The sequence below is a fragment of the Kitasatospora sp. NPDC058046 genome (assembly GCF_042885595.1).
Lineage (GTDB): Bacteria > Actinomycetota > Actinomycetes > Streptomycetales > Streptomycetaceae > Kitasatospora.
In genome coordinates this window covers 54,064-160,548 of record NZ_JBHVRS010000023.1, presented here as the reverse complement: position 1 = coordinate 160,548, position 106,485 = coordinate 54,064, and the positions used below count along the sequence as shown (strand labels likewise).

The 106,485-nt window shown below is 72.5% G+C and carries 62 protein-coding genes and 1 pseudogene (1 of these 63 only partly in view); 22 read left to right on the top strand and 41 right to left on the bottom strand.

What is annotated here, in order from left to right; all coding sequences use genetic code 11:
• The 4 genes and pseudogenes from ACFVU7_RS35720 to ACFVU7_RS35705 form a co-directional block, all read right to left on the bottom strand.
• Positions 1-2,501: pseudogene (locus tag ACFVU7_RS35720) on the bottom strand (hypothetical protein); the annotation flags it as partial.
• A gap of 104 nt (positions 2,502-2,605) precedes the next feature.
• Positions 2,606-6,634, bottom strand: a complete 4,029-nt coding sequence (eccCa, locus tag ACFVU7_RS35715) for a type VII secretion protein EccCa (RefSeq protein ID WP_388049501.1) — start codon at positions 6,632-6,634, stop codon at positions 2,606-2,608.
• Between the two features lie 91 nt (positions 6,635-6,725).
• Complete coding sequence (locus ACFVU7_RS35710; protein ID WP_049655553.1) at positions 6,726-7,223, bottom strand: WXG100 family type VII secretion target; 498 nt, start codon at positions 7,221-7,223, stop codon at positions 6,726-6,728.
• Complete coding sequence (locus ACFVU7_RS35705) at positions 7,223-7,525, bottom strand: WXG100 family type VII secretion target (RefSeq protein WP_388049498.1); 303 nt, start codon at positions 7,523-7,525, stop codon at positions 7,223-7,225. The genes ACFVU7_RS35710 and ACFVU7_RS35705 overlap by 1 nt, the downstream gene beginning before the upstream one ends.
• Before the next feature lie 240 nt (positions 7,526-7,765).
• On the opposite strand from ACFVU7_RS35705, the gene ACFVU7_RS35700 reads away from it, so the two are divergent.
• Positions 7,766-8,401: a hypothetical protein gene (locus ACFVU7_RS35700; RefSeq protein WP_049655550.1), complete on the top strand. Its 636-nt coding sequence runs from the start codon at positions 7,766-7,768 to the stop codon at positions 8,399-8,401.
• Positions 8,402-8,466: 65 nt separating this feature from the next.
• Here the strand turns inward: ACFVU7_RS35700 and ACFVU7_RS35695 are convergent, their stop codons facing one another.
• A complete protein-coding gene (locus ACFVU7_RS35695) occupies positions 8,467-11,205 on the bottom strand; it encodes a right-handed parallel beta-helix repeat-containing protein (protein WP_388049495.1) in 2,739 nt (912 codons plus the stop codon).
• A 40-nt stretch (positions 11,206-11,245) separates the two neighbouring features.
• Positions 11,246-12,319 carry a hypothetical protein gene (locus ACFVU7_RS35690; protein WP_388049492.1) on the bottom strand — a complete coding sequence of 358 codons (1,074 nt, stop codon included), beginning with the start codon at positions 12,317-12,319 and terminating at the stop codon, positions 11,246-11,248.
• 269 nt (positions 12,320-12,588) lie between these two features.
• Here ACFVU7_RS35690 and ACFVU7_RS35685 point away from each other — a divergent pair, with 269 nt between their 5' ends.
• Entirely contained in the window at positions 12,589-13,320 is a 732-nt protein-coding gene (locus tag ACFVU7_RS35685) for a response regulator transcription factor (protein WP_049660980.1), read from the top strand.
• A 59-nt stretch (positions 13,321-13,379) separates the two neighbouring features.
• Here the strand turns inward: ACFVU7_RS35685 and ACFVU7_RS35680 are convergent, their stop codons facing one another.
• The 3 genes from ACFVU7_RS35680 to ACFVU7_RS35670 form a co-directional block, all read right to left on the bottom strand.
• The gene (locus ACFVU7_RS35680; RefSeq protein ID WP_074004743.1) at positions 13,380-14,717 is read right to left on the bottom strand and encodes an EsaB/YukD family protein; all 1,338 of its coding nucleotides are present in this window, start codon (positions 14,715-14,717) and stop codon (positions 13,380-13,382) included.
• A 78-nt stretch (positions 14,718-14,795) separates the two neighbouring features.
• Positions 14,796-15,122, bottom strand: a complete 327-nt coding sequence (locus tag ACFVU7_RS35675) for a WXG100 family type VII secretion target (protein WP_049657206.1) — start codon at positions 15,120-15,122, stop codon at positions 14,796-14,798.
• A 38-nt stretch (positions 15,123-15,160) separates the two neighbouring features.
• A complete protein-coding gene (locus ACFVU7_RS35670; protein WP_049657205.1) occupies positions 15,161-15,517 on the bottom strand; it encodes a WXG100 family type VII secretion target in 357 nt (118 codons plus the stop codon).
• 355 nt (positions 15,518-15,872) lie between these two features.
• Between ACFVU7_RS35670 and ACFVU7_RS35665 the strand changes: the two genes are divergently transcribed.
• Together ACFVU7_RS35665 and ACFVU7_RS35660 are read left to right on the top strand one after the other, a co-directional pair.
• Entirely contained in the window at positions 15,873-17,033 is a 1,161-nt protein-coding gene (locus tag ACFVU7_RS35665) for a serine hydrolase domain-containing protein (protein ID WP_388049489.1), read from the top strand.
• Between the two features lie 111 nt (positions 17,034-17,144).
• On the top strand, positions 17,145-18,314 hold the full coding sequence (locus ACFVU7_RS35660; RefSeq protein ID WP_388049487.1) for a serine hydrolase domain-containing protein: 1,170 nt from the start codon (positions 17,145-17,147) through the stop codon (positions 18,312-18,314).
• 77 nt (positions 18,315-18,391) lie between these two features.
• Here the strand turns inward: ACFVU7_RS35660 and ACFVU7_RS35655 are convergent, their stop codons facing one another.
• The 3 genes from ACFVU7_RS35655 to ACFVU7_RS35645 all read right to left on the bottom strand — a co-directional run bounded on the left by ACFVU7_RS35655 (position 18,392) and on the right by ACFVU7_RS35645 (position 21,900).
• Complete coding sequence (locus ACFVU7_RS35655) at positions 18,392-19,099, bottom strand: response regulator (protein ID WP_380779599.1); 708 nt, start codon at positions 19,097-19,099, stop codon at positions 18,392-18,394.
• Entirely contained in the window at positions 19,096-20,391 is a 1,296-nt protein-coding gene (locus ACFVU7_RS35650) for a sensor histidine kinase (protein WP_387826782.1), read from the bottom strand. The genes ACFVU7_RS35655 and ACFVU7_RS35650 overlap by 4 nt, the downstream gene beginning before the upstream one ends.
• 282 nt (positions 20,392-20,673) lie before the next feature.
• Entirely contained in the window at positions 20,674-21,900 is a 1,227-nt protein-coding gene (locus ACFVU7_RS35645; RefSeq protein ID WP_387826779.1) for a helix-turn-helix domain-containing protein, read from the bottom strand.
• Positions 21,901-22,175: 275 nt separating this feature from the next.
• On the opposite strand from ACFVU7_RS35645, the gene ACFVU7_RS35640 reads away from it, so the two are divergent.
• Positions 22,176-23,441, top strand: coding sequence for an Ig-like domain-containing protein (locus ACFVU7_RS35640; protein WP_388049484.1), 1,266 nt, complete (start codon positions 22,176-22,178; stop codon positions 23,439-23,441).
• Positions 23,442-23,605: 164 nt separating this feature from the next.
• Here ACFVU7_RS35640 and ACFVU7_RS35635 read toward each other — a convergent pair whose 3' ends face one another.
• The 13 genes from ACFVU7_RS35635 to ACFVU7_RS35575 form a co-directional block, all read right to left on the bottom strand.
• The gene (locus ACFVU7_RS35635) at positions 23,606-24,280 is read right to left on the bottom strand and encodes a response regulator (protein WP_387826774.1); all 675 of its coding nucleotides are present in this window, start codon (positions 24,278-24,280) and stop codon (positions 23,606-23,608) included.
• A gap of 148 nt (positions 24,281-24,428) precedes the next feature.
• Complete coding sequence (gene mslH, locus ACFVU7_RS35630) at positions 24,429-25,751, bottom strand: lasso peptide C-terminal Trp epimerase (protein WP_388049481.1); 1,323 nt, start codon at positions 25,749-25,751, stop codon at positions 24,429-24,431.
• On the bottom strand, positions 25,748-26,470 hold the full coding sequence (locus ACFVU7_RS35625) for a DsbA family protein (RefSeq protein WP_388049478.1): 723 nt from the start codon (positions 26,468-26,470) through the stop codon (positions 25,748-25,750). The genes mslH and ACFVU7_RS35625 overlap by 4 nt, the downstream gene beginning before the upstream one ends.
• 3 nt (positions 26,471-26,473) lie before the next feature.
• The gene (locus tag ACFVU7_RS35620; RefSeq protein ID WP_074004787.1) at positions 26,474-26,977 is read right to left on the bottom strand and encodes a MauE/DoxX family redox-associated membrane protein; all 504 of its coding nucleotides are present in this window, start codon (positions 26,975-26,977) and stop codon (positions 26,474-26,476) included.
• An 8-nt stretch (positions 26,978-26,985) separates the two neighbouring features.
• Positions 26,986-27,858 carry an ABC transporter permease gene (locus tag ACFVU7_RS35615; protein WP_074004736.1) on the bottom strand — a complete coding sequence of 291 codons (873 nt, stop codon included), beginning with the start codon at positions 27,856-27,858 and terminating at the stop codon, positions 26,986-26,988.
• On the bottom strand, positions 27,855-28,820 hold the full coding sequence (locus ACFVU7_RS35610) for an ATP-binding cassette domain-containing protein (RefSeq protein WP_074004735.1): 966 nt from the start codon (positions 28,818-28,820) through the stop codon (positions 27,855-27,857). Before ACFVU7_RS35610 ends, ACFVU7_RS35615 begins: the two co-directional genes overlap by 4 nt.
• On the bottom strand, positions 28,817-29,248 hold the full coding sequence (locus ACFVU7_RS35605; protein ID WP_074004734.1) for a lasso peptide biosynthesis B2 protein: 432 nt from the start codon (positions 29,246-29,248) through the stop codon (positions 28,817-28,819). The genes ACFVU7_RS35610 and ACFVU7_RS35605 overlap by 4 nt, the downstream gene beginning before the upstream one ends.
• Entirely contained in the window at positions 29,245-29,508 is a 264-nt protein-coding gene (locus tag ACFVU7_RS35600) for a lasso peptide biosynthesis PqqD family chaperone (protein WP_074004733.1), read from the bottom strand. The genes ACFVU7_RS35605 and ACFVU7_RS35600 overlap by 4 nt, the downstream gene beginning before the upstream one ends.
• The gene (locus tag ACFVU7_RS35595) at positions 29,505-31,328 is read right to left on the bottom strand and encodes a lasso peptide isopeptide bond-forming cyclase (protein WP_387967023.1); all 1,824 of its coding nucleotides are present in this window, start codon (positions 31,326-31,328) and stop codon (positions 29,505-29,507) included. The genes ACFVU7_RS35600 and ACFVU7_RS35595 overlap by 4 nt, the downstream gene beginning before the upstream one ends.
• A 58-nt stretch (positions 31,329-31,386) precedes the next feature.
• Entirely contained in the window at positions 31,387-31,515 is a 129-nt protein-coding gene (locus ACFVU7_RS35590; protein WP_103079659.1) for an aborycin family tricyclic lasso peptide, read from the bottom strand.
• Positions 31,516-31,641: 126 nt separating this feature from the next.
• Positions 31,642-32,394: an ABC transporter permease gene (locus tag ACFVU7_RS35585; RefSeq protein ID WP_063780012.1), complete on the bottom strand. Its 753-nt coding sequence runs from the start codon at positions 32,392-32,394 to the stop codon at positions 31,642-31,644.
• Entirely contained in the window at positions 32,387-33,289 is a 903-nt protein-coding gene (locus tag ACFVU7_RS35580) for an ABC transporter ATP-binding protein (RefSeq protein ID WP_049649023.1), read from the bottom strand. Before ACFVU7_RS35580 ends, ACFVU7_RS35585 begins: the two co-directional genes overlap by 8 nt.
• 121 nt (positions 33,290-33,410) lie before the next feature.
• Positions 33,411-34,544, bottom strand: a complete 1,134-nt coding sequence (locus ACFVU7_RS35575) for a sensor histidine kinase (protein ID WP_117490369.1) — start codon at positions 34,542-34,544, stop codon at positions 33,411-33,413.
• A gap of 539 nt (positions 34,545-35,083) precedes the next feature.
• Here ACFVU7_RS35575 and ACFVU7_RS35570 point away from each other — a divergent pair.
• The 4 genes from ACFVU7_RS35570 to ACFVU7_RS35555 all read left to right on the top strand — a co-directional run bounded on the left by ACFVU7_RS35570 (position 35,084) and on the right by ACFVU7_RS35555 (position 40,441).
• Positions 35,084-35,770: a DNA-binding response regulator gene (locus ACFVU7_RS35570; protein ID WP_181970731.1), complete on the top strand. Its 687-nt coding sequence runs from the start codon at positions 35,084-35,086 to the stop codon at positions 35,768-35,770.
• Positions 35,771-35,944: 174 nt separating this feature from the next.
• Positions 35,945-36,691, top strand: coding sequence for a thioesterase II family protein (locus ACFVU7_RS35565; RefSeq protein WP_388049473.1), 747 nt, complete (start codon positions 35,945-35,947; stop codon positions 36,689-36,691).
• The gene (locus ACFVU7_RS35560) at positions 36,682-37,506 is read left to right on the top strand and encodes an SDR family oxidoreductase (protein ID WP_388049470.1); all 825 of its coding nucleotides are present in this window, start codon (positions 36,682-36,684) and stop codon (positions 37,504-37,506) included. Before ACFVU7_RS35565 ends, ACFVU7_RS35560 begins: the two co-directional genes overlap by 10 nt.
• A 184-nt stretch (positions 37,507-37,690) precedes the next feature.
• Positions 37,691-40,441, top strand: a complete 2,751-nt coding sequence (locus ACFVU7_RS35555) for an amino acid adenylation domain-containing protein (RefSeq protein WP_388049467.1) — start codon at positions 37,691-37,693, stop codon at positions 40,439-40,441.
• A 21-nt stretch (positions 40,442-40,462) separates the two neighbouring features.
• Here the strand turns inward: ACFVU7_RS35555 and ACFVU7_RS35550 are convergent, their stop codons facing one another.
• The 4 genes from ACFVU7_RS35550 to ACFVU7_RS35535 form a co-directional block, all read right to left on the bottom strand.
• Positions 40,463-40,828, bottom strand: a complete 366-nt coding sequence (locus tag ACFVU7_RS35550; protein ID WP_380742496.1) for a nuclear transport factor 2 family protein — start codon at positions 40,826-40,828, stop codon at positions 40,463-40,465.
• Entirely contained in the window at positions 40,825-41,034 is a 210-nt protein-coding gene (locus ACFVU7_RS35545) for an MbtH family protein (protein WP_388049464.1), read from the bottom strand. Before ACFVU7_RS35545 ends, ACFVU7_RS35550 begins: the two co-directional genes overlap by 4 nt.
• A 169-nt stretch (positions 41,035-41,203) precedes the next feature.
• Positions 41,204-63,289, bottom strand: a complete 22,086-nt coding sequence (locus ACFVU7_RS35540; RefSeq protein WP_388049461.1) for an amino acid adenylation domain-containing protein — start codon at positions 63,287-63,289, stop codon at positions 41,204-41,206.
• A 12-nt stretch (positions 63,290-63,301) separates the two neighbouring features.
• Positions 63,302-72,760, bottom strand: a complete 9,459-nt coding sequence (locus ACFVU7_RS35535) for a beta-ketoacyl synthase N-terminal-like domain-containing protein (RefSeq protein WP_388049458.1) — start codon at positions 72,758-72,760, stop codon at positions 63,302-63,304.
• Between the two features lie 457 nt (positions 72,761-73,217).
• On the opposite strand from ACFVU7_RS35535, the gene ACFVU7_RS35530 reads away from it, so the two are divergent.
• A complete protein-coding gene (locus tag ACFVU7_RS35530) occupies positions 73,218-74,405 on the top strand; it encodes a PLP-dependent aminotransferase family protein (RefSeq protein ID WP_388049455.1) in 1,188 nt (395 codons plus the stop codon).
• Positions 74,406-74,582: 177 nt separating this feature from the next.
• The gene (lspA, locus tag ACFVU7_RS35525; RefSeq protein WP_234348152.1) at positions 74,583-75,131 is read left to right on the top strand and encodes a signal peptidase II; all 549 of its coding nucleotides are present in this window, start codon (positions 74,583-74,585) and stop codon (positions 75,129-75,131) included.
• 100 nt (positions 75,132-75,231) lie between these two features.
• Here lspA and ACFVU7_RS35520 read toward each other — a convergent pair whose 3' ends face one another.
• The gene (locus ACFVU7_RS35520) at positions 75,232-75,801 is read right to left on the bottom strand and encodes a LuxR C-terminal-related transcriptional regulator (protein ID WP_388049452.1); all 570 of its coding nucleotides are present in this window, start codon (positions 75,799-75,801) and stop codon (positions 75,232-75,234) included.
• A 95-nt stretch (positions 75,802-75,896) separates the two neighbouring features.
• On the opposite strand from ACFVU7_RS35520, the gene ACFVU7_RS35515 reads away from it, so the two are divergent.
• From ACFVU7_RS35515 to ACFVU7_RS35480, 8 genes are all read left to right on the top strand, one after another.
• Complete coding sequence (locus tag ACFVU7_RS35515) at positions 75,897-76,181, top strand: hypothetical protein (RefSeq protein WP_388049449.1); 285 nt, start codon at positions 75,897-75,899, stop codon at positions 76,179-76,181.
• Positions 76,182-76,263: 82 nt separating this feature from the next.
• A complete protein-coding gene (locus ACFVU7_RS35510) occupies positions 76,264-76,806 on the top strand; it encodes a stage II sporulation protein M (RefSeq protein WP_380777028.1) in 543 nt (180 codons plus the stop codon).
• Positions 76,803-77,411 carry a hypothetical protein gene (locus ACFVU7_RS35505; RefSeq protein ID WP_388049446.1) on the top strand — a complete coding sequence of 203 codons (609 nt, stop codon included), beginning with the start codon at positions 76,803-76,805 and terminating at the stop codon, positions 77,409-77,411. The genes ACFVU7_RS35510 and ACFVU7_RS35505 overlap by 4 nt, the downstream gene beginning before the upstream one ends.
• A 130-nt stretch (positions 77,412-77,541) precedes the next feature.
• Positions 77,542-77,964 carry a hypothetical protein gene (locus ACFVU7_RS35500; protein WP_074004720.1) on the top strand — a complete coding sequence of 141 codons (423 nt, stop codon included), beginning with the start codon at positions 77,542-77,544 and terminating at the stop codon, positions 77,962-77,964.
• Positions 77,964-79,601 (top strand): hypothetical protein, encoded by a 1,638-nt coding sequence (locus ACFVU7_RS35495; protein ID WP_388049443.1) that lies wholly within the window; start codon positions 77,964-77,966, stop codon positions 79,599-79,601. The genes ACFVU7_RS35500 and ACFVU7_RS35495 overlap by 1 nt, the downstream gene beginning before the upstream one ends.
• A complete protein-coding gene (locus ACFVU7_RS35490; protein ID WP_388049440.1) occupies positions 79,598-80,335 on the top strand; it encodes an ABC transporter ATP-binding protein in 738 nt (245 codons plus the stop codon). Before ACFVU7_RS35495 ends, ACFVU7_RS35490 begins: the two co-directional genes overlap by 4 nt.
• Positions 80,332-81,357: an ABC transporter ATP-binding protein gene (locus ACFVU7_RS35485; protein WP_388049438.1), complete on the top strand. Its 1,026-nt coding sequence runs from the start codon at positions 80,332-80,334 to the stop codon at positions 81,355-81,357. The genes ACFVU7_RS35490 and ACFVU7_RS35485 overlap by 4 nt, the downstream gene beginning before the upstream one ends.
• Positions 81,351-82,082, top strand: a complete 732-nt coding sequence (locus tag ACFVU7_RS35480) for an ABC transporter permease (protein WP_388049436.1) — start codon at positions 81,351-81,353, stop codon at positions 82,080-82,082. Before ACFVU7_RS35485 ends, ACFVU7_RS35480 begins: the two co-directional genes overlap by 7 nt.
• Before the next feature lie 811 nt (positions 82,083-82,893).
• On the opposite strand, the gene ACFVU7_RS35475 is transcribed toward ACFVU7_RS35480, so the two are convergent.
• From ACFVU7_RS35475 to ACFVU7_RS35465, 3 genes are read right to left on the bottom strand one after another with little or no spacing between them, the layout of a single operon-like run.
• Positions 82,894-86,043 (bottom strand): type I restriction endonuclease subunit R, encoded by a 3,150-nt coding sequence (locus ACFVU7_RS35475; RefSeq protein ID WP_388049434.1) that lies wholly within the window; start codon positions 86,041-86,043, stop codon positions 82,894-82,896.
• Complete coding sequence (locus tag ACFVU7_RS35470) at positions 86,043-87,308, bottom strand: restriction endonuclease subunit S (protein ID WP_388049431.1); 1,266 nt, start codon at positions 87,306-87,308, stop codon at positions 86,043-86,045. The genes ACFVU7_RS35475 and ACFVU7_RS35470 overlap by 1 nt, the downstream gene beginning before the upstream one ends.
• A complete protein-coding gene (locus tag ACFVU7_RS35465) occupies positions 87,305-89,050 on the bottom strand; it encodes an N-6 DNA methylase (protein ID WP_388049428.1) in 1,746 nt (581 codons plus the stop codon). Before ACFVU7_RS35465 ends, ACFVU7_RS35470 begins: the two co-directional genes overlap by 4 nt.
• A 456-nt stretch (positions 89,051-89,506) precedes the next feature.
• Here ACFVU7_RS35465 and ACFVU7_RS35460 point away from each other — a divergent pair, with 456 nt between their 5' ends.
• The 3 genes from ACFVU7_RS35460 to ACFVU7_RS35450 all read left to right on the top strand — a co-directional run bounded on the left by ACFVU7_RS35460 (position 89,507) and on the right by ACFVU7_RS35450 (position 95,573).
• On the top strand, positions 89,507-92,344 hold the full coding sequence (locus tag ACFVU7_RS35460) for a protein kinase (protein ID WP_388049425.1): 2,838 nt from the start codon (positions 89,507-89,509) through the stop codon (positions 92,342-92,344).
• A gap of 1,081 nt (positions 92,345-93,425) precedes the next feature.
• The gene (locus ACFVU7_RS35455; protein WP_388049422.1) at positions 93,426-93,587 is read left to right on the top strand and encodes a hypothetical protein; all 162 of its coding nucleotides are present in this window, start codon (positions 93,426-93,428) and stop codon (positions 93,585-93,587) included.
• Between the two features lie 87 nt (positions 93,588-93,674).
• Positions 93,675-95,573 carry a DNA/RNA helicase domain-containing protein gene (locus ACFVU7_RS35450; RefSeq protein WP_388049420.1) on the top strand — a complete coding sequence of 633 codons (1,899 nt, stop codon included), beginning with the start codon at positions 93,675-93,677 and terminating at the stop codon, positions 95,571-95,573.
• 249 nt (positions 95,574-95,822) lie between these two features.
• Here the strand turns inward: ACFVU7_RS35450 and ACFVU7_RS35445 are convergent, their stop codons facing one another.
• The 8 genes from ACFVU7_RS35445 to ACFVU7_RS35410 form a co-directional block, all read right to left on the bottom strand.
• Positions 95,823-96,866: a hypothetical protein gene (locus ACFVU7_RS35445; protein ID WP_388049417.1), complete on the bottom strand. Its 1,044-nt coding sequence runs from the start codon at positions 96,864-96,866 to the stop codon at positions 95,823-95,825.
• A gap of 331 nt (positions 96,867-97,197) precedes the next feature.
• Positions 97,198-98,706 (bottom strand): restriction endonuclease, encoded by a 1,509-nt coding sequence (locus ACFVU7_RS35440; RefSeq protein ID WP_375874388.1) that lies wholly within the window; start codon positions 98,704-98,706, stop codon positions 97,198-97,200.
• Between the two features lie 1,068 nt (positions 98,707-99,774).
• Positions 99,775-102,498 carry a tetratricopeptide repeat protein gene (locus ACFVU7_RS35435; RefSeq protein WP_388049414.1) on the bottom strand — a complete coding sequence of 908 codons (2,724 nt, stop codon included), beginning with the start codon at positions 102,496-102,498 and terminating at the stop codon, positions 99,775-99,777.
• A 380-nt stretch (positions 102,499-102,878) separates the two neighbouring features.
• Positions 102,879-103,211: a trypco2 family protein gene (locus ACFVU7_RS35430; protein ID WP_375874387.1), complete on the bottom strand. Its 333-nt coding sequence runs from the start codon at positions 103,209-103,211 to the stop codon at positions 102,879-102,881.
• A 212-nt stretch (positions 103,212-103,423) separates the two neighbouring features.
• Positions 103,424-104,683, bottom strand: coding sequence for an IS256 family transposase (locus ACFVU7_RS35425; RefSeq protein ID WP_388049411.1), 1,260 nt, complete (start codon positions 104,681-104,683; stop codon positions 103,424-103,426).
• Between the two features lie 149 nt (positions 104,684-104,832).
• Positions 104,833-105,519 carry an HNH endonuclease family protein gene (locus ACFVU7_RS35420; protein WP_388049408.1) on the bottom strand — a complete coding sequence of 229 codons (687 nt, stop codon included), beginning with the start codon at positions 105,517-105,519 and terminating at the stop codon, positions 104,833-104,835.
• Between the two features lie 42 nt (positions 105,520-105,561).
• Positions 105,562-106,089 carry a hypothetical protein gene (locus ACFVU7_RS35415; RefSeq protein ID WP_375874385.1) on the bottom strand — a complete coding sequence of 176 codons (528 nt, stop codon included), beginning with the start codon at positions 106,087-106,089 and terminating at the stop codon, positions 105,562-105,564.
• 386 nt (positions 106,090-106,475) lie between these two features.
• A protein-coding gene (locus tag ACFVU7_RS35410; RefSeq protein WP_375874444.1) for a SitI3 family protein crosses the window boundary here: on the bottom strand, positions 106,476-106,485 show its end. Its footprint extends 359 nt past the window's final position; the window shows 10 of its 369 coding nt (coding positions 360-369); the start codon falls outside the window, past its right edge — the gene reads right to left on this strand; it ends in the stop codon at positions 106,476-106,478.

Genomic DNA, 106,485 nt, shown 5'->3' with positions numbered 1-106,485 from the left:
CCGGGCTTCCCGTCCAACGTGGACCCGGAACCCCGATCGACCAGCGGCTTCTCCTTCGGCGACCCGCCCTTCACCGGACCATCCGCCGGCAGGTCGTTCACCGTCATCGACCTACGGTCGCCCGAATCCCGGGACACCCACTTCTCACCGGGCTTCCCGTCCAACGTGGACCCGGAACCCCGATCGACCAGCGGCTTCTCCTTCGGCGACCCGCCCTTCACCGGACCATCCGCCGGCAGGTCGTCCATGGTCATCGACCTGCGATCAGCCGAATCCCGGGACACCCACTTCTCACCGGGCTTCCCGTCCAACGTGGACCCGGTGCCCCGGTCGACCAGCGGCTTCTCCCCCGACGACCCGCCCTTCGCCGAGCCGCCCGCCCCGTGTTCGCTCGGGAGGTCGTTGAGGGTCCTCACGTTGGAACTGCCGGGTCGCATCCCCGATTCCGGGGCGCCACTCTTCGGCCCCGCCCCCTCCGGGGGGAGGTCGGCGATGGTCATCACCTTCCTGGCACCGAACGGCCGCATGGTGGGCTTCTTCGACGCCGCACCCTCCGACTTCCCGGTCGTCCCCTCCTGCTGGCCGTTCTGCCGGGTCTGCTCCGAGGTCGGCCGGTCCCCCTTGCCCGGGGCCGTGCTCTCGGAGGTGGTCTGCTTCGTCCCGTTGGTGCTGCCCTCGTGTTCCCGCGCCGAGGAGGCGGTCGACTGCCGGTTGCTGTTCTCGGGTGCCTGGGGCTCCAGTTCCCTCGGCAGGGGCTTCTGCCCCCCGGTCGACTGGTTGGTCCGCTCGTTGCCCTTGGGCGCGGAACCGGAGGAGCCGCCGGACTTTCCGTTGTCCCGCATCGGCTCCAGCGGGGTGTCGCGGGGGGTGGTGCCGCCTCCGGTGGCGGTCCGCTGGTTGTTCGTGGGCGCCTCCGCGCCCTCCTTGAGGGGCTGCTTCACGCCCTCGGGCCGGTTGTTGTTGCCCCCGGGGAGGCCGTCGTGGTTTCCGGGGGTCTTCGCGGAGAGCGAGTTGCGGTCCGTGGCCACGACGGCGTTGTCGCCCTCGACGCGGGCGGAGGCCGAGGACGGCCGGCCGTTGGCGCCGACGTCGCTGCCGGGCCGCGTTCCGCCGGGCTGCCGGTCGAAGGAGGCCTTGTAGGTCTGGTTGTCGACGGGCGTCTCGGACTGCGAGTGGCCGGGGGTCTGCTCGTTCGGGCCGGGCCGGGTGACGTTGCCGGTGCCGTTGCCGTTGCCGGTGCCGCGCGAACCGCCGTTCCCGCCCGTCTCGTTGACGGAGCGCGAGGTGGCGTCGGGCAGCGAGCCGTCCTTGCCGCCCAGCGGCCCGTGCGTCTCCTGGCCGCCGATCTGGCCGCCGGTGCTCTTCGGCGGGGCGACGTTGCCGATCCCGCCCGCCCCGGGCTCGTGCACTCCGGTCCCGGGCTTCACCTGACCGCCGGGGGTCGGCTGGTGGGTTCCCGACGGGTCGAGCTGGCCGGGCTCCCGGGTCACCGGCTCGGGGCCCCGGCCGGGCGTCGTGGTCCTGGGCGGGCCGGGCGGGGTGCTGCCGGGGGCCTCGTGGGGGATCCCGGTCTTGGGGGGCTCCACCCCGCCGGGGGCGACGGGCGAGCGTCCCGGCGGCACGCTGCCCGGTTCGGCGCCCAGCGGCTTGCCGCCGCCCGGGAACAGCTCCGGCGGCGGGACCTTGCCGATGCCGCCCGGGGTGACTCCGCCGATGGACCCCGGCCCTTCCGGAAGCGGCACGGAGCCGCGCCCCGGCAGCGGGACGTGCTCGGTGACCGGGGGCTTCACACCCGGCGGGTCGACCTTCGGCGGGGTCACGCCCTTGCCCCCGACCCCCTTGGGGCCGCCGCCGATCCCGACCTCCTTGGGTCCGCGCAGACCGGCCAGGCCCCCGAGGCCGCCGAAGACGGCCCCGAAGCCCATGCTCATGCCCTCGGCGGCCCAGTCGATCTCGAACGGGACGTCGTAGATCTTGTCGGCGATCAGCTGGGCCAGCAGGTCGGTGCCCAGCTGGAGCAGGCCGCCGGCCACGGCGCCGCCGATGAAGGCGCCGATGTTGAGGATGGTCTGGAGGCTCTCGCCGATCGTCCTCAGGATGTTGGTGATGAGGGTGATGAGGCCTTCGAGGAGCGGCGCGATCAGCCTGGCCAGCAGGCCCAGACCGAAGGGGAGGACGAATCCGAGGATGGTGGCGATGATGCTGGCCAGCCCGGCCGCGTTGGCGGCCTTCTGCTCGGCGGCCATGATCTTCTCCAGTGCCCGGCCGTAGTCGTTGATGGCGTCGCCGATCTTCCAGCAGGTGGTGACCGCCGGGTCGAGCACGCTGTTGCCGACGAGGTTCCAGGCGTCGTGCGCGGCCACCATGCCGTCACCGGTCCACTGGAACTTGTCCATGGCCATGCTGGTGCCGTACCGGGCCGCGTACACCGTGTTGCCCAGCTCGATCCACTGGTTGCCCAGGGCGTAGATGTCGCTGATGCTGAAGCCGTTGTCGGCCATCGGGGATCCACCTCGAAGCAACTGCCGCGGAGAGCGCGGGCGGGAAGGTACGAACGGGCCGGGGGCTGCGAGAGCCCCCGGCCCGGTGGGAGGAGCCCGGCTGGTCAGGCCGGCTCCTCCTCGCGGAGCGCGACCTGGAGCAGCCTCGCCGGTCCGGAGCGCCGGACGAGGACGCCGCGGCCCGGGGGGCGCTGGGCCGCGCGCTGGTCGCCCAGCAGGACGCCCTCGCGCGGGTCGCCGGAGAGGATCAGGCCGCCGGTGCCGAGGTCCTTGAGCCGGGAGAGCAGCGGGTCGGACATCAGCGGGCGTCCGACACCGGCCACCCGGCGGGCCAGCACCACGTGCAGGCCGATCTCACGGGCCTGGGTGACGTAGTCGGCGAGCCTGGCCAGCGGGGACTGGTGGCCGACCGCGACCAGGTCGTAGTCGTCCACCACCACGTACAGCTCGGGACCGTCCCACCAGTCCCGGGCGCGGAGCTGGGCGGCCGTGATGCCGGGCGGCGGCATCCGCTCGGCCAGCTTGGCGACCAGCTGGTCGACGTAGGCCTCGGCGGCGGCCGCGTCGCCCGCGTAGGCGCCGATGTAGTCCTCCGGCACCGCGTCCAGCAGGCTGCGCCGGTAGTCGATCACCATGAACCGGGACTCCCAGGCGGTGCTCCGGGCGGCCGTGGCGGCCATCCAGGTGCGCAGGAAGGCGGACTTGCCGCTGCCGGCGTCGCCGAACACCAGGAAGTGCGGGTCGCCCGGCCCCATCGCCAGGCCGACCGGCGCCAGGTCGCGCTCGCCGACGCCGATCGGCACCTCGTCCGCGGCGAAGCCGGCCGTCCCCGCGGGGTCGAGGTCCTCGAGCAGCACCCGGTCGGGCAGCATCAGCACCGGCGGGGCGCCGGCGCCCGGCCAGGAGGCGGCGATCTTGCCGAGCGCGTCCTCCTGGGCCTCGGCCAGGCCGTCGGTGCCCTCGCGGCCGTCCAGCCGGGGCAGCACGGCCTGGTACAGCACGCCGGGCGACACGATGCCGCGGCCCTGGATGTTGGGGACCTGCCGGCTCGCCTGGCGGCTGACCTCCGACTCGGTGGGCTCGTTCAGCCGCAGCTCCAGGCGCCCGGAGAAGCTGTCGCGCAGGTTCGGCCGGATGTCGGCCCAGCGGTTGGCGGTGACGATCACGTGCACGCCCACGCCCAGGCCGCGGGAGGCGATGTCCAGCACCGAGGCCTCGGCGCCCTCCAGTTCGGTGCGGATCGCGCCCCAGTTGTCCAGCAGCAGGAAGACGTCGGCGGCCCGGGTCCCGGCCGGCAGCCGGTCGGCCTTGCGCAGCGCCCGGAAGGCCGCCACCGAGTCGACGCCCAGCTCCCCGAAGAGCTGCTCGCGGGCGGCGACCAGGAGGCCGAGCTCGGCCAGCACCCGGCGGGCCCGCTGCTCGTCGCGGCGCCCGGCCACGGCGCCCACGTGCGGGGCGGCCTCCAGCGGGCCGAGGCTGCCGCCGCCGTAGTCCAGTCCGTAGAACTGCACCTCGTCGGGGGTGTGGGTGAGCATCGCGGACAGCACCGTGGTGCGCAGCAGGGTGCTCTTGCCGGTCTGCGGCGCGCCCACCAGGGCGAGGTTGCCGTGGACGCGTTCGAAGTCGAACTGGAGCGGCAGCTGCTGCTGCTGGAGGGGCAGGTCGAGCACGCCGACGGGGAAGGCGAGCCGGCCGGTGCCGGGCCACAGGCCGGCCTGGCGGCCACGCCCCGGCTGCTCGGAGACCGGGCCGATCAGGCTGTCCAGCGGGATCGCGGCGGGCAGCGGGGCGAGCCAGACCTGGTGCACGGACTGCCCGAACCGGCAGACCTGGTCGACCGCCACCTCCATCTCGGTGGGGCCGGCGGGCAGGGCCGGCGGCTGGGACTCGGCGGGCTCCTCGGGCTCCTCCTGCGGCGCGGTGCGCAGCTCGAAGGGCACGACCGGGAGGCCGGCCGCGGCGCCGTCCTCGCCCGTGCCGGGCTCCTGGTACGGGCCGGAGATGTGGGCGACCCGGAAGCGCTGGTAGACCGACTCGTCCACCTTGAGGTAGGCGGAGCCGGGGATCGGGGGCAGCTGGTAGGCGTCGGGGGTGCCGATCACCGCGCGGCTCTCGGCGGCGCTGAAGGTGCGCAGGCAGACGCGGTACGACAGGTGCGACTCCAGGCCGCGCAGCCGGCCCTCCTCCAGCCGCTGGGTGGCCAGCAGCAGGTGCATGCCCAGGCTGCGGCCGACCCGGCCGATCTGGACGAACAGGTCGATGAAGTCGGAGCGCTGGGAGAGCAGTTCGCCGAACTCGTCGACCACGATCAGCAGGTAGGGCAGCGGCTCCAGCGGCTTGCCGTCCACGTCGCACTGCCCGGCCGCCTGGCGCAGCTGGTACTCGCGCAGCGAGTCGACGTTCCCGGCCGCGCGCAGCAGCCGCTGCCGGCGCTGCTGTTCGCCCTGGAGGGCGGCGCGGACCCGGTCCACCAGGGAGAGGTCGTCGGCGAGGTTGGTGATCAGGCCGGCTACGTGCGGCAGTCCGGTGACGCCGGCGAAGGTGGCGCCGCCCTTGAAGTCGACCAGCACCAGGCTGAGCAGCTCCGGGGAGTGGGTCATCGCCAGCCCGGTGACCATGGTGCGCAGCAGTTCGCTCTTGCCGGAGCCGGTGGCCCCGACGATCAGGCCGTGCGGGCCCATGCCGCCCTGGGCGGACTCCTTGAGGTCGAGCAGCACCGGGTCGCCCTCGCCGGACAGGCCGATCGGCAGGCGCAGCAGCCGCTCGTCGCCGGCCGGGATCCAGCTGACGGACGGGTCGAAGGCGGCCACGTCGGGGGTGCCGAGCATCTCGGGCAGGGTGATGGTGCGGGCCAGCAGCTGCTCGGGCTCCTCGGACAGGCTCAGCGGGGCCAGCGCCCGCGCGGTGAGCTCGCAGAGCTCCGGGGCGGGGGCGTCCGCGACGGCCCCCTCGACCCGGCTGTACAGCTCGGTGTTGCGGCCCTCCAGGACCAGCGAGCCGTCCTCGCCCACCCGGGCGCGCACCTCGGTGCGGGTGGGCTCGTCGCGCTCGGCGCCGACCAGGCAGATCACGGTGATGCCCAGGTCGGGCCCGGCCGATTCGAGCAGGGAGGTGGCCACCGGGCCGCGGGCCCAGGCGGCGGCCGGGTCGTACGGGTCGAGCAGGACGACGAGCCGGCGCATCACCGGGGCGGGGGCGCCCGCCAGGACGGGCCGGCGGGTGGTCCGTTCGGCCTGGGCGCGGGTGATCGCGCCCTCCAGGGCGTCGGCGAGCGCCTCGAACTCGGCGGCGACCAGCGGGACCACACCGGCCGGGCTCGGGGCACCGGCCTCGTGGGTGTGCGGGAGCCACTTGGCCCACTCCCAGTCGGGGTCGCCGCCGGTGCAGACCACGACGGTGACGTCGTCGGGGGCGTGCAGCACCGCGAGCTGGCAGAGCAGCGAGCGGGCCAGCGCCCTGGTCCGGTCGGCGGGGCCGAGCAGGCTGAGCACGCCGGTCCTGACCAGGTCGACCAGGGCGGGCTGGCGGCCGACCGTACCGGCCTGGTCGACCACCCGCTGCGCGGCGGCGTGGGTCTGCTCGTCGTACTCCGCGAGCGGGTCGTTGCGGGTGCCGAGCTGGATCGGGGTGGCCAGCGGGCCCTGCCCCTGGCCCAGGCGCAGCTGCAGGAAGTCCTTGTCGGTGGCGCGCCGTTCCCAGACCCGGCGGCGGCGCTCGGCGAGCGCCCAGAGCCGCTCCGGCGAGGGGTGCAGCCAGCCGGCCGCCAGCCGCTGGCTGTCGGCGACCTGGCGGGCCGTCTTCTTGACGTCGGTCAGGTAGCGCAGGTAGCGCTCGCGCTGGCGGTCCTTGGTCTGCCGGGTCGCGCTGCGCATCTGGTGGCGGACGGCGAGGGTGGCGGCGATCGAGATCAGCACGAAGCCGACGCCCAGCGCGATCAGCAGCGGGTTGCGGTACATCACCATGTAGGCGGCCATGCTGATGCTGCTCATCAGCGGCAGCAGCAGGGAGAGCCAGGTGCTGGCCGAGGAGTTGGCGCCCTGCGGGGTCTGCGGCGGGGCGGGCAGCACCACGCGCTGGTCGGGCAGGGCCGGCGGCAGGGCGCGGGTGGGCCGGTGGAAGGGGATCCTGCTCACCTGGTTGTGCCTCTCGGTGCTCGACTGCGGCGGTGGTGCGGCGGGCCCTGGCGCGGGGGCGCGCCGGGGCCGGGGCGGGGGTCGGGCGGGGTCAGAAGATCTCGGCGACCACGGTGTTGCTCTTGTCGTTGACGAGGTCCTTCGGCGGCGGGTTGTAGGCGTTCGGGTCGCCGGTGCCCGTCGAGGGGGCGCCGATGGCGGCGGTGAGCGGCGCGAAGAGCTTGGTGACGATGAAGTCCTCGGCGTGGTCGTAGTTGGCGGCCGCGCTGCCCACGGCGATCATCAGCCGCTGGAAGACCCCGTCCGCGCCGTCGGGCTTGGCCTTGGTCTTGGTCCCGACCAGTTCCGCCATGCAGGCGTTCCACTGGTCGAAGATCGCTTTGGCCTGGTCCGCGGTCTGTCCCGCCCAGCCCAGCTTGAGGTCGGCGAGGGTCTGCTCGATCGTGACCAGGCTGTCCAGGATGCTGTTCAGGGAGGCCTCGACGGTGGCCTTGGCGGCCGCCATCTCGTGCAGCGGGATGGTGAGCTTGACCGTGTCGTAGTCGGGCGTGACCGGAGCGGGGGTCCCGGGGTTGGGTTCGACGCTCATCAGGCGCGGACGTTGTTGTAGTTGGCCAGTTCCATGTCGTGGTACATCCGGTAGGCCGACCGCATCCGCCTGGTCATCTCGTCGAGCAGGTTCTGCAGGCCGACCATGTCGTCCTTGTAGACCTTGGTGATGGCGGCGAAGGAGGTGCCGGCCGGGCCGATCCAGCCGGTCTCCAGGGGCGCCAGGGCCGTCGCGATCGCGTCGATCTCCCCCTTGATGTTCTCGCTCTCGGCGCCCAGCGTGCCGGACGCTTCGAGCAGTTGCTGCAGGTCGACCTTGAATTCCTGCAAGGTGTAGGCCACGGCAGGCGCTCCCCGGGGGCTCGTCGTTCGGCCGGTCCGCACCGGTCCGGCCCGGCCCGATCCGCGTACGGCTGGTCCACGTACGCACGTCGGCCCTGCGGAGTCTAGGCAGCGGCCGGACGCGCGGGACAGACCCGCTTTCTGTCCCCCCGGCGTCCCCGAACGGGGACCTCCCGCCCCGGGCGGCCGGTGGGCGAGGATGGCCCTGTTCACTGCCCGCTCCCTGCTCCGGAGGTCCGCGTGGTCGCCCCGATCAACTCCCCGATCTACGTCCCGTCGCCCGAGGACGGCGGCGGCGGAGACCCCAAGCCGGGCGGGGGCGCGGCCGACCCGACCCTGAAGATGCTGTGGGAGAACGGCTACGTCCCGGGCTTCAACGAGGGCTTCACGAACCCCGCCAACGCCCCATCCGGGACCGGCCCGTCCGGGACCGCCCCCGCGCCGCCCAGCCACGCGTCCTTCTCGGTGGACCTGTCGACGGTCTACTCCGTCATCGTCAGCGGGGCGTCCACCACCTCCGGGGTGGTGGACGCCTACAACGCCCTGAAGGCCAAGGTGGACGCCGTGGTCGCCAGCGGCACCTTCTGGGGCCAGGAGTTCGCCCCCGTCGGGACCTGGTACGACAACTCGGGGATGGCCGGCGGGATGGGCCCGATCGCGCGGACGGGGCCCATCCCGGACAAGGGCGTCCAGAAGGCCGCCCAGAAGTTCGCGCCGATCATCAACCCCGAGCTGCAGACGGCGCTGCGCCAGGTGGCCGACGCCGTCGAGATCTACGGCGTCTACCTGGCCCGGCTGGACCTGGCGGGCCAGGCCTACGCGTCCGCCGACCACGGGTCGATCCTCCCGGAGGTCGCGCCGAGGCCGACGGCCTGACCGGTCGTCGGCGCCGTGCCCCGGGGCGGGGAGCCCCGGGGCGCCGTAAGTCGGACCGCCGTACGTCAGACCGCCGTGCTCAACTCCGGCAGGTCCTCCGGCAGGACGGTGGTCAGGTCCTCGGCCGTCGGGGCGTCGAGGTCGGCGATCCGCTGGGCGTGCCGCTCCGTGATCCACTGGAAGACCTGGCGGGCGGTGCGGCCGTTGCCGAAGCCCTCGTCGCGCGGCAGCTCCGTGAAGTACCCGGCCAGCGCGGCCAGGGTCGGCTCCGGCAGGTCGTAGCGGTGCTGCTCGGCCTGGTGGGCGACGATGTCGACCAGCTCCGGGCCGAGGTAGTCGTCGAAGGTCAGCGTGCGGGTGAACCGGGAGGCCAGGCCCGGGTTGGCGTCGATGAAGCGCTGCATGTCCCCGGGGTAGCCGGCCACGATCACCACGACCTCGTCGCGGTGGTCCTCCATCAGCTTGACCAGCGTCGAGATGGCCTCCTGGCCGAAGTCGCCGCCCTGGCCGTGCGGCACCAGCGCGTAGGCCTCGTCGATGAAGAGCACCCCGCCCAGCGCCCGGCGGAACACCGCCGTGGTCTTGGGCGCGGTGTGCCCGACGTACTCGCCGACCAGGTCGCCGCGGTCCGCCTCGACCAGGTGGCCGCTGGAGAGCATGCCCAGCGCGTGCAGGATCCGCCCGTACAGCCGGGCCACGGTGGTCTTGCCGGTGCCCGGGTTCCCCGCGAAGACCACGTGGCGGCTGGTGGGCGGCGGCGGCAGGCCCAGCTCCTTGCGGCGCCGGACCAGCTGCATCAACTTGACCATGGTCTCGACGTCGCGCTTGACCCGCTCCAGGCCGACCAGCCGGTGCAACTCCGCGAGCAGGGCCGCCAGTTCGGCCTCGGCGCGGTCCCGCTCCTCCGTCCCGTCCGCCTCGCCGTCGCCCGTCGGCGCGCCGGCCCCCGCCGTCGCCCCGGCTGTCGCTCCGGCCGTCGTTCCCGGCAGCGACCAGGGCCGGGCGATCCCGGCCGGGGTGCCCGGGGCGACCGGCTCGCCGACGGCCGGCAGGGTGGCCTGCTCGACCCGCTCCGTCCGGCAGTCCTCCAGCACGGCGGCGGCCCGCTCGGCCAGCGCGACGTCCTCGGCGGTGTCGTGGACGAGGCAGCGGCGCAGCACCGGATCGGCGCCCGCGCCGACGTACAGGGCCGGGTAGCCGGTCTCGGACAGCGCGCAGTCCTCCAGCAGGCCGTGCGCGCCCTCGTCCAGGTACAGGCCGTTCTTGGCGGTGCGCGCGATCGTACTCGCCCGCACCCGCGGGTCGGCGCCCGCCCGCACCACGATGCCGCTGCCCGCCGTGTCGGTGATCTCGCAGCCGTCCAGCACGGGGGTGCTCCGCTCGGCGGCGAGCAGGCCGGAGCCGCCGGTGTCGTGGATCCTGACGCGGTTCAGCAGCACGCCGGTGCGCTCGCCGACCTCCACGCCCGCGCCCGCCGTGGCGGCGATCTCGCAGTCCTCCAGCAGCGGGCGGTGGCGGGTGTCCAGGCGTACGCCGACGCCGGTGGCCCGTACGGTGCAGCCGCGCAGCACCGCGTCGGCCCGCTCCTCCACCGAGACGCCGGCCATCCGGGCCTGCTCCACGGTGGTGCCCTCGGCGCTCAGCAGGGAGTTGCCGGTGACCCTGATGCCGTGCTCCGGTGTGCCGTGCAGGCGGCAGTCGGCCAGGTCGGCGGAGCCGCCCTCGCCCAGGTGCAGGCAGCTGAAGCCCGCGTCCGCCACCTCGCTGCCGTTCAGCGCCAGTTCGGCCTCGCCCGCCACGTACACGCCGTTGCCGGTGGCGCGCAGGAAGCCGCCGCCCTCGACCCGCGCCGAGGCGCTCTGGCCCAGGGCCAGCCCGGTGTCGCCGGTGTCGGTGGTGACGGTGTCGTACAGGCGCAGGCGGCTGCGGTCCACGGCCACGATCCCGGCCCCGCCGGTCCGCGAGACCCGGCAGTCCCGCAGCAGCACCCGGGCGTCCTCGTCGGCGAGGACGCCCACGGTGGCGGCGCCCGTGATCTCGCAGTCCGTCAGCACGGTACCGCCCTCGGCCGGCTCGGCCGACCCGGCCGCGAGCGGCTCGGGGGTGTCGGCCGAGACGTGCAGGCCCGCCGCGTGGTTGCCGTGCAGGCGGCAGGCGCGCAGCACCGGGGCCGCCGCGTCGGCCACCCGGACGGCCGCGCCACCGCTGCCGGTCACCTCGCAGCCCTCGAACGAGCCGCCGCCGGTGCCGCCGACGTACAGGCCCTGGGCGCTGCTCGGGCCGATCCTGGTGCTCCGCACCTCGGGGACGGCGCCCTCGGCGACCAGCAGCCCGACGCCCTCGGTGTCGGCCACCGCGCAGCCCTCGACCACGGCCCGGCTGTCCCCGCCCAGGCGCAGGCCGACGCCGACCGCCCCGCGGACGGCGCAGTCGCGCAGCACCGGGGCGGCCCGCCCGGCCACCTCGACCCGGCCGCCGACCACCTCGCAGTGCTCCAGCACGGGTGCGCCGCCGCCGATCAGCACGGCCGGCTCCCGCGGGTCGGCGCCGCGCAGCAGCAGCCCCCGCACGGTGGGGCTGCCGCCGGCCACGGTGAGCGCGGGCCCGCGTGCCGGGGCGATCGTGACCGTCCCCGGCCCCTCGGCCGCTTCCAGGCTGACCCCGCGCTCCAGCAGCACGCTCTCCGCGTACTCGCCCGGCATCACCGAGACGACCCCGCCGTCGGCGGCCGTGCGCACCGCCGCGCCGATGCTGCGCTGGACGCCCCAGCCCCGCTGGGCGACCTTGACCCACGTCTTGCTCATGCGCGCACCCCTTCGGGGCCTGGTACCGCACCCACAGGGCTCAATTGCAGGTCGCCCGCATCTGGGCGACCGCCAGGTGGGCGTTGGTCTTCGTCTTCCCGTGCCAGTCCAGGCCCCGGCTGTCCAGCTTGATCATCAGCACCCCGGTCGTGGTCTTGAACGTGCCGACGTCCTTCCACTCGCCGAGGTGGCCCCGCTGGTCGACGTCGAAGGCGTTCAGCATCCCGGAGGAGAGGCTGGACGACCCGTAGGCCTCGAAGTGCGCCGGCTCCCCGCCGACGTGCGTGATGTCGCCGTCCTTGGGCGTGTACACCTGGACCTGGCAGGTGGCCGTGCGCAGGCCCGCCGCGCCCGGGGAGAAGGTCCACAGGGCGTAGTTGCTCCGGTCGTCCTCCTTCGCGTCGCCCGACATCGGCATCGCGTCGAACTGCCCCTTGCAGCCGTCCTGCGCCCAGCCGGCGCTGCCCACGCTGACCCAGCCGGCGCTGCCGTTGGAGTACCGGCCGGCCTCGGAGAAGCCCTGGAGGCTGTTGGACGGGCAGCCGTAGCCGGCCACCGCCGTGTAGGCGGCGGACTTGGCCGCCGCCAGGTTGGGCGCCGGGACCGCCGGGGCCGGGGCCGCGGGGGCGGGAGCGGCCGGGGCGGGAGCCGCCGGCGCCGGGGCCGCCTGGTTGTTCCGGGGCGCGAGCGGCGCGCCGCCGACCGGGGCGGGCGCGTTGTCGCCCGAGGGCGCGGGCGCGTTGTCGCCGGGCGCGGGGGCCGGCCGGCCCTGCGGGTTGCCGCCCGAACCGCCGGCACCGGTGTCGGTGTTCGCCAGGGGCGGGGCCGCGTTGCCCGGGGTGCCGGGCGCCGGCTGGCCGGAGCCGGTCGAGGCGCTCGGCGAGGGGGTGGCCGTCACCGGGTGCTCGGCCGCTGCCTTCGCCGGCCCGTGCTGACCGCTCTTGGCCAGCATGCCGACGCCGACCGCGCCCGCACCGACGACGAGCACGGTGAGGCCCACCGCCCAGGCGCGCGGCACCACCTTCGAAGGGCCGCCGTCCCCGCCCCGGACCTCCTTGACGAAGGCCGCCACCATGTTCCGCCGGTCCGTACCGTCCTGCTCGGCCTCAGCCATGATCAACCTCCACGGGCGCGGGCGGGCGCGCGGCCCCCCGACCGAATACGACATGTTCCGGTGCGGGCGCCCGGACGAACAGCCCGTGCCGCTCCGCACACTGATGGTTCGACGGAGCGTGCGCGAGCGGGCGCCGTCGCCGTCTCGCAACCGATCCGAACATCTCAGGCCCCGGCTGCGTAGAACGGAGTGACGGCACGTGACGCAGACCTCCCGACGCGGCTCAGCTGGCGCGACCGCACGGGAGACGGAGAGAGGGAAGGCCGGTTATGCCGACCATAGGCATCGTCGAGGACCACCGCATGACACGCATGGGGATCGAGCAGGTCCTGGCCCGCAGCCCCCGGCTGGAAGTGATCGCCTCGGTGGACACCGTGCACGACCTGGCCGAGAGCGGGCTCCGCCCCGACGTGGTGGTGCTGGACCCCACCCCCTACTCCGGCACGTCCGTCCTGCACGTGATCGGCGCCCTGAGCGCCACCAGCGCGGTCCTGGTCCTCTCCCCGTCGGCCGAGCCCAGGGACCTGCTGACCGCGCTCAAGGCCGGCGCGTACGGCTTCGTCACCAAGCACGCCGACGACACCGAGTTCCTGTCCGCCGTCGAGGCGGTCGCCCGCGGCAGCTTCTACCTCGCGGCCGGCCTGGGCGGCCACCTCCACTCCGAGCTGAGCCGTCGCAGCCCCGGCGAGAGCCAGGGCCTGGCCCGCCGCGAGGTGGAGACGCTGCGGCTGATCGCCCAGGGCTACACCCACGGCCAGATCGCCCGGCTGATGGCGCTCAGCGAAGCCACCGTCAACACCTACGTGAAGCGGATCCGGGCCAAGCTCAACGCCGGCAACAAGGCGGAGCTGACCCGCAAGGCGATCGAACTGGGCTACGTCGACGAGACCGGCCCCGAGCCGGCGGCCTCCCCCGGCCCGACGGCTCCCGCCGCGGTGGCGGACCCCCTCCGGTTCGGCGTCCCGGAGCAGTTGAGGGTCCACCAGCTCAGCGGGCGCTAGGCCGTCCGACCGGCCGCCCGGGACCGGCCAGGGCAGGACCGGGCGACAGGCCGTCCGGCTCACAGGTGGTGTCCGAACGCGGCGAGGTTCTGGAACACGCCGAACACCCCGAGCGCCAGCGGCACCGCGGCCACCCCGCAGAGCGTGCCCAGCACGTTCAGCGCCGGCGGCCGCGCGGCCTCGCGGGCCGCCGTACGGCGGAAGGACAGCGCCACCCCGGTGCCCGCCATCAGCACCCCGACCACGCAGAGCGCCACCGGGCCGACCCAGCCGGGAGCCGCCATCGCCTCGGGCGCGAACAGCAGGGTGGTGGCCAGGCCGACCGCGCCGGCCACCACCACGGGGGCCGCCTCGGCGAGCAGCCGGAAGGTTCCCGCCCGCAGCAGCGCGGCGACCGCCAGGCAGCCCGCCAGCGCCGGCGGGTAGCCGCCGTGCGCCGAGCCCAGCACGGCCAGCGCGACGGCCAGCAGCAGGGAGACCGCGGCGGTCCAGCAGAGCAGCAGGGTCCGCGCCCGGTGCACCATCACGCGGACCGCGCCGTCCTCCGACCCGCGCTCGGTGGGCCACAGCGCGGCCAGCTGGCCGGCCAGCCACGGCGCGATCAGCAGCATCCCGTAGCCGACCACGGCCACCGCGGCCGCGCCCTGGGCGAGGTCCGCGTGCACCGCCTCCAGCAGTCCCACCACGGCCGCCCCGGCCACGCCGAACAGCAGCACGGCGGCGGCGACCACCGAGGGCGCCGCCCAGAGCGCGGCCCCGGCGCCGACCATCGCCCCCAGCGCCGCCGCGGTGGCGTTGCCGTCCACGGGGTCGGGCAGGAACCAGCCGGCCACCGCCGCGCAGGGCACGGCGGCCAGCGCGATCGGCAGGCCCAGCCGGGACGGCAGGTCCAGGGTGGAACGGCCCAGCAGCCAGCCGGTGATGACCAGGACGAACGCGGCACCGACCGCCACCGGGCCCGCCACCGCCCCGGACCAGCCGCCGCGCGAGGCGGCTGTCACACAGGCGGCGGCCAGGCCGAGCGCGCCCAGGACCGTCGCGCAGACCGCGCGGGCACGCGAGGTCCAGCGCAGGTCGCCGAAGGAGTCGGCGACGTCGGCGACCAGCTCGTCGACGTCGCGGATCAGCGGTTCCTCGAACTCGCCCTCGGCGGCGTCCCGCAGGTACAGCAGCTGACCGTCCTGCACCCCGGCCTCGCGCAGCGAGGAGACGGGGTGGAGCGTCGGCCCGCCCGGCACCGCCAGCGACCACGCCGCCGGCAGCGCCTCCAGCTCCTCCTGGCCGACCAGCCGGGCCAGCGTCGTGACGTATTCCGCGATCGGGGCGGCGGCGGGGACCGCGAGGTCCACCCGCTTGTGTTCGCCGACCACTGTCACTCGGCAGTGCCCGTCAGCCATGCGTAGCTCTCTTGCCCTCGTTCATGCGGAATGTCGTACGGATGGCGGCCGACCGCGACGACGGCGGCGGCCCCGGCCTCAGCGCCGGCCGGCGGTGTTGTTCCAGGTCTGCGAGTTGGCCCACTCGGCGCTGCTGTAGTTCGCCCAGTTGACGTTCATGGCGTGCGCGATCTGGCCGAGCACGCCGTCGGGGCCGAACAGCCCCTCGGCCGCGATGTTCCACTCGGCCTGGAGCCCCTGGTAGTAGCCGGAGGCCGCGCCCTGCCAGAGCTCCGGCAGCTGGTTCAGGTACATGGCCAGCTCGTGCAGCTGCTGGGCGATGTCGGCCGCCTGCGCGTTGAGGTAGGGGCCGGCGTGCTCCAGGTCCTGCTGGACGCTGATCGGGACGGCGTCGGAGAAACTCATCGCGGTGCTCCTGGGAGGGGGTGGGGAGGGACGCGGCGTCAGAACTTGGCGGCGGGCAGCGTCACCTTGCGGAGGTTGGCGAGGTTCGCCTGCTCCGACTCGACGTAGTTGACGTAGTTGCCGCGCAGCCCGGAGGCGATGTCGGTGAGCGCGTCGTGCATCATGCGCGCGTAGATGTCGTAGTCGGCCATCAGCACCTCGAAGGCGCCGTGCGCCGAGCCCTGCCAGCAGCCGCTCAGCCCCGCGACGTACGTCCGCAGCGTGGCGATCTTGGTGTCGATCTCGCCGGCCTGGTTGGTCACGTAGACGGACGCCGCGGAGACGTCGTCGGGCGTGACCTTGTAGCCGCCCATCGACGGACCGCCACTGCCCGTGGTGTTGCCCGGCGTCGTCATCCCTGGCCCCTTCGACGTCTGCTGACGGAGAGCGAGCGGCGGCCGGCCGCCACCCGTCGGGGCGCGGCCGCGAGCACCACGCCCGGATTGTCGCCGCCAGCCTCCCCCACCACCCCGGGACGCCTCCAGTCACCGTTTCGGATGTCCCTCGCCCCCTCCCCGCCCCCGCCTCGCCGCGGCCTCGCCCCCTCCCCGCCGCGGCCCCGGCCGGGAGCCCGGTCCCGGCCGGGGCGGCTCCCGGGAGCCCGCTCCCGGGTGCGCTCTCGTCCTGGGAACCGATGAACTCCCGTGCCCCTGAATGGTCTTCTTGCCGCAGGCCGGGAATCCCCGGCGCCAACCACCAGAGGGGACCCCCGTGTACGAGCACGCACCGCACCACCGCCTTCCGCTCCGCCGCCGCAACGGCCGGCACCGGGTGGCGGTGGCCGTGGCGGCGGCCGCCGCCGTGGCCGCCGGCGTCCTGGCACCGACCGCGGCGTTCGCGGGCGGCAGGCCCGACAGCGTCCAGTCGAGCCTGGACACCCTGGCCAAGGACGACGGCGTGCCCGCCGCGCTGGCCGCCGTCAAGGGCCGCGACGGCCGCACCCGCACCTACACCGCCGGCGTCGGCGACCTCGCCACCGGGGCCAAGGTCCCCACGGACGGCCAGATACGGATCGGCAGCAACACCAAGCCCTTCACCGCGGTCGTCGTCCTCCAGCTCGTCGCCGAAGGAAAGGTGGGCCTGGACTCGCCCGTCGAGACCTACCTGCCGGGCCTGCTGCGCGGCGACGGCATCGACGGGCACGGCATCACCGTCCGCCAGCTGCTCCAGCACACCAGCGGCCTGCCCGAGTACGTGGACAAGGGCGCCATCCTCGCCAACCCGAACCGGTACTACGAACCGCGCGAGCTCCTCGACGCGGCCCTGGCCCAGAAGGCCCACTTCGCCCCGGGTGCGCGGTGGGAGTACAACAACACCAACTACCTGGTGGCCGGCCTGATCATCCAGAAGGTCACCGGGCGGCCGCTCGGCGAGGAGATCAACCGGCGCGTCGTCGACCGCATCGGCCTGCGCCACACCTACTTCCCCACCCCCGGCGACACCACCATCCGCGAGGCCCACCCCAAGGGCTACCACCAGGAAGCCGACGGCTCGTTCCGCGAATACACGGACCTGGACCCGTCCTGGGGCTGGGCGGCGGGCGCCGTCGTCTCCACCACGAGCGACCTCAGCCGCTTCTACGCCGCGCTCCTCGGCGGCCGGCTCCTGCCCGCGGCGCAGCTCGCCGAGATGCGCACTACCGTCCCCGCCGACTCGGTGGGTCCCGGCGTCCGCTACGGGCTGGGCCTGATGAGCAACCCGCTGTCCTGCGGCGGCCTGTACTGGGGCCACCTCGGGACCATCCCGGGCTACTTCAGCTCCGGGGGCGCCACCGACGACGGCCGCGCCGCCGGCGTCGCGGTGACCATGATCCCGGGCGACGCGGCCGAGCAGCACGTCAAGGCCGCGGTGGACACGGCCCTCTGCCGCTGACCCGGTCCGAGCGTCCGCACCGGCACGACCACGACCAGCGGGTTCCGCGCGCCGCGGCGCGCGGAACCCCCCCGCCCCGCCAATTCCCGCCTCCAGCAGAGGAGTTCCTCCATGAACGAGCGCGTACAGCACAACCGAACCCATCGCGGACGCCGTGGCCGGCACCGGGTGGTGGCGGCCGTGGCGACCGTCACCGCCGTGGCCGCCGGCGTCCTGGCACCGACCACGGCGTTCGCCGGCGGCAGGCCCGACGTCGTCCAACAGAGCCTGGACGCCCTGGTCAAGGACGACGGCCTGCCCGCCGCCCTGGCCGCCGTCAAGGGCCGCGACGGCCGCACCCGCACCTACACCGCCGGCGTCGGCGACCTCGCCACCGGGGCCAAGGTCCCCGTGGACGGGCAGATCCGCGCCGGCAGCAACACCAAGACCTTCACCGCCGTCGTCGTCCTCCAGCTCGTCGCCGAAGGAAAGGTGGGCCTGGACTCCCCCATCGAGACCTACCTGCCGGGCCTGCTGCGCGGCGACGGCATCGACGGACGCGAGATCACCGTCCGCCAACTGCTCCAGCACACCAGCGGCCTGCCCGACTACATGGAGGCCCCCGAGCTCTCGGACTTCACCACGGTGCAGTACCGCTACTTCGAGCCCCGCGACCTCCTCGACGGCGCCCTCGCCCAGAAGGCCCTCTTCCCCGCCGGTACCGGCTGGGCATACAGCAACACCAACTACATCGTCGCCGGACTCCTCGTCCAGAAGATCACCGGACGGCCCGTCGGCGAGGAGATCACCAAGCGCGTCATCGACCGCATCGGCCTGCGCCACACCTACTTCCCCGCCGTCGGTGACACCACCGTCCACGAGGCCCACCCCCACGGCTACCTCCCCAGCACACCGGGCGCGCCCCGGTTCGACTACACCGAGATGGACTCCTCGATGGCCTGGGCGACGGGGGCGATCGTCTCGACCAACACCGACCTCAACACGTTCTTCACCGCGCTCCTCGGCGGCCGGCTCCTGCCCCCGGCGCAGCTCGCCGAGATGCGCACCACCGTCCCCGCCGATCTGATCGGCCAGGGGATCCGCTACGGACTGGGCCTGCAGAGCAGGCCGCTCTCCTGCGGCGGCCTCGTCTGGGGCCACGGCGGCACCGCCCCCGGCTACCGGACCCGCGGCGGCGTCACCGAGGACGGTCGCGCCGCCACCATCACCGTCACCACCGTTCCGGGCGAGGTCGGCGCGCAGCACATGACGGACGCCCTGGACGCGGCCCTCTGCCGCTGACCCGGGCCTCGGGCCGGCCCCCTGCCCACGCCGGGGGCCGGCCCGACCCCGCTCGCTTCCGCCTGGTCCGACCCGCTTCAGCCCGCCGGGTTCGCGGACCGGGCCTCGACCAGACCGGACTCGTAGGCCGCGATGACCGCCTGGGCACGGTCGCGGACGCTCAGCTTGGCGAAGACGCTGGTGATGTAGTTCTTGACCGTGGAGACGCTGATGCCCATCGCCGAGGCGATCTCGGCGTTGTCGAGGCCGGTGGCCAGCAGGTGCCACACCTCGATCTCGCGGGGCGTCAGTTCGCCCGGAGCGGACACCGGCACCGGCGCCGACACCGGCGGCCGCGGCAGGCGGGGCGAGGTGACGTAGGTGGAGATCAGCCGGGTGAGCAGGCGCGGCGCCACCACCGCCTCCCCGCCGTGCACCGTCCGCACGGCCGCCGAAAGCTCCTCCGGGGAGACGTCCTTGGGCAGGAACCCGGAGGCGCCGGCGCGCAGGGCGGCGACCACGTACTCGTCCATGTCGAAGGTGCTCAACGCCAGGACCCGGCACGCGGGCAGCTCCTGGGAGAGCCGCTCGGTCGCCTGGACCCCGTCGAGGACCGGCATCCGGATGTCCATCACCACGACGTCGGGCCGGTGCTGGTGCGCGAGATCCACCGCCCGCTGCCCGTTGTCCGCCTCGGCCACCACCTCGAACGCCGGGTCGGGGGCCAGGATCAGCGCCAGGCCTCGCCGCACCAGCGGCTGGTCGTCCGCGATCAGCACCCTGATCCGCTCCGTGGTTCCCGTCATCCGAGCCGTTCCTCTCCGTCCGCCGGCGCCACCGGCAGACTGGCCACCACCCGGAAGCCACCACCGTCGATGCCCCCGGCCACCATGCTGCCGCCCTGCAGCGCGACGCGCTCGCGCATGCCCATCAGACCGTACCCGGTGCGGCCGGCCCGCGGTCCGGGCGCACCGCCCGCGCCCACCAGGGCGTCCGCCGGGGAGTCGGGCGGCGCGGCGATGCCGTTGTCGGACACCTCGACGGTGACGCGGTCCGGGTGGTAGGTCAGCCGGACCCTCGCCCGGGCGGCCCGGCCCGCGTGCTTGCGGGTGTTGGTGAGGGCCTCCTGGACGATCCGGAACACCGCCAGGCCGGCGCTCGGCGGCAGCGGGCGCTCCTCCCCCAGGACGGCGAAGTCGGTGGGCAGGCCGGCCCTGCGGGACTCCTCGACGAGCTGTCCGAGCTGCCCGACCCCGGGTTGCGGCGCGGACGGCGCCTCACCCGACGCCCCGCCCGGAGCCTTGCCCGGAGCCCGGTCCGCCCCGTCCGGCTCGTCGTCGGCCCGCAGCACGTCGAGCAGGTGGCGCATCTCGCGCAGCGCCATCCGGCCGGAGCCCTCCAGGGTGACCAGGGCCTCGCGCACCACCTCGGTGTCACCGCCGAGGTTGGCCCTGGCACCGGCGGCCATCAGCTGCATGGTGGTGATGTGGTGGGCGACGATGTCGTGCAGCTCCCGCGCGATGCGGCGCCGTTCCTGCGCCACCGCGCGGTCGGCCAGCAGCCTTCGCCTGACCTCCACCTCGCGCTGCCACCACGTCAGCCCCTCGGCCGTGACGACGACCAGCGCCGCGGCGACCACGTTGCCCGCCACGTCCCCCACCGCGGGCGGCAGCGGATACCCCCGGCCCACCAGCGGTACGGCGGCCGCCACGAGGCCGGCCGGCACGGCCACCGCGACGCCGCGGGACCGGGCCACGGCGAACAGCGCGACGCAGAGCGTGCCGGTGAAGTGCGGCGGCATCGACACACTCAGGTTCAGCGCCAGGCCGAGGACCAGCACCCCCGCCAGCGAGGCCAGCGGGTGGCGGCGCCTGGTGAGCAGCGGCACGGCCGCCAGTACCAGCAGGACCAGCGCGGTCGCGGCGATCGGCGGTCTTCCGTCCGAGCCGCCGATCGTGTAGCCGAGGAGGTCCAGGACGGCCACCCCGACGGCCACCAGCGCGTCACCGGCCGTCCAGGGCAGGCCGGCGCCGCTCGGCTCCGGCGCCGGCCGCAGTGGCAGTGGCAGTGGCAGCAGTGGCCCGTGGTGCGTCGACATGCTGTGGCGCTCCTCTCTACGGCCGGTCGGCCGCCCCGGGCCTCGCCGGTCCACCGAGACCGCCGCCCGTGGGCCGTCCCCTCGCGGCGGCCCGCGGCCCGGGGAGCGCTCCGGCGTCCCCGGTCGATCCTCCCAGCGGCCCCCGGCCCCGGGCAGGCTCCCGGGACCGATCCCGGACCGGGCCCCTGGTCCTGGCCGGGGCCGTACCCCGGGGCCCCGGTCCTGATCGCGTTCCCGCCCTTGTTCCCGCCCCCGGCGCCGCCGTCGGCGCCGTCGGCGCCGTTACTGCCGGGCCGGGGCCTGCTCCCAGGCCTGCCCGCCCGCCGGGTAGGCGTACAGCGGCCGGTCCTTCACCGCGCTGGTGCGGAACGGGGTGCCGTGGCCGAGGTCGACGGGCAGCATCCCCTTCCGGTTGCCGCTGGTCCACTCCAGTTCCAGGTACCAGCTGACGTCGTGGGTGGTGGTCTCGGCGGTGACCTCGATGACCGCCGGTTCGCTCTGGGTCACGACCACCGGCAGGCTGCCGCTGCCGTCGGCCACGACCGGGACGGGGCGGGCCGCGTCCAGGTCGATGCGGTAGGAGCGGGCGCCGACTCCACCGGCGCAGCCCTCGCCCATGGAGTAGGCGTTCCAGGCGAGCGGGGCCGCGACCCGGGTGACCCGGACGTTGAGACCCGTCAGCAGCACGGTGTCCCAGCCGGTGCCCTGCACGGTGAGCTTGACCGACCGGGAGTGGCCCGGCACCGCGCCGACCTGGGAGGCCCAGCCCGCCGCCTCCGGCACGGCGGGCGGTCGGGGGACCTCGGACGGCGGGCGGTTGACGACGTACTGGTCGCACTTGGCGTCCCAGCCGGACGGGTGGACGGCGACGCTGATCGGTGCGCTGGTGCTCGGGTCCGCCCCGCCGGTCGCCCCGGACGGGCTCGCCCCGGCAGCGGCGACGGCGACGGCGGCCGCGGACAGCTGCGGGGACAGGGACGGGGGCACGGACGGGGCCGGGGATCCGGCGGACGACCCGGCGTCGGCGGCCCGGGCCGGGTCGGTCTCCCCGTCCGGACGGAGCCTCAGACCGGTGGCGACGACCCCGACGGCGACCAGCAGCGCGATGACCGTCACCGCGGCGAGGACGCCCCGGCCGCGGGTGCGCCGCCGCGGCGGCACCGTGGGGGCGCGGTCCGGGACGGGCTCCGGTGCCGGGGCCGCCTCCGGTACCGCGGTCGCGGGCGGTGCGGGTGCCACCGGCTCAGGGGCGGCGGTCGGCCTGTTCCCACGCGTCGCACGGACGACGACCCACAACCGGTACAGCTCGACACGTTCCTGCGGCGTCGCCTCGCACACCCGCGAGAAGTGGTCCAGCGGGGCGAACTCCGTCGGCATCACATCGCCGTTGCAGTAGCGGTGCAGGGCCGACGTGCTCAGGTGCAGCCGCTTCGCCAGCGCTCCGTAACTGAGCCCCGACCGGCTCTTCAGCTCCTGCAGCAGCCGGGCGACCTCGTCCGTCTCCCTCAACTTCCCGATTCCCTTCGGCACTGTTCCTTCACCCGCCCCCGGCAGTCGGGCTCGGCACCGTCACGTCCCCCGACGGGTGTGGCGCGGGCTCCGGCAGACAAGCACGCGGCACGCCGTCCCACGGTTCCGCCATCCCGCGAACGCGTCCCAGGAAGCTTACGTCTTCCCAGCTCAGAGCAGGTACGGGCGTCCCCGGGTCCCTGATCGCCGGCTCACCGTTGTGGCCGGGACGAGCGGGCGGACAAGCTGGCGACCAACACCGAGAAGGAGCACCTGTGAGCACTGTTCGGGCGGCCCGTTCCGCCATACGCACCACCGACCGTTTCAACCGCGGCGCGGTGGCACTGACGATGGGCGGGGTCCTGCTGATGACCGCGGCCTGCGGTGACGAGCAGGGCAAGGGCGGTGAAGCGGCCGGCCCGGCGGGCGCCTCCGCCACCACCGCCCCCGGCGCCACCGGGGACGGGAACGCGAGCACGACCACCTCGAAGACGTCCGCCGCCGTGCTGGACGTCGAGCCGAAGGACGGCGCCCGCGGCGTCGCGCCGAACGCCCTGCGGGTGTCCGTCTCCAAGGGCAGGCTCACCACCGTCGACGTGACCGACAAGGACGGCAAGCCCGTCCAGGGCTCGATCACCCCGGACGGCACCGGCTGGAAGCCCGCCGCCGCGCTCACCCCCGGCACGGCGTACACGGTGAACGCCCAGGCCGCGGACGCCGACGGCCTGGTGGCCGCGTCCACCTCCGCCTTCACCACGCTCACACCCGAGAAGCAGGTGTCCACCAACGACAACATCGGCGACGGCCAGACGTACGGCGTGGGCATGATCGTCAAGGTGGACTTCAGCACGAAGGTCGTGAACAAGGACGCCGTCGCCAAGGCGATCACCTTCGAGACGGACAACGGCACCGAGGTGAAGGGCCACTGGTTCGACGACAACCGGCTGGACTTCCGCCCGGCCGACTACTGGAAGCCGGGCACCAAAGTGACCATCCACTACCGGCTGAAGAACGTCGAGGTCGCCCCGGGCGTGTGGGGCGACGTCGACAAGGACGAGCCGTTCAGCATCGGCCGCTCCCAGGTCTCCACCGCCGACGCCGCCACGCACCAGATGACGGTCGTCCGGGACGGCAAGAGCACCACCGTGCCCGCCACGCTCGGCGACGCGAAGCACCCGTCGTGGGGCGGCACCATGGTGATCATGTCCAAGGAGAAGGTCACCCACATGAACTCCCAGACCGTCGGCCTGGGCAACGAGTACGACATCCCCGCCGTCCCGCACGCGATGCGGCTGACCAGGAGCGGCACCTACCTCCACGGCAACTACTGGTACGAGGGCGACCCCTTCGGCAAGGCGAACACCAGCCACGGCTGCGTCGCGCTCAAGGACACCGAGGGCGGCAGCGACACCTCCAGCGCGGGGGCGTTCTTCAACAGCTCGCTGATCGGCGACGTCGTCACGATCGTGAACACCAAGGAGAAGACCGTCGCCCCCGACAACGGCCTGGGCGGCTGGAACCTCCCCTGGGCGAACTGGTAGCCCCCACCCGCCCCGGCCGGCTCCGGAAGCCGACGGACTGCCACCGACCGCGACAGCGACAGCGGACCCGCCGTGCAAGAGGCCCCCGGGCCCCTCCTCACCACGGCGGCTCCGCCACGCCCGGGTACGGCCTCGGGCAGGCGTCAGGCGTCAGGCGTCAGGCGTCAGGCGGGCATGCCCGGCTCGGCGAGACCGCTCTCGTAGGCGATGATGACCAGTTGGGCCCGGTCGCGGACGTTCAGCTTGGCCAGAAGGCTGCTCACATGCGTCTTCACGGTAGGCAGGCTGATCACCAGCCGCTGGGCGATCTCGGCGTTCGACAGCCCGTTCGCGATCAGCACGAGCACCTCCTGCTCCCGCCTGGTGAGCCCGACGAGCCGCGGGGCCGGCCGCGCCGTCGGCCGGGTGCGGGAGACGGTCTCGATGAGGCGGCGTGTGACCGTGGGCGCCAGGACGGCCTCGCCGGTGGCGATGACGCGGATGCCGGCGACCAGGTCCGAGGGCGAGGCGTCCTTCAGCATGAATCCGCTCGCGCCCGCCTGGAGGGCCGGGTAGACGTACTCGTCCATGTCGAACATCGTCAGGGCCAGCACCCGTACGTCGGCCATGGTCTCGTCGGAGCAGATCTCCCGGGTGGCCGCGATGCCGTCCATGACGGGCATCCGCAGGTCCATCAGGACGACGTCGGGCCTGAGCTCCCGGGCGAGTTCCACCGCCCGGGCGCCGTCACCGGCCTCGCCGACGGTCTCCATCCCCGGTGTCGAGTCGACGAGGACACGGAAGCTCCCGCGCAACAGCGCCTGATCGTCCGCGATCAGCACCCGGACCGCCTCGGCCATCCCGCATTCCCCGCAAACTGCTCATCGAGCCCTCGAAGTCCGCGATTCTAGCAGCAGCGCCTGTTCCGTCCCCATCAACTGCCGTTGAGCATACGGCCTGTTGAGGGCGGTCCGGCCGGGGCTGAAGGACCCCGGCCGGCCGCGCCCGTCACGATCCGTCGAGCACCAGCTCGCCCGTCCCGGCCTCCCCGACCGTCACCCCGGTGCCGTAGGGCTCCGCGAGCCGGACGACGTCGGCGAGGACCTCCCCGGCGACGACGGAGTCCGCCAGCCGGGGGCGGCCCCGGTGGTGGACCGGCCGGCCGAAGCCCAGGTCGACCGGGTGGAGGCGGGCGCCCACCAGGACGCCGTCGTCGAAGGTGAGCACCGGCACGAGCGACTGCCAGTACCGGCGATGCGGGGCGAACATCCGGCGGCCGTGGCCGCCGAGTTCGTCGAAGTACCGGCCCGGGGTGAGCTGCTCACCGGCGGAGACCTTCGCGTAGTCCTCGGCCGGCACCCGGTCGGCGAGTTCGATCTGGCTGACGATGTTCCCCAGGCTGTAGAAGATCGGCTTCCCCCGGTGGAGCTCCACTCCGCGCAGGTGGTGCGGGCCGTGCCCGACCACGATGTCGGCGCCCTCGTCGATCATCCGGTGGGCGAACTCGCGGAGGAACTCGCCGGGTGTCTCCGGCGTCAGTCCGGGCTCGTGGGAGTGCACGCTGACCAGGACGAGGTCCGCGCGGCGCCGGGCCTCGGCCACCCACCGGGAGATCCCGTCGAGGTCCGCCGGATCGCACCGGGTGGTGAAGCCCGGCGCGTCCGCGGTCTCGAAGCGGGTGCCGAACAGGTTGAGCCGGCCGGGCGAGGGCATGGCGGGATCGAAGCCGAGCAGGGTGCGCGCCTCGGCCCGCCGGTCCCGCAGCCCCGTATCGCCGTCGATCCCGCGCAGGACGTCCATCTGCGCCGGCGTCACCCGCAGCGTCGCGCTGTGCCGCAGCGGGCTCAGCCCGGGCCGGCCCGGCAGGTCCGGTGACGGGGCGGCCGCCTCCTGCCCGGGCAGGAACGTGGAGCTGCATGAGATCACGGCCAGGCTGCCGGCGGGACGGTCGACGTAGACCGGCCGGCGGGCGGCGGCGAGGTCGGCGCCGATCCCGGCAAACGGGACGCCCTTCGCGCGCAACAGGTCCACGGTGCCGAGCAGTCCGTCCGTGCCCAGGTCCAGCGCGTGGTTGTTGGCGCAGCCGAGCACCGTGAAGCCGGCCGCCGCGACCTCGTCGACCACGCCCTGGTCCGCGACCAGGCAGCCGCCGCCCGCCGCGTTGTGCACCGGGTGCCCGCGTCCGGTGGCGGGGACGACCTCCAGGTTGGTGAAGGCGAAGTCCGCTGCGCGCAGGGTCTCGCGCAGCCCGGCGGCGGCCGGTTCGGAGCTGATCAGCGCTCCCCGGGTCGCCATGCAGTCCCCGGAGAGCGCCACGGTCAGCCGGGTCATCCGCGGGCCTCCGTCACCGCGCGGGTGAGGGTGGCGACCGCGTCAGCCCCGGTGACCTCGACGCGTTTGCCGTTCACCGTGACGGTCGGGGTCAGCGCGACCTTGCGGGACGCGGCGACGTCGGAGACGTACCGCACCCAGGGCGTGTACGTGCCTGCCCGGACGCACTCCTCGAAGGCGGCGCCGGTGATCCCGGCATCCTGCCCGGCCGCGATCAGCTGGGCCTCGCTCAGGCCCGGCCCGCGTTCGGCGGGCTGCCGGTCGAACAGCACCGCGGTGTACTCCTCGAACCTGCCCTGCTCGACGGCGCAGGCCGCGGCGGAGGCCGCCCGGGTCGAGTAGCCCGCGGGGCTGCTGCGGTTGTCGAGGAAGGTGACCGGGTGGTAGACGACGCTCACGTCGCCGCTCGCCCGGAGGGTCTTCAGCTCGCCGGCCAGCGCCTTCTCCGTGTTGCGGCACTCGGGGCAGAGGTAGTCGAGGTAGAGGTCGACGCGCACCTTGCCCCTGGAGGCGAGCAGCCCCGCCTTGTCGTCCGTCGCCTGGGCGGGGACGGTGCCCGGCACCTTGTCCGGCATGGTGTTGCTCGCCCGGACGAGGCCGACGCCCACCAGCGCGGCCCCGACCACCACGACCGCGGCCAGGAGCAACACCAGCAGGGTGCGCCGCCGGCGGTGCCGTTTCCGCACCATCTCCCGCACCATGGCGTCCGTTGCCTGCATGGCCTATCGCTCCTTCGTGTCCAGGACCCAGGGGTCCAGCGCGTAGCGGGTTCGCGGATTCCGGATCAGGAGGACGGCCGCGGCGAGCAGGACCAGGTCGCGCGCGATGTCGATGACATAGCCGCGCACGGCTCCGTCCGTCACGGTGCCTCCGCTGCTGAAGCAGCCGCAGTCGATGGACAGTCCCCGGGCCCAGACCGAGGTGATGGCCGCGATGTACACCACCATCAGCACGGCCGCGCCGGCCGCCACCACCCTGGTCGCCAGCCCCGCGAGCAGCAGCACGGCGAGCGAGACCTCGATGAACGGCAGGACGCCGCCGACGAGTTGGGCGGTGTCATCGGGCAGGATCCGGTACAGGACGACCGTGCGGCCGGCCTCCGTGAGGTCCTGGACCTTCAGCAGGCCCGCGTAGCCGAGGACCGCCGCCAGCAGGAGCCGGGCCGCGGTCCCCGTCCACTCCCATGCCCGTACGGCACGCGCCGGGTGCACTCCGGTTCCGTTCACGGTCCCGCTCACCGCGACCGCGCGAACCGGTGGGTGGCCACGCCGAGCGCGGCGGCGGTGATCGCCACCAGCAGCCCGAGTTCCGCGACCACGGGCGGGTGCCAGTGCCCGAGCATCAGCCGGGTCTGCTCCGAGGTGAGGATGTCGGGCCCGGGCAGGGTCCGGCGGACCGCGTCGACGCCGTAGGTGAGGGGGTTCAGTTTGACCACGGTGTCGAGCCAGCCCGGCAGCCCGTTCGGCGGGAACATCGCGCCGGAGAAGAACATCAGCGGCATCAGGCTCAGGTTCACCACGATCTGGAACGTCTCGACCTGTCGGATCGTGACCGCGGCGAGCAGCCCGATCGAGGTGAACATCAGCGAGACGAGCAGCGTCTCCAGCAGGACGACCAGCAGCATCGGCGTGTACCGGATGCTCGCGATGCCTCCGACCGACAGGAGCATGAGGCCGTAGACCGCGCCCGTGGTGGCCCCGCCGAACGCGAGGCCTAGCACGATGCTGGAGCGCGGGAACGGCGAGACGAGCATCTGCCGGAGCATGCCGAGCTTGCGGTCCCACACGAGCGAGATGCCCACGGCGACCGCCGGCGCCTGGACAGACATGATCAGCGTGCCGGGGAACAGGAAGGCCCGGTAGTCGTTCAGCTGGGCCTTGCCGAGGCTGGAGGACGCCGCGTCGAGGCCGGTGCCCAGGACGACGAGGAACAGCAGCGGCGTCACCAGACCCATGATCAGGCGCACCGGGTTGTGCCGCAGTCGCGTCATCTCCCGCCGCCAGAGCAGCGCGTACGGCCTGAGGGCGAATCCCCGGCGGCCGGCGGTCGGGCCGGCTGGGGCCGCCTTCCCGGCGGGAGCGTCCAGTACGGTGTCCAGACCGCTCATCGCATTCCCTCCCCGATATCGCTGAGTGTGCGGGTCTTCGTCCCGCTCTCCCGGATCTCGGACCCGGTGTGGTGCAGGAAGACGTCGTCCAGGGTCGGCGAGGTGGTGGTCACCGAGAGCACGGTCACCCCGAGTCCGGCGCACAGCCGCGGCACCAGGGTGGGGCCGTGGGGGACCCTCAGGCGCAGTCCGTCGGGCGCGGGCTCCGTCGTCAGGCCGAAGCGCTCGGAGAGCTGTTCCGCCGCGAGCGTGTCGTCCTCGGTGCGCAGCACGACGAGGTCGGACCCGATGATGGACTTCAGTTCCGCGGGCGACCCCTCGGTGACGACCTTGCCCTTGTCGAAGATCGCGATCCGGTCGCAGTGCTCCGCCTCCTCCAGCTGGTGCGTGGTGAAGAAGACGGTGATGCCCTGCTCCTGGCGCCGCCTGCCCAGGTACTCCCAGACGGCCGCGCGGGTCTGCGCGTCGAGGCCGGTGGTCGGCTCGTCGAGGAAGAGGACCCTGGGGGAGCCGAGCAGGCCCCGGGCGATCTCCAGGCGGCGGCGCAGACCGGTGGAGAACTGCCCCACGGGGACGTTGCTGCGTCCGGACAGTTCCATCATGTCGAGCATCTCGGCGATCATTCCGCGTGCCTCGCGACGGCCGAGCCCGCACAGGTCGGCCTGGAAGCGGAGGTTCTCGGCCGCGGTGAGGTCCTGGTCGAGCGTCGACTCCTGGAAGACGATGCCGATCCGGCGGCGCACCTCGGCGGGCCGGCTCACCACGTCGACACCGGCCACCTCCGCCCGGCCCGCCGTGGGCTTGAGGAGCGTGGTCAGCATGCTGATCGTGGTCGTCTTGCCGGCGCCGTTGGGCCCCAGGAAGCCGAACGTCGCGCCGTCGGGGACGGTCAGGTCGAGGCCGTTGACGGCCGCGTTCGTACCGTAGTAGGCGTAGAGGCCCTCGGCCCGGATCGCCGTCATCGGAGGTTCCTCCTCTCGGGGCGGCGCACGGCCAGCACGGTCTGGAACACGCCCATCTCACCCGGTTCGTCCACCGGCCGTCCGTCGATCTCGACCCAGGCGTGGGCGGCGAAGGGCTGGGTGCGGAACCCCGTGCACCAGTCCGCCCATCTGCCCCGGGCCCTGCACAACAGGACGGTGGCGACGGACCGTTGGAGGCAGCCGAGGCCGGCGCAGCGCGTGCTGACCGAGACGACCGACCGTCTGGCCCGCGCTGTCTCGGCGTACCCGGCGGGCCGGGTGCCCCGGCTGATCACGCGCAGCACCCGCTGGAGCCGGGCCGGAGGCAGCCTGACCAGCAGCCGGGCCGCGCCGGCCGCGCACCTGGGCGCGATCTGGCGGTGCAGCGGAAGTCGCGGGGCCTGTTCCGCGACGGCGGGGGTGGTCACCGCGAGACCTCCACGAGGTTGGCCGCGCTCAGTCCGTCGACGAGGTCCATCACGTCCTGGTGGGCCTGGTCCCGGCTCACGGGGGCGGCCTCGGACATGAGTACGGCGAGCGTGTCGGGGGAGTCCCCGTCGAGCAGCTTGCGCAGGATGGCGGAGCCGGTCGCGTTCAACTGCCAGTAGCGACCCCGGCGTCCGTCGAGCAGTACCGCCCCGGTCTCGATCGGGGTGAGGGTGACGTCGCGGGCAAGGCTCAGCTTCATCTGCGTTCTCCCGTGTCCTGGAGGTGGGGCCGAAGGTGCGTCCTGAGCCAGCTCTCGCAGGCCACGGTGGTCTCGATCGGCTGGATGTGATGGGCCATCGGCCCGGGGTTGAGCACCGCGGACCGGAACTTCGCCGGGTCGATGAGGCCGAGCCGGGCGAGCTGCGAGTCCTCGCAGAGTTCCAGGAGCCGGGCCCGGTTGCGGGCAATGCCCCGGAACGCCTCGGCGCTGAACTCGCCCTTGTCGCGGCGGTCGAGGATGTCCGCGGGTACGAGACCCCGGACTGCGTCGATCAGCAGCGGCTTGAACCGCCCGGTCGCCAGTCGCTCGTCGATCCGGGTGGACATCGCCGCCTCCAGGACGCGGTCGTCGAGGAAGGGGGCGTCCCAGACGATGCCGCTTGCGGCGACGACGGTGTTGACCTGACGGACCGTCTTGCCCTCGAAGGCGATCGAGGCGAGCGCCTGGTGCCGGGCCCGGTCCGCGTCGAGCGGCTCGGGGGTCTCCCGAGCGGCGTCGGTGAGCAGCTTCCGGACGGCCGCCGCGGCGTCCGGCGTGGCCCAGGCCGGCAGGCGGGGCGCGAACACCCAGCCGAAGTCGGGCTCGTCGAGCGGCGGGGGCGGGTCGCTGATCCGGGCGGCGACCCGGGCGAGGCTCTGGGCGAACGTCGACCGGTCCGTGAGCGCCCGCACGGTCCCGCCCAGGGACCAGCGGTTGGCGAGCCGGTAGCGATTGAGCAGCTTCAGGCCGTTGACCGGCTGGGCACGGGCCAGCGACCAGGCGCAGGCGGGCATCCTTCCGAACAGCTCGTCCCCTCCGAAGCCCGTCAGGTGCAGGGTCGCGCCCTCGCCGGTGGCCCGTGTCGCCAGGTCCCGGATGTGTGCGAGCCCGGAGGCCCAGGTCGACGGCCCTTCCGGGGCCAGGTCCGCGTAGTCGGCGGTGTAGCCGACGTCGAGCAGGTTCTCGGCGCGGTCCGAGGAGAGCATGTGGTGCTGGGCCGACGGGAGCATGGCGGCGGCCTTGCGCGCCCAGGCGGTGTCCTCGTTGGCGCCGTCGATCGGCATGACGTGGTACGTGACCAGGTCGGCGCCGGCCGCGTCGGCGAGGAAGCAGAGCGAGGTCGAGTCCAGGCCGCCGGACAGGTCGGCGCTGATCGTCCGGTCCGGACGGATCCGGGTGGCGACCGCCTCGGACAGCGCGGTGCGCACGGCTCGCGCGCCCTCCGCGAGCGGGAGGCGGGCCTCCGGCAGGTTCCACCAGCGGATCTGCCGCGACCGACCGGCCGCGTCCAGTTCGAGCCAGTGCCCGGTGGCGAGCGCGTCGACACCCCGGCGGACCGGGCGCAGGGACAGCGGCCACGGCGCTCCGCCGGGTGCCAGGAGGCGGGCGGCCAGCAGCGTCTCGTCGAGGCCCGCGCCGGTGAGGCGCAGCAGCGGCCCCACGGCGCCGGCCGCCACGGTCACCCCGTCCACCACGGCGGTGAAGACCTGGCGCACACCGGAGACCGAGCCCTGCACTCGGACCTTGCCGTCCATCGAGGCCATCAGGTGGACGAGGCCCGGCAGGCGGGACGCGACGGCGTCGATGTCGTGGAGGGAGCGCATCCGCCCGAGTGCGGCCGTGGTGGCCTGCTCGTCGAGCCGGGTGCGTCCCAGGAGCGCCAGGCGCCGTGGACCGGCCTGGAGCACCGTCATCTCGTCCTGCTGCCAGTCGCCCACGATCCAGGGCCGCCCCGACGCGTGGTCGATCCGGTGTGTCGCCCGCAGCCGCGCGGCCGCCTCGGCGCCGGCCGCGCTGTCCGGAAGAACTACGAATTCCATGTCGTCTCGCTCCCTGGGGTGGTGCCGGTGCGCCTGAGCGCACCGGCACCCCTTGTGATCAGAAGAAGCAGACGACGGCGTAGCCGCAGCCGACGAAGTCCTGGCAGCTGCCGATGCCGAGGCACTTGGTGAGCTCGTCGAAGTCGCCGACCTCGTGCAGTGCCGGGGGCTCGTAAATGGCGGACATGGTTCCTCCCAGATGGGGATCGTCCGGGCCGACCAGTTCGGCCCGTGACATGTCTGGGAATCTACGCAGCGTCATGTCCCACGGTCATGGGTCAGGTGCCTCACGACCGTCCCGCCGCCCGTCCCGTCAACCGTCCCAACGCCGGTGGCGCAGCCAGCCGGCCGCCAGTGCCACGACGGTCCACGCGAGGAGGACGGCGAACCCGGTGAGCGCGTCGTCCGAGCCGACCGTGAGCATCCGCATGCCGGCCCGGTCGGGGAGGTACCGGACCATCTCCTTGGTCGCGCCGATGGTGGACAGGATCTGGGAGCCGGCGAGCACCATCGGGAGCAGGACGGCCAGCGGGACGACGGCGCCGCGGGCCGTCGAGGCCACGCCCGCCGCGAACAGGCTCATCATCGTCAGATAGACCACGGCGCCGGCGAGGGCGCGGGGGACACCACTCGTGTCGATGCCGGCGCCGTGGGGACCGAGGGCGAACTGCGTGAGCAGGTAGCCGAGGACGGTGACGGGGATCGCGACGGCCACCGCGGCGGCGGCGGTGACGGCCGCCTTCGCCAGGTAGAGCCGCCCGCGCCGGGGCACGGCGAGCAGCGAGACCCGCATCATGCCGGACGAGTACTCGCTCGAGACGAGGAGCACGGCGAACACGATCAGCGCCAGCTGGCCGTAGAGGACGCCGTCCATGCCGGTCTGCTCGGGGGTGAAGTCGGAGCGGAGCAGGGGGTTGTCCGACTCGATCGCCTTCCTCGCGGACCAGCCGCCCAGGGCGGAGAGGAAGAGGCTGGCGGGGGCGAACAGCAGCAGCGCGACGAACGTGCCGCGGACGCCGCGCAGTTTGGTGAACTCGGCCCGCATGGCCGCGGCCGTCTCAGACACGGGTGCTGCTCCCTTCGGGGCCGGTGAGCTTGAGGAAGGTGTCCTCGAGCGATCCCGTGTGGGTGCTCAGCTCTTCGAGCGGGAGGTCGCCCGCCGCGGCCAGCCGGTTGATCTCGGCCGCCGTCATGCCGTCGACCTCCAGGCTGCCGTCGTGCGCGAGGCTCAGCGAGGCGCCGTTCCGTTCCAGTTCCCGGTGCAGGCGCAGGGGTTCGGAGGTCCGCACCCGCACGTAGGTCCGTGCGTGGCGCCGGATGAACTCCTCCGTGCCGGTCTGGGTAAGCAGTCGTCCGCGGCCGATGACGACCAGGTCGTCCGCGACCACGGACATCTCGGCCATCAAGTGGCTGGAGACGAGGACGGTCCGGCCCTCGGCGGCCATCGAGCGCAGCAGGTCGCGCAGCCATCGGATGCCCTCGGCGTCCAGGCCGTTGACCGGCTCGTCGAGCACCAGGACGGGCGGGTCGCCGAGCAGGGCCGCGGCCAGGCCGAGCCGCTGTCCCATGCCGAGGGAGAACGTGCCGACCCGCCGCCGGGCCGCTCCGGTCAGGCCGACCGCCTCCAGGACCTCCGCGACCCGTCGCCGGTCGATCCGGTTGCTCTGCGCGATCCAGCGCAGATGGTCGGCGGCGGTCAGGCTGCGGTGCGCGACCGCCGTCTCCAGCAGGGCGCCGACCTGCCGGGCGGGGTACGTCAGTTCGTGATAGGGGCGGCCGCCGATGAGGGCGGTTCCGGCATCCGGGCGGGTGAGGCCGAGGATCATGCGCATCGTCGTGGACTTCCCGGCCCCGTTGGGGCCCAGGAATCCGGTGACGGCGCCCGGCCGCACCGTGAAGGTGAGGCCTGCCACGACGGTGGTCTCCCCGTACCGCTTGGTCAGGTTCTGGACTTCGATCACGGGACGAGTCTCGTCGGGCGGGCCGGCCGGCCGCATCGGTCCGGGGTCGGGATTCCGCGGCGGCCCGCGCGGGCCGAACCCATACCTGCGGATGAGTCCGGCACCCGGGAACGGGTCGGGCTCAGTACGGCAGTGTCACCACGATCCGGAAGCCGCCGCCCGGCCGCGGCCCGGCGCCGAAGGTGCCGCTGTGCGCGGCGACCCGCTCCTTCATCCCGACCAGGCCCATCCCCCCGCCGGGCACGGTGGGCCGGTGCCCGGGCCCGGGGCCCTCGTCGGTGATGTCGATCGTCAACGTGCCCTGGACGGCCGCGATCCGGACCCGGCAGCGGGTGGGCGCGGCATGCTTGACGACGTTGGTCAGGGCCTCCTGGACGATCCGGAACACGGACAGCGCGACACCGTTCGGGGGCTCCTCCTCGTACTCGCTCCGCAGGTCGACGCGGACTCCGGCGGCCTCGGCCGTGCGCACCAGGGCCGGCAGGTCCGTCAGCCCCTGGACCGGCCGCAGGTCGCCGGCGCCGCCGTCCTGCTCGCGGCGCAGCACCTTGAGGGTGGCCCGCATGTCACGCAGCGCCCGGCGGCTGATGTCCTCGATCACCGCCAGGGCTTCCCGCGCCTCCTCGGGGCGGGTGGTGGCCACGTGGTTGGCGACGCTCGCCTTGATCGCGATCACGCCCACGCTGTGGGTGACGACGTCGTGGATGTCACGGGCGATGCGCAGGCGTTCCTCGGCCTTCGCCTGCTCGGCCGCGTGCTCGATGGCGCGCCGCAGGCTCTCCCGCCGTTCCCTGACCGCGGCCCCCGTCGCCCAGGTGGCGCCGAGGACGAGCACTCCGAGCACGACCTGTACGGCCCTGCTCCCGCCCTGGTACCCCTGCCCTCCCGACACCGTCATCAGGACCGCGCCGGCCGTGCACAGCCCGGCGACGAGGGCCACGGAAAGCCCCGGTCGCCCCCTCCTGGTGGTGGCCACCAGGTACAGGGCGTAGGCGGCGGCGAGGAAGGGGGTCGGCCCGACCCCGGCGACCAGCGCCACCCAGGCGGCGGTGAACGCGACCGCGAACACCGGGACCGGCCACAGCCTCCGTACGACCAGCGGCAGCGCGGTGCCCAGGGACAGCAGCCACACGGCGGTGGCGCTCACCTCGCCGCCGTCGGCCGGACGCAGCACCGACACCTGCGGGAGGATCACGAACCCGAGCGCGGCCAGCACGTCCAGTGTGATCAGGCGCCGACGAGGAGCATTACCCATGTGCCGAACGTAGGGGGCCGGTTCGAGGCGCGTCCAGTACGGGTGTGGATCAAGGTCGGCGTGTACCGCAATTCGCCCTGCGGGTGTACTGTCGCCCGCCGGCGACCAGGCCCATTGGTCCACACCATATGCCTGTCGACAATGCCCCCCCTGTCTCTGGATAAACATCCGTTCCTCGGGAAACAGTCGTCACCTCCCCGTTTCGGCCACCGTCCGCCGCGCCCGCACGGTGCCCGGCGCGGAGGGAGGGCAACCGGTGACGGGGCCGCGCCGGGCCCGTGGCCCCAGGGACTCCGGGCTCACCCGCGAGCCCAGGGGACCGCCGGCGTCCCCGCGCCACACCCGTCCGGCGAAGACATACCGGATGACCGGATAGTCACTCATCAAGCGGAACGATCCCTTGCAGTTAAGAGCGGAACTTGCGTTTCGATCATTCGTCTACCCATACTCGCTGGAGCACCGGACCGGCCTTTCTCCTGCAAAGAATGACGCACCGAAGAAAAACGAGCCGTACGACGTGCCAAACGGGGGACGTACAAATGGAGATCAACCTGTTCATCATCAGCGACAATCCGGTTTCACTCGCCGGACTGGAGACAATCATCGAACAGGATGGCAGATTCACACTCGTCGGCCGGGCCGTGGGCGTCCTCGACGGCATGCGATGTCTCGAGAACACCGAATTACAGCCGCACGTGGTCATCCTGGGCGAGCCGTCCTCGAAGAGGTCCATCTACGAGAACGCCCAGCAGATCGTCTCGACATACCGCCGCCACAAGACCAGGCCCAAAATGATGGTGGTGTCGCAGAACGACGACGACGACGCCGTCTTCACCGCCCTGCGCGTCGGGGTCAGCGGATACCTCTCGCACATGAGGTCGTCCGAGGAACTCCTCCACTCCATCGAGATCGTGGCCAAGGGGGGCGCCGTCTTCAGCCGGACCATCGCCTCCCGACTCAGCCTGCATTTCTCCACCGTGCGGATCCTGCCGGAGACGACCGGGCTGTCCGAACTGACCAGCAGGGAACTCGAGATCCTGGAACTGGTCGCCGGCGGACTGAGCAACCACCAGATCGCCCGTCGGATCTTCCTGGCGGAAAAGACCGTACGCAATTACGTCTCGCGGATCTTCGCGAAACTGGAGGTGCACGACCGGGCCTCCGCCGCCGTGCTGGCCCGCGACGCCGGTCTCGGAAAGGAGACACGGGAAGTCCGCACCGCGTAGCACGAGTTCGTATCAGGCGTGGCATGACATAGCTCTGCCGAACGCGCCTGACCCGCAGGAAGAAGCTCCGGTTGGAGCGGGTGGCCGACGACGGCCCCGCCGAGCCGGGGCTTCGGCGTGCCATGCCCGAAATCAGCATTCCGGCCCCATCGGAACACAAGGAGTGAACGAGTCGTGTCCCCCACCGAGTTGCCCCTCGTCTGCCTTCCCTTCGCGGGCAGCGGAGCCGGGTTCTACCGCGCCTGGAACGTCGCACCGCCCGGCCTCAAGGTCGTACCCCTCCAACTTCCCGGCCGCGAGGAGCTGTTCCTGGAGGAGCCGTTCACCGACGCGTCGGAGGCCGCCGCCGCCCTCGCCCCGCGAATACTGGAACTCGTGGGCGGTGAGGCCCCGTTCGCGCTCTTCGGCCACAGCCTGGGCGCCGTCCTCGCGTACGAGCTGGCCCGCGAGCTGGGCGGACGCTCCGGACTCCGCCACCTCTTCGTGAGCGGGTCCCCCGGCCCCGGCAGCGGGCGCGAGCGGCGGGCGACCGGGCTGGACGACGAGGAGTTCCTGGCCCGCGTCGGCGAGTTCGCCGGCTACCGGCACGCGGCCTTCGACGACCCCGACCTGCGGGAGCTGCTCCTGCCCCTGCTGCGCGCCGACGTGGCGATGCACGAGGACTACGTCCCCGCCTCCGACACCCCGCTGCCGCTCCCGGTCACCTCGCTGCGCGGCGCCGAGGACGGGCTCGTCTCCCGGACGCAGGCCGAGGAGTGGCGGAGCACCACCGGGGCGTCCTTCGACTACCGGGAACTGCCCGGCAGCCACATGTACCTGGTCGACTCCCCGGAGGTGCTGCTGACCACGGTCGCGCAGGTACTCTCCGACGGCGGCGCCGCCCCGGCCGACGCCGACCGCGGAGGGTCGCCGTGCAGCTGAAGGGCAAGACGGCCGTGATCACGGGGGCGGCGCGCGGGCTCGGCCGCGCCTGTGCCGTCCGCTTCGCGGCGGAGGGCGCCGACCTGCTGCTGCTCGACATCGCCGACGACCTCCCCGGCGTGGGCTACCCCATGGGCTCGGCCGCCCAGCTCGCGCACACGGCCGACCTGTGCGCGCGGCACGGCGTCACGGTGCTCCCGGCCCACTGCGACGTGCGCGACCTCCGAAGGGTCACCTCGGTCGTGGCGGAGTGCCTCGACCGGTTCGGACGGCTGGACGTCCTGGTCAACGGCGCGGGGATCGCCGCGCCCTCCGGCCGCAGGGTCCACGAGATCACCGAGGACGAGTGGTCGCTCATGCTGGACGTCGACCTGTCGGGCGCCTGGCGGATGACCAAGGCCGTGGTTCCGGTGATGATCGAGCAGCGCTCGGGAAGCATCATCAACATCGCCTCGACGGCCGGTCTCGTGGGCTACCGGCACTTCGCCGGCTACGTCGCCGCCAAGCACGGCATGATCGGCCTGACCAAGGCGGCGGCACTGGACTACGCGCCGCACCGCATCCGGGTGAACGCGCTCTGCCCCGGCTCCGTCCGGGACGACCCGCTGGTCGAGGGCCGGATGCTCTCCGAGATAGCGCGCTCGCTCGACGTCCGCGTCGACGAACACGAGGAGGTGTTCGTCCAGGCCCAGCCGATGAACGCCCTCATCGAGCCCCCGGACGTCGCCGGTGCGGCCCTCTGGCTGGCGGGCGACGACTCGCGCCAGGTGACCGGCAGTGTGCTCACGGTCGACGGCGGCTTCAGCGCCCGGTGACCGTGCCCGCCCGCCCCCCTTCGGAGACGGAGATCTGATGACCGTACGCACTCCTGCCTGCCACAGCCTGGTGGTACGCGCCCGGTACCCGGTCGACCGGGAACAGAGCCGGACGTTGTTAGAACAAGAGAGCAGGGAACGGCCGGAGCCGGCGGGGTCGAGGCTGTGGACCCTGCCGCTCGCGGTGGACTCCTCGACCGGCCCCGGGCACGCCCGCGTCCGCCAGGAGGCCGAGCGGCCCCTGCACCCCTGCGGACCCCCGTTGCGCGCCGTGCTCGTGGAGTACGCCGACGGGGTCGTCGACGCGGTCCTGGTGGCGCGGCGTTCGGTGCCCTACGGCGTCCTCGTGCGGCTGGCGGCGCTCCTCCTGGACGGTGAGCCCCTCGACGGCGACCCGCCGCCCTCCTTCGACGCACCGGACGCGCAGGACGCGCAAGACGGGTCGGACGGGGACACCACGCCGCTCACGGTGCCCTGGGGCCTGGGGGACCGCCAGGCGCCGGACCCCACCGCCACCGGGACGGTCCCGCTGACGGACCGTCCGGAGTGGCCCGGGGAGGAGGCCCTGGTGGCCGCGGCGGCGCTGGCGCTGGCGCGCTACCAGGGCGGGCCGGAGGCGCGCATCGCGGTGTTCGACCGCGCGTTCCGGGCAGGCGGTCCCGCGGTGCGCTCCGTCCGGGTCAACGCGGACGGCACGGTCGCGGACCTCCTCGCGGCCGGCACCGGCACTCCGCTGCCCGGCGCTGCGGTCGCGAGCGTGGGCGTGGTCCTCGGTGACGCCGCCTCCGGCACGTCCTACACCCCGTTCCCGGGGTCGGGGCTCTCCCTGGTCCTCCATCTGGAGCGGCAGCCCGACGGCACCTGCGCCGCCCGCCTCCACCACGATCCGCGCACGGTGGCCCCGCCGACCGCGGAGTGGTTCGGACGGAGCGTCCTGCACCTGGCCCAGCGGCTGCGCACCCTGCCCGGGACGACTCCGACGGCGCGGCTGGGCCTGCTGGACCACGCCGCGGCCGAGGCCGTGACCCGGCTGGGCGGCTTCCGTCCCGCGGCCGACCCCGGCGAGCCCGCGCCCGCCGGGCCCGGGCCGGAGCGGCGGACGCCGCCGGAGACCATCGACGGGCGGATCGCGGAGCTGGCCCGGCAGCGGCCGGACGCCGTCGCGGTGACCGACGACGAGAGCAGTCTGACGTACGGCCAGCTGGACGACCGGGCGGAGCGGGTGGCCGCCGGGCTGCGCGCCCTCGGGGTGGGCGGCGCACGGGTGGGGGTGTGCCTGGAGCGGGACACCACGCTCGTCGCCACCCTGCTGGGCGTGCTGAAGGCGGGCTGTGCCTACGTCCCGATGGACGCCCGGTACCCCGAGGAGCGGCTGCGCTACACCGCGACCGACGCTCAGGTGCCGGTCGTCATCGGGGACCCGGCGCGCTTCCCCCGGATCGAGGGGGTGACCGTGGTCTCCCCCCAGGAACTGATGGACGCGCAGGAACCCCTGGAGACCGGGAAGACCGGCAACACCGACACCGCCGCCTACGTCATCTACACCTCGGGATCCACCGGCCGCCCCAAGGGGGTCGTGGTCCCCCACCGCAACGTGCTGGCCCTGGTCGGTGCCACGTCCGCGGACCTCGGGCTCGGACCGGACGACGTGTGGACGTTCTTCCACTCCAGCGCCTTCGACTTCTCCGTGTGGGAGATCTGGGGCTGCCTGCTCACCGGGGGCCGGCTGGTCGTCGTACCGCACTGGGCGGCCCGTGACCCGGACGAGTTCCACGAGCTGCTGGCCCGGCGGCGGGTGACCGTCCTCAGCCAGACCCCGTCCGCGTTCTCCCAGCTCATCGAGGCCGACACCCGGGCGGCCCCGGGCGCCGCACCGCTCGCCCTGCGGCTGGTCGTCTTCGGCGGTGAACCGCTGAACACGGCGATGCTGGGGCGGTGGTTCGCCCGTCACTCCCCCAGCCGGTGCCGGCTGGTCAACATGTACGGCATCACGGAGACGACCGTCCACGTCACCGCGCAGGAGGTGACCCCGCGCGAGGTCCTGGAGCGGTCCCGGTCCGTGGGCCGGGCGCTGCCCGGCTGGTGGGTGTCGGTCCGGGACGAGCACGGCCACGTCCTGCCGCCGGGGCCCGCCGGTGAGATCTACGTGGGTGGTGCCGGGGTGGCCGACGGCTATCTCGGCCGTCCCGAGCTGACGGCGGACCGTTTCCTCGACGACCCGGTGACCGGGGAGCGGGTGTACCGCAGCGGCGACCGGGGCCGGCTGAGGCCGGACGGCCGGCTCGACCACCTCGGCCGGCTGGACAACCAGGTGAAGGTGCGGGGCCACCGGATCGAGCTGGACGAGATCACCTCCGTCCTGGCCTCGGACCCCGGGGTCGCCGACGCGGCGGTCGTCTTCCGGGAGGGCGAGGCGGGGGACCCGGCCGGCGCCCGCATCGACGCCTACGTGGTGCTCCGGGACGGCGGCTCGGTGGACCAGGTCTGGCGGACGGCCCGGCGCGTGCTGCCGGACCACATGCTGCCGGCCGGCCTCACCGGGGTGTCCGGCATCCCGCTGACCCTCAACGGCAAGCCGGACCTCTCCCGGCTCCCGGCCCCGTCCGCCGGCCCCGCCCCGGCCCCGGCTCCGACCGCGACACCGGCACCGGCACCGGCACCGGTCACGGACCGGGACGGCGCCACGCCGGATCCGGAGGCGAAGGGCGACCTCGGGACCGAGATCCTCGCCGTGTGGTCCGGTCTGCTGGGCGTCGACGTGGAACCCGACGGCAACTTCTTCGAACTCGGCGGCAACTCCCTCCTGGTGGTCCGCATGCTGTCGGACCTGCGGCAACGGGGGCTGCCCAAGGTGACGCCGCGCGAGTTCTACGGGAACTCGACGGCGCGGTCCTTCGTGGAGCTGGTCCTCGGCCGCGTCGGGGAGACCCCGTAAGGGTCCCCACACCAGCGGTGTTCACACCAAGGGGGCGAAGAAGTACGTGACGCGGTGGGCGAAGAGGCCGGTGCCGTCCGTCCGGAAGAAGTCGGCGAACCGCAGGCTCACCGCGTCACCCCCCTTGAGCGTTCCGGTGAAACTGCCGCGCACCGCGGCCTCCCGCCCGGACAGCAGCAGCTGGTCGACCGTGTGCCGGCCGTCGGCGATGACCCGCTCCCCCTGGTAGAAGGCGGTCAGTTCGCCCCGGCCGACCAGGGGTTGGTAGCCCGGCCGTTCGTAGGTCGCGTCGGCGGTGAAGAGTTCCACCAGTTCGTCGAAGCGGTTGGCGTCGACCAGTGAGTAGTAGCGGCGGACCGCGTCCTGGATCGGGGAGGCTCCGGTCATGACTGCATGCTCCCCGCCAGGCTGCGCGGCCGCATGTCGGTCCACCGCCGGTCGATGTACTCCAGGCAGGTGTCGCGGGTGTCCTCGGCGTGGGCGACCGCCCAGCCGTCGGGCACCGCGAGGGAGGCCGGCCACAGGGAGTGCTGCCCCTCGTCGTTGACGAGCACGAGGTAGCCGGCGTCCGGGTCCTCGAACGGGTTCGTCATGGGATGTCCTCATCTCTGCGTCTACGGAATCTCTGCGTCTACGGATCTACGGACTTCTGGAGCTGGTCTCCGGTCTCTCCCCGAGTGCCGGGGAACCGTGGCCGCGGTTGCCCGGGCCCACGGTTCCCCGGCACTCGGGTCCCCGGCCGACGGTTCCCCGGCACGCCGCTCAGGAGAGCCGGCGCATCCTCTCGGCGAGGATCGGCCCGATCACCCGCAGCGCCTCCGGGCCGGCCATCGCGGCGTGGCCGCAGTCGACCGTGCGGTGGTCGAGCGGCCCGTCGATGTACGGGGCCCACATCTCCGGGGTGACCAGGTCGGACGGGTCCTTCCGGGTGGCCGCGAACACGACGGCCTCCGTCGCCACCGGCGTGTGCCGGTGGGCGGGGGTGATCCGGAGGTCGTTGGCCATGACCCGCAGGACGTCGGCGATCCGGTCCTCGGTGAAGTCGGCCACGGCCGCGTGGTGCTCACGGGCCAGCTCCGTGAACCGCGCGTGCGTGAGCGGTTCCCCGTCGCCGACGGGCACCCCGAACGCCGTCAGCAGCGTCCGGTACACCATGGACGTGTCGAGGGTCGCCTCCTCGGCGAGTTCCTCGGCGGTCCTGGGCCGCGCGGGCTGCGCGTCGAGGAGGACCAGGAACGGGACGTCGAACCCGCGCTCCCGCAGCCGGGCCGCCATGGCGTGGGCGACCACCCCGCCGAACGACCAGCCCAGCAACGGGAAGGGGCCCTCGGGACGCAGCCGGAGGAGCTCGGCGATGTAGTCGTCGGCGATCTCCTCGACGCTGCCCGGCAGGTCGTCCGGCTCGGACAGTCCACGGGCCTGGATGCCGTAGACGGGCACCTCCGCGGGCAGGTGGCGCAGCAGTCCGGCGTACGACCAGCTCAGGCCGCCGCCCGGGTGGACGCAGAACAGCGGCACGCCCTCGGCGCGGGGCCGCAGGGGCAGGACGACACCGAAGGCGTCGGCCGAGCCGTCGTGGTCCGCGTCGAGGCGGCGGGCGAGCCCGGCCACGTCGGAGGTCTCGAACAGGGCGCGCAGCGGCAGCTCCACGCCCAGCACGTCCCGGACGCGGTCGATCAGCCGGGTGGCGAGCAGGGAGTGGCCGCCCAGGTCGAAGAACCCGTCGTCCACGCCGACCCGCTCCACCCCGAGGACCTCGGCGAACAGCCCGGCCAGCACCGCCTCCTGGGGGGTGGCGGGCCCGCGGCCGGCGGCGGCGCCCCGGTCCGGGGCCGGTAGGGCTCGGCGGTCGAGCTTGCCGTTCGGGGTCAGCGGCAGGGCGGGCAGGGTGAGCACAACCGACGGCACCATGTACTCGGGCAGCCGCAGGCGCAGGGCGTCCCGGAGGTCGCGGCGTTCGGCGAGGTGCGGCGCGTCGGCCGGCTCGTCGGGCACCACGTAGGCGACCAGCCGCTGGTCTCCCGGCCGGTCCTCCCGCACCACCGCCACGGCGTGCGCCACCCCGGGCTGTTCCCGGAGCAGGACCTCGATCTCGCCCGGTTCAATCCGGAAGCCCCGGATCTTGACCTGCTGGTCGGCCCGGCCGGCGAACTCCAGCAGGCCGTCCCGGTTCCGGCGCACCAGGTCGCCGGTGCGGTACATGCGGGTGCCGGCCGGGCCGTACGGGTCCGCCACGAAGCGCTGGGCGGTCAGCCCCGGCTGCCCCAGGTACCCGCGCGCCACGCCGGTGCCGGCGATGTACAGCTCGCCCACCACGCCGGGCGGCACCAGGCCGAGGCGCTCGTCGAGGACGTGCACCCGCGTGTTGGCGATCGGCGTTCCGATGGGCGTGCGGTCCGGTGCCGTCCCGGGGGCGATGCCGGCCGCCGTGGACCAGATGGTGGTCTCGGTCGGTCCGTACAGGTTGACGACCTCGGCGGCGCGGGCGGCGAGGGTCCGCGCGAGGTCGGGCGGGAGCGCCTCGCCGCCCACCAGGACCCGGAGCCCGTCGAGGCACTCGGGCTGCTCGTCGGTGAGGGCCCGCCACAGCGTGGGGGTCGCCTGCATGACGGTGGCTCCGGTGGCCCGGAGCAGACCGGCGAGCGCGGCGGGCGTGCGGGCCGTGTCACGGTCGGCGAGCACCAGCGTGGCGCCGCTGGTCAGCGGCAGGCAGAGCTCCAGCACGGAGATGTCGAACCCGACGGTCGTCACACCCAGCCAGCGGTCCCCGGTGGTCAGCGGGAAGCGCGCGGCCATGTCGGCGAGGAAGTTCGACAGCGCCCCGTGCTCCACGACCACGCCCTTGGGCGCGCCCGTGGATCCGGAGGTGTAGAGGACGTAGGCCGGGTCCGCGGCACCGGCGACCGGCGCCGGGTCGGTGTCCGGGCACAGTGCCAGGGCGGCCGCGGTGCCGGGGGCGTCGGTGACGACCGTCGCCGAGGACGGACGCTCCGCGAGGGCGTCCGCTCCGGCGCCCGTGGCGACGGCGTCGCTGGTGAGCAGGAGGGCGGGGGCGGCCTCGGTGAGGATGTGCGCCACCCGGGCGCTCGGGAACTCCGGGTCGACCGGCAGGTAGGCCGCACCCGTCTTGAGGACGCCGAGGAGCGCGGCCACCAGGTCCGCCGACCGCTCGTACATCAGCGCCACCGTGTCGCCCGGTCGGACGCCCCGGGCGAGGAGCCAGTGGGCGATCCGGTTGGCCCGGGCGTCGAGCTGCGCGTAGCTCAGCCGTGCGGCCCCGGCGACCAGGGCCGTGGCCTCGGGCGTCCGGGCCGCCTGCGCGGCGAACAGCTCCGGCACGGTCGTCGCCGGCACGTCCCGGCCGGTGTCGTTCCAGCCCGACAGCAGCTGGTGCCGCTCCTCGGGCGTGAGGATGTCGACCTGGGCCACCGGCAGTTCCGGCCGCGCGGCCAGCCCCTCCAGCAGCCGCACCCACCGGCCCAGGAACCCCTCGACGGTGGACCGGTCGAACAGATCGGTCGCGAACTCCGCGACCCCGCGCACCCCGCCACCCGGCTCCTCGACCAGGCTGAGGGTGAGGTCGACCCGGGACACACCCGTGCCCACCAGCTCCTCCGCCACCTCCAGACCCGGCAGTTCGAAGCGGGCCTGCTCGGTGTTCTGCAACGCCAGCATCACCTGGAACAGCGGATGCCGAGCCGCCGACCGCCGGGGATTCAACTCCTCCACCAGGTACTCGAACGGCACATCCTGGTGCGCGAACGCGCCCAGACCCGCCTCGCGCACCCGGCCGACCAGCTCGGCGAACGACGGATCACCCGACACGTCCGTCCGCAGCACCAGCGTGTTCACGAAGAACCCGACCAGATCGTCCAGGGACCCGTCGGAGCGACCGGCCACCGGAGAGCCGATGGGGACGTCCTCCCCCGCACCCAGGCGGGACAGCAGCACGGCGAGACCCGCCTGCAGCACCATGAACAACGTGGCGTTCGACGACCGCGCGAGCTCGCCCAGCGCGCGGTGCAGGTCCGGCCCCAGCTCGAACGACGCCGCCCCTCCCGCGTACGAGGCCACCGCCGGCCGAGCCCGGTCGGCGGGCAGGCTCACCTCCTCCGGAAGTTCCGCCAACTGGCCGCGCCAGTAGGCGATCTGGCCGTCGCGCACCTCGTCCAGGACCTCGCGCTGCCACAGCGTGTAGTCCGCGTACTGCACCGGCAGCGGCTCCCACCCGGGCGCCGAACCCTCCAGCCGGGCCGTGTACGCCTCCGCAAGATCACGCGCCAGCGGCGCCAACGACCAACCGTCGCCCGCGATGTGGTGCAGCACGACGAGCAGGACGTGCTCCGACGGGCCCGAGGCGAACAACCACGCCCGGAGCGGGATCTCCGCCGCCAGGTCGAAGGCGTACCGGGCGGCCTCGGCCATCGCGTCGCGCAGTCCGTCGGCGTCGACCTCCACGGTCACCAGCGGGACCGACGCCTCGGCCAGCACCCGCTGGCAGGATCCGCCGTCCACTTCGGCGAACACCGTCCGCAGCGACTCGTGCCGGCCCACCACGTCGTCCAACGCGGCCGCCAACGCACCCCGGTCCAACGCGCCCGACAACCGCAGCCCCAAGGGCATGTTGTACGTCGCCGACGGCCCCTCCAAGCGGTGCAGGAACCACAACCGCTGCTGAGCGAACGACAACGGCAACCGCTCCGGCCGCACCCCCGCCGCCAACTCCGGGCGCACCACACCACCGGAGGACAACCGCTCCGCCAGCCCGGCCACCGTCGACGACTCGAACACCGCACGCAACGGCAGCTCCACACCCAGGACCGACCGCACCCGGCTCACCAGCCGTGCCGCCATCAACGAGTGGCCGCCCAGGCCGAAGAACCCGTCGTCGATCCCGACCCGGTCGACCCCCAGCACCTCCGCGAACAGACCGCAGAGGATCTCCTCCTGCGGCGAGCGCGTCGTCCGCACCGCCCGCGGCACGTGGTCGGGGTCGGGGTCGGGCAGGGCGGCCCGGTCGAGCGCACCGTCCGCCGTCAGCGGGAGGGCGGGGACGGGCATGACCACCGCGGGCAGCCGGTGTTCCGGCAGCCGGTGCTTCAGGTCCTCGTGCAGACGCGACACGGAGAACTGGTTCATGACGAGCGGCACCACATAGGCCACCGACCGCGTCGCCTCGCCGTCCACCACCACGGCGGCCTCGGCGACGCCGGGCAGTGTCCGCAGGACGGCTTCGATCTCCAGAGCGGCGGCCAACGGGTCGGCGGGGCCGACGAGTTCCAGGTGCCCGTCGTCGGTCCGGCGGCGGGCCAGGTCGCCCGTGCGGTACATCCGCGCGTCCGGCGTACCGAACGGGTCCGGCACCCAGCGCTCCGGGTCGCTGCCGGCCAGGTCGCTCTCCGCACCCCTGGCGTACAGCTCGCCCACGACACCCCGCGGCACGAGTCGAAGGTTCCGGTCCAGGACGTAGTCCAGTCGCGACAGTTCGCGGTGTTCGTCGGGGGTGAGGATGTCGGCCTGGCCGACCGGCAGCTCCGGCCGCGCGGTCAACGCCTCCAGCAGCCGCACCCACCGGTCGAGGAACAGCTCGACGGTGGACCGGTCGAAGAGGTCCGTCGCGAACTCGGCGACGCCCCGCATGCCGCCGCCGGGCTCCTCGGCGAGGCTGAGCGTGAGGTCGACCCGGGACACGCCCGTGCCCACCGGCTCCTCCGCCACCTCCAGGCCGGGCAGTTCGAACCGGGCCTGCTCGGTGTTCTGCAAGGCCAGCATCACCTGGAACAGCGGATGCCGCGCCGCCGACCGCCGGGGGTTCAACTCCTCCACCAGGTACTCGAACGGCACGTCCTGGTGCGCCAGGGCGCCCAGACCGGCCTCACGCACCCGGCCCACCAGCTCGGCGAACGAGGGATCTCCCGACACGTCCGTCCGCAGCACCAGCGTGTTCACGAAGAACCCGACCAGATCGTCCAGCGCCTCGTCCGAACGCCCCGCCACCGGCGAACCGATGGGGACGTCCTCCCCCGCACCCAGGCGGGACAGCAACACGGCCAAGGCCGCCTGGAGCACCATGAACACCGTGGCGTCATGGGCCCGCGCCACCTCGCCGACGGCACGGTGCAGAGCCGGATCGAGGACGAAGGACGTCATGTCGCCGGCGTACGAGGCCACGGCCGGCCGGGCCCGGTCGGCGGCCAGGCTCACCTCCTGCGGGAGCTCCGCCAACTGGCCGCGCCAGTACGCGATCTGGCCGTCGCGCACCTCGTCCAGGACCTCGCGCTGCCACAGCGTGTAGTCCGCGTACTGCACCGGCAGCGGCTCCCACCCCGGCGCCGCATCCTCCAGTCGGGCCGCATAGGCCTCGGCCAGGTCGCGGGCCAGCGGCGCCATGGACCAGCCGTCACCCGCGATGTGGTGCAGCACGATGAGCAGGACGTGTTCGGACGGTCCGGTACTGAACAGCCAGGAACGGATGGGCAGTTCAGTCGAAAGGTCGAAGGCGTGCCGCGCTGCCTCGTCCAACTCCCGGCGCAAAACTGCCGGTTCGACCTCGGACACCTCGAACGGCACCCGCACCCCGGTCAGCACCCGCTGGCACGGCTCGCCGTCCACCTCCGCGAACACCGTCCGCAGCGACTCGTGCCGGCCCACCACGTCATCCAACGCGGCCACCAACGCACCCCGGTCCAACACACCCGACAACCGCATCGCCAACGGCATGTTGTACGTCGCCGACGGCCCCTCCAAGCGGTGCAGGAACCACAACCGCTGCTGAGCGAACGACAGCGGCAACCGCTCCGGCCGCACCCCCGCCGCCAACTCCGGGCGCACCACACCACCGGAAGACAACCGCTCCGCCAGCCCGGCCACCGTCGACGACTCGAACACCGCACGCAACGGCAGCTCCGCACCCAGCACCGACCGCACCCGGCTCACCAGCCGCGTCGCCAGCAGCGAATGCCCGCCCAGGTCGAAGAAGTCGTCGTCGATCCCGGCCCGTTCGACCCCCAGCACCTCCGCGAACACCTCGCACAGCGCCGCCTCACGCGCCGAACGGGGCCCCCGGCCGCCCTCCGACACCGACCCGCCGAAGTCGGGCACCGGCAACGCGGCCCGGTCCACCTTCCCGCTCGGCGTCAGGGGAAGCCGGTCCAGGGGGACGACGGCCGCCGGGATCATGTGCTCCGGCAGGGTAGCCCGCAGGTGTTCCCGGAGCTGCCGGGTGTCGATCCCGGTGCCCTCCTCCGGCACCGCGTAGGCCACCAGGGTGTTCTCCCGGGCGACGACCAGGGCCTGGCGAACCGCCGGATGGGTGGAGAGAGTCGCCTCGATCTCGGCCGGCTCGATCCGGAAGCCCCGGATCTTGACCTGCTGGTCGGCCCGGCCGAGGAACCGGAGGACGCCGTCGGTCGTCCAGCGGGCGAGGTCTCCCGTGCGGTACATGCGGTCGCCGGGTGCGCCGAAGGGGTTGGCCACGAACCGCTCGGCCGTCACTCCCGGCCGCCGCAGGTAGCCGTCGGCCAACTGGACTCCGGCGATGTACAACTCGCCGGGGGCGCCGGGGGCCACCGGTCGCAGCGCCGCGTCGAGCACGTACAGGCGGGTGTTCCAGACCGGCCGGCCGATGGGTACGACCCCCGGGTCGGCGACGCTGTGCCAGGAGGTGACGTCCACCGCGGCCTCGGTCGGGCCGTAGAGGTTGTGCAGTTCCGCGTGGGGCAGCGTGTCGTGGAACCGCGCGGCCAGGTCCGCCGGGAGCGCCTCCCCGCTGCACATCACCCGGGTCAGGCCGGTGCAGCGGGCAGTGGACTCGTCGGCGAGGAACGCTTCCAGCATGGACGGCACGAAGTGGACGGTGGTGACGGCCTCCGTCTGGATCAGCCGGCTCAGGTAGGCCGGGTCCCGGTGGCCTCCGGGCTCCGCGACCACGAGCGTGGCGCCGGTGACGAGCGGCCAGAAGAACTCCCAGACGGAGACGTCGAAGCTCGACGGGGTCTTCTGGAGCACCCGGTCGTCGGGGCCGAGCCCGTACTCGTCCTGCATCCACAGGAGCCGGTTGACGATGGCCCGCTGCGGGACGACAACGCCCTTGGGGCGCCCGGTGGAGCCCGAGGTGTAGATCACGTAGGCGGGCAGGCCGGGGTGCTGTGCGACGGCCGGCCCGGTGGCGTCACCGCCGTCCCCGTCGAGCAGCCCGCTGATCAGGTCGAGGTCGTCGACCACGTACGCGGGCTCCGCGTCACGGCACATGAACGCGGTGCGCTCCGCCGGGTAGTCCAGGTCCAGCGGCAGGTACGCGGCACCGGCCTTGTGCGTGGCCAGGAGCACGGCGACCAGTTCGACCGACCTGGGCAGCGCCACGGCCACCGTGTCGCCCGGTCGGACGCCCTGGGCGATGAGCCAGTGGGCGATCCGGTTGGCCCGGGCGTTCAGCTGGGCGTAGGTGAGCCGTTCGGCCCCGGCGACCAGGGCCTCGGCCTCGGGCGTCCGGGCCGCCTGTGCGGCGAACAGCTCCGGTACGGTCGTCGCCGGCACGTCCCGGCCGGTGTCGTTCCAGCCCGACAGCAGCTGGTGCCGCTCCTCGGGCGTGAGGATGTCGACCTGGGCCACCGGCAGTTCCGGCCGCGCCGCCAGCCCCTGCAACAGGCGCACCCACCGGTCGAGGAACCCCTCGACGGTGGACCGGTCGAAGAGGTCCGTCGCGAACTCGGCGATTCCCCGCATCCCGCCGCCGGGCTGCTCGGCGAGGCTGAGGGTGAGGTCCATCCGGGACACGCCCGTGCCCACCGGCTCCTCCGCCACCTCCAGGCCGGGCAGTTCGAAGCGGGCCTGCTCGGTGTTCTGCAAGGCCAGCATCACCTGGAACAGCGGATGCCGCGCCGCCGACCTGCGGGGGTTCAACTCCTCCACCAGGTACTCGAACGGCACATCCTGATGCGCCAGCGCACCCAGACCGGCCTCACGCACCCGGCCCACCAGCTCGGCGAACGACGGATCACCCGACACGTCCGTCCGCAGCACCAGCGTGTTCACGAAGAACCCGACCAGATCGTCCAGCGCCTCGTCCGAACGCCCCGCCACCGGCGAACCGATGGGAACGTCCTCCCCCGCACCCAGGCGGGACAGCAACACGGCCAAGGCCGCCTGCAACACCATGAACAACGTCGCGTTCGACGACCGCGCGAGCTCGCCCACTGCGCGGTGCAGGTCCGGATCGAGGGCGAAGGTGGTCACGTCACCCGTGTACGAGGCGACTGCCGGCCGCACGCGGTCGGCGGCCAGGCTCACCTCCTGCGGGAGCTCCGCCAACTGGCCGCGCCAGTACGCGATCTGGCCGTCGCGCACCTCGTCCAGGACCTCGCGCTGCCACAGCGTGTAGTCCGCGTACTGCACCGGCAGCGGCTCCCACCCGGGCGCCGCACCCTCCAGCCGGGCCGTGTACGCCTCCGCCAGATCACGCGCCAGCGGCGCCATGGACCAGCCGTCACCCGCGATGTGGTGCAGCACGATGAGCAGGACGTTTTCGGATGGTCCGGTACTGAACAGCCAGGAACGGATGGGCAGTTCAGCCGCCAGGTCGAAGGCGTACCGCGCGGCCTCGTCCAACTCCCGGCGCAAACCTGCCGGTTCGACCTCGCACACCTCGAACGGCACCCGGACCCCGGTCAGCACCCGCTGGCACGGCTCGCCGTCCACCTCCGCGAACACCGTCCGCAGCGACTCGTGCCGGCCCACCACGTCACCCAACGCGGCCGCCAACGCACCCCGGTCCAGCACACCCGACAACCGCAGCCCCAAGGGCATGTTGTACGTCGCCGACGGCCCCTCCAACCGGTGCAGGAACCACAACCGCTGCTGAGCGAACGACAACGGCAACCGCTCCGGCCGCACCCCCGCCACCAGCTCCGGCCGCGCCACCGCACCCGAAGCCAGCCGCTCGACCAGCCCGGCCACCGTCGGCGACTCGAACACCGCACGCAACGGCAGCTCCGCAGCCAACCGTTCACGGACACGGCCCATCAACCGCATCACCAGCAGCGAATGGCCGCCCAGGTCGAAGAAGTCGTCGTCGATCCCGACCCGTTCGACTCCCAGCACCTCCGCGAACACCTCGCACAGCGCCGCCTCACGCGCTGAACGGGGCCCCCGGCCGCCCTCCGACACCAGGGCGCCGAAGTCGGGCGCCGGCAACGCGGCCCGGTCCACCTTCCCGTTCGGCGTCAGGGGTATCGCGGGGACGGCCGTGACCAGGGAGGGGACCATGTACTCCGGGAGCCGCCCGCGCAGTTCCCCGGCGATCGCGGACGGGTCGAACCCGGTGCCGGGCTCGGGCACCACGTAGGCGACCAGACGGACATCGCCCTCCCGGACGGTGTGGACGACGACGGTGGCGTGCGCCACCCCGGCGCAGCGCCGCAGCCCCGACTCGATCTCCCCCGGTTCGATCCGGAAGCCCCGGATCTTGACCTGGTGGTCGGCCCGGCCGGCGAACTCCAGCAGGCCGTCCCGGTTCCAGCGGGCGAGGTCGCCCGTGCGGTACATGCGGGTGCCGGCCGGGCCGTACGGGTCCGCCACGAAGCGCTGGGCGCTGAGCCCCGGCTGCCCCAGGTACCCGCGCGCCATACCGGCGCCGGCGACGTACAGCTCGCCCACCACGCCGGGCGGCACCAGGCCGAGGCGCTCGTCGAGGACGTACACCTGCTTGCCGGTGACCGGCCGGCCGATCGGCAGGGACGGCTCGGGGTCGTGGCCGGGCGCCATCGCGTGCAGGGTGGCGAAGGTGGTGGTCTCACCCGGTCCGTAGCCGTTGACCACGGTGAGGTCCGGGCAGGCCGCCATGACGCGCCGCACCGGGCCCTGCGGGACGACCTCGCCGCCGGTGAAGACCTGGCGCATGGACGCGAAGCAGTCGGGGTGGTCCTCGGCCATCGCCTTGAACAGTCCCGCGGTGATCCACATGGAGGTGATGCCGTGGTCGCGGACGATGTCGCGCAGATGCGGTCCGTCGAGCGGCACGTCGGGGGCGATGACGACCCGGCCGCCGAGCAGGAGGGGCATCCACAGCTCGAACGGCAGGGCGTCCCAGGCGGTCGGCGAGTGGAGGAGCACCCGTGCGGGGTACCCGCCGACCACGGGGTCGTCGGCCAGGGAGGTGATGTCGGCGTGGGTGAGCCCGATGCCCTTCGGGGTGCCGGTGGATCCGGACGTGTAGATGACGCAGGCCAGCTGGTCGGGGTCGGGGGCCGCGCCGCGGTCGCCGGCGGACGGGGCGGACGGGGACGTGGACGGGACGTGTGCGGCGTCGTCCTGGACGAGCAGCACCTGGTCCCCGGGCACGAAGGCCGGGACGCGGGTCGGCGAGTCGGTCAGCAGCAGGTTGACGTCGTTGTCCGCCCACATCCTGCGGACCTGGCTCTCCGGGTACCGCGCGTCGAGCGACAGGTACATGCCGCCGGCCTTGACCACGGCCAGCACCGCGACCACGAAGCCGATCGACCGCGGCATGGCGATGGCCACCAGGCGTTCCGCGCCGACCCCACGGCCGATCAGCTCGTGGGCGAGGCGGTCGGCCCGCTCGTCGAGCTGGGCGTACGTGAGCCGGGTGCCGTCGGCGACGACCGCGACGGCGTCGGGGACCCGCTCGACCTGCGCCCGGAACGCCGTGACCAGGCTGCGCGCGGGCAGGTCCGTGTCGTTCCGGCCCGGCAGCAGCTGCCGGCGCTCCTCGGGGGTGAGGATGTCGACCTGGGCCACCGGCAGTTCCGGCCGCGCGGTCAGCCCCTCCAGCAAGCGCACCCAGCGGTCGAGGAGCACCTCGACGGTGGAGCGGTCGAAGAGGTCCGTCGCGAACTCCGCGACCCCGCGCATCCCGCCGTCAGGGTCCTCGGCGAGGCTGAGGGTGAGGTCGACCCGGGACACGCCCGTGCCCACCGGCTCCGCCACCACCTCCAGACCCGGCAGTTCGAACCGGGCCTGCTCGGTGTTCTGCAAAGCCAGCATCACCTGGAACAACGGATGCCGCGCCGCCGACCGCCGGGGGTTCAACTCCTCCACGAGGTACTCGAACGGCACGTCCTGGTGCGCCAGGGCGCCCAGACCGGCCTCGCGCACCCGACCGACCAGCTCGGCGAACGAGGGATCTCCCGACACGTCCGTCCGCAACACCAGCGTGTTCACGAAGAACCCGACGAGGTCGTCCAGCGCCTCGTCCGAACGCCCCGCCACCGGCGAACCGATGGGGACGTCCTCCCCCGCACCCAACCGGGACAACAGCACGGCCAACGCCGCCTGCAACACCATGAACACCGTGGCGTCATGGGCCCGCGCCACCTCACCGACGGCACGGTACAGAGCCGGACTCAGCCCGAACGACGCCGTCTCTCCCGCGTACGAGGCCAGGGCCGGCCGAGCCCGGTCGGCGGGCGGGCTCACCTCCTCCGGCAGGCCAGCCAACTGACCGCGCCAATACGAGAGTTCATCCTCCCGCACACCGTCCAGCAGCTCGCGCTGCCACAGCGTGTAGTCCGCGTACTGCACCGGCAGCGACTCCCACCCCGGCGCCGCACCCTCCAGCCGGGCCGCATAGGCCTCGGCCAGATCACGCGCCAGCGGCGCCATGGACCACCCGTCACCCGCGATGTGGTGCAGCACCACGAGCAGGACGTGCTCCGACGGACCGGTACCGAACAGCCAGGAACGGATGGGCAGTTCGGCCGCCAGGTCGAAGGCGTACCGCGCCGCGCCCGCCAACGCCGCATCCAGAGCGGCGGGTTCGACCTCGCAGACCTCGAACGGCACCCGCACGCCGGTCAGCACCCGCTGGTACGACGCGCCGTCCACCTCCGCGAACACCGTCCGCAGCGACTCGTGCCGGCCCACCACGTCGTCCAGCGCGGCGGCCAACGCACCCCGGTCCAACACACCCGACAACCGCAGCGCGAGCGGCATGTTGTACGTCGCCGACGGACCCTCCAGCCGGTGCAGGAACCACAGGCGCTGCTGGGCGAACGACAGCGGCAACCGCTCCGGCCGCTCCCCCGCCACCAGCTCCGGGCGCACCGCACCGCCGGAGGACAACCGCTCGACCAGCCCGGCCACCGTCGGAGTCTCGAACACCGCGCGCAACGGCAGTTCCACGCCCAGCACCGACCGCACCCGGCTCACCAGCCGCGTCGCCAGCAGCGAGTGACCGCCCAAGTCGAAGAAGTCGTCGTCGATCCCGGCCCGGTCGACCCCCAGCACCTCCGCGAACAGGCCGCAGAGGATCTCCTCCCGCGGTGTACGGGGCCCGCGTGCCGACCGCGACGCGTAGTCGGGAGCCGGGAGGGCCCGCCGGTCGAGCTTGCCGCTGGAGGTGAGCGGCAGCGCGTCGAGGGCGATGACGGCGGACGGCACCATGTACTCGGGCAGCCGTTGCCGCAGGGCGTCCCGCAGCCCGGCCAGGACGCGGCCGGTCGTCCGGGAGCCCAGGGGGTTGTTCACCAGGGCCGACAGGGGCTTGTCCTGGGTGTACGCCGGTCGGTGCACGTCCGTGTAGACGGCGTCCGCGCGTCCGCCGGGAACGAGTACGGCGTCGAGGGCGTCCGGTGCGCCGGGCGCCCAGGTGGTCAGCACCTGGCAGCCGTGCCGCTCGCCCCAGTCGTGCAGGGCCTCCGGGTCGACGGCCCCGGGTGCGGTCCCGTCGGCCCGCCCCGTGCTCAGCCGGGCGCGGAGCCGTTGCGGCGACGCCTCGTGCGCGAGTTCCTCCGCCGCCGCGACCTCTCCGGTCAGCCGGCTGTTGACGAGGCCGGTGACCCGGACCGGCCCGGCCCCGGAGGTGAGGGCGTCCAGGCCCGCCAGGTCCTGGAGGCTCGTGAGATCGCGGCCCCAGACGAGTTCCGGCACGTTCGCGAGGGACTCGGCCCGGGCGGTCCCGTCCGCCTTGTGCAGGACGACCTCGTAGCGGTGCCTGGTCAGCTCGTTGTGGTGGGCGCCGCGCTTGAGCCGGATGTCGACGCCGGCCACCGCCCCGGGGTGGCGCCGCGCCCAGACGGTGAAGAAGTCCGGGTCGATGACCAGTTCCTTCTCCATGATCACCGCGTGTTCCACGGCCGCCCTGAGCTGCTCGCCAGTGCTGTCCTCCGCCGCGTGGCCGAGGTGGATCCCGGTCTGGAAGGCGCGCAGCGAGCCGCGGTGGCGGACGTCGCCCACGACGATGCGCCCGCCGGGGGCGAGCCGGCCGAGCGCGCCGTCCAGGACCCGGGCCAGGTAGTCGGCGTCGGGGAAGTACTGGATGATCGAGTTGAGGACGACGGTGTCGAAGTACTCGGCCGGGATGTCGTCCACGACGTCGGCGGGCCGGCACAGCAGCCGTACCCGGTCGGCGAGTCCGGCGGTCTCGCACTGGGCGGTGAGGCGTTCGATCACGGGCGCGGAGAAGTCCGTCGCCCAGTAGGTCTCGGCCCGGGGGGCCAGCGGGCCGAAGAGCAGGCCGGAGCCCACGCCGATCTCCAGGACGCGCCGGGGCGGGCGTTCCGTGATGCGCCGCACCGCGGCGTCGCGCCAGTCGCGCATCTCGTCGAGCGGGATCGGCTCACCGGTGTAGGAGCTGTTCCAGCCGGTGAAGTCCTGGCCGAACCCGGGTGTCTCCGTCCCGGCACCGCCGTAGACGTCGTCGTAGATCTCGCGCCACTCGTCCACCTGGTCGTCCTCGGCGCCCTCGCCCTCGGGCACGATGTACGCGACGAGCCGCGGGTCGCCCTCGCGGTCCTCGCGGACCACCACCACGGCCTGGGCGACACCGGACTGCTCGCGCAGGACGGCCTCGATCTCGCCGGGTTCGATCCGGAAGCCGCGGACCTTGACCTGCTGGTCGGCCCGGCCCAGGTACTCGAGTTGCCCCTCCGCCGTCCAGCGCACGACGTCGCCCGTGCGGTACATGCGGGTGCCGGCCGGGCCGAACGGATCGGCCACGAAGCGCTGGGCGCTGAGCCCGGGCCGGTCGAGGTAGCCGCGGGCCAGGCCCGCGCCCGCCAGGTACAGCTCGCCGGGGACGCCCGGCGGCACCGGCCGCAGACGGTCGTCCAGGACCCGGACCCGGGTGTTGTCGACGGGGCGTCCGATCGGTACGTCCCCGCCGGCGAGCGGCTCGCTGATGGCCGCGACGACCGTGGACTCGGTCGGGCCGTAGGCGTTGACCATGCGGCGTCCCGGCGACCAGGTCCGCACCAGGTCGGCGCCGCACGCCTCGGCTCCCACGATCAGGGTGCGGAACCCGGTGAGCGCCTCGGCGGATCCGGCCGGCAGGGTGCCGAGCACGGACGGCGGGATGAGCGCGTGGGTGATCCGGCGGTCGGCCAGGACGTCGGCCAGTTCGGCGCCGACGAGGCGGTCCCGGCCGCCCAGGACGAGGGCGGCGCCGGCCGCGAAGGCCATGGTCAGTTCGAGGACGGCCGCGTCGAAGCCGGGCGACGACAGCTGGAGCACCCGGGAGTCGGGGGTGACCGCGCACTGTCGCAGCAGGGTGCTCGCCAGGCTCCCGAGGCCCTGGTGGGTGACGACGACGCCCTTGGGCACGCCGGTGGAGCCGGAGGTGTGGATGACGTAGGCCGGGTGGCCGGGGTGCGGCGGTGCGGCGGGCTCCGGGTCGTGGTCGGGGCAGCCGGCCAGGGCGGCGGCCGTCCCTGGGTCGTCGGTGGCCACGGTCTCGGTGCCGTCGTGCAGGGTGCCGATCGTGTCGGCGAGCGCCCGGGTGGTCAGGATCAGCTCCGGGGCGGCGTCGGCCAGGATGTGGCCGACCCGCTCGGCGAGGTACTCGGGGTCGAGGGGGACGTAGGCGGCGCCCGCCTTGAGGACGCCGAGGACGGCCGCGATCTGCTCGGGCGAGCGCTCGTAGAGGACGGCCACGTGCTGCTCGGCGCCGATGCCCCGGGCGCGCAGCCAGTGGGCGATCCGGTTGGCGCGGGCGTCCAGCTCCCGGTAGGTCAGTTCGACGTCCTCGCAGACCAGGGCCGTCGCGTCAGGGGTGCGGGCGGCCTGGGCGGCGAACAGCGCCGGCAGGCTCGAGCCGGTGGTGTCGCGGGTGGGGCCGGCGTTCCACCCGGTGATCCGCGCGTGCTCCCGCGGGGTGAGGATGTCCGCCGCGCCGATGGGGGCCGCGGGGTCGTGGAGCAGGGCGCGCATGAACGCGGTCCACCGGTGGATCAGGGCGTCGACGGTGGAGGCGTCGAAGAGCTCCGTGGCGTACTCGACGTAGGCGTCGATGCCGGCGGGTTCGCCGTTCGCGCCGTGGCTCTCCGTCAGGCTGAAGAAGAGGTCGAAGCGGGAGGTCCCGGTGCCGACGAGTTCCGGGCGGACGTCGAGTCCGGGCATCCGGAACCGGGCCTGCTCGTTGTTCTGCAGGGTCAGGGCCACCTGGAACAGCGGGTGGTGGGCGGTCGAACGGTGCGGGTTGATCTCCTCCACCAGGGACTCGAAGGGGACGTCCTGGTGGGCGTAGGCGGCGAGGCTGGTTTCCCGTACCCGGCCGACGAGTTCGGCGAACGACGGGTCGCCCGAGGTGTCCGTGCGCAGGACCAGCATGTTGACGAAGAAGCCCACCAGCCGGTCGAGCGCCTCGTCGGTCCGGCCGGCGATGCCGCTGCCGAGCGGGATGTCGGTGCCGGCGCCGAGCCGGGTCAGCAGGGCGGCGAGAGCGGCTTGCAGGACCATGAAGACGGTGGCGTCGTGGGCGCGGGCCAGTTCGCTCAGCGCGCGGTGCAGGTCCGGGTCGAGCGCGAAGGGGGTCACGTCTCCGGCGTACGAGGCCACGGCGGGCCTCGCCCGGTCGGCGGGGGCGCTCACCTCCGTCGGGAGGTCGGCCAACTCCTGTCGCCAGTAGTCCACTTGGCGGCCGAAGAGGCTGTCGGGATCGTCCGCCCCACCCAGGAGGTCCCGCTGCCAGAGGGTGTAGTCCGCGTACTGCACCGGCAGCGGCTCCCACTCCGGCGCCGCACCGTCGAGTCGGGCCGCGTAGGCCTCGGCCAGGTCGCGGGCCAGCGGCACCATGGACCACCCGTCGCCCGCGATGTGGTGCAGCACGACGAGCAGGACGTGTTCGGTCGGGCCGGTGCTGAACAGCCAGGACCGGATGGGCACTTCGATCGCCAGGTCGAAGGCGTACCGGGCGGCATCGTCCAACTCCTCGCGCAGGTCGGCGGTTTCGAGCTGCCGCGTCTCCAACGGCACCTCGAACTCGGCCAGCACCCGCTGGCACGGCTCGCCGTCCACCTCCTCGAACACCGTCCGCAGCGACTCGTGCCGGCCCACCACGTCGTTCAGCGCGGCCGCCAGCGCCGCCGGGTCCGGCTCCCCCGACATCCACAGCGCGAGCGGCACGTTGTACGTCGCCGACGGGCCTTCCAACTTGTGCTGGAACCAGAGGCGTTGCTGCGCGAAGGAGAGGGGAAGGACGTCCGGTCGGGAGACGGGCGCGAGGCGGGTGCGCCGCTCCCCGGTTCCGCGACCGAGACGGAGTGCCAGGGCGCCCGGGCTCGGGTGCTCGAACAGCTCGCCGGGCTGGACCTCGGCGTCGAGGACACCGCGGACGCGGCTGATCAGGCGGGTGGCGAGCAGGGACTGGCCGCCGATGTCGAAGAAGCTGTCGCCGGGTGCCACCCGGGTGAGGCCGAGCAGTTCGGCGAAGAGCCCGCAGAGGACCGCCTCCCGGGCGTGCGGCTCGTCGGCGCCGAGGATCTCGACGGGGGCGAGGTGGGCCGGCAGGCGGTCGCGGAGCTCCTGGAGCACCTTCGGGGACGGGCCGGGCAGGACGTAGGCCACGAGCCTGGTCTCGGCCCGGGCCGTCGTCCGCTCCTGCTCCTGCTCCTGCTCCTGCTCCTGCTCCTGCTCCGCGGGATCTTCGGCCCGCACCAGGACGGGGATCGCGTGGGAGACCTCGGGGTGTTCGAGCAACTGGTCGCGCAGTCGGTCGAGCAGACGGCGGCCGCGCTCGTCCTCCCGGCCGCCGGACAGCAGGCCGGCCAGGGAGAACGACTCGGCACCGGTGGCCGCGATCCGGCGCGGGCGGCGTACCAGTCGGCGCAGGACGGAGGGCACCGGCCCGGTGGAGCGCTCGCGCAGGCCGACGGAGTCCAGGCGGACGGGAGCCACCACGGGCCGGCGGGCGCGGATCGCGAGGTCGAGGAGGGCGAGGGCCCGCGGCGTGGGCAGCGGCAGGACGCCGGAGCGCCGGATGCGGCCGAGGTCGCCCTCGTCGAGACCGGCGGTCATGCCGGACTCTTGCTCCCACAAGCCCCACGCCAGCGAGAGACCCGGCAGCCCCCGGGCCGACCGCTCCTGCGCCAGCGCGTCCAGGAAGGTGTTCGCCGCCGCGTAGTTCGCCTGACCGGCACCGCCGATCAGGCCCGAGACCGAGGAGTACACGACGAACGCGGCCAGCCCGGGGCACCGCTCCCGCGTCACCTCGTGCAACGCCCACGCGCCGTCCACCTTCGACCGCAGCACCTCCCCCAGCGCCTCCGCACCCAGCGACACCAGCACCCCGTCGCGCAGCACCCCCGCCAGGTGGAACACGCCCGTCAGCGGACGCCGGGCCACCACCTCGTCGACCAGCACCCCCAACGCCACCCGGTCGGCCGCGTCACACGCCCGCACCTCCACAGTGCGCGCGCCCAACCCCAGCAGCTCGTCCCGCAGTGTCGCCGCCCCGGGCGCCTCCACACCCCGACGGCCCACCAGCACCAGGTGCCGCACCCCGCACGCCACCACCAGATGACGCGCCAGCAACGCCCCCAGCACCCCCGTACCGCCCACCAGCAAGACCGCCCCCTCCGGATCCAACGACACCGGGGCCCGGAATTCGGCCGGTGCCGTCCGGGTGAGCCGGGGGGCGAGCAGGGTGCCGTCGCGCAGGGCGAGTTGCGGCTCGCCGCTCGCGAGGGCCGCGGCCAGGACGCCGCGGTCCGGGTCGGTGTCGACGTCCAGGAGGACGAAGCGGTCCGGGTGCTCGGTCTGGGCGGAGCGCAGCAGACCCCCCAGGACCGAGGCCGGCAGCGCGCTCACGCCCTCGTCGGGGGCGGTGGCGACGGCCCCGCGGGTGAGGACGACGAGGCGTGAGCGGGCCAACCGCCCCTCGGCCAGCCAGTCCTGCAGCACCTCCAGTGCGCGCTGGGCGACGGCCCGGGCCGCGCCGGGCACGTCCCGCCCGTCGCCCTCCATGTCCAGGCAGGGGAGGATCACCATGCCGGGCACCTCGGCGGCCCGGGCCAGGGCGGCCAGGTCGGGGTACGCCACGGCACCGGGCAGAGCGAGCACGTCGGCGGAGCCGAGCACGCCCCAGGAGTCCTCGGCGGAGGGCCGGACGGCGTGGCCGCCGAGTGCGGTCCAGTCCAGGTGGAACAGGTCGTCGTGAACCTCGGACTCGACCCTGCCCTCGATGTGCTGACTCATCGTCACTTCACCGATGCTCAGCACCGGTTCGCCCATCGCGTCCACCGCCGACACCCGCGCGGTGCCGGCTCCCGTGGGCGTCAGCGACACGTGCAGCGCGGTGGCCCCGGTGGCGTACAGCTCGACGCCGGACCAGGTGCGGGGCGCACCGGTTCCGGCGAACGGTCGCAGTGCGGCGGCCAGCAGCACCGGGTGCACGCCGTACCCCACGGGGTCGGTGTGGGCCGGGAGTTCCACATCCGCCCGGAGGACCTCGTGGTCCGGGCCCGTGGCGGCCGGCGCCGGCCCGGCGTCGACCGGGGTCTCGGTCAGTTCCCCGGTGGCGTGCCGGATCCAGGTTCCGGAAGCCCGCGAGAAGACGGCGAGGGAGCAGCGGCCGCGGCCCAGCGCCTCGATCACGACCTGCACGTCGGTCGCGGTCCGTCCGAGGCTCAGGGGCGTCTCGACGGTCAGCCGCTCCAGCCGGTCGCACCCGGCCCGGTCGGCCGCGGCCAGCGCCAGTTCGAGCAGTACGGCGTGCGGAACGTCCGCGGCCCAGGGGTGGGTCGTGGGCGAGAGGCGGCCGGTGAGCACCCAGCCGTTCCCGTCGGGCCGCTCGACCGCCGCGCCCAGCAGCGGGTGCCCCACCGTTTCGAGACCCGCGGAGGCCACGTCCGCGACGGCGGTGTCCTCCTTCAGCCAGTAGGACCGGCGCTGGAAGGCGTAGGTCGGCAGCTCCACCGGCCGCGCCCCGACAAAGAGCTGGGACCAGTCGACGGGCAGTCCGCCGGCGTGGAGGCGGGCCGCGTTCGTGAGGATCTGCCGGACGGCCCCGTGGTCACGGCGCAGGGAGCCCACGACGACCCGCTCGCCGCCGAGGGTCTCCTCGATGCCGGCGGCCAGGACGGGGTGCGGGCTGGATTCCACGACGAACCCGTGGCCGCCGTCGGCCGCGGCCTGGACGGCCTCCTGGAACCGGATCGGCCGCCGGAGGTTCTCGTACCAGTAGTCGGCGTCCAGCCGCGCGGTGTCGAGGGCGGTCGCGGTGACGCTGGAGTAGAAGGCGGTGTCGCAGGTCGTGGGGGTGATGCCGGCCAGCTCCGCCAGGAGCTGCTCACGCAGCGGCTCGACGCTCGCGGAGTGGGAGGCGTAGTCGACGTCGATGCGGCGGCTCACGATCCCGCGCGCCTCGCAGCGGGCCGTGACCTGGTCGAGGGCCTCGGGGCCGCCCGAGACCACGGTCGAGGAGGGGCCGTTGACCGCGGCGATCTCGGCATGGCCGTCGACGGTGGCCAGCAGTGCGCGCACGTCCTCGACCGGGGCGGCGACGGAGACCATGCCACCGGTGCCCGCCAGGCGCAGCAGGGCCCGGCTGCGGATGGCGACGATCTTGGCCGAGTCGTCCAGGGACAGCGCGCCCGCGACATGGGCGGCGGCGATCTCGCCCTGGGAGTGGCCCACCACCGCGTCGGGACGCACGCCCAGGGAGCGCCAGACCGCGGCCAGTCCGATCATCACGGCCCAGAGGGCCGGCTGGACGACGTCGACCCGGTGCAGCGGGGGTGCGCCGTCACGGCCGTTCAGCACGTCGAGCAGGGACCAGTCGACGTACGGGGTCAGGGCCTGGTCGCAGGCGCGGAGCTGTTCCTCGAACGCCGGTGACCCGGCGAGCAGTTCCCGTGCCATACCGGCCCACTGGGAGCCCTGGCCGGGGAAGACGAAGACGGTGCCGCGCCGACCGTCGGGGGGCGTGGTGGAGGGCGTGACGGTGACGTTGTCCGCCGTACCGCCCTCGGCAAGGGTCCGCAATCCGGCGAGCAGTTCCTCCCGGCCGGCGCCCGTCACGACGGCACGCTGCTCGAACAGCGAGCGCTGCGCGACCAGCGACCAGCCGACACTGCCCGCCCCGACCTCCGGGCGCTCCGTCAGGTGCTCCGCCAGCCGGCCCGCCTGCGCCCGCAACGCCTCCACCGACCGCCCGGACACCACCCACGGCACCACGTCCAGATCCTCAACAGGGCGCCCAGCTACGGCAGTTGGCTCTTCGGCGACCCCTTCCACGATCACATGCGCGTTCGTCCCACTGATCCCGAACGAGGACACACCCGCCCGTCGCGGCCTGTCCAGCTCAGGCCACTCCCGCGCCTCGGCCAGCAGCTCCACCCCGCCCGAGGACCAGTCCACATGCGACGACGGCACCTCCGCGTGCAACGTCCGCGGCAGCACCCCGTGCCGCATCGCCAGCACCATCTTCATCACACCCGCCACACCCGCGGCGGCCTGCGTATGACCGATGTTCGACTTCACCGAGCCCAGCCACAACGGCACTTCGCGCTCCACCCCATAGGCGGACAGCAAGGCCTGCGCCTCGATCGGATCACCCAGCCGCGTCCCCGTCCCGTGCGCCTCCACCGCGTCGACGTCACCCGCCGACAACCCGGCGTCCTCCAAGGCCCCGCGCACCACCCGCACCTGCGCCCGACCGCTCGGCGCCGTCAACCCGTTCGACGCACCGTCCTGGTTCACCGCCGAACCCCGCACCACCCCCAACACCCGGCGCCCCGCCCGCCGCGCATCGGAAAGCCGCTCCAGCACCAGCACGCCGCAGCCCTCGCCGAACCCCGTCCCCTCGGCCCCCTCACCGAAGGCCCGGCACCGGCCGTCCGGGGACAGACCGCCCTGTTTGCCGAGTTCGACGAGCGTGGACGGGCCCGCCATGACGGTGACACCGCCGGCCAGCGCCATCGAGCACTCGCCCCGCCGCAGCGACTGCACCGCCAGGTGCAGCGCCACCAGCGACGACGAACACGCCGTGTCCACCGACACGGCCGGACCCTCCAGCCCCAGCACATAGGCCACCCGGCCGGACGCGACACTGGCCGTGTTCCCCGTACCGGCGTAGCCCTCGGCCTCGGCGGGGACGGAGGACAGCCGGGAGACGTACTCCCCGGAGATCAGCCCGGTGAAGACCCCGGTCGCACTGCCCTTCAGGGTGTCGGGACGGATCCCCGCCCGCTCCAGCGCCTCCCAGGACACCTCCAGCAGCAGCCGCTGCTGCGGGTCCATCGCCTCGGCCTCGAGCGGCGAGACACCGAAGAACCCCGCGTCGAACAGGTCCGCGTCGTGCAGGAATCCGCCGCTCCGGGTGGGGATCGAGCCGGGTCCCCGCGCGTCCTGGTCCCGGGCCGGGGCGCCGGAGCCGTCCAGGTTCCATCCCCGTCCCTCGGGGAAGCCGGAGATCGCGTCGCGCCCCTCCGACAGCAGCTGCCACAGGTCTTCCGGGGACTTCACCCCGCCCGGGTAGCGGCACCCCATCCCCACGATCGCGATGGGTTCGTGGGCCTTCTCCTCCAGTTCCCTGGCCTGCTGTCGTGCCTCGCGCAGGTCCGCCGTGGCGCGCTTGAGGTAGTCGCGGAGCTTGGCTTCGTTGGACATGGGGCTCACCTTTCCCTTACCTCAGCGCGACAGTTCGTTGTCGAGCGCGTCGAAGAGTTCGTCGTCGGTCACGTGGTCGAGGTCGTCGGCGGATTCGGCGGGTTCGTCCTGCTCCCGCTGCCAGGCGCGAAGGATCTGCGTCAGTCGGGTGGTGACCCTGGTGCGGTCCTCGCGCTCGCCGGCGAAGAGCTTCAACGCCTCCTCCATCCGGTCGGCGTCGGCGAGGATGCGCGAGACCGGGTCCGGTTGCCCGGGTTCGAGGGCCGCCAGGAGGTGGGCGGCCAGTTCGTCCGGTGTGGGCTGGTCGAACAGCACGTTGACGGGGAGCCTGAGCCCGGTGGCCGCGTTGAGCCGGTTGCGCAGTTCGACGAGGGTGAGGGAGTCGAGGCCGAGCCCCCGGAACTCCGCGCCGGTGTCGATGGCTCCGGGCCCCGAGTGGCCGAGGACGTCGGCGATCTCCTGGCACAGGAGCTCCGTCACGACGTCGAGGCCGCGCCCTCCGGCCGCCCCCGCGATCCGGTCGGTCCAGGTGGAGGCGCCCGCCGTCCTCGGTGCCGCGGCCGGGGCCGCCGTACGCCGGCCCGGGGCGGAGACGAGGCCGCGCAGCAGCGGTGGCAGGTCGGCCACGGCGGCCCTCGCGTGCAGTCGCGCCGGGTCGAGCACCAGCGGTGCCACCGCCGGCTCGCTTCCCTGCCGCGCCTCGTCGAACAGCGCCATGCCCTGTTCGGAGGGGATCTTTCCGATGCCGTACCGCTCGAAGCGCTGGAAGGCCGTGTCGTCGAGGCCGGCGGTCATGCCGGACTCCTGCTCCCACAACCCCCACGCCAGCGAGAGACCCGGCAGCCCCCGGGCCGACCGTTCCTGCGCCAGCGCGTCCAGGAACGTGTTCGCCGCCGCGTAGTTCGCCTGGCCCGCGGTGCCCACCAGGCCCGAGACCGAGGAGTACAGCACGAAGGCCGCCAGCCCGGGGCACCGCTCCCGCGTCACCTCGTGCAACGCCCACGCGCCGTCCACCTTCGACCGCAGCACCTCCCCCAGCGCCTCCGCACCCAGCGACACCAGCACCCCGTCGCGCAGCACCCCCGCCACGTGGAACACACCCGTCAACGGCCGCCGGGCCACCACCTCGTCGACCAGCACCCCCAACGCCACCCGGTCGGCCGCGTCACACGCCCGCACCACCACAGTGCGCGCGCCCAACTCCAACAGCTCGTCCCGCAACCCCACCGCCCCGGGCGCCTCCACACCCCGACGACTCACCAGCACCAGGTGCCGCACCCCGCACGCCACCACCAGATGACGCGCCAGCAACGCCCCCAACACCCCCGTCCCACCGACCACCAGCACCGCACCCTCCGGATCCAACGACGCCGGAAGGGTGAGCACGTTCTTGCCGGTGTGGCGGCCCTGGCTGATGTGGCGGAAGGCCTCCCTGCCCCGGCGGACGTCCCGGACGGTGAGCGGGAGGTGGGTGAGCGCGCCGGCCTCGAAGAGGCGCACGAGCTCGGTGAGCATCTCCTGGATGCGGTCCGCGTCGACCACCATGAGGTCGAACGCCTGGTAGGAGACGTCGGGGAGGGACGCGGGGTCCCTGACGTCGGTCTTGCCCATCTCCAGGAACCGGCCGCCGGGGCGCAGCAGGCGCAGCGAGGCGTCCACGTACTCGTGGGCCAGCGCGTTGAGGACGACGTCGAAGCCGCCGTCCTCGCCGAGCACCCGGCGGAAGCCCTGCTCGAAGAGGAGGTCCCGGGACGAGGCGATGCGCTCGTCCGGCAGGCCCATCGAGCGCAGCGTGTCCCACTTGCCGGGGCTCGCGGTGCCGAAGACCCGCGCGCCGAGGTGGTGGGCGAGCTGGACCGCGGCCATGCCGACGCCGCCCGCCGCCGCGTGGACCAGCAGCGACTGGCCCGGGGCCAGGGCGGCCAGGTCGGTCAGCGCGTAGTAGGCGGTCAGGAAGACCACGGGAACGGCCGCCGCCTGGGCGAAGGTCCAGCCGTCCGGAACGGTGACGAGCATCCTGCTGTCGGTGGCCACCACCGGTCCGAACGCGCCGGGCAGCAGGCCCATGACCCGGTCGCCGGGCGCGAACCCGGTCACCCCGGGGCCGACCTCGGTGACCACGCCGGCGCCCTCGATGCCGAGCGGGCCCGCGTCGCCGGGGTAGAGCCCCAGGGCGTTCAGCGCGTCACGGAAGTTGAGGCCCGCGGCGCGGACGGCGACGCGCACCTCGCCCGGCAGCAGGGGCGCGAGCGCCTCGGGGCGGGGCCGGAGGGACAGCGTGTCGAGGGAGCCGCTGGCGCCCGGTTCCATCCGCCAGGCCGGCGCGCCCTCCGGGGGTGCGAGCAGCTCTCGGGGTGTCTGCCGGGCCAGCCGGGCGGCCTTCAAGGTGCCGTTGCGCAGGGCCAGTTGGGGCTCTCCGGTGGCGAGCGCGGCGGCCACCAGCCCGGGGGTCGGGTCGGCGTCGGCGTCGAGGAGGACGAAGCGGCCCGGGTGTTCGGTCTGGGCGGTGCGCAGCAGGCCCCACAGCACGGATGCGGCGAGGTCCGCCACGCCTTCGGCCGCTTCGACGGCCACCGCGTTCCGGGTGAGGACCACCAGGGGCGCGGAGGTCCGGTGCTCCTCGGCCAGCCAGCTCTTCAGCAGGCCCAGGACCTCCCGGGCGGCGTCATGGGCCGCGGACGGCACCGCGTGCTCCGGCGCGCTCGCCGTCCACGGGAGGACGGCCACCTCCAGGTCCTCGACCGCACCGGCCAGCGTGGTGAGGTCGGCGTGGCGGGTCACGCCCGGCAGGTCCGGGCCGCGCGTGCCGAGGACGATCCAGCGGTCCGTCGGCAGGTCCGTCGGCAGGTCCGGGGCCGGGCCGGCCGGAGCGGTGCCGACGGCCGGGTCCGGCACGGGCACCCAGTCCACGGCGAACAGCGGCGTACGGCCCCCGCCCGCCGCCGAGTAGGGGCGCAGGGTCAGCGCCTCGACGGTGGCGACCGGCGCCCCGGCGGCGTCGCAGACGGCCAGGGCCACGGTGTCGGTGCCGGTGGGCGTCAGCCGTACCCGCAGCGCGGTGGCACCAGTGGCGTGCAGTTCGGCACCGGACCAGGCGAACGGCAGCCGGAGCCCGGCCGCCTGGTCTCCCTCCAGGACGAGCAGGTGCAGCGCCGCGTCCAGCGCGGCCGGGTGCACCCCGAAACCGGAGGGCTCCACGCCGGCCGGGAGCCCGACCTCCGCGTACAGCACGTCGCCGTCGCGCCAGGCGGCGCGCAGGCCCTGGAAGGTCGGCCCGTAGTCGTAGCCGCGGGCGGCCAGGGCCTGGTACGCGTCGGCCACGTCGAGGGGGGTCGCGTCCTTCGGCGGCCAGTCCGTCAGCGCGCTCCCGGTGCCTTCGGCCCCGGCGGCCAGCACGCCGGTGGCGTGGCGCCGCCAGGTGTCGTCGGAGCGCGAGAACACGGCCAGCGACCAGCGTCCCTCCTCCTCGGGGTCCAGCACCACGCGCAGGTCGGCCGGGGCGTCGGGGTGGAGGGACAGCGGGGCTTCCAGGGTGAGTTCGTCCAGCCGCCGGCAGCCGGCCCGGGCGCCCGCCGCGAGGGCGACGTCGAGCAGCGCCACACCGGGCAGCAGCACCTCCTCGCCGATGACGTGGTCCTCCGTCCAGGGGTGGGTCGTGGGCGAGAGGCGGCCGGTGAAGACCCAGCCCTTCCCGTCGGGCCGCTCGACCGCCGCGCCCAGCAGCGGGTGCCCCACCGTCTCCAGACCCGCCGAGGCGACGGCCGCGACAGCGGTGTCCTGCGTCAGCCAGTAGGACCGGTGCTGGAAGGCGTACGTCGGCAGCTCCACCGGCCGCGCGCCCGGGAAGAGCGGGGACCAGTCGGGCAGGTGGCCGGCGAACGCGGCCTGGGCGACCGCGGTGAGCAGGGAGCCGGACTCCGGGCGCCGGGCCCGCAGCAGCGGCAGGGTGACCGCGTCGGTCCCGGCCGGCAGGCAGTCCGGGACCAGACCGGTCAGGACACCGTCGGGGCCGAGTTCGAGGTAGGTCCCCACGCCGAGCCCGGCGAGGTGCTCGACCCCCTCGCCGAACCGGACGGCACGACGGATGTGGGACACCCAGTAGTCGGGGGAGCAGAGCTGCTCGGCGGTGGCCTCCCACCCGGTCACGTTGGACACGACGGAGAGGACGGGGGCGCGGAAGGTCAGGCCTTCGAGGACGGTGCGGAACTCCTCCAGCGCGCTGTCCATGTGGGGAGAGTGGAAGGCGTGGCTGACCCGCAGCCGCCTGGTCCGGCGCCCCAGCGCCGCGAAGTGGTCCGCGACCTCGGTGGCGACCGCGGCATCACCCGAGACCACCACGGACCGCGGGCTGTTGACGGCGGCGATCCCCGCCAGGTCCTCGCGCTCTCCGAGGACCGTCAGGACCTCCTGCTCGGTGGCCTCCACGGCGATCATGGCGCCGTCGCCGCGGGCGGCCTGCATCAGCCGTCCCCGCGTCGCCACCATGAGCGCGGCGTCCGGCAGGTCGAGCACGCCCGCGACATGGGCGGCGGCCACCTCGCCGACCGAGTGTCCGAGCAGGTGGTCGGGCCTGATGCCGTAGTGCTCCAGGAGCCTGAACTGCGCGGTCTCCAGGGCGAACAGGGCCGACTGGGCGTACAGGGTGCGGTCCAGGAGGTCGGCGTCCGTACCGAAGACGACGTCCTTCAGGGGGACGGGCAGGTGCGCGTCCAACTGCGCGCACGCCTCGTCGAACGCCTTCGCGAAGACGGGGAAGTCCCGGTGCAGTCGGCGGCCCATGCCGAGGCGTTGCGCGCCCTGGCCGGTGAAGAGCAGCGCGAGCCTATTCGAGCCGTCGGGGGGTGTGGTGGAGGGCGTGACGGTGACGTTGTCCGCGGTGCCGCCCTCGGCCAGGACGCGCAGTCCGGCGAGCAGTTCCTCCCGGTCGGCGCCCGTCACGACGGCGCACTGCTCGAACAGCGAGCGCTGCGCGACCAGCGACCAGCCGACGCTGTCCGCGCCGACCTCCGGGTGCTCCGTCAGGTGCTCCGCCAGCCGGCCGGCCTGCGCCCGCAGCGCCTCCACCGACCGGCCGGACACCACCCACGGCACCACGTCCGGATCCTCAACAGGGCTCTTTATGGGGGAAGTTGGCTCTTCGGTGACCCCTTCCACGATCACATGCGCGTTCGTCCCACTGATCCCGAACGACGACACACCCGCCCGCCGCGGCCGACCCACCTCAGGCCACTCCCGCGCCTCGGCCAGCAGCTCCACCCCGCCCGAGGACCAGTCCACGTGCGACGACGGCACCTCCGCGTGCAACGTCCGCGGCAACACCCCGTGCCGCATCGCCAGCACCATCTTCATCACACCCGCCACACCGGCCGCGGCCTGCGTGTGACCGATGTTCGACTTCACCGAGCCCAGCCACAACGGCACTTCGCGCTCCACCCCATAGGCGGACAGCAAGGCCTGCGCCTCGATCGGATCACCCAGCCGCGTCCCCGTCCCGTGCGCCTCCACCGCGTCGACGTCACCCGCCGACAACCCGGCATCCCCCAACGCCCCACGCACCACCCGCACCTGCGCCCGACCACTCGGCGCCGTCAACCCGTTCGACGCACCGTCCTGGTTCACCGCCGAACCCCGCACCACCCCCAACACCCGACGCCCCGCCCGCCGCGCATCGGACAACCGCTCCAGCACCAGCACGCCGCAACCCTCGCCGAACCCCGTCCCCTCGGCCCCCTCACCGAAGGCCCGGCACCGGCCGTCCGGGGACAGGCCCCGGTGCCGGGCGAACTCGATGAGGGTGGCCGGGGCCGCCATGACGGTGACGCCGCCGGCCAGCGCCATCGAGCACTCGCCCCGCCGCAGCGACTGCACCGCCAGGTGCAGCGCCACCAGCGACGACGAGCACGCCGTGTCCACCGACAGGGCCGGGCCCTCCAGTCCCAGCACGTAGGACACCCGGCCGGACGCGACACTGCTCTCGTTGCCGGTCAGGACGTGCCCTTCGAACTCCACCGGGACCCGGGCGGGGGCGGGCCGGTAGCCGCTGGTCATCACTCCGGTGAAGACGCCGGTCGCACTGCCCTTCAGGGTGTCGGGACGGATCCCCGCCCGCTCCAGCGCCTCCCACGACACCTCCAGCAGCAGCCGCTGCTGCGGGTCCATCGCCTCCGCCTCGCGCGGCGGAACGCCGAAGAACCCCGCGTCGAACAGGTCCGCGTCGTGCAGGAAACCCCCGCCGCGCGTGTACGTCCGCCCGCCTTCCCCCGCGTCCGGATCGGGGTCGTAGAGGTGCTCCAGGTCCCACCCCCGCCCCTCCGGGAGGCCGGAGATCGCGTCGCGCCCCTCCGACACCAGCCGCCACAGGTCCTCCGGCGACCGCACCCCGCCCGGGTAGCGGCACCCCATCCCCACGATCGCGATCGGCTCGTCGTCGTGGGGGGCGCGGAGGGGTGCGGTGCCGGTGTCGGTGCGTTCGCCCGCGAGTTCCGTGCGCAGCCACTCCGCCAGGAGGGCGGGCGTGGGGTGGTCGAAGATCAGGGTGGGTGGGAGGGGGACGCCGGTGGCGGCGGTCAGCCGTTCCAGGAGGTTGACGGCGTCCAGCGAGTTGAAGCCGAGGTCCTTGAAGCGGCGGGAGGTGTCGACCAGCCCGGGCTCCGGGTGGCCGAGCACGGCCGCGGCGTGTTCCCGTACGAGGCCCGTCAGTTCGCCGTGGCCGGGCCGCGACGGCCCGGGTGCGGGGGCCCCGGTCTCCGCGCCGAACGGCACGCGCCGGTCCGCCACCGCGGGCCCACGCCGGTCCACCCCCACGGTTTCGCGCCCGTCCACCGCCGCGGTTTCGCGCCGGTCCTCGCCGTCGAGCCAGTACGACTGCCGCTGGAACGGGTAGGTGGGCAGCCGGAGCCGGCGCCCGCTGCCCGTCCGGAGCGCGGGCTGCCAGTCGACCCGCGCACCGCGCACGTGGAGCCGGGCGACGGAGTCCAGCAGACGGCGCGGACCGCCCTCGCCCCGCCGGAGCGTCCCGGTGACCGCCGCCGCGGCACCGACGGTCTGCTGGAGCGCGACCGTGAGCACCGGGTGGGGGCTGACCTCGACGAACGTCCGGTGCCCGGCCTCCAGCAGGTGCCGGGTGGCGGTCTCCATCCGGACCGGCCGGCGCAGGTTGCGGTACCAGTAGCCGGCGTCCAGCTCCGTGGTGTCGGTGATCTCACCGGTGACGGTGGAGCAGAACGGGATCCGCGACCGGCGCGGGGTGATCCCGGCGAGTTCCGTCAGCAGCGCGTCCCGCAGGACCTCCACGTCGCCGGAGTGCGAGGCGTAGTCGACCGGGATCGCGCGCACCCAGACGCCCTCGGCCTCGTACTCCGCCAGCAGCCGGTCGACGCTCCCGGGCGGGCCGGAGACCACCGTGGACACCGGGCCGTTGACCGCGGCGATCTCCACCCCGTCCCAGCCCCGTTCGAGCCGGTCGCGGACCTGCGCCACGGGCAGGGAGACGGTGGCCATGGCGCCGGTGCCCGCCAGCCGGCCGAGCGCGCGGCTGCGCAGCGCCACGATCTTCGCGCCGTCCTCGACGCTGAGGGCGCCCGCGACGCACGCGGCGGCGATCTCGCCCTGTGAGTGCCCCACCACCGCGTCGGGACGCACCCCGAAGGAGCCCCACACCTCGGTCAGCGCGAGCATCATGGCCCACAGCACGGGCTGGACGACGTCGACCCGTTCCAGGGGCGGGGCGTCGGGCGTCCCGCGCAGGACGTCGAGCAGCGACCAGTCGACGTGCGGCCGCAGCGCCGCGTCGCACTGCTCCATCCGCTCCCGGAAGACGGCCGAGGTGTCGAGCAACTCCCGTGCCATGCCGTCCCATTGGGAGCCCTGGCCCGGGTAGACGAAGGTGACCTCACCGTCCTCGGCGACGCTGCCCCGGACCAGTGCCGGGTCGACTCCGCCGGGTTCGGCGGCGGCGGTCAGGGCCCGGAGGAACTCCTCGCGGTCGGCCGCGACGACGACCGCGCGGTGCTCCCGGGTCACGCGCGTGGTGGCCAACGCGAGGGCCACGTCGGCGGGTTCGGCGTCGGACTCCTCGGCCACGTACGACCGGAGGCGGTCGGCCTGGGCCCGCAGCGCCTCCGCTGTGGCACCGGACAGGACCCACGGCACCACGCCGGAACCGCCGTCCGCCGGCGCCCGGTTGCCCGCGGCGGGGGCGGGCGGCTGGGACAGCACGACATGGCAGTTGGTCCCGCCGAGACCGAAGGAGCTGACGCCCGCGAGACGGGTGCCGTCCGCCCCGGTCCACGGCAGGCGGTCCGTCACCATGCGCAGCCGCAGGGCGTCCATGTCGATCAGCGGGTTGGGGGTGCGGAAGCCGAGGCTCGGCGGCAGCGTCGCGTGCTGGAGCGACAGGGCCACCTTGACCAGGCCGACCACGCCCGCCGCGGCCTCCAGGTGGCCGACGTTCGTCTTCACCGAGCCGACGTGCAGGGGGCTTTGGCCGGCCGTCCGGGCCGCGCCGAACACGGCGCCCAGCGCGGCGGCCTCGACCGGGTCGCCGACCCTGGTGCCCGTCCCGTGCAGTTCGACGTACTGGACGTGCGCGGGGTCGACACCCGCCCTCGCGCAGGCCCGCCGCAGCACCTCTTCCTGCCCGGCCCGGGCCGGCACCGTCAGTCCTTCTCCACCGCCGTCGTTGTTCAGGGCGCTGCCGAGCAAGACGCCGTACACGGGGTCCCCGTCCGCGAGGGCCCGGCTCAGGGGCTTGAGCACCACCATCGCCCCGCCCTCGCCGCGGACGTAGCCGTTCGCCCGCTCGTCGAAGGTGAAGCAGCGGCCGTCGGGCGAGAGCGCGCCGAGCCCGGCCATCGCGTGCGCCGTGTCGGGCAGCAGGTTGAGGTGCACCCCGCCCGCCACGGCGAGCGCGGAGTCGCCGCGCCGCAGGCTCTCGCAGGCCAGGTGGACGGCGGCCAGCGACGACGCCTGGCCGGCGTCGACGGTGAGGCTGGGGCCGTGCAGGCCGAGGGCGTACGAGACGCGGTTGGCCGTCATGCCGCGCTGGGTGCCGGCGACGGTGTGCGGGGTCCGGGCGGCCGGTCCCCGACGGTCGAGCAGGAGGCCGTAGTCGCCGGACGCCACGCCGAGGAAGACGGCGGTGTCCTGGGAGCGCCAGGTCTCCGGGCGGATTCCCGCGTCCTCGAAGGCCTCCCAGCTCAGTTCCAGGGCCAGGCGCTGCTGCGGATCCATCGCGGCGGCCTCGCGCGGGCCGATCCCGAAGAATCCCGCGTCGAACCGGTCCACGTCCTCCAGGAACGCCCCCCACCGCAGGGCGGACGGCTCGTCGTCCCCGGTTCCCCCGGGGCCGCCCCGGCGGTCGTCGGGAGTTTCGGTGACGGCGCTGCGGCCGTCCCGCAGGAGGTCCCACAACTGCCGGGGTCCGGCAGCCCCCGGAAGGCGGCAGGAGATTCCGACCAACGCGATGGGTTCCTCCGGCACCGACCGATTTCCCGCGGAATTCACGGAGGCCTCGGAATGCCCATGGCGGAGATCAGACATGACGCCCCCTATTATCACTTCGAACCGACCGACGGCATGACGGAACGCATCCCGGAGAACCAGGGAAAGGAAAGAGAGATTCGGAATTCCCCGTCAGAACACTGTGGAACACGGCACACGGCCCCCAGAGACTGACATACGCACCGCACGGCCCGACAAGCCCGTTCGACGGCCGACCACGCGTTTTCGGCCCATCTGGCGGAAGACCGCAGGTCAACGTCGGCCCCGGTCCCACCTGGTGGTTTCCGGAAGATCACGGTCCGGCACGGCCGGTCGCGGAACCCGCCGTCACCACGGACGCCTGAGCGATCTCGGCAAGAAATCGACGGGACATGTTTGGGCACCCGTGGGACTCCCGCACCCGGGACACCGCCCCGATCGTCCGTATCCTGCGGGCATGACGAGCCCAGCCGCCGCCCCCGTTCCCGTCGCCCGCCACGCCGCCGCCCACGCCTCGTCCGTGCGGGAGATCCTCGAACTCACGGCGCGGCCGGAGGTGATCTCCTTCGCCGGCGGCCTGCCCGCCCCGGAGCTCTTCGACGTCGCCGGCCTGCGGGCCGCGTACGACCACGTGCTGGCCACGGCCCCGCACCGCGTCCTCCAGTACTCGACCACCGAGGGCGACCCGGCGCTGCGGGCGGCCGTCGCGGAGCGGCTGGGCTCCCGCGGCCTGCCCACCCCGGCGGACGACCTGCTGGTCACCTCGGGCTCCCAGCAGGCACTGACGCTGGTCTCGACGGCGCTGCTGGCCCCCGGCGACACCGTCCTCGTGGAGAACCCCACCTATCTGGCGGCCCTGCAGTGCTTCGCCTTCGCGGGAGCCCGCGTCGTCCCGGTCCCGTCCGACGAGGACGGCGTCGACCCGGTGGCGCTGGCCCGCCTCGTCGCCTCGGAGCGGCCCAGACTCCTCTACCTCGTCCCCAACTTCCAGAACCCGACCGGCCGTACGCTCCCCGTCGAGCGCCGCCGGGCCGTCGCGGAGGTCGCGGCCCAGCACGGCCTGTGGATCGTCGAGGACGACCCCTACGGCGAGTTGCGGTTCGACGGCGCACCGCTGCCGTGGATCGCCTCGCTCGACGCCGCGGCCGACCGCACGGTGCTGCTCGGCAGCCTCTCCAAGACCGTGTCCCCGGGCATGCGCCTCGGCTGGCTGCGCGCTCCGGCCGAACTGCGCCGCGCCTGTACGACGGTGAAGCAGACCACCGACCTGCACTCCTCCACCGTCGACCAGGCCGCCGCCGCCCGGTACCTCACCCATGCCGACCTCGACGCGCACCTGACGCGGGTCCGCGCCGCCTACCGGGAACGCCGTGACGCGCTCCTCGACGGCCTGCCCCACGCGCTCCCCCACGGAAGCACCTGGAACCGGCCGGACGGCGGGATGTTCGTGTGGGTGCGCCTGCCGGACGGGCACGACGCCACCGCCCTGCTGCCCCGGGCCGCGGCCCACGACGTCGCCTACGTACCCGGCGCGCCGTTCTTCGCCGACCGGCCCGACCCGGCGACCCTGCGGCTGTCGTTCACCGGACACCCCGCCGCGGCGATCAGGGAAGGGCTGACCCGCCTCGCCGGGATCTTCGGGTGACCATCGGGACCCGCCGACACCCGGCGACGGCGGGGGCCGGCGCCCGGCAACGGCGCAGGTATGCTCCCGTTCTGACGGTGCGCTCCCGTACTTGTGGACACTCGTGCGCAAGCCGCCGTCACCTACAATGCGGCCATGACTGGCTTACTACGCCTACGGGTTGCGCGAGGAGCTTCCTTGTCCGGTGACACGCCTCGACGACTGGGCACCATGACAGCCGTGGCAATCGCACTGCTGGCGTCGGATTTCATCACCAAACAGATAGCGCTGACACATTTCTCGGGGACCGATCCGACATCGACCCTCGGCGGGCTTCTGAAATTCACGCTGGTCTTCAATTCGGGTGGGGCGTTCTCCATCGGCGCGGGGGAGACCTGGTTCTTCACCACGGTGAAGATGCTGGTCATCGTCCTCATGCTGGTGGTGTCGCCCCGGATCCGCACCCCCCTCTGGGCGGTCTCCTTCGGGCTGGTCATCGCCGGTGCGGCCGGAAACCTCATCGACCGGCTGTTCCGGGACCCGTCCCCGTGGGAGGGACGCGTCGTGGACTGGATCCAACTGCCGCACTGGCCGGTCTTCAACCTCGCCGACTGCGGCGTGGTCTGCGGCAGCGCCCTGGTGATGTGGGCCTCGATGCGCGGCATCCGCCTGGACGGCACGCGCGCCACCGAGGAGCCGGCCGAGCCGGACGCGACGGAACGGACCGCCGAGGTGAAGAACCCGTAGGGCAGCCGGCCGTCCGGCCCGGGGAGAGCCGCCCGGCCGGCCCCGAACCCCCCTGCGGGGCCCCCGAGTCGTGCGCCGGGCCCCGCACGGGGCCCCTTCCTCACGCCGCGGCGTGGGCCCTGAGCAGTCCGTACCGCTCGGCCGGGACGGCGGCCTGGGTCCGGTTGCGGACGCCCAGTTTGGCGAGCAGCTCGCTGACGTAGTCCTTGACGGTCGCCGGGCGGAGGTACAGCCGCTCGGCGATGTCCGCGTTGGACAGACCCTCGCCCAGGCGGACCAGGAGCTCCCGCTCGCGGGCGTTGAGCCGGGCCGGGACCTGCCGGTCGGGCGGCTCGGGCGCCACCGCCGGGGCGGCCGACCGGAGTTGCGGGAAGACCACGGTGCCGCCCGAGGTGAGCACCCGGACGGCGTCCAGCAGCAGGCCGCTCGGGGCGTTCCGCCGGAGGCAGCCGACCGCGCCGTGCCGCAGCGCCCGGTTCAGCAGGTCGCCGTCCTCCTCCGTGGCCAGCATGGCCACCCGGGGCGCCCGGGGCAGGTAGATCAGCGAGAGCAGGGTGTCGAGGGCCGCGTCGGCCTGGCGGCCGAGGTCGAGCAGGACCAGGTCGGGCTGGAGCGCGCGGGCCTGCTCGACCGCCCGGTCCACCGGACAGTCCGCCACCACCGTCAGCACGGGGTCGGATTCGATGATCAGGCGCAGTCCCGAAGCGACCGGTGGCTGCCGGATATTCCCAACCACTCCCTAAAAGTGGCGAACTGGGGATTAACATGTCCGTTTTCTCGACCCCGAAGAAGCGCATCGCCGCCGCCGGCGCGGCCGTTGCCGGTCTGAGCGCCCCGCTCCTGCTGGCCGCCACCACCCCTGACGTGCTGACCGGCTACTTCGGTCTGGAGTACAAGAGCGCCGACCGCGTGCTGACCGCCATCGAGGCCGGCACCGACGTCGCCGCCGCCCTCTCCCTGTTCGGTGGCGTCACCACCGCCGGCGGCGTGGCCATGTGGATGCTCAAGAAGGCGATCACCGCCGGCGGCCGCCGCGCCATCATCGCCTGACCCGGGCGCCGGCCGGACCCCGCCGCACCGGCGGGGTCCGGCCCACTGGCCGTGTGCAGCAGACGACTTGGGGAGGGACGACGTGATCGCGGGAGTCCGCGGAGGGCTCGCAGCCGCCTGGGCCCGGCAGCGCTGGGCCGTGGCCGCGGGGCAGTTGCTCTGGTTCGCCTGCATGGCGATCGGGATCGCCTGCTCGGGCGGCATCGAGTCCGCCGTCCGCGTGGAACCCAAACCCGCCGGTCCGGGCCTGTGGCTCGAGGTCTTCCTCAACAACGCCAAGGTGGCCGCGCTGGCCTTCAGCGGAGTCGCCACCCTCGGCCTGACCACGGTCGCCTTCTCGCTGCTCTCCGGCCTCGGTGTCGGCGTGCTGATCGGGCACGCGTACGCGCTGGGCGGCGGCCAACTGCTGCGGGCCGTCGGACCGCACGCGGTGCTCGAACTGCCGGCCCTCGGCCTCGCCGTCGCGGCCGGCCTGGCCCCGGCGCTCGGGCTGTCCCGCCGCCTGGTGTCCGGACGGGGCGCCCCGTTCAGCCAGCACGTGGTCGACGCCGCTGTCCTCTTCGGAACCTCGCTGGCCGCGCTCGCCGTGGCCGCGGGCGTGGAAACGTGGGTGAGCCCCCGATGACCTTGACCACCACGACGGACCACCGTCCCCTACTCGATCCGGAGGCCGCGCCCGAAGGCCGGGACGACGGCCGGGCCGGGCGCCTGCGCCACCGCGCCGCCCTGGCGCTCGCCGTCCTCGTCCAACCCCTGGCCGGTCTCGGCCTCCTGGACCGCTACCGCGCGGCCGTCCTGGAGAAGATCCCCGACGCGGCACCGGGCGCGGTGAAGGCCGGCGTCTGGGCGGGCTGGCTGTTTGGATCGGTGCTCGGCGCGATCGGCGTGCTGCTGGCCGTCCTGCTCGCCGGCGCCGCCGGTGCCGCCGCCTGCCGACTGGCCGGCGCCCGCGACGGCTTCGCCCGGGACCGCGCGACCGTCGGCACGGTGGCCGCCCTCTACTTCGTGGGCAAGCTGCTGCTGCTCGGCGCGGGCGCCGCCCTGGTCGGCCGCCCCTCCTGGGACGGACTGGTGGACGCGCTGGGCAGCGCCGACCTCGGCCTGGTCGTGCTGTTCGCGGCCTTCACCGAGGTCCTGCGCCGCAGCACCGGCCTGAGCCCCGCCCGCAGCGCGGCGGCCGCGCTCGCGCCCACGGCGGTGCTCCTCGCGCTCTGCCTGATCCCGCGCTGAGCCCGCGCCGGGCCGGGACCGGGCCCGCACCGCCCGCACCGCTCGCGCCGCCCGGACCGCTCGCACCGCTCGAGAGAACGACCCCCGTACGACCCGTACGACCCCGCACGACCGAGGAGCCGACATCACCGTGGTATCGCAGATCAAGCCGACCGGTGCGGCCGTGGCCGGCCTGCTGGCCGTGGCCGCCGCCGTCCTGGCCGGTGTCCGGACGGTCTGGTACTGGACGAGCCGGCCGGACACCCTGGCCGCGGTCGACCGGGCCGACCGGGTCGTCGACGCCGCCCGGTCGACGGTGGTGCAGACCCAGGACCTGCTCAACTGGGGCTGGCTGGCGGCCGCCGTCCTGCTGCTCGCCCTCGGCGCGGTGGTCGCCCTGGCCTCCACCGGCCGCTGGCTGCTGTTCGGCTTCTCCGCCCTGGTCTGCATGCCGCTCGGGGTGGCGGGCTTCCGGCTGCCCGCCGCCGCCGGACTCAACGGGACGGCCGCCGGCTTCTGCGTCCTGGTCGTCGCGGCCAGCGCGGTCGCCCTGCTCACCGGCCGGCGGGACTGATGGACGGCCGCCGACTCGCCTGGACCGCCGGGCTGGCCCTGGTCGACGCCGACCTGCGGCGCCGGCGCAACCGCCTCCCGGGGCTGCGCACCCTCGCCCCGCCGGCCCGGGCCGTGCTCGCGTTGGCCGTCGGCGTCGGCCTGGCCACCGTCGCGGCCCTGCTCTGGGGGATCGGCTCGGCGCTCGGCCGGGTCTTCCCGGTCGGCCCCGAGGACGGCACTGTCGTGTCCGGCGCCTGCTGGTCGGTGGCGGTCGTACTGGTCGCCGGCCACCTGCTCTCGGCGCGGCCCAACCAGGCCCGGCTGCTGCTCGATCCGCCCGACCGCGCCGTCCTGCTCCCCTGGCGGGTGCCGCAGCAGTCCGTGTTCCTGGCCCGCCTCTGGCTGCCCGCCCTGGCCGGGGCGGTCGGCTCCGTGGTGGTCGCGGGCCTGGCGGCCGGCCCCTGGCTGGCCGCCTCCCCCGCGGGCCGGGCCCTGCTGCCCGCCGTGCTCACCGCCGTCGCCGGATCCGCGCTGGCCGGAGCGCTCGGCCACGTGGCCGCGACCGCCGCGCTGATGCTGGGCCCGCGCCGGGCCCTGCCGCTCGCCGCGCTCGGCGTCCTGCTGCCGGGGCTGTTCGCCCTCGGGCTCGTCCTCGGACCGCTCGCCGACCGCCTCCACCTGTCCGGCCGGGCCGAACCCGAGGAGTACGGGGCGGCGCTGCGCTCCGCCGTGGCCCGCCTCCGCCCGGACCTCTGGGACCGCCTGCTCGACCCCGACCGGCTCGGGACGGCCCTGCTCGGCTGGTGCTCGGCCCTGCTGCTGCTCGGCGGCCTCGCCCACCTCCTGCTGCGCCGGGCCGCCACCCGCGGCGCGCTCCGCCCCGCCGTCCCCGGCGGGCCCGCGGCCGCCGCACACACCTCCAGCACCCTGCTCGACCGGGTGCCGCCGGTGCTGCTGCCCGCGGCCAAGGACCTGCTGGCGCTGCGCCGCCGCCCCGTCGCCAGCACCGGCGCGCTGTTCCGGACGGCCCTGGTCGGCCTCGCCCTGGCGGCGCTCGGCGCGGGGGTCCGGCTCGGCCACGGCGGCGAACCGCCGTGGCGGCTCCCGCTGGGCGCCTGGAGCGTTCCGCTGGCGCTCGCCGTGTTCCTGGCACTGTCCACCGTGGTGGCCCAGGTGGCGGGGGTCGAGGCCGAGCAGCGGTCGCTCGACCTGCTCCGCCAGGCGCCGGTGCCGTTCGGCCGGATCCTGGCCGGGAAGGTGGCCTCCTGCTGCGCCGTCGCGGCCGTACCGGTCGTACCGCTGTACCTCGGGCTGCTGCTGGTCGGCGGCGGGAGCGTGACCGCGGGCGCGCTGCTCGCCCTCCCCGTCGCGCTGTTGGCCGGCAGCTGCGCGCTGGTGGCCGCCGCCTTCCTGACCCCGGCCGCCGAGGGCTTCGCCGACGGCCGGGCCGCCCGTTCCGGCGCGGCCGAGACCGTGGAGGGCCTGCTGGCCGCGGTGCTGGCCGCCCCCGCGGCGGCCGGGCCGGTACTCCGCTCGGCCACCGGCACCGGCGGGGCCGTCGAGGCGGCGGCCTGCCTGTTCGACCTGGCCCTGCTGCTGGCCGTCCTGCGGTTCGCGGCCCGAAGTGATCTCCGAATCCGGAAGGTGCGCCCGTGATCGCCGTCGAATCCGCCAGTGTCCGGTACGCCGGGCACACCGCCCTCGCCGAGGTCGGACTCACCGTCGGGGAGGGCGAGTTCGTCGCCCTGGTCGGCCACAACGGGTCGGGCAAGACCACCCTGCTGCGGCTGCTCGCCGGGCTGGAGGAGCCCACCTCGGGCCGGGTCGCCGTCGCCGACCGGCCGGCCACCGCGCTCGCCGTCCGGGCCGAGCGCGGCTACGCCCCCGCCGAACCGCCGCTCTACGACTACCTGACCGTCCGTGAGCAGCTGGTCCTGGCGGCCAGGCTGTACGGCGCCCCGGTGCGGGAGGCCCTCGCCGCGCTGGCCGGCACCGCCCTGGAGGACCGCCCGGACGCCCTCGTCCGGGAGCTCTCGCTCGGCATGCGCAAGCAGCTCGGCCTGCTCGTCGCCACCGTGCACCGGCCCCGGCTGCTCCTGCTCGACGAGCCGACCAACGGCCTCGACAGCGGCGCGGCCGGCGCGCTCCGGGCCGCCGCCGACTGGCGGGACCAGGGGCGCACCGTCCTGCTCTGCACCCACGACCTCGGCTGGGCCGACGAGTTGGTGAGCCGGCTGGTCGTCCTGGACCACGGCGCCGTCCGCCACGACCTCCGGCTCGACGGCGAGACGGCCACCGCCGCGCTGCACCGCCTCGACCCGACCGGCACCCTCCTCACCACCGCCGACTCCCCGACCCACCCGGCCAGCACGGAGCCCGCCACACCATGACCCCTCCCACCGCCCCTCCCTCCGCCCCTCCCAGCGCCCCTCCCAGCGCCCGGACGGCCGGCCCGGCGGTCGAGGTCCGCGGACTGCGCCGCCGCTACGGCGCCCTCACCGCCCTCGACGGCGTCGACCTGACCGTCCCCGCCGGCTCGCTGACCGCGCTGATCGGGCCCAACGGCTCCGGCAAGACCACCACCATGCGCGTCCTACTGGGCCTGGACCGCCCCGACGCGGGCACCGGCGCCGTCCTCGGGCACCCGCTGGACCGCCCCGAGCGCTACCTCCACACGGTCGGCGCGCTGATCGAACAACCCGCGCTCTACCGGCGACTCGACGCCCGCACCAACCTGCGGGTGCTCGCCGAACTCGGCGGCATCCCCCGCGGCCGGGTCGACGAGGTGCTGGAGCAGGTCGGCCTCACCGCCCACGCCGGCCGACCGGTGGGCGGGTACTCGCTCGGCATGCGCCAGCGGCTCGGCATCGCCGCGGCCCTGCTCCCCGAGCCCCGGCTGCTCGTCCTGGACGAGCCGATGAACGGGCTCGACCCGATCGGCATCCTCCAACTCCGGCAGCTGCTGCGGTCCCTGGCGGACGCCGGCGCCACCGTGCTGGTCTCCAGCCACCAGCTCAACGAACTGGACGCGATCTGCGACCGCTTCGTCCTGATGCACCGAGGCCGGGTGCTGTTCCAGGGCGGCAGGGCGGAGCTGACCGCCTCCCGGACGGCCGTCGTCGAACTGGCCCCGGAGTCCGCCGCCGACGGCGCGGCCCTCCACGACCTGCTGAGCGGGGCCGGGTACCCCAACCGCCACGAGGACGGGCTGCTGCTGGTCGAGGCCCCCGCCGACGTGGCCGCCGAACTGAACCGGATCGCGGCGGCGGGCGGCGTGACCCTCGCCCACCTGGCCGTCCGACGGACCTCCGTGGAGCAGGCCTTCCTCGCCCTGGTCACCGGCACCGGGCCCGCGCCGACCGCCCCTCCTCGCCCGACCAGCCCGACCGAGAGGACAGCCGTCCCGTGCTGACCCGCGTGCACCAGGCGTTCCGCAGCGAGCTGGTCAAACTGCTCCGGCCGCGGCTGCTCTGGCCGCTCCTCTGCTCCGTCGCGGCGGCCACCGCCGCGGTCGCCGCCGGCACCGCCGCCCTCCGGGACGACCCCGGCCCGGTGGACCTGCTCGGCGCCGCCCGTACCGCCACACCCCTGATCGGCCTGGTCATGATGTGCGTGGCCGCCAACGCCTTCTGCCAGGAGTACCGCGAGGGCACCTGGTGGAACCTGCTGGTCCGCCAGCCGGCCCGCGGCGCACTCGCCACCGGCAAGCTCGCCGGGCTGGCCCTCCTGTCCCTGCTGGTCGCCGCCACCGTCTGGGCCACCTGCGCGGCGACCACCACCCTGACCGCCGCACGCCACGGCTCCCCACCCCACTGGGACGGGGCCCCGTCCACCACCCTGCGCCTGCTCGCGGCGATGCCCGCCTACACGGTCCTGGGCTCCGCCGCCGGCCTGCTCCTGCGGTCGACCGCGGCAGCCCTGGGAACAGTCCTCGGGTGGACCCTGGTCGCCGAGTCCGCCCTCACCGCCCTCGCCGCCACCAAGGGCTGGGACATCTCCCCCTGGCTCCCCGCCTCCGCCGTCACCCGCCTCTCCGCCGCCCCCTCCCCCACCCTCCCCACCCTCACCACCACCGCCTGGTGCACCCTCCTCTTCACCACCGCCACCCACCACTTCACCCGCACCCCCCGCCTCTGACCCACCCCCCGGCTCCCTGATTCCCAACACCGAGGGCCGGCGCCGCAAACAGAACCACAAGCAGTTCACCAAGGTCGCCAACCCGAACCCGCCCAACGACGACTCGCTGGTCATCCCCTACAGCCCCCGCCGGAATCCGCCCACCAAACCGACCACACCTTGCACGCCCTCGACGCCCCCACCTGACAAAGGCCGCCCTCGCCGAGACCATCACCGAACTCGCCACCGTCGAGACCGCCGACGACCGAAACGACCAACAGCCCGAACAGCATCAGCGCCGCAGCCGCGACACTTCGCCCAACCCGTTCACGAAACCCGCCGCCCGCGCAGCCTTCGACGCCATCACCTGGATCCTCGACAGTACCGACCACACCGTCCTCGGCCACCCCGTCTGCCGCGCCCAGCGCCCGCACTTCCACCGGCAACTGCCCACTTACCAGCCGCCCCGACCAGAAGGACCGCCCACACCCTGGCCGATGTGGCCCAGAGACCACCGTGCGACCACCAGCCGACACCACAACAGAAAGAGCCGGTACTCGGTTTCCCAAGTACCGGCTCTCACAACCGAAATCACTGTCAGGACGACAGGATTTGAACCTGCGACCCCTTGACCCCCAGTCGCCCGGCGATCACCATCGCTGCACGTCGGACGGTAGACAGCCCGCGCTGTTCGTTCACCGAAAGGCACCTCAGGGACAGTGGTGACCAACGCGTGGTCCCCGGCGAGTCCCTACGCCTGCCCCAACCGTTGCGATCCCTAGGCGGGTGTCCCTACTGGGGCAGGAAATCCGGGACGTGAATACTGTCGCGCCTATGAATCCCCCTGCTGATCAACCGCTGCTTCATAGAAGGCATCCGCAAGGGCGAGAATGATCGCGTTGATAGCCGGCCCGTCAGTGAAGAAGTAGTCAGCCATCGTGTTGTGGGCATCCTGGTTGTCTGCGACCGCCTCAGAGACGGCAGCCTGGAAGTCTGGCGACTCTATGAACTGCTTCTTGGTGTTGGCCTTGGTCTGCTTGACCAGGTCAGAGTTGGCGAGTAGTCGCTGGACGAGCCCCTGAACGAACTCCCGGACCTGGGAGGCCGCGAAGGACTCCGCGCCGAAAAGGTCGTTCATCTTGTCTATGACGACCTGGAGTGCGACGTACTTCGGGTCCTTCTTCGCTCCCGTGCCGGCGGCGCTGATGCCCTTCAGTTGCCCATCACCCACGAGCGAGATGTCGACCGGGATTGCTTTGCTGTGCTTTACCCCGACCAGTACCACGTCGGACAGGTCGACCTCGGCCGTCCACGAGGACTCGGCGATCACCTTCTCCAGCAACCGCAGGAAGATGGACAACATCTCCATGTAGGCGTCGCCGTAGTCGACGATCTGGGACATGAAGTCGTAGAGGCGTACATAGGTGGAGACATCCTTGCGGAAGAGGTCGAGCTCGTTGAGCGTGACCTTGTCCTCTTCCTCGATCGCCCGCGCGTAGCGGCGGCGAAAGTCATGCTGCGCCGGGCTGATCGCCGCCGAGAGCGCGTTGTTGCCCTTCCGGGTCACCCACAGCTCGGCGACCTTGCGGACGTCGTCCTCGCTGTAGATCCCGGACTGGGCGAGCTTGTTGGACAGGTGGACGACCACGTACGGATCGGTCTCGGTCTCCAGCGTGGCACTCTTGAAGTACGGCTCGAACGCCGCCTTGATGTCCTCGGGCTCGTTGGCGAAGTCGATGACGAACGTCTTGCGCTTCTGCTCGCCGCCAGCGGTACGGTGGGTGCGGTTCAGCCGGGAGAGCGTCTGCACCGCGGTGATACCCGGCAGCTTCTTGTCGACGTACATGGCAGAGAGCAGCGGCTGGTCGAAGCCGGTCTGGAACTTGTTCGCGACCAGCATGATCTTGTAGGTCTGGCCCTTGAATGCGGCTGCCAGATCCGTGCCGGCGCCGGGGTTCATGTTGGCCTCCGTGTACTCGTCGTCCTCCGACGGCTGCGGGCCCCAGTCGCTGTGCCAGGTCTCGCCCTCGGGCATCGTCACCCCGCCGGAGAAGGCGACCAAGGTGCGGTAGTTGTACGAGGCATCCTCAGCGCGGCGCTTGGTGATGTAGGCATCTATGGCCAGCTTGTACTTCACCGCCGACCTACGGGATCCGGTCACCACCATTGCCTTCGCCCGGCCTTCCAGGAGGTAGGCGATGTTGATGTGGAAGTGCTCGACGATGATCTGCACCTTCTGGCTTATGTTCGTCGGGTGGAGCAGCACCCACCGCATCAGGCCCTTGCGGGCGGTGCCCTCCTCGACCTCGCCTCCGACACCAGCACCACTTCCGGCCTTGCCCGCGATCTTCAGCGCGGTGTCGTAGCTCTGATAACCCTTCAACACATCGAGGATGTAGCCCTCCTCGATCGCCTGCTTCATCGAGTACAGGTGGAACTCGCGAGGCTTCCCGTCAGCGCCCTTACGACCGAACAGTTCGAGGGTCTTGCTCTTCGGCGTCGCGGTGAAAGCGAAGTAGGAGATGTTCTCCGACTCGGCCCGCTCCGTCATCTCGGACGCGAGGACCGCCTCCACGTCGACCTCGCCGCCGTCCTCGATCTCCTGGATCTCCTCGGCGGTCAGCACCTGCTTCAGCTTCGCGGAGATCTGGCCCGACTGGGAGGAGTGCGCCTCATCGGCGATGACGGCGAACCGCTTGCCCTTCAAACCGGCGTCGCTACGGATCTCATCCAGGGCATGCGGGAACGTCTGCAGCGTCACGACGATGATCAGTTCGCCGTTCTTCAGTGCCTGCGCCAGCAGGCCCGACTTCGACTTCGCGCCTGCCTTGCGGACGTCCTCGGGCCCAATGGTCGCGACGATCTTCCCGGTGCCGTCGATCTGTCGGATCGCGTCCTGCAACTGGGTGTCGAGCACGGTGCGGTCCACGACAACGATGACCGAGTCGAAGACCTTCTGGTCGTCAATGTGCAGCCGCGCCAGGCGGTGGGCCGTCCACGCGATGGTGTTCGTTTTCCCCGACCCGGCGGAGTGCTCGATCAGGTACCGCTGGCCGACGCCCTCCTCGCGCACCGCGTCCACGATGTTCGTGACGGCTTCCCACTGGTGAAACCGCGGAAAGAGCATGCTCGTCCGCCGCACCGAGGTGCCGGTTGAGACGTCCCACTCCTCCTTGGTCTGGACGATCATCAGCCGGCCCACGATGTTCAGCCAGGCGTGTTTCTCCCACACCCGCTCCCACAGGTATGCCGTCGCCGACCGGCCGTCAACACCGGGCGGGTTGCCCTCGCCGCTGTCGAAGCCGGTGTTGAACGGCATGAAGTGGGTCTTGTCGCCTTCCAGCTTCGTCGTCATCGCCGCGAGGTCGTTCGAAACGGCGAAGTGCACCAGAGCCCGGTGCCCGCAGGAGAGCAACGGTTCGGGACGGCCGTTCGTCAGCGGGTTGCGGTCGTGTTTGTACTGGTTGATTGCTTCGTTCAGCGACTGGGTGAAGTCGGTCTTCAGTTCCACCGTGGCCACCGGGAGCCCGTTGACGAAGAACACCAGATCGATGCTGCGCTGGTCGGCGGTCGAGAAGTGCACCTGCCGCACCACCCGCACCTTCATCGCCTCGTACTGCGCGGTGCTCGTCGCGTTGAGCGCGGTATCTGGACGGAACTGCGCCATCTTCAGCCGGCCACCGCCGATGTACTGCACCCCGTTGCGCAGGATGTTCAGCGTCCCGCCGCCGTGCTCCAGTGGCCGGTCAAGCGCCGCGGTCAGCACGTCGAGGAACTTCGCCTGCGACCCCGCCGCCTTCAACGCCTTCCCGAATGCCGCCTTCTGCGTCGCCTCCAGCCATGCGAACAGGTCGGCGGGGAACAGCGCCCGCTCTCGGTCGTACTCCCCGCCGTCGTGGTCGTTCGCCGAGTACAGCCAGCCGTGGTCCCGGAGGTACTCGCAGATCTCCTTCTCGAAGACGGCCTCGTTGTGGTCAGCCATCACGCCACCTCTCGGATGTCGATCTGCCCTGTCACGGCAGCGGTGATCAGCGCCGCGCGGCGTTCCTTTGAGAGTTCGACGAACCGCTCGGTCTCGGCCATGAGCGTATCGATCTTTGTGATCTGCTCCCTGATCTGCTGTGTAACTCGGCGCTGCTCATCAACTGGGGGGATTGGTACCGGAACTTGCACCAATCTTGACTGCCGGATACCCGCGACGGTGGACCCACTTGCTCCATCCCGCAATAGAGCTTGACCTTGGTCGCTCTCAAGGAAGAACCGGAGGTAGGTGGAGTCCAGAATATCTTCACGGCCCCGAAGTGCGAACAGGCGCTGACTCAATACAAGAGGCGCATCAGCGGGAACCTGCGCAACATTCCCCAACGGCGCTTCCGATGTGAGGAGAACGTCCCCTGCACGTAGTCGAACTGGCATCCACTTCTCGAACATCCAGTAGGGAACGAACCGTTCACGCTCAGCCCAGGAGATGTGTCCGTTCTTGATATGGATGGCCGAGACGACTGGAACACCCTGGTCGGTGAAGTCGTCGGTTCTGTCCCCAACTTTGCCAGGCGTCTTTCCTCTGTGATCGATCAGTTCTTCAAGTACCGAGCCGAGCGGCGCCGTAGGATGTGCCTGACTGAATGGGATTGCCATGACAGCAACACGGCGCTCAGTGAGCAATCCGATAAGGATCTGCTGCTCCTCGATGAGCGTGTCGATGCGAGCCGTCTCGCGGTCGAGGTAGTCGGCGATAGCGCTCTGGTCCTCCAGCGGGGGAACTGGCAGCGGGAGATTGTCCAGGTCTGGCTGCTGCACGCGGCGGTCAAACGTCGTCTGCGCCCGCGTGTACAAAAGGTACTGGTCAAGGTAAGGCTGCGATCGCAGCAGGTGATGAACGAACCGCGGAAGCATGGCACCGCGCGACCTGAAGACGCGGTAGTCCGGACTGACCGCTCCTGCGCGGCGCGACACGCCGATGCCGCCGCCGATCAACCACATCGGGTTAACCACAAGGTCGTCGATTTCGGCCACGAGATACTTCGGCAAGCTGGCCTCGTCGGGCTCCTGACGCCCGCCCATATCAGCGCGTCTGACGACTTCACCCGTTGAACGCAGCGACAACATCTCGTATGTAAGGTCAACATTTCGTCGATCGAGTCGGTCGAACAGACCCTTGAAGCGAACCACGTCCCACGACTCAGGCAGGTTCCCAAGCAACTCGGAGACTGCACGGTGTGCACCGATCAGCGTCAGAGAGTTCACCCCTCGACCTCCCTCAGCAGGCCGAGGATCTTGGCAACCTGGTTCTCCAAGTCGGCATCGATCTCGGCAAGTGGGCGGGGCGGGACGTACCGGTAGAAGTGGCGGGTGAAGGGGATCTCATAGCCGGTCTTGGTCTTCGCCCAGTCGATCCAGGCGTCAGGGGCGTGCGGCTTCACCTCTGCGTCGAAGTACGCTTGGGCGACCTTGCGCAGCCCTTCCCCGCCGGCAGTTGAGTCACCGTAGGTGAAGGGCACGTTCTCGGTGTCACGCTTCTTTGAGTCGGCCTTCGGGGCGCCCTTGCGGTCGACGACAGGGTTGCCGCCCTCGTCGAGCAACGGACGTTCGACGGTGACGCTCCAGTAGCCGAACTCGTCGTTGCGCAGCACCTTGGAGAGGTCGGGGTCGGCGTCCTCAAAGTCGGCGTACAGTTGTACGATCTTGGCGCGATCCGCGTTGCTGATCTCGCGTCCCTTGGATCCCAGGTTCTTGCGCATCTTGGTCCAGAACGACGTGCCGTCGATGAGCTGGACCTTGCCCTGGCGGTCGGGGTGCTTGGTGTTGTCGAGGATCCAGATGTACGTGGCGATGCCGGTGTTGAAGAACATGTTGGTCGGCAGCGCGATGATCGCCTCGACCAGGTCGGTCTCGATCAGCCACCGGCGGATGTTGGAGGGACCGGACTCGGCGGCACCGTTGAACAGGGGCGAGCCGTTCATGACGATGCCGACCCGACCGCCGCCGTCTTCCGGGGCGCGCATCTTGTGGGCCAGGTGCAGCAGGAAGAGCATCTGGCCGTCCGAGGTCGCGGGGAGCCCCGGCGCGAAGCGGCCGTATGGGCCGGCTGAGGCGCGCTCCTCCTGCACCGCCTTGGCGTACTGCTTCCAGTCCACTCCGTAGGGCGGATTGGACATGCAGTAGTCGAACTGACGGGTCTTGAAGGCATCGTCGGTGAGGGTGTTCCCGAAAGCGATGTTCGTCGTGTCGTGGCCCTTGGCGAGCAGGTCAGACTTGCAGATGGCGTATGACTGCGGGTTGTACTCCTGGCCGTACAGGGCCAGCTTGGCCCCGGGGTTGTGCGCGAGCAAGTGCTCCTCGGCCAGGGAAAGCATGCCGCCGGTGCCAGCGGTGGGGTCGTACAGCGACCGGATGATGTCGCCCTCGGAGAGATCGACGTCCTTGTCCGCGAAGAGCAGGTCGACCAGCAGCCGGATCGCGTCGCGCGGCGTGTAGTGGTCTCCGGAGGTCTCGTTCGCAGCCTCGTTGAACTTACGGATGATGTACTCGAACGCATCGCCCATGTCCGAGTTGGACACCACCTCGGGATGAAGGTCTACGCCGCTGAAGGACTGGACGATCTCGCGCAGGAGTCCGGCCTTCTCCAGGGCCAGGATCTCCTTCTTGAAGTCGAAGTACTCGAACACGTCCACGTCGCCGGAGAACCGGTCGATGTAGTCGGCGAGGTTGTCCGCCAGCCCATCCGCGTCGGCCAGCAGGTTCGCGAAGCCGTAGTTGGAGGTGTTGTAGAACTGCCGTCCCGTGAGCTTCTTGACCTCAACCTTGAGCCGGTTCGGATTCTCGTACCTCTCAGCCAGCTCCCGTACCGCCGCGCGATCCGGCTCGAGTACGCAGTCGAGCCTCCTCAGGATCGTGAACGGGAGGATCACTGTCCCGTACTGGTTAGGACGGTAGGGGCCTCGAAGCTGGTCAGCGATTGACCAGATGAAGCTACCGAGCGCGCTCACAAGGTTCCTCACGAAAATCGTCTAGCAGAGACGACCACTCTGCCAGAGTCAGCAGCCAGCATCCCACGGTTCAACCACAGAACCCCCTCCAAGATCGCACCCTGACCCGCTGAGATGACCCTCTGATCGTCGGCCGGGATGCTTTCGTGCCCTTCCAGGGCGCCGACCACTCGCAGTGGCGCCTGTTCTGCCCATCCTCGGGAGCCAGGCACCAGGTCGTCCTGTGGGTGGAGGGGCACTGGCATCTCGCATGCTGGCCGACCGACACGGACACCGGCCTGGCCACCCCGTAAGCACCCGCACGCTAGCGCTGGTGCGCCCTGCCAAGGGTGGCGCTCCGGGCCGCGGCCACCCCGACCTGCGACTGTCCAACTGGCCTCCGGGGGTCTGCGGCGTGGGCCAGAATGTGAGGTGCCGGCTCAGGGGCAGGCAGCGATCAACCAGCAGGGGCGGGGCATGAGCACGGAAGCGGACACGGCGCAGGATCTGACGGCTGCCTACGACAGGTGGCGCACGGCCCCGCCGCCAGAGGCTGGCACCGATCGGGTCATGGCGGTGAACCGCCTGATCAAGGTGGTGCAACCTCTCGTCGAGGTGTCGGATGAGCTGTGCAACGTCGCCCCAGGGCCCCTCAGCGGGCCGCTGGCCGCGTTCGAGTACGAGGGACGCGACTACCTGCTGCTGGCGAGCGACGCCGGTCCGCAAGATGTCGACGAAATGACTACGGCGTTCGCCAAGCTGGCCACTGCCTCCCCCGGTGTTCGGCACGTGCTGCTGTGCACCGGCCCGGAGCCCGCCCGCCAGGCCGGGCGGGCGGCGCAGTTTCTGGATGCCCTGGTGGGGCGGGTCATCGTCCTGGACCGCAGTCATCTGGACGCGGCTGTGTGCGGGGTCGCGACGCTGGCCGACCTCATGAGGGCCGCGTTCCGCCGTGGTGGTGCACTCCATCCGGCCCTGGCCGATCTTGTCCTGCCCCGCGCCGTCCCGGCCGTCCCCACGTCGATGGACCCGGCCGGACGACGGCAGGAACTCCTCACCTACTTCGCCGCTGCCCCGGCCACCGAGGCAGGGGCTGGGGGCGTGGAGGTGCGACCGCTGCTCGTCGGCGGCCTCGATGGACACGTCCCCACCGGCCTGGCCCTGGCACCGGACGGGAGAGTGCTGGTCACGGTGGACGGCGGGATCATCGACCTTGACCCGCGCACCGGCGTCACCCGTTGGTACCTGGCGCTGGCCGGCTGTGACGGCCCCGTCCTGCCCCGGGACGACGGTTCCTTTCTAGTGGTCCGCGGCGGCGCCGTGCTGCGCTGGCATGAGGGCTTGTTGAGCGCTGTGGCCGGCGGGTTCCCGCCGGGGGCGCGCTTGGTCGCCGGGGACCGCGGTGAGGTGTGGGTGCTGTCCGGCTCGGGGGTCACCTTCGGGTCCGGCAAGGGCACGCTCGCCCTGACCTGGATCGGACTCGAGGCCGGCCGCCAGGTCCGCTACCCGATCGCGTTCGACGCCGCAGTTCGCTCCACGGTGTGCCTGGGGCGGCGCCGCTTTCTGCTCGCGGCCGGTGGCCATCACGCGGTGGTCGACCTCGCGCTCAGCACCGACGCTGGCCCCCGCTCCGCCTGGATCCCCTCCCAGGCGCCCTACCCCGGCCACATGCTGGCCGCTGGCAGGGACGGTGCCTTCACGCTGTCCCCAGACGGATCCGGAACTGGTCTCCTCCTGCACCATGTGGACACCGCGGCCATGACTGGTGCCCCGGAGCCCCTCGCTGCCCCGCCGCTCGCCGTCGCCGCGGGTCTGGCCGCCGCTGGAGACGGCTCGGCCCTGCTGTTGGGCATGCTCCCCGGCGTGCCCGGCGAACAGGTGCCGGTGCTGCTGCGTCTGTCCGGTCTTCCCCACGACACCGCCAGTCCCGAGAGCCCTGCCAGCGAGACGGATACCTGGCCGCAGGGGACCCGGGAGCCGTACCGGGAGGTGGCCGAGAACGCGGCCGGAAACAAGCGGCACTACCGGCAGGAGGCCGACAAGATCGGCGCCGGCGGCCAAGGTACGGTCGCCCGCGCCACCCACAAGCCCACCGGAGTGGAGGTCGCGTTCAAGCGGCGCACCTCCGACCTGCCCGACGCGGTGGCTCGGATGACCCGTGAGATCGAGCTCGCCCGGCACCTGGGCGGCCATCCGCATGTTATGCCGGTCCTGGACGCCGCCGCCGACCACCGCTGGTTTGTCATGCCGCTCGCCGAGGCGACGGCGGAGGACCGCTGGGCCGAGCTGCGCGACCCGACCCAGCTGCGGGTCCTGGTCGACGCCGTTGCCTCCGCGCTGGCCGCTGCCCACAAGAACGGCTGGGTTCACCGGGACGTCAAGCCGTCCAACATTCTTCTTCTGAACGGGGCTTGGCGGCTCGCGGACTGGGGTCTTGTGCGCCGGCCGCGCGGCGAGACCACCAACCCCAACCGCACCCGCTTCGGCCTCGGCAGCCCCGGCTTCGCCGCCCCCGAACTCAGCCACCCCACCGGAGCCCACGACGCCGGCCCAGCCACCGACATCTACGGCCTCGGCCAAGTCATCGGCTGGGCCCTCACTGGCGAGGAGCCCCACACCAACGTCCCACTGCTCCCGCAGTCACCGAGCCCGTGGCGGCATATCGTCCAGCAGGCCACCCAGCTCGACCCTGCCCATCGCCCGCAGGACATCGCCGCGTTTCTGGCCCTCGTGGAACGGGAAATGGCCGCGTCCCAGGAACTGCCCACCGTGCGTGCGCAGCGTCTGCTGGCCGAGGCCAACATGAAGCGCGGTAACGGCCCCGGCGCGGCCGACGAGCTCCTGGATCTGGCTGCCGCGAACCCCACGGACACCTACCTGTACCTGGAGGTCCTGTCCGAACTCGAGCAGCCCGGGCCGGCGCTGCTGCGCAACCCACGGCGGGCCGCCACCGTGCTGCAGGCGATGGGCACCCACCGGCACGCGGACCCCTGGCCCAGCTTCGCCACCATGGACCGGGTGATGCTGTGGCTCCTGGAAGCGGCACGGACAGCCGGCAACGCCGGCGAGCTCGAGCTGCTGGCGGAGGCAGCCACCGCGCTGTGCTCCTGGGATGAGGCCCAGAACCAGTGGACGCCGCAAGGCGCCACCCTGCGGTGGCTGCGCACCCTACGAGGCACCATGGCAACCGAGGTGGCTGGCGTGCTGCGCCGCTTCCCGGCATCGGCCCGCCACTACCGGGACCTGACCGGCGAGATGGGCGTGGACCTGGCGATCCGCTCCGCAATCCACCACGTCACCCGGGACCAGCCGTGAGCACCCCGGGCTGCGGCAGGCCGCTTTCACCGAGGAACACCGCCCGAGGTCCCGGGGTGCGGGCTGTCACAGCCGGTGCTGCGCGCTGGTCGGCGTCGAGGTCGACGTGCCGGCCCTGCCGCAATCACGGATGGCCCATCTAATGAGCGACGTGACTGCCTCTCTCCTGGCGAGCGAGTCCACCCGACTATGCTCCTCTGGTTGCCCCGCATCCGCCTGACCACCGACGCTGGGCCGGCCTCGTCCGAAACTGCCAAGGTCGACGGGGAGAAGTTGCGGTGCTCCTGCTCAGTCAGGGCCTCGGGCACCTTGACGGCGCGGTAGAAGTCGTCGCGCTCCACAAGACCTGGAGGGCGGCCCACTGGGTGCCCCCGACGTTGTCCTGGGTAGACGCCCGCCCTTCTGCACTTCTCGCGCCCCGGCCAGGCCGTGTCGCCGCGGGCAGTGGGTCCTGTGAGGTCAGACGGCGAGGGCGAAACATGGTCTCCACCTTCGAACAAATTCCCTGACGGATAGTGTCGCCGAGGACGGCCCGCACTCTTGCGGCTTCGACCGAGAGGCCACCCTTCACCACCCCGCCGGGCTCCGTTGGATCCCTCAATCCAGCCCGTTGAGAACAAGGTCAAGCAATGCGCCTGCGCCCATAGTTGGTGGATTTGACCGTGACGGCTCCCCGACGGAGCCAACAAAACTGGCGATCAGGCGGTACTGGCCCCATCGGGTCAGCAGATCGCCCAACATTCGCAGCCTGGGCGTGCTAGCGTGACAGACAGTCATACGGTCCGCCGGGCTTCCGATGTTTGGACATGCCCCCACCCGTAACGGAGTTCCTTCATGCTGCCCTCGCGCATGCCCGCGAGCGCTTCGGCTATGTCCGGACGCGCCACGCCAAACCAGGTCCTGCTCTGCGCCCCTTGTGTGACACAGCCACAGGTGTTCTCTTCCTGACTTTGGAAGATTTGAGCGGTGAGCTGTGGCGCGGGGCTAGGTCCGTGCGCCAGCTCTGGCAACCCGGCATCATGCATCGCCCACGTTCGGCGCCGCTGGGCGCCTACACGCGCGGCCTCTCCTAAGGACTTCCGTGCTGTCCGTCTACACTGCCATTGGCTCTTCCCTCCTCGCTGTCTCGACGATCGTCCGCGTCATCGTCCGGGCTCGACTGACCCGGCAGATCGCCAGCGAGGCACTCGCCAACTCTGATCCCAAGGACAGGCCTGAGATCCTCAAGGCCCTCCCCAAATGAACGAAGCTGCTCCCCCATCATCCGTTTTGTTACTGTCTCCCAGCCGGCCAATCCACGAAGCCTGCCCCAGTAGCAAGGAGGAGATAAGTGCTGTATCGCGGTCCCGCATCCCTCCTGGCTGCGCAGGCCCTGTCTGGGGATCTCGCGTCAGCAGTCGAGCAGGGCTCACTGCTCCTCCGCGGGCACCAGCCGAGTCAGGCCGAGAGGCACATGTGGAAGCGCGGGCTACCAGGAGTTCTAAGCGTTCTCCTGGAAGCCGGTCTCGGCCAGGTTGAGGTGTTGGTTGACTATGACCTCCCCTTCACTAACCGGTCAGCCGACCTCGTGCTAGCAGGAATTCATCCTGTAACGGGGGATCCGTCCTACGTAGTTGTTGAAGTGAAGCTGTGGTCGCAAGTCGAGCCTGATGGCGAGATCGCACACCTGTGCCGAGTCCCCGGCCTCGCGCGTCCTCTACTCAACCCGATCGAGCAGGTGCGCGGCTACTGCTCGTATCTGGCGTCGTACAACGCGGCGCTAGCCGACCGTCCTGAGCGGATCTCGGGTGTTGCATTCCTTCCCTACGTCGCGGAGTTCGCGACTGAGGAAGCTCTCGCCGTGAGCCCGAGCTCCAACGTCGCGATGTTCACTGGGGGGCAGCGACCGAGCTTCATTCACCTTCTGCGCTCGCTACTAGCCCCAGCAGACGGTGCCGAGTCAGCTGATCTTCTTCTGTCTGCGAAGACTCGGCCAACACCACAGCTCGTGTCGGTAGCTGCCGCCGAAGTACGCGAACGTGAGCAGTTCGTCCTGCTGGACGAACAGCGGGTTGCGTGTGAGGTGGTGCTGCACGCCGTGCGGCGGGCCCAGCAGACTGATCGCAAGGAGGTGGTTGTGATCACTGGCGATCCGGGCACTGGGAAGAGCGTTATCGCGCTGTCGCTCCTGGGCGATATGTACAGGCATGGTGTTGCGGCTCTCCACGCGACCGGATCCAGCTCCTTCACCACCACGATGCGTCGGACGGCCGCAGCGCGAAAGCGTCAAGTGCAGGAGCTGTTCAAGTACTTCAACAGCTTCATGACCGCCGAGCGCAACGGACTCGACGTTCTAATCTGCGACGAGGCACATCGCATCAGGGAGACGTCCGCGAACCGCTACACACGCGCGGCCCAGCGCACGGGAAAGTCCCAGATCGAGGAACTGATCGACGCCGCCCGCGTACCGGTGTTCCTGCTAGACGAGAACCAGATCGTCCGGCCGGGCGAGATGGGCACAGTGGACCTGATCCGCGCCGCCGCCGGCGCAAAGGGCCTGGATTGCCAAGTGATCGAACTAGGCAGCCAGTTTCGCGCTGGAGGTAGCGACGCCTACCTGCACTGGGTGGTGCGACTCCTCGGGCTGGAGCCAGGTGGCCCTGTGGAATGGGAGCCCGACGGCAAAGTAACCCTGGAGGTTGTCGACAGCCCCGAAGAGCTGGAGGCGTTCCTCGACGCCCGGCGCGTGGAGGGGTTCAACGCCCGTATTACAGCTGGGTACTGCTGGAAGTGGACGACGAAGATCGCACCTGGAGATCCGCTTCCTCTAGACGTGCAGATCGGTGACTGGGCCCGGCCGTGGAACGTGTACGGCGACCGCTCGATCGCCGGCGCCCCGCCGGCCGCCCTGTGGGCCACCGACCCGGCCGGCTTCGGCCAGGTCGGCTGCGTATACACCGCGCAGGGCTTCGAGTACGACTGGAGCGGCGTCATCCTCGGACCGGACCTCGTCTGGCGCACCGACCGGTGGATCACCGACCGCACGGCCTCCAAGGACCCCGTCTTCCGCAGGTCCACCACCGACGCCGACATCGACCGCCTGATCCGCAACACCTACAAGGTGCTGCTGACACGAGGAATGATCGGCACCGTCGTGTACTCCACGGACCCGGAGACGCGCGCCAAGTTGCGGGAGCTGGTCTCCGGTCAACACGTCGGCTTGGTCGAAGTGGAGCACACGTCGGACTGAGCACCGAGCCGGAGCGGCGCCTCAGGGGGCGGTACCGACTCATGCGGCCTACCATCTCTTCAGCGGGGCGCCGCCCGACGATGTCGGCACCACCGAGCACTTCATCTGGACTCGGGCTGACTCTATGGCTGCGGTGGCTGTCTCGGCGGGGCCGGTTGGACGGCCTGAAGGCCAACTGAGCGCCGGGCCGGTGGGCCAGGCGATGTGGTCGCTCGGCCTGCCCGCTGCTCGCTGTTTGCCGAGCTGACGTCAGGGCGCGCCAGTTTCTGCGCCCGTTGGAGGCCTCGTTGCCGCTGCGGGCCTTTTGCGGGTCCTACGCATCGAGGACTGGCGAGGGACGCCGTAGAGCAGCGCCCCGTCGAGGTCGCTCCGAGGTTGTTGACTCGTGGCCGCTTCTGCGGCCTTCTTCTCCGTGTCGCGCTCCGCCTCCAAGTCCATCTTCTTCGTCGTGTACATCAGGGCGGAAAATGCAAACCCCATGACTGGGGCGGCGATGACGCACGATGAAAGGAATTCATGGGCGCCATAGGAAAGGTATCGGTCCCAGAATCGAGCCATCTGCTGCACCGGCAAGAGTGGTGCGATGAAGTCATGCAGCATCAGGCTGAAGCGTAACTTGCTGTAGCAGTACCAAATACCTAGGACAAGCAACGGAACGCGACGTAGGGCTCGTGAGTCGCTGGTCAATACACGCAGTGCCAGCCACGCCATGCGGATTGTTGCCTGCGGGACCAGGACGAGGAACCGGAACCACCACTCGCCATGGCCGATCGACTTGTTCATGGAAGTCTCGGCCAAGGTCTCGAAGAGCTTCCCGTCCCAGAGTTCGCCGAATTCATCGATGACTTGATCACGCCGCCTGGCTCGGCTCTGTGCTCGGGCTTCACGACGCATTCGCCATCGAGCGCGCCAACCCGGGGACCAGTGATGGTCCAGCAGAATGCTGGCCGGCTCAGAATCGGATCGCAGGTCGGAGACGTTGGTGTGGTAGTACGGCGCGTTGAGAAGACGGTGGCCGGCCGCTACGTGCTCGCTGATCTGCCGCTGCTCTTCGGCGTCGAGCTGGCTCTTGTCGACCGTGGCGAGGACCGAGATCCTGGGCGTCTCGCCGTTGGCGTAGAGGATGCCGAGCCAGGCGTTCATGCCCTTGTTGGTGGGCTTCGCGAGGTGCTGGGCCAGCCGCTCGTGGACAGGGTTGACCGTCTGTCCGATGTATCTGATCTTGTCGTCGCGAGGATCGGTGAGCTTGTAGATGGAGCCGTTCGTACGTGCATCTGAGCGCCGTCCGGCCATGCCGTTTTCCTCTCCCTGTTAGACCCCTCGGGGGAGGCTACCGGCACCCACCGACACTGATGCTCGTAGCCGGATTCCCGGCGGCCCTGGCCCTTCCACTGACTGCGCCCTGCTGGGCTGTCTTCGAGGTGTTCTGTCCGGCCGCCGGGGCCCGCTCTCGATCGCCCCGCCGGATGGAGCGTCATCCCTCACTCCGCAGGCCCTGGTGCGCCCTTGGAGTGAGAGAGGGAGGACTGACCCAGCGAGGTGGAAGCGGTGCTCGTCCGACGGGTAGCGGTTCGGGCCGGGCCGGTGCTGGCTCTGAGCCGGGAGGGTTCGTCCTGCTGCATGGTCAACTCGGGCTTGTGGGCGTAAGGGTGAGCTTGACCAGGACCGGGGTGGGCTTCTGGGTGTTGCCGGACGCGTCGGCCAGCAGCCAGCCCTCAGCTCGAGCGGCGCTCGTGCGCTTCATGGTGAGGTCGGTGGCCCGGTTGGCGGTGAAGGTCAGGAGTTCGGTCCAGTCCGGTGCCTGCCGGAGGTCAAGGCGTTGAAGGCTTCCGTCGACGGAGCTGCGGATGCCGGCCGCGAGGATGGTGTATTCGTCTGGGCCGGTGGCCGCGCGAGGGTCGGGAACGGCGGAGTCGATCCAGTCCTCCTTGTCGGCGGACGGGTTCTTGCTGACGTCGATGGGGGTGCTGCGCCCAGTGCCGCTGAGGAAGTGTCGCTCGTCGCCAAGGTGGATAGCCCGCATGCCGTTGGGAAACGGGACGTCGTGGCGGGTCTCGTCGCCGGGCCGTTCGCCGATGCGGTTGATGGTGACCGATCCGTCGGCCAGTCCCCCGACCTGGTTGTAGACCCACAGGGTGCCGTCCCGCCCGGCTTCCAGGGTCGCGTAGCCGCCGAAGCCGCCGGCCACGAGCTGAAGGTCGCGGGTCTTGGGGTGCCAGCGTACAAGCGCGCCGCGGCACAGCACGGTCACCGAGCCGTCGATGCTGCGGACGGCCCGGTCTTCGGTGCCGGGCAGCGCCAGGGCCCACTTGATCTTGCCGGTCGTGGTGTGGAGTTCAATCACGCCGGCGTTGGTCGTGATCAGGAGCCGGTTGGCGGGAGCAGCGCTGATTCCGCTCGGGTGCTGGTCGGACTGCCAGACTCCGGTGAACTCCACGCTGGCGTCCACACCTTCGGCACTGGTCTTGACGATCGGCCAGGGCGGCGGGGCGGTGGCTGTCCGCGTAAGCACGGGAACGTCCGGTTCGGCGTGCCGGGGGACGACGATGTCGGCCAGGGGGACCAGCCGGTTACCGGAAGCGGCAGTCTCGCCGTAGAGTCGGTGCAGCAGCTCCTCTGGGTCGAGTAGCCCGCACAGGGCTGCCTCTATGTGGGAGCTGTCCATCAGGAGCAGCTCGTTGTGGCGGTTGATCCACTCCAGTGCGTTCGAGTTGAAGCCGGTCGCGGACAGGACGATGGCGCGGGTACCTGGGGGGCGGGTGGAGAGCCGCTCGGAGAGCTTGGTCAGAGGGTCCGCGCTGAGGGGGTCGGCTTCCCACTTGGCTTCGAGAATGTAGTTGTGGCCGATCGTGAAGAAGACGTCCGTCTCGTCCCTGCCGCCTACCCCGATCACACTGGGCCGGGCATCGTGTCCCCACGCCTTGAGGACGTCGGCGATCAGTGTGTTGAACGCCTGCCCCCGCTTCTGGGGCGTCAGGCCGGAATCATCGCGCAGACCCTTGTAGGTGGCCAGGAGGCCACGAAGGCGCAGAGTGAGGTTCAAGTCCACCGCGTCATCCTCGCGGATCGAACGCGGATAGCGAAAAGGCGCGGCCAAAGCAGGCCGGCTACCGCCGATCACAGATCCGGCCATTGCGGCTCCCCTCTGGCAGGGAAGGCAGATGGCTGTGGCTCGCCGGGGCGGCGGTTCGGCGGCGTTCCAACGCCAGTGGTCTTCATCACCTTGACCCGTGATCGGACCGCACCGCTATTGACTTCCTCTACGGGGTAGTCGCGGGCGCGGCTGCGGAAGGGAACGATCTGGCGTCCCGCCGCCAGCAGGGCCGCCGTTGTCACCGGGGCGCGCCGGGCGGCGGGGTTGCTGGTGGGGTCGGCAACTTCCTGGAACTCCACTGCCTCCAACGTTGGCCGCCAGGCCGCCACCGTGGGCGGAGAGGGCGGCCCAAAAGGCGGGGTCGTGGTCCAAGACGTAGGCGGGGAGCACGTTGAGACGCCCGCAGCCGGAGTCCGTCTGGTCGTAGGCGACAACACCGGTGAGGTAGCAGTCGCAGAACACCGCCGCCCCGGACAGCCCCGCAATCGGTGAGGTACCAACCGCCGGCCACTCGGTGGCGGGGGCGCAGGTCCATGATGTACTGGTTGCCGACGAAGCTACTGCCCCGGGCTTACTTTCCCGTGCAGGTGCGAGCGCTCGACCACGTGGCCGCGGCGCTGGGTCTCGTCGGGGACGCCCCAGGTCTCGCACGGGGTGCCAGGACGCATGGTGTCCGACCGACCCCACTGAACGGGCGCTGCGGGCGGCTGCCAGTGTGGGGACTGGTCGATGAGAACGAGGGCGGCGGCGTCGCCCCCCCGGGGTGCCGGAACATACGACCTGGCCCTCCAGGGCGCCGGTGCCAGCGGGGTGGAACACCTTCACCTTGACGCCGAACAGTCCGGTGACGTGGGCGAAGGTCAGGACCAGGCGATCGCCGACCGCGTACCCCGACCCGCGCCCGCCCAGACCGTCCACCCGGCAGACCGTACCCGCTCCACCCCAGCCCCCTACCCCCGACCACGGGCAGCTGGGAGTGCTCCAGGTCGTTGGCGAAGGCCTTGCGCTCGCCGGTGCTCCAGGTGTCAGCACCGACTGGCGGGGAGCGTTATTCCGAACGTGCCACATTCGCCTGTCGAAGCATTCTACGGCTCCCATCCCGTCCATCTACGGCTCGGACTCGAGCCAGGTGGCCATGCCCGGGGCGTGTTGTAGGGCTGGTTCGAAGTGGTTCGTTTTGGTCTGGGCCAGGCTGCGGTAGATGGTGATGGCTTCCTGAGCGGCGGCCACACCCTCATCCCACCGACCCACCTCGCTAAGGTCGTAGGAGAGGCTGTTGAGGGATCTTGCGAGGTCGGGCAGGTGGGCGTCGGGGTTGGCCTCGACGAGGACACGGCGGATGGTGACAGCTTCCTGGACCGCGGCGAGGGCCTCCTCCCGCCGACCCACCTCATCCAGCCATAGGTTGAGGTTGTAGAGAGCGTCGGCGAGGTCGGGCAGGTGGGCGTCGGGGTTAGCCTCGACGAGGGTGCGGTAGATGATGACGGCTTCCTGAGCGGCGGCCACACCCTCATCCCACCGACCCACCCCACCAAGGCCGAAGGCGAAGCTGTAGAGAGCGTCGGCGAGGTCCGGCAGGTGGGCGTCGGGGTTAGCCCCGACGAGGGTGCGGTAGATGGCGACGGCTTCCTGAGCGGCGGCCACACCCTCATCCCACCGACCCACCCCACCAAGCCGGAGGGCGAGGTTGTTGAGGGCCAGGGCGAGGTCGGGCAGGTGGGCCTCGGGGTTGGCCCCGACGAGGGTGCGGCGAATGGTGACAGCTTCCCGGATCGAGGCCAGGCCCTCATCCCACCGACCCACCCCACCAAGGCTGACGGCGAGGTTGTTGAGGGATCTTGCTAGGTCGGGCAGGTGGGCATCAGGGTTGGCCTCGACGAGGGTGCGGTAGATGGCGACGGCTTCCTGGACAACGGCCACACCCTCATCCCACCGACCCACCCCACCAAGGCCGGCGGCGAAGTTACTGAGGAACCTTGCAAGGCTGGGCAGGTGGGCATCGGGGTCGGCCTCGACAAGGACACGGCGATGTCGGACGAGTGCACCGGCGAGGCGGGCAGCGGTGATAGCGAGGCGGTGGCTGGCCCGAGGGAAATGGTCATGGAGCGCGTCAAGAGTGTCGAGGGGGGTGTCAGGGTGGGTGGTGATGGCGTCGAGTGCGGTGACGAGCGGGGACGGGCGGGCGGTACGGGTGGCGGTGGCAACGATGTGGGCTGCGAGTTGCCGATCGTGGCGGACACACAGGTCAGTGAGCTGGGTGTCCAGGCGGCTCTGGAAGACGGAGTGGGTTGCGGCGCGGCTGTAGACAGTGAGGAGTTGTCCGGCCTGGGCGTCGTCGGCGCCGTGAAGGAGATGGTCGGCGAGGCGGGGGTCGGCTTCGAGGGTACGGCCTACGTGGCGCTCGGCGAGACGGTCGGGCTGGAGGGCTCCCCAGAGCGGTCCGCCGGTCGCCGAAGTGGGATAGAGGGTGGCGAGCCAGGTGGTGACCCGGTCGCGACGGTCGCGGGGCTGGTCCGCGAGCGCAGGCAGGCGTAGCCACAGGTGGTCGGCGTGTTCGCGGTCGGTGGCGCCGGTGAGGTGGGCAGCGGCGATCGCGGTCTTCAGGGTGTCCATGCTCAGGGCGGGGGCGAGGCCGCGAGCGGTGGCGCTGTCGCGCCAGTAGCGGACTTCGTGGCCGAGAAGCCGGTCTTCGACGTTCCACGCATCACCCTCGCCCTCAATCCCGAACACGCTCTCGGGCCCGCTGCTTACGGATTCCGTCGGGGCGGTATCGAGGAGGTCGGCGAGGGCGGTCATGTGGAGGGTGAGGGCGTTGCCGTAGGTGCCCTGGCCGAGGCGACGGGGTTCGGGGAGGGTCGCGGCGGCAGCCATCCAGTCGTAGCCGACGAGGCCATCGACGAGCGGGAGCGCAGCGGCGAGTGCCCGGGCGGCGTCGCGGTAGTGGTCTGCCCGTTGGCCGGGATCGTTCTCCAGGGGGGTGAGGTGGTGGGTGCGGGCGGTGGTGAGGTGGTCCTCGGCCTGGTGGGTGGCGGTGCGGGCCTGCTGCCACCAATCGCTGGCGGTGCGGGCCAGGAGCAGTAGCTTGAACGGGCTGGTGCCGGGGTGTTCGGCGGCGGCTTCGATGAGGGCGGTGAGCTGGTCGGGCCGGGTCTCGGCATAATCGAGGACGATCAGCAGAGGCCTGGCCGCCCGTCGGAGTTCCAGCAGTTGCTGGGTGCTGGCGCTGGCGCGCGGCCACAGGACGGTCCAGCCGTCGGCGATGAGCTGGTGGGTGAGGTGGTGAGCGAGGCGGGTCTTGCCCTGCCCGCCTGGGCCGTGCAGAAGCCACGTCCCGAACCCGTCCCCTCGGCACCAGCTCTGCAGGTCGGCGATCAGGTCCTCGCGGCCGTGAAAGGGGACGGTCTGCCTACCGGCCTCCAGCAGCGCCCCAGGTGTGGTTGGCGGACGGCGCCGGGTCGGGAACTGGGTGGGGTCGGCGAGGTCCTGGAACTCCACCGCTTCCAGCCCGCTCGCCGGGCCGCCACCGTGTTCGGCCAGGGCGGTGCGGAAGGTGGGGTCGTGGTGCAGGACGTAGGCGGGGACGACGTTGAGGCGGCCGTGGGCGGAGTGGGCGCGGTCGGCGGAGACGACGCCGGTTAGGTAGCGGTCGCAGAACACCGCTGCCCCGGACAGCCCCGCGAACGGTGAGCTGCCGTCCTGCGGCCATCCGGCGGCGGGGGTGCGCAGGTCCATGACGTACTGGTTGCCGACGAAGCCGCTGCCCGGGTTCACCTCCCCATGCAGGTGCGAGGCTTCGACCGCGTGGTCGGGGCGGTGGGCCTCGTCGGGCATGCCCCAGGTCTCGCACGGGGCGCCGGGGCGTGTGGTGTCTGGCCGCCCCCACCGTACGGGCGCGGTCGGCGGCTGCCAGTGAGGGGAGTCGTCGACGAGGACCAACGCAGCGTCGTCGCGCCCACCGGAGGTGCCGGCCCAGACGACCTGTGCGGTTGCGGTGCCGGTGCCGACCGGGTGGAGGACGGTCACCCTGGTGCCGGTTGGACCGGTGACGTGGGCGGAGGTCAGGACCAGATGCCCGCCGACCGCGTACCCGGACCCGCGTCCGCCCGGCCCGTTCACCCCGGCAAGACGTACCCGCTCCACCCACGCCCCCTACAACCCGCCCTGCATGCCGCCCGCTGGCCGCGACCGGACGACGGCCGCGATCCCGGTCCTCAGTCGCTGATGCGCCCGCTGGTGTCGCCGGGCCCCGCCGGGCGCTCCTGCGCGGAGCTGACCAGGAGGTCGCCCCCGTCGGGGCGCTTGGGGGTGAGGGTGAAGGAGACCCGGTGGGTGCGGGTGCGGGAAAGACCGGCCTCGGTCTCCGCGCCGACCGCGAACAGCTTGAAGCCGGCCTTCGCCTTCGCGTCGGCGCGCAGCTCGACCTCGAACTCCATCTCCACCGGACCCACCGCGAACACCACCCCGGGGTCGTCTCCGACCTGGGCCGCCGCCTTCAGCAGCTCGTCGCGCACCGCCGCGACCGCGTCCGCCAGCGGAACATCCATTCGCACCCACCCCTTGAACACCTGACCTGCGATCATGCCGATGCGGACACCGTAGAGCCCGCGCACCGGCACACGCAGGCGAAAGCCCAACTCAGCCGAACCTGCCCGCCTGTCCATCGGCTCTGGGCGGGCGGGGGGACTATCAGGATTCCGGTGTACGACACCCGGTTGGCCTAGGTATTGATCTTGTTGTCGGGGGTGGGCCGGTTGGCTCACGCCCGTCCGGCTGACAGGCGTCCGTCGAAGGCGATGTCGAAGGCGTTCAGGGCTCCGAGCCAGCGGTTGCTCCAGCGCTGCCGGCCCCGTCCGGTGGGGTCGAGGGCGAGGGTGGCCAGGTAGAGCCGCTTGAGGGCGGCCTGCTCGTTGGGGAAGTGGCCGCAGGCGCTGGCGGCCCGGCGGTAGCGGGAGTTGAGGCTCTCGATGGCGTTGGTGGTGCAGATGATCTTCCGGATCTCGGTGTCGAATCCGAGGAAGGGCACCATCTCGGACCAGGCCCTCTCCCAGAGTCTCACCACGGCCGGGTAGTTGGCCTCCCAGGCGGCGGCGAACTCCGCGAAGCGGTCCAGGGCGGCCTGCTCGTTCGGCGCGGTGTAGACGGGCTTGAGGTCCCGGGCCACCGCCGCCCAGTCCCGTTTGGAGGTGTAGCGGAAGGAGTTCCGCAGGAGGTGGACGATGCAGGTCTGGACGACGGTCTGCGGCCAGACCTGGGCGACGGCTTCGGGCAGCCCGGTCAGGCCGTCGCAGACCAGGATCAGGCAGTCCTTGACACCTCTGTTCTTGATCTCGGTCAGGACGGACTGCCAGTATTTCGCGCCCTCGCCGCCGCCGGTGGTCCACAGGCCCAGGATGTCGCGGTAGCCGTCGGCCGTGACGCCCAGGACCACGTAGACGGGCCGGTTGGCGACCTGGCCGTCTCGGACCTTGATGTTCACGGCGTCCACGAACAGGACCGGGTAGACGGGGTCGAGCGGGCGGCTTCGCCAGTCGGCCATGCCCTCCAGGACCCGGTCGGTGATCGTGGAGACGGTCTCCTTGCTCGTCGCCATGCCGTAGACCTCGGCCAGGTGTGCGACGATCTCGCCCGAGGTCAGGCCCTTGGCGGTCAGCGAGATGACCAGGTTGTCCAACCCTTCGGTGCGGCGCGAATGCCTCGGCAGCACCTTCGGTTCGAAGGTCCCTGCCCGGTCCCGCGGGACCTCGACCGTGACCGGCCCGGCCTCGGTCATCACCGTCTTCGAGCGGTAGCCGTTGCGGGCGTTGCCGCCCTTGCGCGCCGAACGACCCGGCTCGCAGTGGGCGAGGTGCTCGTCCATCTCCGCCTCCAGGGCCTCCTGGAGCAGGTGCCGGGTCAGCTGCTGCAACAGCCCGCCCTCACCGAGCAGCTGCATCCCACCGGCTCTGGCCTGCTCGGCCGCCAGCTCGGCGACCGACGCCACCACATCCGACCCGCCTGTGTTCTTCCTCGGACCCATGTCCAAGGCATCGGCCGTCCCCGCCTCCGACGAAACCCTCCCGTCAGAAGCCGACCCGATCCGGTGATCCGCCAGAGTGCTCATCAGTGACTCCCTTGATCAGGGTGTCCACCGAATTCCTGATACTCCCCGGGCGGGCTCACTGCCGGCTACGCGCAGGTGTCGAGCATCTCGACCAGCGCCGTCTTCTCGGACTCGGTGACGGTCAGGCCGTAGAGGTGCTTGATGTCGGTCCAGGCCCGGGAGTAGGTGCACCAGTACGACCGCAGCGGCGGCCTCCAGGCGTCCGGTCCCTTGTCGGCCTTGGCCCTGTTGCTGGCGGCGGAGACGGCGACCAGCTGGGAGTGGGCCAGGTCGTTGGCGAAGGCGCGGCGCTTGTCGGTGGTCCAGGTGTCGGCACCCGCCCGCCAACTCGCCGCCAACGGAACCAGATGATCAATGTCGAGGGCCTTGGCGTCGGTGAAGGTCTTGTCGTCGTAAGGGCTCACCCAAGTGCCGGAGACGGCGCGGCACTGGTCGTCCTGGACGACGTCCTGGCCGTCGCGGGCGAGAACCACCTCGCGGGTGTCGCAGGTACCGTACTGCTGGACCCAGTGCGGGAAGCGGTCCCGCGAGTACCCCTCCATGGAGTGCGGGGCTTCGACGACGAGTTCGTCCAACTCGGTACGGGCTTGGTCGGCCGGAGGCGGTTCGGGCAGCTGCCGGTGCTGGGCGGTGGCTGCGGAGGTGGCCGGTGGTACTGCGGCTGCCGCTGCTGGCGCGGCTGTGGGGGCGAGGACGAGGGTGAGTGCGGCAACGGTGGTGGCGCCTCGGCGCCACCAGGCAGAGGTGGTCATGCGGCAAGGGCTACCGGCCGGGGACGGCCGACCGTCGTACCGTCACCCGGTGGTCGGCGCGCCGCCGGTCCCGTTGACGTGGGCGGGCCAGGCGGCAGCCCGGGCCTGGAGGTAGGCGGTCCAGTCGGTCACGGCCCAGGAGCGCCATCGGGTGAGGGTGTTGAGGTTGAGGCCGAGCATGGGGGCGAGGACGGCCGGGGGCATGTCCTGGGCGAGTTGGACGAGGGCGGCGGCCCGGGCCGGGCGGCTGGGGATGCCGTGGGCGGTGAGGCGTCGCGCGAGTGCGGAGCCGGTGATGTGCCGTCCGGGTTCGGCGGAGGGGAAGAGCCATGGATTGGGGTGGTTGGCTGCCCAGCCAGGTGGTCGCGGCCGGTCGGCGAAGTCGGCGAGGAGCCGGACCAGGGGGTCGGGCAGGTAGATGGGCACGCGGTCCAGGAGAAGGACGGTCTCGCCGGCCCGCTCGGCCACGGAGTCGGTCGGCAAGGCGGCGATCCGGGTGACCTCCTGGCCGAAGAGGTAGAGGACGGCCCCGGCGGCGCGCACGTCGGGCGGTAGTTCCGGGTCGGTCAAGCACTGGTGGAGGCTCTCCCAGTGGGAGTCGTCGTCCAGGGCGACGGGTCCGGGCGGGGACGGCGAGGTCGCGGCTGTGGCCGCGGCGTGCGGCCCAGAGGAGGAAGTCGCGGACCTCGTAGCGGGTGCTGCGGCCTCCGGCCAGCCACCGGTCGACCTCGTGCTGGCTGACGTCGGCCAGGGCCAGGTCGGCCTTGGCCATGGTGGCCAGGAAGTCGGCGGCGGTGTCGGGTCAGGCTCGGGCGCCCTCTCGATCGGCCGCTGCCCGCTTCCTCTCTGCCGACTCTCGCCGGAGACACTCGCGCCGCTGTCCCGGGCCTCCGGCCGGGGACGGCGTGTCCAGGATGGGCGAGGGGCCGGGCCGGATTCCCGGACGGCGCTGGTGGTCAGTCCTCG

Excerpts from the sequence above, each read along its gene's own strand:
- ACFVU7_RS35690 (WP_388049492.1), bottom strand. The coding sequence starts at position 12,319 with ATGGCTGAGGCCGAGCAGGACGGTACGGACCGGCGGAACATGGTGGCG.
- ACFVU7_RS35420 (WP_388049408.1), bottom strand. The coding sequence starts at position 105,519 with ATGACCACCTCTGCCTGGTGGCGCCGAGGCGCCACCACCGTTGCCGCA.
- ACFVU7_RS35670 (WP_049657205.1), bottom strand. The coding sequence starts at position 15,517 with ATGACGACGCCGGGCAACACCACGGGCAGTGGCGGTCCGTCGATGGGC.
- ACFVU7_RS35595 (WP_387967023.1), bottom strand. The coding sequence starts at position 31,328 with ATGGAATTCGTAGTTCTTCCGGACAGCGCGGCCGGCGCCGAGGCGGCC.
- ACFVU7_RS35685 (WP_049660980.1), top strand. The coding sequence starts at position 12,589 with ATGCCGACCATAGGCATCGTCGAGGACCACCGCATGACACGCATGGGG.
- ACFVU7_RS35660 (WP_388049487.1), top strand. The coding sequence starts at position 17,145 with ATGAACGAGCGCGTACAGCACAACCGAACCCATCGCGGACGCCGTGGC.
- ACFVU7_RS35570 (WP_181970731.1), top strand. The coding sequence starts at position 35,084 with ATGGAGATCAACCTGTTCATCATCAGCGACAATCCGGTTTCACTCGCC.
- ACFVU7_RS35425 (WP_388049411.1), bottom strand. The coding sequence starts at position 104,683 with ATGGGTCCGAGGAAGAACACAGGCGGGTCGGATGTGGTGGCGTCGGTC.
- ACFVU7_RS35680 (WP_074004743.1), bottom strand. The coding sequence starts at position 14,717 with ATGGCTGACGGGCACTGCCGAGTGACAGTGGTCGGCGAACACAAGCGG.
- ACFVU7_RS35655 (WP_380779599.1), bottom strand. The coding sequence starts at position 19,099 with ATGACGGGAACCACGGAGCGGATCAGGGTGCTGATCGCGGACGACCAG.
- ACFVU7_RS35635 (WP_387826774.1), bottom strand. The coding sequence starts at position 24,280 with ATGGCCGAGGCGGTCCGGGTGCTGATCGCGGACGATCAGGCGCTGTTG.
- ACFVU7_RS35610 (WP_074004735.1), bottom strand. The coding sequence starts at position 28,820 with ATGACGGCGATCCGGGCCGAGGGCCTCTACGCCTACTACGGTACGAAC.
- ACFVU7_RS35650 (WP_387826782.1), bottom strand. The coding sequence starts at position 20,391 with ATGTCGACGCACCACGGGCCACTGCTGCCACTGCCACTGCCACTGCGG.
- ACFVU7_RS35695 (WP_388049495.1), bottom strand. The coding sequence starts at position 11,205 with ATGAGCAAGACGTGGGTCAAGGTCGCCCAGCGGGGCTGGGGCGTCCAG.
- ACFVU7_RS35460 (WP_388049425.1), top strand. The coding sequence starts at position 89,507 with ATGAGCACGGAAGCGGACACGGCGCAGGATCTGACGGCTGCCTACGAC.
- ACFVU7_RS35615 (WP_074004736.1), bottom strand. The coding sequence starts at position 27,858 with ATGAGCGGTCTGGACACCGTACTGGACGCTCCCGCCGGGAAGGCGGCC.
- ACFVU7_RS35430 (WP_375874387.1), bottom strand. The coding sequence starts at position 103,211 with ATGGATGTTCCGCTGGCGGACGCGGTCGCGGCGGTGCGCGACGAGCTG.
- ACFVU7_RS35530 (WP_388049455.1), top strand. The coding sequence starts at position 73,218 with ATGACGAGCCCAGCCGCCGCCCCCGTTCCCGTCGCCCGCCACGCCGCC.
- ACFVU7_RS35590 (WP_103079659.1), bottom strand. The coding sequence starts at position 31,515 with ATGTCCGCCATTTACGAGCCCCCGGCACTGCACGAGGTCGGCGACTTC.
- ACFVU7_RS35475 (WP_388049434.1), bottom strand. The coding sequence starts at position 86,043 with ATGGCTGACCACAACGAGGCCGTCTTCGAGAAGGAGATCTGCGAGTAC.
- ACFVU7_RS35545 (WP_388049464.1), bottom strand. The coding sequence starts at position 41,034 with ATGACGAACCCGTTCGAGGACCCGGACGCCGGCTACCTCGTGCTCGTC.
- ACFVU7_RS35440 (WP_375874388.1), bottom strand. The coding sequence starts at position 98,706 with ATGGCCGGATCTGTGATCGGCGGTAGCCGGCCTGCTTTGGCCGCGCCT.
- ACFVU7_RS35710 (WP_049655553.1), bottom strand. The coding sequence starts at position 7,223 with ATGAGCGTCGAACCCAACCCCGGGACCCCCGCTCCGGTCACGCCCGAC.
- ACFVU7_RS35675 (WP_049657206.1), bottom strand. The coding sequence starts at position 15,122 with ATGAGTTTCTCCGACGCCGTCCCGATCAGCGTCCAGCAGGACCTGGAG.
- ACFVU7_RS35600 (WP_074004733.1), bottom strand. The coding sequence starts at position 29,508 with ATGAAGCTGAGCCTTGCCCGCGACGTCACCCTCACCCCGATCGAGACC.
- ACFVU7_RS35625 (WP_388049478.1), bottom strand. The coding sequence starts at position 26,470 with ATGCAGGCAACGGACGCCATGGTGCGGGAGATGGTGCGGAAACGGCAC.
- ACFVU7_RS35515 (WP_388049449.1), top strand. The coding sequence starts at position 75,897 with ATGTCCGTTTTCTCGACCCCGAAGAAGCGCATCGCCGCCGCCGGCGCG.
- ACFVU7_RS35435 (WP_388049414.1), bottom strand. The coding sequence starts at position 102,498 with ATGCCCGACGAGGCCCACCGCCCCGACCACGCGGTCGAAGCCTCGCAC.
- mslH (WP_388049481.1), bottom strand. The coding sequence starts at position 25,751 with ATGACCCGGCTGACCGTGGCGCTCTCCGGGGACTGCATGGCGACCCGG.
- ACFVU7_RS35485 (WP_388049438.1), top strand. The coding sequence starts at position 80,332 with ATGACCCCTCCCACCGCCCCTCCCTCCGCCCCTCCCAGCGCCCCTCCC.
- ACFVU7_RS35495 (WP_388049443.1), top strand. The coding sequence starts at position 77,964 with ATGGACGGCCGCCGACTCGCCTGGACCGCCGGGCTGGCCCTGGTCGAC.
- ACFVU7_RS35575 (WP_117490369.1), bottom strand. The coding sequence starts at position 34,544 with ATGGGTAATGCTCCTCGTCGGCGCCTGATCACACTGGACGTGCTGGCC.
- ACFVU7_RS35550 (WP_380742496.1), bottom strand. The coding sequence starts at position 40,828 with ATGACCGGAGCCTCCCCGATCCAGGACGCGGTCCGCCGCTACTACTCA.
- ACFVU7_RS35505 (WP_388049446.1), top strand. The coding sequence starts at position 76,803 with ATGACCTTGACCACCACGACGGACCACCGTCCCCTACTCGATCCGGAG.
- ACFVU7_RS35445 (WP_388049417.1), bottom strand. The coding sequence starts at position 96,866 with ATGGCCGGACGGCGCTCAGATGCACGTACGAACGGCTCCATCTACAAG.